Source organism: Pseudomonas sp. No.21 (assembly GCF_054558415.1).
In genome coordinates this window covers 1-115343 of sequence record NZ_BAAJNO010000016.1, presented here as the reverse complement: position 1 = coordinate 115343, position 115343 = coordinate 1, and the positions used below count along the sequence as shown (strand labels likewise).

Below are 115343 nucleotides of genomic sequence, written 5' to 3'. Positions count from 1 at the left end.
TCCATCCCCGGATAGGCACCGAGCCCCATCAGCGTGTTGGTTACCGGCACGTTGAGCATCTTGGCCAGTTCGGTCAGCGGCTCGGAAGCACCGCCCATGATCACGCCGCCACCGGCGTACAGGATCGGCCGCTTGGCAGCCAGGAGCATCTCGGCCGCCTTGCGGATCTGGCCGGAGTGACCGCGAACGGCGGGGCTGTAGGAACGCAGCTTGACCTTCTTCGGGTAGCTGTACTCGAACTTCTGGGTCGGATCGCCCATGTCCTTCGGGATGTCGACCACGACCGGGCCGGGACGGCCGGACTGGGCGAGATAGAAGGCCTTCTTGATCACTTCGGGGATTTCCGAAGGATGCTTGATGATGAAGCTGTGCTTCACGATCGGGCGGGAGATACCGACCATGTCGGTTTCCTGGAAGGCGTCGGTGCCCACCATGCCGCTCGGCACCTGGCCGGACAGGACGACCATGGGGATGGAGTCCATGTAGGCAGTGGCGATGCCGGTAATGGCGTTGGTCGCGCCGGGGCCGGAAGTCACCAACACCACGCCGGGCTTGCCGGTGGCGCGTGCATAGCCGTCGGCCATGTGGGTAGCAGCCTGCTCGTGGCGCACCAGGATATGGGTGACGTCACTTTCCTTGAACAGGGCATCGTAGATATGCAGGAGGGCACCACCCGGGTACCCGTAGATGTACTTAACGCCTTCGTCACGCAACGAGCGGACGACCATTTCAGCGCCAGATAAAAGCTCCACGTTGATCACCTCTATAACGCCAGTAAACCGCCCGCGACCGGACGGCCTGAATAGGTTTGCTTGCAAGTAGTCACGTGAACGACGGGTAGTCGGACTACGTCAGCTACTGACTGAGCAAGCATCGGGGCGGCCCCTGAGAGTTGTTGCGGGGCTTTCCCACCCAGCGCGAGGTAACGCGTTGCGGGTGTAACAGGTCGGCGCGGGTATGCACCTCATCGACTATGGCAGCTACCGACTTGCGGCCGGCCCACTGACACAGCGAACCGTGGATTCTTCGGATTGGAGAAGGACAAGTCAAGCAATCCGTGCGTGTTTCTTCGATCGCGGTGCTGTGACACGCAGCAGGATGACGATAGGCGGGTTTTGGTTATAGTAATTGCCAGGTCACGATCGATCACAAGGAAACAGCATGCGTCGCATCATTTTCACGGGCAGCCTGCTGCTCGCCCTGGGCAGTTCCGCCATGGCCAGCCAGGTCTACAAATGGGTGGACGCACAGGGCGTCACCCACTTCGGTGCCCAGCCGCCGCAGGGCCAGGACGCCACGTCGATCAGCACCGGCACTGCGCAACCCAAGGAAGTGAAACCCAGTTTCGAGAACCCCTACCCCGTCCAGCCGAAGGCCGAGGAAAAGGCCGAGCCTGCCAAGCCGGCCGCCCCGGCGAACGCCGGCAGCGACGAAAAACAGAAGGCCATCGACGAGAAGGTCAAGGCCGACGTCGCCAAACAGGAAGCCGAGCGCAAGAAGTACTGCGACACCACGCGAACCAACCTCGCGCAGCTGCAGAACAACCCGCGCCTGCGAGTGGAGGAAGGGGGCCAAATGCGTCGCCTCTCCGAGGAAGAGCGGCAGGCCAAGATTGCGGAAGCCAAGAAGGCGATAGACGAAAACTGTAACTAACCGAAGATTGCTGCGGCGCGCCCGACGCCGCAGCAGACCTCATCCGATCAGACGATCGAACTCACCCAGCGCATCCAGCAACGGACGCACCTCGACGGGGCGCTCGCGATAGGCCATCTCGGCCATGGGGCGAATGCCCGACGCTTGCGGCAGATCATGCCCCGACTCCAGGATGAGTTTCATCCGCGGCAGGAAGATCCACTGCAGCCACTGCTCGAAGGCCAGCGTATCGACGCAGAACGGTTCCTGGCTGGAAAGCGCCTCCTCGCTCGGGGGCACCTCCGCCCACCAACCGAGCACGCGCAACTCACGCTCGATCAGCAGCAATTGATCGGCCACATCGGAAAGGCGCGGATCCATCAGGAACTGACCTTGGCCCGCTGGCGTGCCTGGGCGGCACCTGAAGGATCGCCCTGGCGCTCACGGGACTTGGCGACCAGCTCCCACAGGCCAGCCTGCAATGCGGGGCGGCCATTCGAGAGGCTGAGACCACGGCGGGCAAGCTGCTCGGCCTGGGCGGCATCGCCCTGGGCCAGGCGTACCTCGGCAAGACGATAGAGCACCTGCGGCTCGCGCGGCGCGATGCGCTGGGCACGCTCCAGGCTGGAAGAGGCGCCGTTGAGATCGCCACCACTCTGCTGTTGCTGGGCGGTGGTCAGCAACGCCAGGACCGGGCCATCCAGTTGCTCGTCGGCCGCCAGGCTGCCGCCGCTGGGGATACCGCTCGGCGCGGAAGGCATGCTGTAGCTACCGGTGGAGAGAGGTGCGGAGCTCGAAGGCCCCGGAGTGATCGGGCCGGGCGTGATGGGGCCGGTGCTGATCGAGCCACTGATGGGCGCGCTGGGGGCGGGCATCGCCTGGGCGGAACTGCCACTGGCACCCGGCACCATCACCACCACGCCAGCATCCTGGGCGTCGTACTGCGGCTGCTGTGCGGCGACCGGGGGACGATATCCGCCGCCAGCGCCCTCTTCCTGTTCGGACATCGGGCCACCGGAATCGACCACCGGAATGGCGTTTCGCTGGGGAGTCGCACAGCCGGTCAGCATGACCGCAACGGTCAGGACAGGAATCCACCCTTTATTCACTTCAGATCCTCTTGGTTCATTGCATCCAGCCACGGACCCAGTCCATCACCGAGTCCACTGGCGCACCCATTCCACATGGCTGGCCCGGCGCCGGCTCGCTGCCGCGAATATACGGCATCTGCACCGCACCCGGGCAGCTGGAATCCGAGCCCTGGCCACTGTGCGGATCGATCCACGCCTGCACCACGTTATCCGGCATCGGCATGTCCAGGGGTAGCGGATCGGCCTTGCGCATGAAGCTCGTCCACACCTGCAACGCACCGGTGGCGCCGGTGAGCGGCGTCTTGCCGTTGTCGTCACGGCCGAGCCATACGACAGCCAGCAGATCCTGACTGAAGCCGGCGAACCAGCTGTCACGGGAATCGTTGGTGGTCCCGGTCTTCCCGGCCAGGTTCAGCGAGCTGGGAAGCTGGGTATACACCGAGCGCCCGGTCCCCTCGCGCATGACCCGCTGCATGGCGTTCTGCACCAGGTAGATGGCGCCCGGATCGAAGCGCTGCTGGATCTGGAAGGGATAGCGCTTGAGCGGCTCGCCTTCGGCAGTCAGCACACTGCGAATCCCGCGCAAGGGCGTATTGAATCCACCGCTGGCCAGAGTCTGGTACATGGTCGCCACTTCCATCGGGCTCAGCGCACCAGCGCCGAGCAGCATCGACGGGAAGGCCGGCCACTCGCGTGAAACACCCAGCCGTTCGAGGGTTTTGAGCACGTTCGGCACGCCCAGTTCCAGGCCCAGCTTGGCGGTCGACAGGTTGTAGGAGTTGGCGAGCCCCTGATACAGGTAGATGCTGCCGTGCGCCTGGCGGTCATAGTTCTGCGGCGTCCACACCTGGCCGTCCTGCCCCTTCACCGAGAAGGGCTCGTCCTGCACCCAGCTGGTCAGCGTGTACTGGCTGGGGCGCTCCAGGGCGGTGAGATACACCGCAGGCTTGACCAGCGAACCGATCGGGCGCACGGCGTCGATCGCGCGGTTGAAGCCGGCGAAGCGCGGCTGACGACTGCCCACCAGCGCCTGGACCTCGCCCGTTTCCGGGTTGCTCACCACCATCGCGGACTCGACCTCATCGACCCCCTTGCGGCCAGCCAGGCGCTTGAGCGTCTCGTCGAGCGCGGATTCGGCCTTCAGCTGCAGGATCGGGTCGAAGCTGGTGAAGATGCGCAGCCCCTCTTCGGTGAGGTCCTCGTCGCGGTAATCCTGGCGCAGCTGGCGCTTGACCAGGTCGAGGAAAGCAGGGAACGAGCTGTCCGCCAGGCTGCCGCGCTGGGTCACACCCAGCGGCTTGGCCTTGGCCTCGGCCGCCTCTTCCGGCGTGACGATGCCCTGCTCGGCGAGCAGGTCCAGCACCAGGTTGCGGCGCTCCAGTGCGCGCTCGGGATTACGACGCGGGTTGTACTGGGACGGTCCCTTGACCATACCCACCAGTAGCGCGACCTGATGCAGCTTCAGCTCGGACAGCGGCTGGCTGAAGAAGTACTGGCTGGCGAGCCCGAAGCCATGCACGGCGCGCTGCCCGTCCTGGCCGAGGAACACCTCGTTGAGGTAGGCCTCGAGGATCTCGCGCTTGTCGTAGTGCAGCTCCAGCAGCACCGCCATCATGGCTTCGGTGGCCTTGCGGCTGATGCTGCGTTCGTTGGTCAGGTAGAAGTTCTTCACCAACTGCTGGGTCAGGGTACTGCCCCCCTGGCGCAGCTGGCCGGCGGTGGCGTTGACCCAGATGGCACGGGCGATGGACTTGAGCGAGACACCCCAGTGATTGAAGAACTCGCGATCCTCCACCGCCACCAGGGTCTCCACCAGGTAGGCAGGGACCTGGTCCAGCTTGATCAGCACACGGTCCTCGTGGTGGGCGGGGTAGAGACCGCCGATCAGCAACGGCTCGAGGCGCGCCACGGCCAGGTTGCCACCGTTGGCCTGGGTCAGGCCGGCCACGTAGTCACCGGAGAAGCGCACCTTGATCCGCTGTGCAGGCTCGGGGCCTTCGTAGAACTGGAAGCCACGGGTGTTGAGCTCCACGGCGCTGCCCGCAACGGACGCCGACCCCGGGCCATTGGCGGCGCTTTCACGGCGGTAGCCCAGCGCATCGAGCTCCTTGAGGAAGTCATCCTTGGCCAGCTTCAGGCCCACGAACAATTCCAGCGGCCGTGCATAGACCTTGGCCGGAACCGTCCAGCGCTTGCCGGAGAATTTTTCCTGGACGATGGCATCCAGGTAGATGGCGAATCCCGCCAGCACCACCAGCCCCACGAGGCCGAGCTTCAAGCCCCAGCCAAATAGGGTACGGAGGCCGCTGGAGCGGGGCTTTTTACGGGAGCGGGGGGATCGGGAACGGGTCATGGCGGCGCATTATACGCACTTTGTCCACAGCCAGAAGGCGCCTCCTGACGGTTTGCAGAGTGGTGCACAGCGGCCATAATGCCCCGCTCTGCCAGCATCTCCAGCAAGGAAAGACCGTGAGCCAAGCACTGATTGCCGCCCTGCAAGACCCTGCCCTTTATCCGCATCCTGTGGAAGGCTTCACGGTCATCGAAACGCACATTTCGTGGGTCCTGCTCACCGGCCCCTATGCCTACAAGATCAAGAAGCCGGTGAACTTCGGCTTCCTCGACTTCACCAGCCTGGAGGCCCGCGAGCGCTTCTGCGGTGAAGAGGTTCGCCTCAACCAGCGCCTGACCCATGACCTCTACCTCGACGTCCTGCCCATCACCGGCAGCGAGGCGGCCCCGCAACTGGGTGGCGAAGGCCCCGCCATCGAGTTCGCCATCCGCATGGCGCAGTTCCCCCAGGCCAACCTGCTGAGCGAAGTCCAGGCGCGCGGCGAACTGACCCCGGCGCATATCGACGCCCTGGCGGTACAGATCGCCCAGTTCCACCTGCAGTCCCCCCAGGTCGCCGTCGAGCACCCGCTGGGCACCCCGGAAATGGTCATGGCACCGGTGCAGCAGAACTTCGACCAGATCCGCCCGATGCTCAGCAACAAGGCCGACCTGCAACAGCTCGACGCGCTGGAAGCCTGGGCCCGGAGCAGCTATGAACGCCTGCTGCCGCTGCTGGCCGAGCGCAAGAACAACGGTTCGATCCGCGAATGCCACGGTGACATCCACCTGGGTAACGCCACCCTCATCGACGGTGAAGTGGTGCTGTTCGACTGCATCGAATTCAACGAGCCCTTCCGCTTCACCGACGTCTACGCCGACATCGGCTTCCTGGCCATGGACCTCGAGGATCGCGGCCTCAAGTCGCTGTCCCGTCGCCTGATCAGCCGCTACCTGGAAGAGACCGGCGACTACAAAGGCCTGGAAGTACTGAATTTCTACAAGGCCTACCGCGCCCTGGTCCGCGCCAAGATCGCCCTGTTCAGCCTGGCGCACCAGAGTGACGCCGTGCAGCAGGCCGCCACCCTGCGCCAGTACCGCAACTACGCCAACCTGGCGGAAAGCTACAGCGCCATCCCCTCGCGCTTCCTCGCCATCACCCACGGCGTTTCCGCAGTCGGCAAGAGCCACGTCGCCCTGCGCCTGGTGGAGGCCCTCGGCGCCATCCGCCTGCGCTCCGATGTCGAGCGCAAGCGCCTGTTCGGCCAGCAGCAGGACGGACAGAACGACCTCTATAGCGGCATCTACAGCGCCGAGGCGACGGCACGCACCTACCAGCACCTGCATCAGTTGGCGGAAACCGTCCTGCACGCAGGCTTCCCGGTGGTGATCGACGCCGCCTACCTCAAGCAGGTCCAGCGCCAGGCCGCGCAGGACGTCGCCGAACAGGTCGGCACCCCGGTGGTCATCCTCGACTGCCAGGCCCCCGATACCGTCATCGCCGGCTGGCTGGAGCAGCGCAAACTGCAGGGTGGCGATCCCTCCGACGCCACGCTGGAGGTGGTGCATGCCCAGCAGGCGAGTCGCGAAGCCCTGACCGCCGAGGAGCAGACCCACAGCAAGCGCATCGACACCCACGATGCCAGCAGCCTCGACAGCCTGGTCGAACGCATTCGCCAGCACCTGCCCGGCCTCTGATCGGCCGCGTCATCCCCAACGCGGCGAGCAGTGCTCGCCGCGGCTTCTATACTCCCGGTGAATTCTCACCGGATGAGTAGCGATGACCGCACCCCACCAGCTCGACAATCCGCTCTACCGCCTGCTGCACAACGACGATGTGGCCGGCTTCAACGCACAGAAACCCAAGGAAGGCCCGGTCGACATGGCCTCGGGCGATTTCCGCGGCCTCGACCTGCGAGGCCTTGACGCCACACGCATCGACTTCACCGGCGCCTACTTCCGGGGCTCCGACTTGCGAGGCCTGGACCTGCGCGAGGCCAGCCTCGAAGGCGCCAGCCTCGCCCACGCACAGATATCCGGCGCCTACTTCCCCACCGAACTGGCGGCCGATGAAATCCTCATGTCGGTGAACTTCGGCACCCGCCTGCGCTACAACACCCACAAATAGCGCCACGCACCCGCTGCGGGCCTTACCCGACCGAGGATCGGCCCCCGGCGGGTCGCACCCGCACGGATGCCGTCTACGCTGATACCCGGGCACAGACGCCGCAGGAAACGCAAGACCTTGGCAAGCCGCGATCGGCGCCGGGCAGGGATGCAGTCACCCGGCTACGCAGTATCAGATGGCCGCTACACTTGCTCGAATCGACCGGGACTGATCCTTCGCGCCCCACCATCGCAAGGAGGCTGGATGAACGACGAACTGCAACACCTGAAGAACCTCGGCAAGACCTCGGCACAGTGGCTGCATGCGGTGGGCATCCACAGCGCCTCCGACCTGCGCCGCCTCGGTGCGGTGGGTGCCTACCGCGCCGTCCGCGCCCGCGGGTTCCGCGCCTCCAAGGTGCTGCTCTACGCCATAGAAGGCGCCCTGCTGGACGTGCACTGGAACGACCTCTCACCCGGGCACAAGGCGGAACTGAACGGGCAGCTGGACGCATTGCCACCCAACAACAAGAGCTAGCTCACAACCTGGGCGAGATAGGATTTACTGCGATGGCGATGCGCCCTATTGTTTCAGGGACGTTCGTGCGTCCAAGCCGCCCAGCCAGTTCAAGGAATTACTGTCATGTACCTACTCGGGGAGCAACCTGCTTACGCCGACCAGCTGATCAACCGACTGCAAAGCATTCCCGGCCAGCTGCTCGATGGGCTCGAGCCCTCGGGCCCGCCGCTGCGCCTCGATGCGGTGGAGGACCTGGCCAAGGTGCTGCCCGGCAACCAGCTGTTCCTCATCGAGAACGGCCTGCTGCATGCGCTCGTCGACGAACGCCCGCTGTTCTACCTCCAGGAGGGCGACCTGGTCGGCCTGCGCCAGGGCATCGAGCTGCCCAGCTGCCGCTATCGCAGCGACGAGCCGCTCAGCCTGGTCCCCTACGCCCGTGGTGACGTGTTCAAGCACATCTACGGCAGCGAGAAGGGCCAGGAGCTGTTCATCCAGTACCTGATAGGCCACACCGCCCTGCTCTCCGACGCACTCGCCCGCCTCAAGCAACCCGAGATCCGCCCCGCCACCGGCTTCCAGCATTTTGCCGCCGGCGAGGAACTGATCCACCAGGGCGACGAAGCCGACCACGTGTTCATCATCATCGAAGGGCATGCCGAAGCCTTCGTCGACGGGCAGAAGGTCGGTGACGTGCAGAAGGACGAGATCTTCGGTGCCATGGCGGTATTCACCCGCGAGAAGCGCAGCGCCACCGTGGTCGCCAGCGAGCCCTGCACGGTGATGGTGATCCCCAAGGACCAGTTCCTCAGCCTGATGCAAAGCAACCCGCGCATCGCCCACAGCCTGATCGAGAGCATGGCCCGCCGCATCGACCTGCTGAACAAGGAAGTCACCCAGCAACGCCTGGCCAAGCCGGCGGAGTGACCTCAGGCGTCCCAACGAAAACCCCGGCCAAGTGCCGGGGTTTGTGCTTTGCAACCCACCTCGACGAGCGAGATGAAAATAATTCGCAGAAAGCGTTGACAGTGAAATGAGAATTGTTATTATTACCACAACTGGTCGCGAGATCAGCCGGTAAGCTGGGAGACCAAGCAGTCGGACTCTTCAGATTATCTCCTCATCAGGCTAATCACGGTTATTGACCCGGCACTTTTGCCGGGTCTTTTTTTGCCTGCGAGAATGTGCCGCCCAGCGCGCCCCGCTACTTCTTCGGCGCGCCTTCCGGCAGGTTGGCGTTTAGCAACAGCGCCAGGCGGATACCCGCTTCCTGCACCCGGCGCTCGGCCAGGGGCAGGAATTTCTTCAGGTAACGGCGATCCAGGGTGTCCTGGTTGCCCCCTGCCTCGCCATCCTCGTCCCCCCCCTGGGTGCCACGACGGGCCCACTCCTCGCTCTTCGACTGCTTGAAGGCATCAGGCTTGAAGGCCTTCTTGCCGCCGGTCTTCGGGTACAGGTCGTCGTCACGGACGATGGCGCAGGACTCCCCCGACCAACTCGCGGGCGTACCCGCCTCGGGTTTCGGCAGGTCCTCGGACAGCTTCGCCGTATAGGCCGCCTGGTCCAGGCGCCGGCTGGCCAGCAGGTAGCTGTCCCAGACGCTGTGCAGGTTGTAGTCGCGGCCGCCGACCACCACCGGGAAGTCGTTGCCGCCCTTGTCCAGGCGGTAGCTGTTGTGCAGCGGCTGGTGGATATCACCCACGAAGTGCACCACGAACATCAGCGCCATGACCTTCTGGTTGTCGCTCGCCTTGGGGTCGGCCAGCAGCGCGGCGTTGCGCTCGATGGCCGCCACCACGCACTGGCCGTCCGGGCAATCGCGCGGAGCCTGGTAGGTGCAGTCGTCGGTCTTGTAGTTGATGTAGTGCTGCGCGCGGGTCTGCTCCCAGAGCGCCTGGAAGTCGGGCATGTTGCGCAGGTTGTCGGCCCAGCTGGCGACGGCGGAGAGGTGCTGCTGGCGCACCAGCGCCAGCAGGCGATCGGCCTCCGCCTTGGCCGCTGGCGTCAGTTGCGCTTCGGCGATATCCGCTACCACCGCGTGGCCCAGCTGACCCCAGGCACCCGCCTGCGCGCCCCAGAGCAGGCTGCCGATGAAGAGACCGGCGCCCAGCGCCCGACGAAATCCGTTGTGCTGCATGTTTCCTCCTAATGGCTGTGCCCAGGCATGAAGCGCCCCCGGGCGCGCCTGGACGTCGCACCCACGCGCAAGGAAATGGTTCAGTGATCGAGGGTCATGGCGTCCAGCGTCAGGCGCACCATGTCGTGGAAGTCGTCCTGGCGCTGCTCGGCCGTCAGCTTCTCGCCGCTGATCAGGTGGTCGCTCACCGTCAGCACCGCCAGGGCCTGGCGTCCCAGCTCCGCCGCCACGCCATAGAGCCCCGCAGCCTCCATTTCCACCGCCAGCACGCCCATGCCCGTCATGCGCGCGGCCCAGGCCGGGTCCGGCTCGTAGAACAGGTCGGCGGAAAAGACGTTGCCCACGTGCACCGCCTGCCCGCTTTCGTCGGCGCGGCGCACGGTGCGCTCCAGCAGCCGGTAGTCGGCCAGGGCGGCGAAGTCGAAGCCGCCGAAACGCTTGCGGTTGACCACCGAATCGGTGGACGCGCCCTGGGCGATCACCAGGTCGCCGACCTTCACGCCGTCCTGCAACGAGCCGCAGCTGCCGACACGGACGATGCGCTGCACGCCGTACTGGCTGAACAGCTCATGGGCGTAGATCGACAGCGAGGGAATGCCCATTCCCGAGCCCATCACCGAGATGCGCTTGCCCTGGTAGAAGCCGGTGAAGCCCAGCATGTTGCGCACCGCATTCACCTGGCGGACGTCCGTCAGGTAGGTATCGGCGATCATCTTTGCCCGCAGCGGGTCGCCCGGCATCAGCACGGTTTCGGCGAAGTCGCCCGCCAGGGCGGTGATATGGGGAGTGGCCATCTACAGGTTTCCGGATTCAGGTTTGAGAAAGGACTCGCCATGCGTGCAGGCCGGCAGGTCGAAGAAGGTGGCCAGGCTCTGGCCGATGTCGGCGAAGCTGCCGCGCTCGCCCAGGCTGCCGGGCGTGATGCCGGCACCGAAGGCCAGTACCGGGATGTGCTCGCGGGTGTGGTCGCTGCCCGGCCAGCTCGGGTCGCAGCCGTGGTCGGCAGCCAGCACCAGCACATCGCCCTCCCCCATCGCCGCCAGCAGTTCAGGCAGGCGACGGTCGAAAGCCTCCAGCGCCAGCGCGTAACCGGCGATGTCGCGGCGGTGGCCGAAGAGCATGTCGAAATCGACGAAGTTGGCGAACACCAGGGTGCGTTCCGGCGCTTGCGCCAAGGCCTGCAACGTGGCCTCGAACAGCGCCTCGTTACCGTCGCCCTTGTACAGCCGGCTGATGCCCCGGTGGGCGAAGATGTCGCCGATCTTGCCCACCGCGAACACCTGCCCGCCCGCCTCCACCAGCCGGTCCAGCAGGGTGGGCGCGGGGGGCGGCACGGCGTAGTCACGGCGGTTGCCGGTGCGACGGAAATCGGTAGCGGAGGTGCCGACGAAGGGCCGCGCGATCACCCGGCCGATGTTCCAGTCATCGCACAGCCCACGGGCGATCTCGCACAGCTGGTAGAGCCGTTCCAGGCCGAACGCCTCCTCGTGGGCGGCGATCTGGAACACGCTGTCCGCCGAGGTGTAGCAGATGGGCTTGCCGCTCTGCAGGTGCTCCTCGCCGAGCGCCTCGAGGATGGTGGTGCCCGAGGCGTGGCAGTTGCCGAGGATGCCCGGCAGGCCGGCGCGCTCGATCAGCGCATCCAGCAGCTCGGGCGGGAAGCTGTTCTCTTTCTCGGCGAAGTAGCCCCAGTCGAACAGCACCGGCACCCCGGCCATCTCCCAGTGCCCGGACGGCGTGTCCTTGCCGCTGGACAGCTCGCGGGCATGGCCGTGGGCACCGATGACGGGCGCCTCGGGATCGAAGCCAGGCGGGTAAGCGCCCGCGCTGGCCGCCGCCGCATGGCCCAGCCCCAGTCTCTCCAGGTTCGGCAGGCACAACGGCCCCTTGCGCAGAGGGCCATCCGCTTCGCCCCGAGCGCAAGCCTCGGCGATGTGCAGCAGCGTGTTGGCACCCTGGTCGCCGAAGCGCACGGCATCGGCCGTAGCACCGATGCCGAAGGAGTCGAGGACCAGCAACAAGGCTCTGCCCATGGTCCGCTCCTAGTAACGCTGGCCGATCAGCTCGGCGACCTGCGCCTCGCCGTCGCCCAGTTGGTAGGCCGCGCGCAGGGCCGCCGCCGCACGCTCGGCGCTGGCGGCATCCCGCGCATGCACCAGCCCCAGCGGCTGCTCACCCCCCACCCGCTCGCCGGGCAGCGCCAGCGCACTGAAGCCCACCGCCGGGTCGACCTCGTCCTCCGGGCGCTTGCGACCGCCGCCCAGGGCGACCACCGCGAGCCCGACGGCGCGGGTATCCACCGCCTGGACGATACCCCCGCGCTCGGCATGCACCGGGTGCACCACAGGCGCCCAGGGCAGGTGGCGCCAGGGCTCGCGGTGCAGGCCACGGGGGCCACCCAAGGCGTCCACCATCAGGTTGAAGCGTTGCAGCGCCGCGCCGTCGCGCCAAGCCTGCAACAGGCGCTCGCGGGCCTGGGCGCAGTCCTCCGCCAACCCGGCGGCCACCAGGGTTTCCTCGGCCAGCACCAGGGTCACCTCCCACAGGCGCGGGCTGCGCACCTCGCCCTTGAGCAGGGCCAGCGCCTCTTCCACTTCCAGGGCGTTGCCGGCACTGCGGGCCAGCGGCTGGTTCATGTCGGAGATCACCGCACGGGTGCGCACACCGGCGCCATTGGCCACCGCCACCAGGCTGCGCGCCAGCAGGTCGGCCTGCTGCGGATCGCTCATGAAGGCGCCGTTGCCGCTCTTCACGTCCATGATCAGCACGTCGAGCCCGGCGGCCAGTTTCTTCGCCAGGATGGACGCGGTGATCAGGTCCACCGACTCCACCGTTCCGGTGACATCGCGAATGCCGTACAGGCGCTTGTCCGCCGGCGCCAGGTCGGCGGTCTGGCCGATGATGGCGCAGCCCACCTCGGCCACCACCGCACGCAAGCGTTCTGGGTCGGGCCGGGTGCAGTAGCCGGGGATGCTTTCCAGCTTGTCCAGGGTGCCACCGGTGTGCCCCAGGCCGCGCCCGGAGATCATCGGCACGTAGCAGCCGCAGGCCGCCAGCAGCGGCGCCAGCACCAGGCTCACCAGGTCGCCCACGCCACCGGTGGAGTGCTTGTCCACCACCGGGCCGGGCAGGTTCCATTCCAGCACCTGGCCGGAGTCGCGCATGGCGGTGGTCAGGGCGATGCGCTCGTCCAGGCTCATGCCCTTGAGCAGCACCGCCATGGCGAACGCCGCCACCTGGCCTTCACTAAGGCTGGAATCGCTGATGCCTTCGACGAAGCGGCGGATGTCCTCACCCGCCAGCTCCAGCCCATCGCGCTTGCGACGGATCACTTCCTGCGCCAGCCACATATCAGTAGCCCTCCGATACAGCGGCATCGGCCTGGCCGAGCACCCGCAGCAGGTCGCCGAGCAGGCTGGAGGCACCGAGGCGCAAGTGACGGGCATCGATCCAGTCCAGGCCCAGCTCAGCGGCCGCCAGTTCGATATAGCGGCGCGCATCGGCCAGGGTGCGGATGCCCCCGGCCGGCTTGAAGCCCACCCGACCGCCCATCTCGCGAATCACCTCGAGCATCAGCGCCGCGGCCTCGGGCGTGGCATTGACCGCCACCTTGCCGGTGCTGGTCTTGATGAAGTCGGCACCGGCGGCGATGGCATCGCGGCTGGCCTGGCGGATCAGCTCCGGGTCGGCCAGTTCGCCGGTTTCGAGTATCACCTTGAGCAGCACCCGCTCCCCGCACGCGGCCTTGCAGGCAGCGACCATCTCGCGGCCACGCTCGGCATCGCCAGCCAGCAGCGCGCGATAGGGGTAGACCAGGTCCACTTCATCCACGCCATCGAGCACCGCCGCAGCGGTCTCGCGCACGGCGGCGGCGATGTCGTCGGCGCCCTGGGGGAAGTTGGTCACGGTGGCGATGCGCAGGTCACCGGCGCCCAGCGCCTCCAGGGTGCGCCGGGCGAAGCCGATGAAGCGCGGGTAGATGCACAGCGCCGCCACCCGCCCCTCGGCGGTCAGTGCGCGCTGGCAGAGCGCGGCGATGGCGGCTTCGTCGTCATCGTCGTTGAGCGAAGTCAGGTCCAGCAGGCCGATGGCCAACCGGGCCAGTTCGGTATCCGTCAATTGAGTCATTCGGAACATTCCCCAGGGATGCGCCATGAGCCGGCATCCCGTTGCAGTGATTCAGAGCGAAACGAACAGTCCGGCCAGAGCCGCACTCATCAGGTTAGCCAGGGTGCCGGCGATCATCGCACGCACCCCGAGCCGGGCGAGGTCCTTGCGGCGGTTGGGCGCCATTACCCCCATGCCGCCCAGCAGGATGCCGATGGAGGACAGGTTGGCGAAGCCGCACAGGGCGAAGGTGACGATCACCTGGGTGTGGGCGCTGAGCACCTCGACACCGGCGGCCGACGCCTGGATCGGATTGATGTAGCGGGCGAAGTCGACATAGGCGACGAACTCGTTGAGCACGATCTTCTGGCCGATGAAGCCGCCGGCCTGGATGGCTTCGGCCCAGGGCACGCCAAGCAGCCAGGCCACCGGAGCGAAGGCGTAGCCCAGCAGCAATTGCAGGGTCACGCCGGGGTAGCCGACGAAGCCGCCGAGCCAGCCCATCAGGCTGTTGAGCACCGCCACCAGGGCGATGAACACCAGCAGCATCGCGCCCACGTTCAACGCCAGCTGCAGGCCGCTGGACGCACCGGCGGCGGCCGCGTCGAGCACGTTGGCCGGACGGTCGTCGGCGTAGCCTTCGATCAGGTCCGGCCGGTCCTGGGGCGTCTCGCTCTCGGGCTCCATCAGCTTGGCCATGAGCATGCCGCCGGGCGCCGACATCAGGCTCGCGGCGATCAGGTACTTGAGGTCAACACCGAGGCTGGCGTAGCCGATCATCACCGAGCCGGCGGTGGAGGCCAGGCCGCAGACCATTACCGAGAACAGCTCGGAGCGGGTCATGTGCGGGATGTAGGGCCGCACCACCAGCGGCGCCTCGGTCTGGCCGAGGAAGATGTTGGCGGTGGCCGAGAGCGACTCGGTGCGGCTGGTGCCCATGGCGCGCTGCAAGGCGCCACCGATCACCGAGATGATCACGTCCATGACGCGCAGGTAGTAGAGCACCGCGATGAAGGCGCTGAAGAACACGATCACCGGCAGCACCTTGATGGCGAAGACGAAGCCGCCCCCGCCGAACAGGTCGAACATCTTCGTGCTGTTGAGGCCGCCGAAGAGGAAGTCGATGCCCTTGGTGGCGCTGTCCTCCAGGCTGCTGACCACATTGGACATGGCCGCCAGGGAGTTCTGCCCCCAGGGCACGTAGAGCACGAAGGCGGCGAAGCCCGCCTGCAGCACGAAGGCCGTGCCGACCGTGCGCAGGTTGATGGCGCTGCGCTTGGAGGACAACAGGTACGCGATTACCAGCAACATCAGGATGCCGAGCATGCCGATCATGAAATGGATTCCCCGGAAGAAAGGTGCGTCGTTGTTCTTGTCGTCGTTCTAGAGGGCGAAGGCGCCGGGCAGCAGCTCGTCGACGCGCCACAGGCGGGTCGATTCCGGGTCGCTGCCGCAGCAGATCACCGGGCAGTCGGCCGCCATCAGCTCGCTGATCACCTGGCGGCAGGCGCCGCAGGGGCTGATCACCGGAACCTCCGGGGCGAACACCAGCAACGCCTTGAAGCTGCGCGGCGCATGGCCCTGGCTGATGGCGGCGAACAGCGCGCTGCGCTCGGCGCAATTGGTCAGGCCGTAGGAGCCGTTTTCCACGTTGCAACCGAGGATCACCTGGCCGTCATGGGTGAGCAGCGCCGCCCCGACGGGGAATCGGGAATAGGGGCTGTAGGTACGTGCCGCCGCCTCGATGGCCTGGGGCAACAACCGCTCGCACAGAGCGGATCGAGCAACATCGTTCATGGGTACCGTCCGGGACTCTGGGTCGCCTTCTTTATGGTTATCGGGCGCCCGTCGTGCGGGCGCCTCCTTGTCGCAAACCGCTATTCCCGCTGACTGACCGCAACATCCACACGGCGGATGCGTCCCGCGCCCTCGGCCGCCCCCGCCGGGCTGCCGGCCTGGTCCCGGGACACCAGGTAGTCGATCAGCGCGTCCAGGTCGGAAATGCCGCTGTCGCGGTGCTCCGTCCCTTCGCGGAACAGGCTGAAGCCGTCGCCGCCCTCCGCCAGGAAGGCGTTGGAAACCACCCGGTAGCGCCCATCCGCCAGCACCGGCTGGCCATCCAGGCGCAGGCTGTCGGCGAGCACGCGCTGCCCGGGCGGCCTGCCCGCATCCCACTGGTAGGTGAAGGACGAGGAGACCTGCAGCGGTGTGAAGCCACCCCCGCCCCGCCACTGCTGCTCCAGCAGCGCCACCAGCTGCGCGCCGCTCAGGGTCAGCAGGTGCAGGGTGTTGTTGAAGGGCTGCGAGCCGGCCACCTGGGAGTAGCTGACCGTCTCCAGCCCCTGCTCCAGTGCCAGGTCGCCACGGATGCCGCCCGGGTTCATCAGCGCCAGCTGCGCGCCCTGCGAGCGGGTCGCGGCGAGCTGCGCATCGGCGATCAGGTCGCCCATGGCCGACTCGCCCGCCTCGTTCATTTCGCGACGCACTTCGGGGGCCGCCAGGCGGGCGATGGGCCGCGCCAGCACCACGGCGCTGCGCGCCTCGATCTCGCCCTGCAGCGCGGCGAGCTTCTCGTCCGGTGCATAGCGCGTCGGGTCGGCCAGCAGGTTGCGGGCCTCGACGCGGGTCACCTTGTGGGTCCCTGGCGTCACGTCCAGCGTGAGCCGGGTCAGCAGGTGGCCGTAGGAGGAGCCCTGGGTCACCGGGAGCTTGCCCACCTGGCACAGGTAGCCCTGGTGGCTGTGGGCGCTGATCAGCAGGTCCACTGCCGGGTCCAGGCGCTTGGCCACCTCGACTATGTCCCCACCCAGTTGCTGGCAAGCGGGCTTGTCGAAGGGCTCCGGCGTGCTGCCGCCCTGGTGCACCACGGCGACGATGGCGTTGGCACCGGCGGCCTTGATCTCGGGGATCAGCGCATTGATCGAATCGGCCTCGTCACGCACCTCCAGCCCGGCCAGGCCGCTGGGGCGGACCACGCTGGCGACATCGCGCAGGATCGCGGCGACGAAGGCCACCTTGACCCCCTTCACCTCCTCGATGCGGTAGGCCGGCAGCAGTGGCTTGCCGGTGGTGCTGTCCACCAGGTTGGCGGCCAGGTAGTCGAACCCGGCGCCCTTGTAGTCACCCCGGAAGCTGCAGGCCTTCTCCGGACGCGGCGACTCGCAGCCGCCGTGAATCTGCCGCAGCAGCTCGGCCTTGCCCAGGTCCAGCTCGTGGTTGCCCACGGCGGTGAAGCGCAGGCCCATGGCCTTGAGCGCCTCCAGGCTGGGCTCGTCGGCCCACATGGCGGAGATCGGCGGGCTGCCGCCCACCAGGTCACCAGCGCCGATGAACAGCAGCTGCGGGTCCTGCTTGCGCAGCTCCGCCAGCATGCCGCCGAGGGTGGCGATGCCGCCGGCGTTCACCGAGAGCGTCTTGCCGGGGTTGGCCGGGTCCGGGTAGCGGAAACTGCTGCCCTGGATGTAGCCGTGGAAATCGTTGATCGCCACCAGGTTCACCGCCACCGGCTGCACAGCTTCCTGCCCGCAACCGGCCAGGCCGGCGAGCAGGAGTGCGCCCAGCAAGCGGCTGCGGGCAAGGGAACGGGACATGCGTGACTCCCCTGCGCGCATCAGGCCGGCTGCAACTGGCCGTTGGCGACCGGCGCCGCCGTGCGGACCACGGTGCCCATGCCGGCACGCAGCAGGAGGATCTTCAGGTGGTCGGTGATGCGCTCGACGCGGTCCTGGAAGTGGTTGTGGAAGATCATCGCCACCAGGGCGATGGCGATACCCAGCGCGGTGGCGAACAGGGCGGTACCGATGCCCTTGGACACTTCGCCCGGGTCGGAGACGCCGGCCTCGGCCAGGGCGCGGAAGGTGTCGATGATGCCGAGGATGGTGCCCAGCAGGCCCAGCAGCGGCGCCGCGGTGACCACGGTCTCGAGGATCCACAGGCCGTGCATCAGCTTGCCGCGGGTGGCGATGTAGATGGATTCGCTGAGGTCTTCCAGGTCCTTGTGGGAGCTGACCGCGCCCTTCTGCTCGAACAGCTGGTCGATCATCTCCAGCGGCAGGCTCTTGCGGCCGTTCAGCGCGGCCGGCAGCTCGTCGATGCCGTGCATGCTCGGCACCAGCGCCGCTTCCAGCTTCACCGCCTGGCGCAGGCTGTAGGCGAAGAAGATGCCGCGTTCCACGGCGATGAAGGCCGCCAGGGCGGCGGCGCCGTACATCACGTAGAAGGTGATGTCGTGCAGCAGATCCATATTCATGTGGTACCTCCAGCGAACTCAGGTGTGCCGGAGGGCCCGAAGGCCCTGCGGACTTCGGGGTGGATTAGAAGGAGCCTTCGAAGCTGACCGAAACGGTGCGTTCCTCGCCGATGGTGTAGTACGGCGAGCTGCCGAACGCCGAGGCACTGCCCTGCGAGTAGGTCACGGCGTTGAACTGGGTGGTGCGCACGCCGGAGAGGTATTCCTTGTCGAACAGGTTGTTCACCGACAGGCGAACCGCCGCGCTCTTCAGCGCCGTGCCCTGCACCGGCAGGTGCACGCCCAGGTTGAGGTCGGCGATGGCGTAGTCGGGGATGCTCTCGTCGTTGGTCAGGTCGCCGTACTGGCGGCTGACGTACTTGCCGACGATGTTCCCGTAGTACAGGCCGTCGTCGTAGCCCAGGCTCAGGTTGAGCATGTTCTTCGGCACACCGGCCACGGTCTTGCCCTCGGTGGGCAGGTCCACGCCGCGGTAGCGCACGCTGTCCTTCTGCTCGGCCTCGGTATAGGTGTAGGAGGCGTAGTAGTTGAAGTTGTGCGGCAGCAGGCCGCTCCACTCCAGCTCAAGGCCCTGGTTGACCACGTCGCCGACGTTGAGCATCACGTAGTCGCCGGCCTCGTCGCGGCTGGAGACCTGGCGGTTCTCGAAGGTCAGGTAGAACAGGGTGGCGCTGAGGGCCATGTCCTCGACGGCATAGCGCCAGCCGAATTCATGGTTCCAGCTCAGCTCGGGCTCGAGGCTGATGGAATCGCCCTTGTTGTAGAGCACGTAGTTCGGCGGCGTGCGCATGTTGCGGGTGAGGTTGTAGAAGACCTGGTTCTCGTCATCCAGCAGGTACTGGGCGCTGAAGCTCGGCAGCAGCTCGTGGTAGGTCTTGTTGCGCTTCTCTTTCTTCTCGGTGAGGCTGCCGCGGTTGTCGCCCTTGCGCTCGGAGTAGTCGTAGGCGATGCCGGCGGTCAGGGTCAGGTCCGGGGTCACCGACCAGACGTCCTGGGCGAACAGCTTGTGCGCCGGGGTCACGGTGAAGTAGTTGCGGCCCTGGATCACGTTGCCGTTGGCGTCGCGCGCCTGCTCGGAGTCGTGGTAGCCGGCCCAGATATCCACAGGCTTGCCATCCGGGGTGAGCGGCACGAAGGGCTGGGTCTGGCGCTGGCGGGCGCGCTCGTACCAGTAGCCGGTGCTGAAGCTGTGCTCGTCGTTGATGTCCCACTTGATGCTGGTGTTGATGCCGGGGCGCCAGGTCTCGGTGATCGAGGGCCGGTAGTAGAGGCCGCTGTTGGGCGTGCCGTCGGCGTTGAGCTGGCCCGATGTCGGCAGGTTGCCCAGGTTGTAGTTGCCACCAGTGTTGCTGGTGCCACGGTTCAGCGAATAGGGGCCGGTGAAGCTGCCGAAGCTGCCGCCGTTGGCCCAGTAGTAGTAGGGCGCCACGGTGAGCAACACGTCGTCACGCAGCTGGAAGCGGCCGGTCAGCGAGGCGGTGACGTTTTCGAAGGGGTTGCGCATCAGCACCGAGTAGCCGGTGCCGCGGGTCACGCCGTTCACCGAGCTGCCGCTGCCGGTCATGATCTTGCCGTTGCTGTTGTAGCGCGGGTCGTCCAGGTAGTCGAAGTCGCGGCCGTAGGTCTTGAACTGGGCCTTGCTGGGGTTCGAGTAGTTGTAGTTTTCCTGCTTGTGGTAGTTGATCACCGCATTCAGGGAGTTGCCTTCGCCATCCTCGAACAGGCTGTTGAGGGTGACCTTGTCGGCACGCAGCACGCCTTCGCCGCGCCACTTGTCACCCTCGGTGTGGGACGCCGAGATGTAGTTGCTGAAGCCGTTGTACTTGCCGGTGTTCAGGCGCACGAAGGTCTTGCGCAGGTTGTTGCTGCCGATGGTCTGCTTGCCGAAGACGCCGAAGTCCTTCTCGGGGCGCAGGGTCACCAGGCCGATGTTGCCGCCGGAGGAGCCGATGTGCGGCGCATCGATCTCGGAAGAGCCCTGGGTGGCGAAGACTTCGCCCAGGTTCTCCGGGTCGCCCAGCAGGTTCGGGTAGAGGTTGTAGTTGCCCGAATCGTTCACCGGAATGCCGTCGAGGGAAACGCCGACCTGGTCGGAGTTCATCCCGCGCATGGTGAAGTTGAAGCCGCTGAGGCCGCTGGAGTCATCGCTGGAAACGTTGACCCCCGGGGTGTACTTCAGCTTGTCGATGGCGTTGCCGGTGGCGGTCATCTTCTCCAGGGCTTCCTTGGTCACGGTAGAACGCGACTTCGGCGCGCTCTCCACCACCATCTGGCCATTGCCCAGGTTCTGCCCGGTGACCTTCACCTTGCCCACGTCAACGGAATTGCCGGACTCGTCAGCCGCCAGGGCCGCCATCGTCCATCCCCCCAGGCCAGCGGCCAGGAACATTGCAAATAACTTATTAAACTTCACGGACCAAACTCCTCGATAAAAAGGAACGCCTTCGTTTATTGGTTTAGTTATGGGTACTTGATCACTCGACGTTGTAACTAAAGGTCGCGGTAAAACGCTGTTTGTCTTTTCCCTGGAAGGCTTCGCTCGGGAAAGGCGAAACTTTTTCCAATCGACGCAAACTTGTTTGTGCAGCCTTGTTCAGCAACATGTTCGTTGCCTTGCTTTCAATGCCCGCATCCAGGACATTTCCCACTCGGTCCACCAACAGCCAGACCACCACGTTGCCTTCGGGGCGCTGCAACGACGCCTCGCGACCACGCGGGTATTGCTTGTACTTCTCCAACTCCTTGCGCAGGGCGGCGGTGTACACACCCTCCAGTGCCGCGCTGTCGACGCGCGGTTGCGGCGGCGCCACCGGCACGCTCACCGGGGCCGGCGCGGGCGTCGGGGCCGGTGCCGGCGCGGCCTTGGCCACCACGGGCGGTGCGGGCTTGGGCTCCTGCTTGACCACCTGCGGCTTGGGCTTCTCCACCTGCTTCACCACGGGCTTGGGCACCGGCTTGGGAACGGGCTTGGGCTTCGGCGGCTCGATCACCACCGGCTCCTCGACCTCGGGCTCGGGCAGCGGCTCGGGTTCCGGCTGCGGCGCCTCGACCACGGGTTCCGGCTCGGGCGGTGGCGGCATGAAATCGGCCGGATCCACCAGCGCGATTTCCACGGCGCTGTCGTCGTACTTGGGTTTCATCTGCAAGCTCTGCGAACTGGCGGAATAAACGAATACGAGAAGCAGGCAAGCCGCCGGCACACACGCAATGAACTTGCGAGTTCGATAGATAGGAAACATGGCGTCAGGATTTACGCGTGGCGATGGAAACGGAAGAGAAGCCATTGCCCTTGAGCAAGTCCATCACCGCCACCAGGCGCTTAACTTCCACGCCCTGGTCGCTATTGATGATGATGACCAACTTCTCGGCCGTGCCTTCCAGCACTTTCAACTGTTCGACCAGCAGGCTCTCGCTGACATCCTGGCCATCGAGCTGCAACTTCTCGTCGAGCCCCAGGGTGATCACCGCCTTGTTCTGCGGCTTCAGCTGCTGGGCATGGGCGGCCGTCGGCAACTGCGTCTTGATGCCTACGGCGGGAATCACGTTGAGACTCACCAGCACGAAAAACACCAGCAGGAACATCATCACATCGATCATCGGGATGATCTCGATGTGGGCCTTCTTCTTCTTCGCAACATCCCAGCTACGCATGAGGACACAACCTCCCACAGTCATCAGCGATGGGCGGCCTCAACCTGCCCTCATTTGATCCTGACCATCAACGCAGGATTGGCGCGAATGATGGCGAGTTCATGTAACGCTTTGATGACAGCACGGAGCGTGCCAGAAACTGACTTCACAATCAGTATTGAAATAAGCGTTTGATTTGCATGGCCCGCAGCAGAGGCTCCTGGCCAATGAATGCCGATCAGGTCACACCTGTCCATGCCCCAATCTGGCGACTTCCACGAAAAGCCCGCACCAAGTTGTCTCAACAGACAGGATCAAACGGATATCGTCCGACAATTTATCAACCTGTCATCTCCGTCAGGTTTCATGGGGGCAGCCGCAGCGCGCGACGCAAGCCTTTCCGCGCCTGTGGCGGCATGCCGGTTGCTAGCCAACCGACGAGCAACCCATCGACGGAGTACGCAATGCGCAAGACGATCCACGCCCTGGCCCTGGCCGTAGCGACAACCCTGCCTGCCGCCTTGCTGGCGGAGGAAATACTGCCTTCGGAGGTGCACTGGGTTTCGGTCGAGGAGATCGGCAGCAGCCTGTCGGGGCAGGCGCCCATCAGCGTCGCTTTCGATATCGACGACACGCTGCTGTTTTCCAGCCCCTGCTTCTACCACGGCAAGCAGAAGTACTCGCCAGGCAGCGACGCCTACCTGCACGACATGCGCTTCTGGCAGGAAACCAACGGCGGTTGCGACCGCTACTCGCTGCCCAAGGAGGTGGGGCGCAGGCTGATCGACCTGCACCAGGCCCGGGGCGACCGCATCTTCTTCATCACCGGCCGGCCGAACACACCCGGGGAGAAGCTCAGCGAGATCCTCCAGCAGACCTTCGCCATCAAGGCGATGAACAAGGTGATCTTCTCGTCCGGCCCGGAGAAGGCCGCGTTCATCCGCCAGCAGGGCATCGCGCTCTACTACGGCGATTCGGACAGTGACATCCGCTCGGCGCGGGACGCCGGCATCCGCGGCGTCCGGGTGATGCGCGCCGCCTCCTCGACCAACCAGCCGCTACCGGAGAACGGAGCGCTGGGCGAGGAGGTGATCATCGACTCGGATCACTGAGCCGGCTTCATCCGCTCGCGCAACTCGGCGCAGTGATCCTTGGCCGGCAGCGCGGCGGTGTACCAGACGTAGTCGGCGCTGCCCGGCTCCACGGTCTTGCCGGCCTCGGCGAGGATCAGCACCGCACTGCCCTGCCCCGCTCCGAGATCGGCCAGGTGCAGCGGCACGCCCAGGTCGCGGCGCACATGGAAGGCACCGGCGAACAGCAGCGCCGGTTGCGGGGCCGCCAGCAGGCGCTCGGCCATGCGCCGGTCACGCTGCTGCTGCACGGCGAGCATGGCCGGGAACTGGCTCTCCGGCAGCAGCCCGCAATGGGATTCGCGAATCTGCTCGCGCAGGGCGTCCTGGACGGTGGCCGTGGTCGAGGCGGTGCCGCTGAGCGCTGGCTGCTCACCATAGATGCGCATGATCTCGCTGCGATCCAGGTTCGCCGCCAGCAGCGGGTAGGGCTGGGCCAGCGCATGGCGCACGATCGGGCCGTACAGCGCCCAGTCCCAGTTCCTCTGCCAGGCCAGCGCGCTTTCCAGCTCACCTTCATCGGCGCCGGAACGGATACGTGCGTGCACGGCATCCACCTTGGCCTGCTGGTCGGGGTTGAGCATTTCCAGCAGCAGGCTGCCCTGGCTGCGACGGCCTTCCAGCGCCTGCAGCAACCACAACTGCAGGGCGTGGTGGTCGGGGTTGTCGTGCTGTTCGCCCACCAGCACGCGCGGCGCCTCGGCGAGGCGGTCGAGCAATTGCCGTGGACTCAGGGTCTGGCCACTGCGCAGGTCGCGGATGACACCGAGATCGGCATGCTGGCGGGCCTCCGGGCTCTGCCACTGGGGCAAGGGCGGGGTGGCCTGGCACGCCGCCAGGGACGCGATGACGAGCAGGAGAAGCAGGCGCATGGATGGATTCCTCGGGTTCGTTCAGCGCGCGACGATCAGGGGATGGCCGCGTTCCGGGTGGCGCTGCACCAGCACGTCGAGGCCGAACACGGCCTTCAACGGCTCGGGTTGCAGCACCTCGTCGGGCGTGCCCAGCACATGGGGGCGCCCGTCGCAGAGCAGCAGCAGGCGGTCGCAGTAGCGCGCCGCCAGGTTCAGGTCATGAAGGATCACCAGCACCGCGGCGCCACGCCCGGCGAAATCACGCACCGCCTGCAGGGTGGTGTGCTGGTGCAGGGGGTCGAGCATGGAGGTGGGCTCGTCCAGCAGCAGGTGCTGCCCCTGCGCGCCCGGCCACAGCTGTGCCAGCACCCGCGCCAGGTGCACGCGCTGGCGCTCGCCGCCGGACAGCGCCAGGTAGCTGCGCCCGGCCAGGTGCGCGGCATCGGCCGCCTCCAGGGCTTCGCCGATGATTTCCGCATCGCGCACGCGGCCCGTCGCGTGGGGCAGGCGGCCCATGCCGACCACTTCCTCGACGCGGAAGCCGAAGTTCAGGGTCGAGCTCTGCGGCAACACCGCCAGGCGCTGGGCACGTTGCGGGCCGGCCCATTCGGCAAGCGGGCGGCGCTCCAGGCTGACCTGGCCGGCGGCCAGGGCCAGCTCGCCGCTCAACGCGCCAAGCAGGGTGCTCTTGCCCGCGCCGTTGGGGCCGAGCACGCCCAGCACTTCGCCGGGGCGCAGCTCCAGGTCCACGCCCGCCAGCACCACGGTGCTGCCACGGTGCACTTCAAGCTGTTCGACACGCAGCATCAGTGACGCCCCCGCAGCAGCAGATAAAGGAAGAATGGCGCGCCGATCAGCGCGGTGACGATGCCGATGGGCATCTCCGCCGGCGCCAGCACCAGGCGCGCGGCCAGGTCGGCGAACAGCAGCAGGCTGGCACCGGCCAGTGCCGAGGCCGGTAGCAGGACACGGTGATCCGGCCCGGCGACCAGGCGCACCAGGTGCGGCACCACCAGGCCGATGAAGCCGATCAGCCCGGCAGCAGCCACCGCAGCACCGACGCCCAGCGCCGTGCACAGCACCAGCTCGCGCTTGAGCTTCTCCACCTCGAAGCCCAGGTGGCGCGCCTCGGACTCGCCCAGCAGCAAGGCGTTCAGCGCCTTGGCACGGCGCGGCAGCCACAGCGCCACCGCCCCGGTGATCAGCAGCAGCGGCCACAGCCGCGCATAGCTGGCGCCATTGAGGCTGCCCAGGTTCCAGAAGGTCAGGGTGCGCAGCGTGGCGTCGTCCGCCAGGTAGGTGAACAAACCGATGCAGGCGAAAGCCAGGGCGTTGAGGGCGATGCCGGCGAGCAGCATGGTCACCACGCTGGTCTGCCCGTCGCGCCGGCCGAGGCGGTAGACCAGCGCCGTCACCCCCAGGCCACCGGCGAAGGCGCAGGCGGACAGCAGGTAGGGCGCGATGTTCTCGGGCAGCCCGCCGAGGGCCGCACCACCGACGATGGCCACCGCCGCGCCGAGGGCCGCGCCACTGGAAACGCCGACCAGGCCGGGGTCCGCCAGCGGGTTGCGGAACAGGCCCTGCATGGCCACGCCAGACAGCGCCAGCACCGCGCCGACGGCGAGGCCCAGCAGGGTGCGCGGCAGGCGGATCTGCCCGAGGATCAGTTCGGCCTGCTCCAGGCCTGCGGGCGCGAGCGGCATCCCGGCCAGGCGCAGGGCCGCGCGCAGGGTGTCGCCCAGGGGCAGGCTCACCGGGCCGAGGGCCAGGGACAGCCACAGGGCGAGCGCGAGCAAGGCGCCCAGTGCGATGAACAGGGGGCGCGAATGTACAGCTGGGGTCATGGCTGGTTCTGGCTGTTGGCGGTCAGGGCCGGTGCCTGAGGATAAAAGCCCGCGGACAGCGCGGCCACCCCATCCGGCAGGCGCGGGCCGAGGCCGCCCACCAGCAGGGTCGGGTCCAGCGGCAGCAGGCGGCCCTGCTTGCCGGCACGGGTCATGGCCAGGGCGGGGTTCTGCTTGAGCAGCGCGGCCTTGGCTTCCTCGCCTTCGAGGCGGCGATCGGCGAACACCACCACGTCCGGGTCCAGCGCCGCCAGCGCCTCGTTGGAGATCGCCTTGTAGCCGAGGTGATCGGTGATGTTCCGGCCACCGGCCTGCTCGATGATCCAGGCGGCGGCGGTGTCCTTGCCGGCAGCCATGGGGTTGCTGCCGGCATGGCCGAGCAGCAGCAGGACGCGCGGCGCCTCCTGCGTGCGCCGGGTCTCGGCGACCCACCGGGCCTGTTGCTCGAAGCGCTGGCTGTAGTCGGCGAAGACCTTTTGCGCGCGGGCCTCGTCACCCAGCAGGCCGCCGATCAGCGTGAGGTTCTTCTCCAGCACCGGCAGCTCGGCCCTGGACGGCAGCAGTTCGATGCGCACCCCCGCTGCCTTGACCTGCTCGATCACCGGCGGCGGGCCCATTTCCTCGGTACCCAGCAGCATGTCCGGGCGCAGCGAGAGGATGCCCTCGGCGGCCAACTGGCGCTGGTAGCCGATGCTCGGCAGCGACTTCAGCGAGGCGGGATGGAGGCTGGTGGTGTCGACGCCCACCAGCTTGCTCTCGCCACCCAGCGCCACCACCCATTCACTGAGGGAGCCCCCGGCGCTGACCCAGCGTTGCGGCAACGGATCGGCGGCATGCGCCGCTTGGCTCAGGAACAGGCCGGCGCACAGGCCGGCAAGGGAAACAGCAACACGCATCCTATGACTCCTTCAGATTCAGGCGGAACGACGCCCCGGCAGGGGCGGGGCGTCGGGATGGATCGGGCCGGAGCTCGGCCAGGCGTCAGAGCGCCGGGGCGGTCTCGGCCAGGGCACGCCAGTCTTCCCGCTCCGGGATGCCCGGCTTGCGCGCGCCGAACAGTTGCAGCACCAGCTCGCCTTCGGCATCGAAGGCTTCCCAACTGGTGATCACGCCGTCGCTGCTGGGCTTGCGTACCCGCCACAGCTCGGTCACGCCCGGGGTCTTCAGGTGCAGGTTGAACTCGGGGTCGAGCACGTTGAACCAGGTGTCCATCCACTTCAGGTTCTGCACCGGGCCGCTGTGGATCTGGATGCAGTGGCGGTTGCCGACGAACACCATGATGGGGATCTGCTTATCCCCCGCCGCCTCCAGCAGGCGCGGCAGTTCGGCGGTGTCCAGCTTCTCGGCCCATTCGGTGCCGGCCAGGCGCAGGGCCTGGGTGCGTGCCGCGCCGTGCTTCTTCAGCAGGGCGAAGAAGTGGTGGGTGTCCTTGAGGGCTGACCAGCCTTCACGCAGGCTGGCGACGTCGATCTCGGCATCGGGCTTGACCGGCTCGGCGGCGGGCAGCGGCTGCAGGTCCAGCTCGGCGCTCTGTTCCTCGGCCTGGAAGCGCTCGACCAGCGGCGCCCAGGCGGCGACTTCGCTGCGCTCGGTGAGGAACACCTTGTGCACGGCCACGCCCTGCCTGTCGAAGATCTGGATGCTGCGCTGAGTGCCGCGCGGGGTTTCTTCGGCCACGGCGAACACGCTGGACCAGCCACCGAGGAACAGGCGCAGGTCGATGTCGGCGGACACCACCAGGCCCATCTGCCCGTTGGCCATGACCGAGACCTCGCGGTACACGCCCTTGCGCTCATGCACGCAATGCTCGTTGCGGGTCAGCGCCATGATGGGGCCCAGCTCACCCAGCGCGGGCAGCAGGCTCGCCCACTCGGGGCGCAGGCGCACGGCATCCACGCCCAGGCGGCTGGCGGTGAGCTCGCCCTCGCTGACCGAGAGGCGCTCGGCGGCGTCACGGGCACGCAGGCGCGGCTCCTCGCCACGCAGCGTCTGCCAGGCCTGGTAAAGGGCGGGGCCCGCCGTGGCGGTTTGGTTGAGGGCAGTCATGGTGTCACTCCTTCAGGATCAACGGCTCGCCGTAAGGGCGAATTCAATGGGTATTCTCACGCGGCTCGGCACCGGCTCGCCGTCCTGGACCTCAGGACGGAAGCGCCAGCTGGCGACCGCGTTCATGGCCGCTTCGTCGAGGCTCTCGATGCCTGACGAACGCAGCAATTTCATCTCCCGCAGCCCACCGCGCTCGTCCAGGCGCACCTCCACCAGGACCACGCCCTGCTGGTTGCGACGGCGCGCCTGGGCCGGGTAGATCGGGGGCTTGGGCGGTGTGAGGAAGGAAGGCTGGTCGATGACCACCTCGGCCTTCGGCGACTTGGCGGCCTGCCGGGCGGGTGCCGACTGCGGGGCCGCGCTGGGCGTCGAAGGTGCCACTTGCGCCACGCTCGGCTCGCTGCTGGAGCGGGACTGTGGGTGCGGCTGCGGCTCACTGCGCACGACCTTGCGCGCGGGCACTTCGGGACTGACCAGGCGCGGCTTTACGGCAACGGGCCTGGCTTCCGCGACCGGGTGGCTCTGTGGTTCCACCTTGCGGGGAGCCGGTACCGGGCGCGCCACGGGCTCAGCCACGGCAGGCGCCGGTTCGACCAGGCTGACCAGGTGCACCACGTCCGCCCGGGCCTCTCCCCGGGCGATAGCCGGCTCCGCCCGCAGATCGTGCAGGAGCCATGCAAGCCCCCCGTGCGCGATAAGCGACAGCGCGAGGCAGAGTGGAATACGCGGCATGTTCAAGCCCGAACTCACAAATACGAATCAATTTGATAATTGTTTGCATTTGACTGTCAACCTCATTATGTTCGCCACCGATGCCAACCTGCGATCACCAGAGAGGCCGGCGAAAGCGATGACCAGGACGGCCATCGGGAAAGGCACCCGCGGCATGACGCCCGTGGCTTCCAGCCACACCAGAAGTGCCCGGCCGGCCCCTGGACGCGCCTTGAACCCGGGAGTCCATCCATGTCGCCTCGCCCCCCCTTCGCCCGCCGCCCCTGGCTGGCCCTGCTGCTCCTGTCGCCCTCCCTCGCCCTGGCCGCGGAAAAGACCGCGACCCAGTTCGACACCGTCACGGTGACCGCCACCCGCAGCGAGCAGACGCTCGACCAGGTGCCGAACACGGTGTCGGTAATGACTGAACGAGAGATCGACCAGAAGAACGTAAAAAATATTCAGGACCTGGTGCGTTACGAGCCGGGTGTGTCGGTCGGCGGGACGGGCAGCCGCTTCGGCCTGTCCGGCTTCACCATCCGGGGCATCGGCGGCAACCGCGTGCTGACGCAGGTGGACGGCGTGAGCATGCCGGACGCCTTTTCCTTCGGCGGCTTCCTCAGCGCACAGCGCGACTACGTGGACCCGGACACCCTCAAGCAGGTGGAGATCATCCGTGGCCCGGCCAGCTCGCTGTACGGCAGCGACGCCATCGGCGGCGCGGTGAGCTTCCTCACCAAGGATGCGGCCGACTACCTGGACGAAGGCGATGACACCTACGCCCGCCTGAAGACCGGCTACGACGGCTCCAACGACAGCTGGCTGCGCAGCACCACCCTCGCCGCCCGCCAAGGCAACGTCGATGGCCTGGTGCACATCGGCCGCCGCACCGGCCAGGCACTGGACACCCAGGGCGACATCGGTGGCATCGGCGCGACCCGCGAGGAAGCCAACCCGGTCGACTACACCACCGACAACCTGCTCACCAAACTCGGCTGGAACTACGCCGAAGGCCAGCGCCTGCAACTGACCTACGAGCGCTACCAGGACGACACCGACACCAAGGTTTTGAGCAACTACAGCAACACCGCCACCATCCGTACCCAGGATGCGCGCGACAGCGTCGACCGCGAGCGCTATTCGCTACTGCACACCCTGCAGCTGGACAGCCCCATAGCGGACAACCTGCAGAACCAGCTCAGCTACCAGGACAGCCAGACCCGCCAGCGCACCTACGAGAACCGCGTCGTCACGGGTTCGGCGCGCTTCCGCACCCGCGACTCCCACTACGAGGAGAAGCTCTGGGTGCTCAACAGCAAGCTGGACAAGTCCTTCAGCATCGCCGGCAGCCAGCACACCCTGGTCTACGGCACCGACCTCAAGCGCCTGAAGAACGCCGACCTGCGCGAAGGCGGCGAGACCGTCATCGCCACCGGGGTCAACACACCGGTGCTGCCGACCAGCGACTTCCCGGACCCGACCACCAACGAATACGCGGCCTTCATCCAGGACAACATCGAGATCGGCCGCTGGACCCTGCTGCCGGGCCTGCGCTACGACTACTACGCGATGAAGCCCCACGCCACCACGCGTTACCTCAACAGCCAGGCGACCGACGCCAACCCGAGCGACTTCACCGACTCGGCCGTATCCCCCAAGTTCGGCGTGACCTACCAGGTCGACGACCAGCACAGCGTGTACGGCCAGTACGCCGCCGGCTTCCGCGCCCCGCAGGCGATCGAGATCTTCGGCGAGTTCATCAACCCGGGCATGTACCGCACCCTGGCCAACACCAACCTCAAGGCCGAGACCAGCGACAGCTTCGAACTGGGCCTGCGCGGCAAGTACGAGATCGGCAGCTTCGGCGCCGCGCTGTTCTACAACCGCTACGACGATTTCATCGAGCAGGTATCCCGCGCCTCCAGCGTGCCGGGCTTCCCCTTCGGCGAGTTCCAGTACGTCAACCGCGACCGGGTGACCATCCGTGGCTTCGAAGCCAAGGGCGAGCTCTTCCTCGACAAGCTCGGCATGCGGGCCGGCTGGCGCGCCATGAGCTCCGTGGCCTACGCACGGGGCAAGGACGAAGGCACCGGCCAGCCGATCAACAGCGTCGACCCGCTCAAGGGCGTCTTCGGCCTGGGGTATGCACAGCCCAATGGCAAGTTCGGCGGTGACCTGAGCTGGACCCTGGTGGCGGCCAAGGAACGCATCGACCGCACCCAGACCGTCGGCCAGTACCAGAGCTCGGGCTACGGCCTGCTGGACCTGAACGGCTGGTGGCAGGTCACCGAGGCGTTCTCGGTCAACGCCGGGTTGTTCAACCTCACCGACAAGGACTACTGGCAGTGGGGCGATGTGCGTGGGCTCACCGAGAACAGCCCCAGCCTGCAGCGCTACACCCAGCCCGGCCGCCATGCGGCGGTCAACCTGATCTGGGAGATCTGAGCCCTTTCAGCGCAGGGACGCGCCCCCTCTTGGCAATCCATGGCAGCGCGGGATAATGCCCGCCTGCCGTGGAGACGCCGATGATCCTGCTATGCCGCCCCGACGAGTTGGCCGAAGGCCAGAGCCGGGGCTTTCTGATCGATGACCTGAAGCTGCTGCTGGTTCGCCGGGAGGGCCGGGTCCATGCCTATGAAAACCGCTGCCCGCACCGGGGCATTCCCCTGGAATGGCAACCGGACCGCTTTCTCGACGACAGCGGCAGCCTGATCCAGTGCGCCACCCACGGAGCGCTGTTCCTTGTCGAATCCGGTGAATGCGTGGCCGGGCCTTGCGCTGGGGAGTCCCTGCGCGCCCTCGTCTGCAGCGAGGACGAGCACGGCATCTGGCTGGCGCGTTAGCAGGCTGCTGAACAACTAACTGCGTTGCCGCTGCGGCGTTGAAAACGCCCTCAAATGCTCATTTACCCTACGTAAACTTCGCTTTTTCGGCCGTTTTCGCCTTGCGTCGGCTGCCTCGTCTACGTTTTTCAAAGGCCTGCTAGCCGAGCACCTGCAACTTGCGCTGCAGCACCAGCCCTTCAGGGCTGACCTCGGCGCCATAGGCGAGCACCTCCACCCCGGCGGCCTTGGCATCGGCCAGGGCGGCGGCGTAGGCCGGGTCGATTTCCACCGCTGCGCGCACGGCCTCGATGCCGGAGAGGTTGACGCAGTAGAACTGCACCGCGCGCATGCCCTGGCGCGCCAGCGCCGCCAGCTCGCGCAGGTGCTTGCTGCCCCGCACAGTGACGGCGTCGGGGAAGGCCGCCACGGCGGTGCCGTCGAAGCCCAGGGTCACGCTCTTCACTTCCACGAACACCTCGCCCGCCGGGTAGTCCAGGCGGAAGTCGGCGCGGCTGTTCTCCACGCCGTAGGCGACCTCGCGCTTGAGCGCGGTGAAGCCGGCCAGTTCGGGAATCAGGTCGGCGCGCAGGGCCTCCTCGACCAGGGCGTTGGCCCGTGCGGTGTTCACGCAGGCCAGGCGCCCCTGGGGCGTTTCGGTGATTTCCCAGGTGCCGGGGAGCTTGCGCCTGGGGTCGTTGGAGCGGCTGAACCAGACCCGGCAGCCTTCGCTCATGCAGTTGAGCATCGAGCCGGTGTTCGGGCAGTGGATGGTCAACAGCTCGCCGTCGAGGGTCTCGATGTCGGCGAGGAAGCGCTTGAAGCGGCGCAGCAGGCGGCCCTGCTCCAGGGGCGGTACGAACTTCATGCCGTCAGCGCTGCCCAGGTCTGCAGGCCATGGGCGATGCGCCGCACCGCTTCCTCCAGGCGCGGCAGGCTCTGGGTGTAGGCGAAGCGCACGTGCTGGTTGGCCAGGTGGCGGCCGAAATCCAGGCCCGGGGTGAAGGCCACGTGCTCGGTCTCGATGAAGTGCCGGCAGAAGGCGTAGGCGTCCTGGGTGAAGGCGGAAACATCCGCATATAAATAGAAGGCACCTTCGGGCTCGACGGCGATGCGCAAACCGAGCTCGCGCAGGGCGGGCAGCAGGTAGTCGCGACGGCGGGCGAACTCGATGCGGCGTTCTTCGAGTATCGCCAGGGTGCCCGGCTCGAAGCAGGCCAGGGCAGCGTGCTGGGCCATGGAGGGGGCACTGATGTAGAGGTTCTGCGCGAGCTTCTCCAGCTCGGGCACTGCATCACGGGGCGCCACCAGCCAGCCGAGGCGCCAGCCGGTCATGCCGAAGTACTTGGAGAAGCTGTTGAGCACGAAGGCGCCGTCATCCACCTCCAGCACGCTGGCGGCATCCACGCCGTAGGTGAGGCCGTGGTAGATCTCGTCGACCACCAGGTGACCACCCTTGGCTTTCAGCGCGGCGGAGAGGCCGGCCAGCTCGTCGCGGGTGAGCAGCGTACCGGTGGGGTTGGCGGGCGAGGCGACCAGGGCGCCGACGCTGTCGCCATCCCAGTAGCGCTCCACCAGGTTCGGCGTCAGCTGGTAGCGGCTCTCGGGGCCGACCGGTACCAGTTGCGCGGCGCCCTCGACCAGGCGCAGGAAATGGCGGTTGCAGGGGTAGCCCGGGTCGGCGAGCAGCCAGTGGCGCCCCGGGTCGACCAGCAGGCTCGCGGCCAGCAACAAAGCCCCCGAACCACCGGGAGTAATCAGGATGCGTTCGGGGTCGATATCCAGGTCGTAGCGATCGCCATAGAACCCGGCGATGGCGCTGCGCAGTTGCGGCAGGCCCCGCGCGGCGGTGTAGCGCGTGTGGCCGGCAGCCAGGGCAGCCTGCCCGGCCTGCACGATGGGCGCGGCGGTGCTGAAGTCCGGCTCGCCGATCTCCAGGTGGATGACGTCATGCCCCTGCGCCTGCAAATCGTTGGCGCGGGCCAGCAGGGCCATCACGTGGAAGGGTTCTATGGCACGGCTGCGTGCACTGTATGACTGGGCCATCGGCCTTCCTTTATTAACGCAAAGAGCGGATTCTACCGAATGGTCCGGGAAGGCTGCAGCAACCACGATAACTGGGAGTAGCGTGCCCGGAGTCGATCTGGTAAGTTCGCCCGCTTGCAGTCGCAGGGCCGGGTTACCGGCGATGGACCAGAACCTGCGCAATGGATTAGAGAAAGTGAGAGGCGGCCATTCATGCCCACCAAAGCAAAGCAACAGAGCAGCCAACTGATCCGTGGTTTCGAGCCTTACCAGGAAACCAAGGGTGAGGAGTACATGAGCGACCGCATGCGCGCTCACTTCACCAGCATCCTCAACAAGTGGAAAGTTGAGCTGATGGAAGAGGTGGATCGTACCGTGCACCACATGCAGGACGAAGCCGCCAACTTCCCCGATCCGGCCGACCGCGCCAGCCAGGAAGAAGAGTTCAGCCTGGAGCTGCGTGCACGCGATCGCGAGCGCAAGCTGATCAAGAAGATCGACGAGACCCTGCAACTGATCGAAGACAACGACTACGGCTGGTGCGACTCCTGCGGCGTCGAGATCGGCATCCGTCGTCTCGAGGCACGCCCCACCGCCACGCTCTGCATCGACTGCAAGACGCTGGCGGAGATCAAGGAAAAGCAACTCGGTTCCTGATCCCAGAACGGGGCGCTACGGCGCCCCGTTTCGTTTCCGCAGGCCCGCCTTCCAATGAGTTCTCCCACCTACATCGGCCGCTTCGCCCCGACGCCCAGCGGCTTTCTGCATTTCGGTTCCCTCGTCGCCGCCCTCGCCTCCTACCTCGATGCCCGCTCGGTCGGCGGCCGCTGGCTGCTGCGCATGGAGGACCTCGACCCGCCGCGCGAGGTACCCGGCGCCCAGGACGCGATCCTGCGTACCCTGGAAAGCTACGGCTTCGAGTGGGACGGCGAATGCGTGCGCCAGAGCGATCGCCACGATGCCTACGCCCAGGTGCTCGACCGCCTCTTCGACCAGGGCCTGGCCTACGCCTGCACCTGTTCGCGCAAGCAGCTCGAAGGCCACCAGGGGGTCTACCCCGGTTTCTGCCGCAATGCGCTGCACCCCCGGCATGACGCTGCGATCCGCCTGCGCGTGCCGGAGCTGATCTACGGTTTCACCGACCGTGTGCAGGGCGAGTTCCGCCAGCACCTGGGGCGCGAGGTGGGGGACTTCGTCATCCGCCGCCGCGACGGCCTCTACGCCTACCAGTTGGCCGTGGTGCTGGACGACGCCTGGCAAGGCATGACCGACGTGGTACGCGGCGCCGACCTGCTCGACTCCACGCCGCGCCAGCTCTACCTGCAGGAACTGCTGGGCCTGCCGCAGCCGCGCTACCTGCACGTGCCACTGATCATCCAGCCCGACGGGCACAAGCTGGGCAAGTCCTATCGCTCCCCGCCGTTGCCGCCCGACCAGGCCGGCCCACTGCTCAACCGCGCCTTGCGCGCGCTCGGCCAGCGCCCACCGGATGAACTCGCCGAGGCCACCCCTCGCGCGGTGCTCGGCTGGGGCATCGCCAACTGGGACGCCACGCGCATCCCGGGCAGCCGCACGCTGGCCGAAGCGCAGCTGCGCTAGGGTCATCTCTCCCCTCGCACCGGCATCGGGCATTCGCTACCATCGCCGCACTCCCGATGCGAGATGCGGCATGTATATCTACCGACTGGTTCTGCTCCTGGTGGTGGGGATCTATCTGTTTTCCCCGGCCATCATGGACTGGTGGATCGACCCCAATGGGGCCTGGTACCGCCCCTACCTGCTCTGGCTGATCCTGATCGTGGTCACTTTCATCCTCCAGAGCCAACGCGATGCTGACGAGCTTTAGCCTGAGCCAGCTGATCCTCATCAGCGCGGCTTACCTGTTCACCCTGTTCGGCGTCGCCTGGCTCAGCGATCGCGGCTTCGTGCCTCGGCGCATCGTCCGCCACCCGCTGACCTACACCCTGTCGCTGGGCGTCTACGCCAGCGCCTGGGCCTTCTATGGCACGGTCGGGCTGGCCTACCAGTACGGCTACGGCTTCCTCGCCAGCTACCTCGGCATTTCCGGCGCCTTCCTCCTCGCGCCGGTGCTGCTCTACCCCATCCTGCGCATCACCCGCACCTACCAGCTGTCCTCGCTGGCGGACCTCTTCGCCTTCCGCTTCCGCAGCACCTGGGCCGGCTCGCTGACCACGCTGTTCATGCTCGTGGGCGTGCTGCCGCTGCTGGCGCTGCAGATCCAGGCGGTGGCGGACTCCATCGGCATCCTCACCCGCGAGCCGGTGCACGACCGCGTGGCCCTGGGCTTCTGCGCGCTGATCACGCTGTTCACCATCCTCTTCGGCGCGCGCCACATCGCCACCCGGGAGAAGCACGAGGGCCTGGTGTTCGCCATCGCCTTCGAGTCGCTGGTCAAGCTCACCGCCCTGGGGGGCATCGGCCTCTATGCGCTCTATGGCGTGTTCGGCGGGCCCCATGAACTGGAGCTGTGGCTGCTGCAGAACCAGGCGGCACTCTCCACCCTGCACACCCCGCTGCAGGAAGGACCGTGGCGCACGCTGCTGCTGGTGTTCTTCGCCTCGGCCATCGTGATGCCGCACATGTACCACATGACCTTCACCGAGAACCTCAACCCCCGCGCCATGGTCAGCGCCAGCTGGGGCCTGCCGCTGTTCCTGCTGCTGATGAGCCTGGCGGTGCCGTTGATCCTCTGGGCCGGCCTCAAGCTCGGCGCCACCACCAACCCGGAGTACTTCACCCTGGGCCTGGGCATCGCCGTGAACAGCGACGCCCTGGCCCTGCTCGCCTATGTCGGCGGGCTGTCGGCGGCCAGCGGCCTGATCATCGTGCTGACCCTGGCGCTGTCGGGCATGGCGCTCAACCACCTGGTGCTGCCGCTCTACCAGCCGCCGTCCGAGGGCAACATCTACCGCTGGCTGAAATGGACGCGCCGGGCGCTGATCGTCGCCATCATCATGGCCGGCTACGGCTTCTATCTATTGCTGGGCGCCGAGCAGGATCTCTCCAACCTCGGGATCGTCGCCTTCGTCGCCACCCTGCAATTCCTTCCCGGCGCGCTGTCGGTCCTCTACTGGCCGACCGCCAACAGCCGCGGCTTCATCGCCGGCCTGCTGGCCGGCATCGGCGTCTGGCTATTCAGCATGCTGCTGCCGCTGGTGGGCAACCTTCAGGGCATCTACCTGCCGCTGTTCAACGCCATCTACGTGCTCGACGACACCAGCTGGCACATCGCGGCGATCGCCTCGCTGGCGGCCAACGTCCTGGTCTTCACCCTGGTATCGCTGTTCACCGACGCCAGCGCCGAAGAGCGCGGCGCCGCCGAAGCCTGCGCGGTGGACAACGTGCGCCGCCCGCAGCGCCGCGAACTGGTGGCCGGCTCGCCCCAGGAGTTCTCTGCGCAACTGGCCAAGCCGCTGGGTGCGAAGACCGCACAGAAGGAAGTGGAGCAGGCCCTGCGCGACCTGCACCTGCCCTTCGACGAGCGCCGCCCCTATGCGCTGCGCCGCCTGCGCGACCGCATCGAGGCCAACCTGTCGGGATTGATGGGGCCGAGCGTGGCCCAGGACATGGTGGAGACCTTCCTGCCCTACAAGTCCGGCAGCGAGAGCTACGTCACCGAGGACATCCACTTCATCGAGAGCCGCCTGGAGGACTACCACTCGCGCCTCACGGGCCTTGCCGCCGAGCTGGACGCCCTGCGCCGCTACCACCGCCAGACGCTGCAGGAACTGCCGATGGGCGTGTGCTCGCTGGCGAAGGACCAGGAGATCCTCATGTGGAACCGGGCGATGGAGGAGCTCACCGAGATCCCCGCCCAACGCGTGGTGGGCTCGCGCCTCTCGGCCATCAGCGAACCCTGGAAGGGGCTGCTGGAAAGCTTCATCAACCTGCCCGACGAACACCTGCACAAGCAGCGTCTGCAACTGGAAGGCCAGGCACGCTCGCTGAACCTGCACAAGGCCGCCATCGACGAACCCCTCGCCCCGGGTAACACCGGCCTGGTACTGCTGGTGGAAGACGTTACCGACACCCAGTTGCTGGAAGACAAGCTGGTGCATTCCGAGCGCCTGGCCTCCATCGGCCGCCTCGCCGCCGGTGTCGCCCACGAGATCGGCAACCCCATCACCGGCATCGCCTGCCTGGCGCAGAACCTGCGCGAGGAGCGCGAGGGCGACGGCGAGCTGACCGAGATCAGCAGCCAGATCCTGGAGCAGACCAAGCGCGTGTCGCGCATCGTCCAGTCACTGATGAGCTTCGCCCACGCCGGCGGCCGCCAACAGGCCACCGAGCCTGTGTGCCTGGCCGACGTGACCCAGGACGCCATCGGCCTGCTGTCGCTGAACAAGCGCAGCGTCGACGTGGAGTTCTTCAACCTCTGCGATCCGGAGCACGTCGCCGAGGGCGATCCGCAACGCCTGGCCCAGGTACTGATCAACCTGCTTTCCAATGCCCGGGATGCATCACCGCCCGGCAGCGCGATACGCGTGCGGAGCGAAATCTCCGACCACGCGGTCGACCTCGTGGTGGAGGACGAGGGGAGCGGGATTCCCAAGGCGATCATGGACCGACTGTTCGAGCCGTTCTTCACCACCAAGGACCCGGGCAAGGGGACCGGCCTGGGCCTCGCGCTGGTCTATTCGATCGTGGAAGAGCATTATGGCCACATCACCATCGAAAGCCCGGCCGACCCCGAGCAACAGCGCGGCACCCGAATCCGGGTGACGTTGCCACGATTTGTCGAAGCGACGTCCGCTGTGATCTGAGACCGTCGAGAGAGCTGAATTTAATGCCACATATTCTCATCGTCGAAGACGAAACCATTATCCGTTCTGCCTTGCGCCGCCTGCTTGAACGCAACCAGTACCAGGTCAGCGAAGCCGGCTCCGTCCAGGAAGCCCAGGAGCGCTACAGCATCCCCGGCTTCGACCTGATCGTCAGCGACCTGCGCCTGCCCGGCGCCCCGGGCACCGAGCTGATCAAGCTCGCCCAGGGCACCCCGGTCCTGATCATGACCAGCTACGCCAGCCTGCGCTCGGCAGTCGATTCGATGAAGATGGGCGCGGTGGACTACATCGCCAAGCCCTTCGACCACGACGAGATGCTCCAGGCCGTGGCGCGCATCCTCAAGGAGCGCCAGGAAGGCAAGGGCGCCCCGGCCGAACGCAGCGGCAGTTCGCGCGGCACCGAAAAAGCCGCATCGGGTGGTGCCGCAGCCGACGGCGAAATCGGCATCATCGGCTCCTGCGCCTCGATGCAGGAGCTGTACAGCAAGATCCGCAAGGTCTCGCCCACCGACTCCACCGTGCTGATCCAGGGCGAATCCGGTACCGGCAAGGAGCTGGTCGCCCGCGCCCTGCACAATCTTTCCCGCCGCGCCAAGGCGCCGCTGATTTCGGTCAACTGCGCCGCGATCCCTGAGACCCTCATCGAATCCGAGCTCTTCGGCCACGAGAAAGGTGCGTTCACCGGCGCCAGCGCCGGGCGTGCCGGCCTGGTCGAGGCGGCCGATGGCGGCACCCTGTTCCTCGACGAGATCGGCGAATTGCCGCTCGAAGCCCAGGCGCGCCTGCTGCGCGTGCTGCAGGAAGGCGAGATCCGCCGTGTCGGTTCAGTGCAATCTCAGAAGGTCGACGTGCGCCTGATCGCCGCGACCCACCGCGACCTCAAGACCCTGGCCAAGACCGGCCAGTTCCGCGAAGACCTCTATTACCGTCTCCATGTGATTTCCCTGAAGCTGCCCGCCCTGCGCGAGCGCGGCAACGACGTGATCGAGATCGCCCGCGCCTTCCTCGCCCGCCAGTGCACCCGCATGGGACGTGAGGACCTGCGCTTCGCCCACGACGCCGAGCAGGCCATCCGCCATTACCCCTGGCCGGGCAACGTGCGCGAGCTGGAGAACGCCATCGAGCGCGCGGTGATCCTCTGCGAGAGCCCGGATATCTCGGCCGACCTGCTGGGCATCGACATCGAGCTGGACGACCTGGACGACGAGGACTTCCTCGATGCTCCGGTCCAGGCGACCAGCAGCAGCCACGAGCCGACGGAGGATCTGTCGCTGGAGGACTACTTCCAGCACTTCGTGCTCGAGCACCAGGATCACATGACCGAAACCGAGCTTGCCCGAAAACTGGGCATCAGCCGCAAGTGCCTGTGGGAGCGCCGCCAGCGCCTCGGAATCCCGCGCCGCAAATCGGGGGCCGCCACCTCCTGAAGGCGCGAGCCCGGTGACAGAGCGGTGCGGACGGAGTTCCCCGCTTTGTTACCGCGTTAATCTCTCGTAACAAAAGCCGGGTCTTAAGGTAACGAAAGCCCGGCTTTTTTGTACCCGCCCGCCAACCCCAAAACGCCGCAAACCCTTGATTTACAAGGAATCGCAAAAGTTGGCACGGCATCTGCTTTATCTCTGGCACAACAACAATAACAAACGTGTAACCCCACAATAAGAACAAGACGTACCGACTCCAGCACAACAAAAACAAAACCGCGGAGGCGCAGCTAACTGATTCTTTTGGAGAGGAGTTGCCTTTGGGGCTCGCCCCACGACCAGGCTGAGAACAATAAAACTGTCATGAGACAGCGCCTGAACTGGTTGGATCACGGAATGATCATGGCACCGTCAGCGTCCAAAGCAATCCGTTTGCTATTGACCCTCGATTCGAGGGCATTTCCAGAGGCCACGAACCTGCTGGAACGGGTCGAACAACAAAAACACCAAGCCCGACACAACAATAAAAACAAAGCACGCACCAATTTGGGGGGGAGCTTCGGCTCCCCCAGTAGCTTTGACACACCCCCGCCGCTTCCTTCACCATCTCCCGACCCAGTGCTAGAATCCGCGTCCATCGTGCGGTCTTGTCCAATTCTGGCCGTCCATTCCGCAAAACAGTGCATCCCATGCTGAAGAAGCTGATCCAGTCTTTTCGCTCTCCCCTGCGCCGCTCCCAGCATCCCCGCAGCACACCCGAAGTATTGAGCAATCGCCAGCACTCGCTGGAACGTGCGGATATCAGCCGCAATGCCGTTAACGTAGTCGAGCGCCTGCAGAAAGCCGGCTACCAGGCCTACCTGGTCGGTGGCTGCGTGCGTGACCTGCTGCTGAACCTGGAGCCCAAGGACTTCGACGTGGCCACCAGTGCCACGCCCGAACAGGTCCGCGCCGAATTCCGCAACGCCCGGGTCATCGGCCGTCGCTTCAAGCTGGTCCACGTGCATTTCGGCCGTGAGATCATCGAGACCGCGACCTTCCGGGCCAATCATCCCCAGGGTGCCGACGAGGAGGACAGCAACCAGTCCTCGCGCAACGAGAGCGGCCGCATCCTGCGGGACAACGTCTACGGCAACCAGGAAGAAGACGCGCAGCGCCGCGACTTCACCATGAACGCCCTCTACTACGACCCGGTCACCGAGCGCATCCTCGACTACGCCCACGGCGTGCACGACATCCGCAATCGCCTGATCCGCCTGATCGGCGACCCCGAGCAGCGCTACCTCGAAGACCCGGTGCGCATGCTTCGCGCCGTGCGCTTCGCCGCCAAGCTCGACTTCGAGATCGAGAAACACAGCGCCGCCCCCATCCGCCGCCTGGCGCCGATGCTGCGCGACATCCCGTCCGCCCGCCTGTTCGACGAGATCCTCAAGCTGTTCCTCGGCGGCAAGGCCGAGCGCACCTTCGAGCTGCTGCTGGAATACGACTTGTTCGCCCCGCTGTTCCCGGCCGCTGCGGCGTCCCTGGAACGCGACCCGGAATACGCCGGCGCCCTGATCCGCCAGGCCCTGGCCAACACCGACGAGCGCATCCGCCTGGGCAAGCCGGTCACCCCCGCCTTCCTCTTCGCCGCGTTGCTCTGGCCGGCCCTGCCCATCCGTGCTGCCCTGCTGCAGGAAAAGGGCATGCCGCCGATCCCGGCCATCCAGGAAGCGGCCCACGGGCTGATCCTAGAACAGTGCCAGCGCACCGCCATTCCCAAGCGCTTCACCATCCCGATCCGCGAGATCTGGGACATGCAGGAACGCCTGCCGCGCCGCAGTGGCAAGCGCGCCGACCTGCTGCTGGAGAACCCGCGCTTCCGCGCCGGCTACGACTTCCTCCTGCTGCGCGAAAGCGCGGGCGAGGAGACCGACGGCCTGGGCGACTGGTGGACCGACTACCAGGACGCCAGCGACAGCGAGCGCCGCGCCATGATCCGCGACCTCAGCGGCAAGGACGATGGCAACGGTGCACCGCGCAAGCGTCGTCGTGGCGGCAGCCGTCGCAAGCGCGGCCCGCGTGAAGGTTCGGCTCCCGCCAGCGAGTGATGATGGAACGCATCTATATAGGGCTCGGCAGCAACCTCGCCGAGCCTGCCGCGCAACTGGCCAGCGCCCTGCAGGCCATGGCCGCGCTGCCTCGCACCCGCCTGGCGGCCGTCTCCTCGCTCTATGCAAGTGACCCGCTCGGCCCACCCGAGCAACCCCGCTACGCCAACGCCGTGGCCGCCCTGGACTCCGAACTCGCTCCCCTGGAACTGCTCGACGGCCTGCAGGCGATCGAACTCGCCCAGGGCCGTGTGCGCAAGGACGAGCGCTGGGGCCCACGCACCCTCGATCTGGATATCCTGCTGTTCGGCGAGCACGCGATCGACCTGCCGCGCCTGCAGGTCCCGCACTACCACATGCACGCCCGCGCCTTCGTCCTCTATCCCCTCGCGGAGGTAGCCGGAGAGACCCTCAGGCTGCCGGACGGCCGTGCCCTGCGGGCCCTTCTCGATGCCTGTCCCTTCGAGGGGCTGGAGGTCGCGGGGGCCCTTCCGGGCATGGCGGTAACGCCGTAACAGATCGGTAACACCTGCAATTGACACCATGCCCCACCATCGGGACTATAAGCGTCCCGTTGCCCCGTGCCGGTGCAGAATCGGTACCGATGAGGACGTTTTCATGCCTGATGTGACCCTGACCACCCTTCAAGAGCTGAAGCACAAAGGCGAGAAGATCGCCATGCTCACAGCCTATGACGCCACCTTCGCCCAGGCCGCGAGCCAGGCAGGTGCCGATGTCCTGCTGGTGGGCGACTCCCTTGGCATGGTCCTGCAAGGCCATGACAGCACCCTGCCGGTGAGCGTCGCCGACATGGCGTACCACACCGCCGCCGTGAAGCGCGGCAACCGGGGCGCGCTGATCATCGCCGACCTGCCGTTCATGGCCTACGCCACCCTGGAGCAGACCTTCGCCAACAGCGCAGCCCTGATGCAGGCCGGCGCCCACATGGTGAAGCTGGAAGGCGCCGCCTGGCTGGCCGAGCCCATCCGCCTGCTGGCAGAGCGCGGCATCCCGGTATGCGCGCACCTGGGCCTCACCCCGCAAGCGGTGAACATCCTCGGTGGCTACAAGGTGCAGGGCCGCCAGGAAGCCCAGGCCCGCCAGCTGCGCGCCGACGCCATGGCCCTGGAACAGGCTGGCGCCGCCATGCTGCTGCTCGAATGCGTCCCCAGCGAACTCGCCGCCGAAATCACCCAATCGGTGAAGATTCCGGTCATCGGCATCGGTGCCGGCAGCGCCACCGACGGCCAGGTGCTGGTCATGCACGACATGCTCGGCCTGTCCCTCACCGGTCGTGCGCCCAAGTTCGTGAAGAATTTCATGGAAGGCCAGGCCAGCATCCAGGCCGCCATGGCCGCCTACGTGAAGGCCGTCAAGGACGTCACCTTCCCTGCCGCCGAACACGGATTCTCCGCATGATTACCGTCAAGACCGTTCGCGAGTTGCGCGCCGCCGTGGCCCGTGCTCGCGGCGAAGGCAAGCGCATCGGCCTGGTGCCGACCATGGGCAACCTCCACGCCGGCCACGCCGCGCTGGTGGAGAAAGCCGCCCAACGCGCCGACTTCGTCGTCACCAGCATCTTCGTCAACCCGCTGCAGTTCGGCCCCAGCGAAGACCTGGCCAAGTACCCGCGCACCCTGCAGGCCGACCAGGAGAAACTGGTCGCCGCCGGCTGCCACCTGCTGTTCCACCCGGACGTCGAGGAGATGTACCCCGACGGCATGGCCGACCAGACCCGTGTCAGCGTTCCCCTGGTTTCCGAAGGGCTCTGCGGCGCCAGCCGCCCGGGCCACTTCGAAGGTGTCGCCACCGTGGTCAGCAAGCTGTTCAACATGGTCCAGCCGGACCTCGCCCTGTTCGGCGAGAAGGACTTCCAGCAACTCGCGGTGATCCGCAAGCTGGTCCGCGACCTCAACCTGCCGATCCAGGTCATGGGGGAAGCCACGGTCCGCGCCGAGGACGGCCTGGCCCTCTCCTCGCGCAACGGCTACCTGGACGAACAGCAACGCGCCGCAGCGCCGGCCCTGTACCGCACCCTCAAGCAACTGGCCGCGTCCGTGAGCGCCGGCGACAGCGACTTCGCAGCCCTGGAAGCCCAAGGCCGCGAGGCGCTCGAGAAGGCCGGTTTCCGCCCCGACTACCTGGAAGTCCGCGAAGCCGCCAGCCTGCGCCCGGCGCGTCCCGGCGACCAGGAGCTGGTGATACTGGCCGCCGCCTACATGGGCAGCACCCGGCTGATCGACAACCTCGCCTTCAACCGTCACGTGAAGGCCTGAAACCCGCGCCCGGCAAGGCTTGCCCGCCCCCCGGGGTTCGGGCAAACTCTGCCGCCGCCAGCGTCCAGACAAGGAAAACGCCATGCACGCCATCATGCTCAAGGCCAAGCTGCACCGCGCCGAAGTCACCCACGCGGTGCTCGACTACGAAGGCTCCTGCGCCATCGACGGTGAATGGCTGGACCTCGCCGGCATCCGCGAGTACGAACAGATCCAGATCTACAACGTCGACAACGGCGAGCGCTTCACCACCTATGCCATCCGTGGTGAAAACGGCTCGCGCATGATCTCCGTCAACGGCGCCGCCGCACACAAGGCCAAAGTAGGCGACCGGGTCATCATCTGCGCCTACGCCCACTACAGCGAAGCCGAGCTGGCCAACTTCAAGCCGCGCATGCTCTACATGGCACCCGGCAACGAGCTGAGCCACACCAGCAACGCCATCCCGGTCCAGGTCGCCTGAACCCTGACCCGCTAGACTGAAAGCCCGGAACACTCCGGGCTTTTTCGTGTTCATAACCAAGTTGATTGCTTGAAGGCACGCCATGAACCACCACCTCAATCCCCTCGACGTCACCCAACTGCCCAGCTGGGGCGCGCTGTCCGCGCACCGTGAGGAGCTGGCCGGCTTCAAGATGCGCCAGGCCTTCCAGGAAGACGGCGAGCGCTTCAAGCGCTTCACCCTCAGTGCCTGCGGCCTGCTGCTGGACTTCTCCAAGAACCTGATCCGCGAAGACACCCTGGCCCTGCTCGTGAAGCTGGCCGAGGAAGCCCAGCTCGGGGAAGCCATAAAGGCGATGTTCCAGGGCGAGGTGATCAACGCCTCCGAGCGTCGCCCCGTGCTGCACACCGCGCTGCGTCGTCCCATCGGCGACAAGGTGCGGGTGGACGGCAAGGACGTGATGCCCGAGGTGCACCGCGTGCTGCACCAGATGACCGAGCTGGTGGGCTACGTGCACAACGGCCTGTGGCGTGGCTACACCGAGAAACCCATCACCGACGTGGTCAACATCGGCATCGGCGGCTCCTTCCTCGGCCCGCAGCTGGTTTCCGAGGCGCTGCTGCCCTTCGCCCAGAAAGGCGTGCGCTGCCACTACCTGGCCAACATCGACGGCAGCGAATTCCGCGAGCTGGCCTGCAAGCTCAACGCCGAGACCACGTTGTTCATCGTCTCCAGCAAGTCCTTCGGCACCCTGGAAACCCTGAAGAACGCCCAGGCCGCCCGCGCCTGGTACCTGGCCCAGGGCGGCAGCGAGGAAGAGCTCTACCGCCACTTCATCGCCGTTTCCAGCAACAAGGAAGCGGCCATGGCCTTCGGCATCCGCGAGGAGAACATCTTCCCGATGTGGGACTGGGTGGGCGGCCGCTACTCGCTGTGGTCGGCCATCGGCCTGCCGATCGCCATGTCCATCGGCATCTCCAACTTCAAGGAGCTGCTGTCCGGCGCCTACAGCATGGACCAGCACTTCCAGACCGCGTCCTTCGAGCGCAACATCCCGGTGATCCTGGCCCTGCTGGGCGTCTGGTACGGCGACTTCTGGGGCGCCCGCAGCCACGCGATCCTGCCCTACGACTACTACCTGCGTAACTTCACCGACCACCTGCAGCAGCTGGACATGGAATCCAACGGCAAGACCGTGCGCCAGGACGGCAGCCCGATCACCGCCGGTACCGGCCCGGTGATCTGGGGTGGCGTCGGCTGCAACGGCCAGCACGCCTACCACCAGCTGCTGCACCAGGGCAGCCACCTGATCCCCGCGGACTTCATCGTCCCGGTCTCCAGCTACAACCCGGTCGCCGACCACCACCAATGGCTGTTCGCCAACTGCCTGTCGCAGAGCCAGGCGATGATGCTCGGCAAGTCCCGCGAGGAAGCCGAGAACGAGCTGCGCGCCAAGGGCCTGGACGAAGCCGAGGTGCAGCGCCTGGCACCGCACAAGGTGATCCCCGGCAACCGCCCCAGCAACACCCTGGTGATGGAGCGCATCAGCCCCCGTCGCCTGGGCGCGCTGATCGCCATGTACGAACACAAGGTCTACGTGCAGAGCGTGCTCTGGGGCATCAACGCCTTCGACCAGTGGGGCGTGGAACTGGGCAAGGAACTGGGCAAGGGCGTCTACTCGCGCATCGTCGGCAGCGAGGAAACCCCGGCCGAAGACGGCTCCACCCAAGGCCTGATCGACTTCTTCCGCGGCCGTCACCGCGGCTGATGCCCGCGCCGCACCCGGCCCCGGGTGCGGCGCCTCCCCACCTCGCCGCTAGCGGCAGAAGCGCTGGCGGTACTCGCTCGGCGTCACGCCCAACCCCTGCACGAAAGCCCTCCTGAGGTTGTATTCGTTGATGAAGCCGGTGCGCTGCGCCGTGCGCTTGAGCGATGCCGCCCCGTCCTCCAGCAACCGGCAGGCCGCCTCCAGGCGCATCTGGAACAACAGGCGCGCCGGGCCGATCCCCAGCTCGTCCTTGCAGTGCCGGTGCAGCGTGCGTGACGAGACCGCGACGGCCGCCGCCATCGCCTCGATATCCAGGTCCTCCTGAAGATGCTCGCGCAACCACGCCGAAAGCCGCTCCACCAGCCCACCCGGAGGGGCCTGCTGGGCCAGCAACTCGGCGCTGAACTGACGCTGCCCGCCCGGCCGGCGCAGGTACACCACCAACCCTCGGGCCACCTGCAGGGACACCTCGCGCCCCAGGTCCTCCTCCACCAGGCTCAGGCACAGGTCGATGCCCGCCGTGACCCCCGCCGAGCTGTAGAAGGCGCCGTCGCGCACGAACAGTGCGTCCTCCAGCACCTGCGCCCGCGGTAGCAAGCGCTGCAACAGCGACGCATAGCGCCAGTGGGTGACCACCTGGCGCCCTTCCAGCAGCCCGGCGCGGGCAAGCAGGAAGGCACCGGTGCACACCGAGCAGCAGCGTCGCGCCACACCGGCTACCGCCACCAGCCAGGCGGCGAGCGCGGCCGACCCCATCGCCCGCTGCACGCCATGCCCGCCGGCCACCAACAGGGTGCAACCCACCAGCTCGGCCACGGGTGGCAGCGCCTCGGCCTGCAGCTGCAAGCCGGTGGAGGAGCTCACCAGGCCCGCCTCCAGCGCCACGGTACGCAGGCGGTAGGGCCGCATCGCGCCCGCCGGCAGCTGCTCGCCCGCGGCAGCGAAGACCTCGGCGGGGCCGGTGGCATCGAGCAGCTGGAAATCGGTGAAGACCAGCAGCACCACGAGATGCGGCGCCGGTTCGTCGGCAATGGACATGGGCACCTCGCGGGCCATCGCAACGCTGAAAAGGATTGGCGGATTTTCATCCATGCCTGTCATTCGCGCCAGAGACGGGTGCCTCACACTGGGCCAGCCCCCAATCGACAGGACCCTTTCCATGATCCGCCTCGCCTGGCTACTGCTCGCCGGACTCGCCCTTGGCCACCCCCTGCCCTTGCTCGCCGCTGAAGATCCCGACCGGCTCCCCGCCTACCCGCAGCGCTTCGACCGCGAACGCCCGCTGGTGGCGGTGATCGGCGAGAACGGCATGACCGAGCTGGTGGATTACGTCATCCCCTACGGATTGCTTTCCCGGTCCGGGGTGGCCGAGGTCGTCGCGCTCTCCACGCGCCCCGGGGCGATGCAGATGATGCCGGCGCTGCGCCTGCTGGCCGATGCCGATATCGACGCCTTCGACCGCCGCCACCCCGAAGGCGCCGACTACGTGATCGTGCCGGCGGTGCACCACAGCGACGACCCGACGCTGCTGCGCTGGGTCAGGCAGCAGGCCGACAAGGGCGCGACCCTCGTCGCCATCTGCGACGGCGTGCTGGTGGTCGGCAACGCCGGGGTGCTCCAAGGGCGCCGTGCCACCGGCCACTGGTATTCGCGCAGCCAGCGCGAAAGCGACTTCCCCGACACCCGCTGGGTGGACGACCGCCGCTACCTGGCCGACGGCAAGGTGATCACCACGGCGGGAGTCAGCGCCGCCCTGCCCGCCACCCTGGCCCTGGTGGAAGCCATCGGCGGCCGCGACAAGGCACGGGCGCTGGCAGGAGAAATAGGCCTGCCGGGCTGGTCGTCACGGCATGACGGCGCCAGCTTCCAGCTCGGCGCGAGTGGCTACCTGACGGCTGCCGGCAACCTCCTCGCCTTCTGGAGGCACGAGGAACTGGGCCTGCCGGTGCAGCCGGGCGTGGACGAGATGGCCCTGGCCCTGCGTGCCGACGCCTGGTCACGGACGTTCCGCTCCGAGGCACTGGCCCTGGCCGAGACGGCCGAGCCGATCCGCACGCGCAACGGCCTGGTCCTGCTGCCCGAGCCCGTGCAGGCGCACCCGGGAATCCCCCGCCTGGCTGCGGACGACGCACCGCTGGCCCAGCTCTTCGACAGCACCCTGGCAGCCATCGCCGAGCGTTACGACCCGGGCACCGCCGAGCTGGTGGCGCGCCAGCTGGAATACACGCCAGGCCTGAACGAATGATTCCAGAGGGGGTTCAAACGCCTTGTGACGCCGACCGCCACTTGAACCGAGCAACTGCTTGGGTGCACCCTAGCCGGCACCGCGGTAACACAAGAACAAGGACCCCGCCTCATGTACGAAATCAGCCTTCATGCCGTGCCCGATGAGGTGCGCAAGCGCGCCTTCATCGACAACGACGCCTACCTGCGTCTCTACCAGCAGTCCGTGGACAACCCCGAGGAATTCTGGAGCGAGCAGGCCACGGCGTTCCTCGACTGGTTCAAGCCCTGGGACCAGCTGCACAGCAGCGACCTGCGCCAGGGCCAGGCCGAGTGGTTCAAGGGCGGCAAGCTCAACGTCAGCTACAACTGCATCGACCGCCACCTGGAGAATTGTGCCGAACAGGTCGCCATCATCTGGGAAGGCGACAACCCCACCGAGTCCGCGCAGATCACCTACCGCAAGCTGCACCAGCACGTCTGCCGCCTGGCCAACGTGCTCAAGGCGCGGGGCGTGAAGAAGGGTGATCGCGTGTGCATCTACATGCCGATGATCCCCGAGGCGGCCTACGCCATGCTCGCCTGCTCGCGCATCGGTGCCGTGCATTCGGTGGTGTTCGGCGGCTTCTCCCCCGACGCCCTGCGGGACCGCATCCTCGACGCCGACTGCCGCGCGGTGATCACCGCCGACGAAGGCGTGCGCGGCGGCAAGTACGTGCCCCTGAAGCAGAACGTCGACAAGGCGCTGAAGGACTGCCCGGACGTCTCCACCGTCGTCGTGGTCGAGCGCACCCAGGGCGAAGTCGCCTGGGTCGAGGGCCGCGACATCTGGTACCACGAGGCCCTGCGCGGCGCCCCGGACGAGTGCGCACCGGAATGGATGGACGCCGAGGACCCGCTGTTCATCCTCTACACCTCCGGCTCGACCGGCAAACCCAAGGGCGTGCTGCACACCACCGGCGGCTACCTGCTGGGCGCGGCGATGACCCACAAGTACGTCTTCGACTACCACGAGGGCGACATCTACTGGTGCACCGCCGATGTCGGCTGGGTCACCGGCCACAGCTACATCGTCTACGGCCCCCTGGCCAACGCCGCCACCACCCTGATGTTCGAAGGCGTGCCCAGCTACCCCGATGCATCGCGCTTCTGGCAGGTGATCGACAAGCACCAGGTGAACATCTTCTACACCGCCCCCACCGCCCTGCGCGCCCTGATGCGTGAAGGCGACGCGGCCGTACGCAGCACCTCGCGTGCCAGCCTGCGCCTGCTCGGCAGCGTCGGCGAGCCGATCAACCCGGAAGCCTGGGAGTGGTACTTCCACGTGGTGGGCGAGAAGCGCTGCCCCATCGTCGACACCTGGTGGCAGACCGAGACCGGCAGCATCCTCATCACCCCGCTGCCCGGCGCCACGGCGCTGAAGCCCGGCTCGGCCACCCGCCCCTTCTTCGGCGTGCAACCGGTGCTGCTGGACGAACAGGGCAAGGAGATCGAAGGCGCCGGCTCCGGCGTGCTGGCGATCAAGGCCAGCTGGCCGAGCCAGATCCGCAGCGTCTACGGCGACCACAAGCGGATGATCGAAACCTACTTCTCCGCCTACCCCGGCTACTACTTCACTGGCGACGGCGCACGCCGCGACGAGGACGGCTACTACTGGATCACCGGCCGTGTCGATGACGTGATCAACGTCTCCGGCCACCGCATCGGCACCGCCGAGGTGGAGAGCGCCCTGGTGCTGCACGACGACGTGGCCGAGGCCGCGGTGGTCGGCTACCCGCACGACGTGAAGGGCCAGGGCATCTATGCCTTCGTCACCACCATGAAGGGCGTGGAGGCCAGCGACGAACTGAAGAAGGAACTGCTGGCCCTGGTCAGCAAGGAAATCGGCAGCTTCGCCAAACCCGACCTGATGCAATGGGCCCCCGGCCTGCCGAAGACCCGCTCAGGCAAGATCATGCGCCGCATCCTGCGCAAGATCGCCTGCAACGAGCTGGACAGCCTGGGCGACACCTCCACCCTGGCCGACCCCTCGGTGGTCGACAGCCTCATCGACAAGCGCTTGAACCAGTAGATAAAGCTTGAAGCTGGGAGCTGGAAGCCGGAAGAATCACCGGGCGCCAGCTCCCGGCCTGTCTCGAACGCCTGACGATGAACCTTATCCGCAACCGCATCGAAAGCCAGATTCTCAGCCTCACCGGGGCCTCCCTCGGGCAGATCGACCTGGACAGCCCCAAGGGCGACCCCGGCCTGTTCGGCCCGGAGTCCATGCCCTGGAAGGTCCACGGCGACTTCACTTCGATGATGATCGGCGGCATCAGCGCCCTGCTGTTGCAGATGCTGCACCCCCTCGCCCTGGCGGGCGTGTGGGACCACTCCAATTTCCGCCAGGACATGCTCGGCCGCCTGCGCCGCACCAGCCTGTTCATCTCCGGCACCACCTACGGCAACACCCGTGACGCCGAATGGTTGATCGACAAGGTGCGCACCATCCACCTGCAGGTGGTCGGCAGTGCGCCGGACGGTCGCCCCTATGCGGCCAGCGACCCGGACCTGCTCACCTGGGTGCATGTCGCCGAGGTCAGCAGCTTCCTCGGGGCCTACCTGCGGCACCTCGACCCGGCGATGCCCGGCGCCGACCAGGACCGCTACTACGAGGAAATCGCCCTGGTGGCCGAACGCCTGGGTGCCCGCAACGTACCCAAGTCGCGCCGGGCCGTCGCCGACTACCTGGACGCCATGCGCCCGCAGATGCTCTGCGACGAGCGCACCCTCGAAGTGGTGCGCCTGCTGCGCGATGCCCCAGCGCCAAGCGCCCTGGCCAAACCCTTCGGCAACCTGATGATGCAGGCGGGCATCGAGCTGCTGCCCACCTGGGCCATGGCGATGCTCGGCCTGCGCCTGCCCGACTGGCAGCGTCCACTGATCCGCGCCGGCGTACAGCGCACCGCGCCGATGCTGCGCTGGGCCCTGCGCAACGGCGCCTCCAGTCGCGCCCGCCGGCGCATGGGCCTGCCCGCCCGCTGAGTGGCTGGCCGGTCACTCGGCCCTGTGCGACCATCGCCCACTTTCCGGTCATGACCTGAACCGAACCCCAGCCTTGAGGACAGAAACCATGCAAGACGTCGTCATAGTCGCCGCCACCCGCACCGCCGTCGGCAGCTTCCAGGGCTCGCTGGCCAACATCCCCGCCCCCGAGCTGGGCGCTGCGGTGATCCGCCAGCTGCTGGCCCAGACCGGCCTCGATGGCGCCCAGGTGGACGAGGTCATCCTCGGCCAGGTGCTCACTGCAGGCAGCGGCCAGAACCCTGCGCGCCAGGCCGCCATCCTCGCCGGCCTGCCCAACGCCGTGCCGGCCATGACCCTGAACAAGGTCTGCGGCTCCGGCCTCAAGGCCCTGCACCTGGCCGCCCAGGCCATCCGCTGCGGCGACGCCGAGGTGATCATCGCCGGTGGCCAGGAGAACATGAGCCTCGCTCCCTACGTCATGCCCGGCGCCCGCACCGGCCTGCGCATGGGCCACGCCAAGCTGGTCGACACCATGATCCAGGACGGCCTGTGGGACGCCTTCAACGACTACCACATGGGCATCACCGCCGAGAACCTGGTGGAGAAGTACGGCATCAGCCGTGAAGCCCAGGACGCCTTCGCCGCCGCCTCCCAGCAGAAGGCCTCCGCCGCCATCGAAGCCGGCCGCTTCGTGGATGAGATCACCCCGATCCTGATCCCGCAGAAGAAGGGCGACCCCGTCGCCTTCGCCACCGACGAGCAGCCCCGCGCCGGCACCACCGCCGAATCCCTGGCCATGCTCAAGCCGGCCTTCAAGAAGGACGGCAGCGTCACTGCCGGCAACGCTTCCAGCCTCAACGATGGCGCCGCCGCCGTGCTGCTGATGAGTGCCGAGAAGGCCAAGGCCCTGGGCCTGCCGGTGCTGGCGCGCATCGCCGCCTACGCCAACGCGGGCGTCGACCCGGCGATCATGGGCATCGGCCCGGTTTCCGCCACCCGTCGCTGCCTGGAGAAGGCCGGCTGGAACCTCGGCGAGCTGGACCTGATCGAAGCCAACGAAGCCTTCGCCGCCCAGGCCCTGTCGGTGGGCAAGGAGCTGGGCTGGGATGCCGAGAAGGTCAACGTCAACGGCGGCGCCATCGCCATCGGCCATCCCATCGGCGCCTCCGGCTGCCGCGTGCTGGTGACCCTGCTGCACGAGATGATCAAGCGCGATGCGAAGAAGGGCCTGGCGACCCTGTGCATCGGCGGCGGGCAGGGCGTGGCCCTGGCCATCGAGCGCTAAGCCACCCGCCACGCCATCGAGACCCTGCGCGAGGCCCACACCGGCCTCGCCGCACTCGGCGCCAAGCCGTCCCCGCTTTGTTAAACTGCGCGCCCTTTCCTCCGAGACGCCGCGCATGCCTTCCGATCTCCCCCAGGCGCTGCGCGTCGCACTCGACGCCCGCCAGCCCCTGCTCGCCGAACTGCACGCGCAAGGCACCGACTGCTACCGCCTGTTCCATGGCAGCCAGGAAGGCGCATCCGGCCTGACCATCGACCGCTACGGCCCGCAACTGCTGGTGCAGAGCTTCCACCAGACACTGCAACGGGACGAACTGCTGCAAGCCGTCGCACAGGTGCGGGAACAACTCGGCGAGCCACTGCTGCCGGTCTACAACGATCGCTCCCAGGGCAATTCGCGCATCGATCGCAGCGACCCTGTGTACCAGGCCGAGCCAGGCGCACTGGTCGACCTCGTCGGCCACGAATGGGGCCTGAACTACCGGGTACGCGGCCGTCATCCCGGCCAGGACCCGCTGCTGTTCCTCGACCTGCGCAACGCCCGCGGCTGGGTAAAGCGCCACGCTGCCGGCAAGTCGGTACTCAACCTCTTCGCCTACACCTGTGGCGTCGGCCTGGCTGCCGCAGCGGGAGGAGCCAGCGAGGTGTGGAACCTCGACTTCGCCGAGGGCAACCTGGCCGTCGGCCGCGAAAACGCCGCGCTCAACCCCGGGCTTGCGCCCATGCGCTTCGTGCAATCGGACTACTTCCCCGCCATCCGCCAGCTCGCCGGCCAGCCCATCGCCCGCCGTCACGGGCAGAAATTGCCCAGCTACCCGCGCCTGGAACAACGCCGGTTCGACCTGGTGTTCCTCGACCCGCCGGCCTGGGCCAAGAGCGCCTTCGGCACCGTCGACCTGCTGCGTGACTACCAGAGCCTGCTCAAGCCGGCGATCCAGGCCACTGCCGAAGACGGCACGCTGATCTGCTGCAACAACCTGGCGAAGGTGGACATCGAGGACTGGCGCGAGCAGGTGCTGCGCTGCGCCAGCAAGCTCGGCCGACCGGTGCGGGAATGGGAGCCGCTGCCACCGGCGGACGACTTCCCCTCCCTCGATGGGCGCCCGCCGCTGAAGACCCTGGTGCTGCATTTCTGAAGCGAGAACCGCCCAACGAAACCACCAGCAACCGTCTGTCGGAACCTTGCGGCCGTGCCATACTCCAAGCCACCTCCGCCGGGATAGTCGACGCCTCACCATGCACAAAGGATTGAAACGCGCCATCAGCGCCTTGCTGATCGTCATCGCCCTCTACAGCCTGCTCGGCTTCCTGATCATCCCCGGGATCGCCCTGCGCGTGGTCAACCAGCAACTGGCCCAGTACGCGAAGGTCCCCGCGCGGCTCGAGCGCATCCAGCTCAACCCCTTCAGCCTCGAGCTGACCCTGTGGGGCCTGCACATCGGTGAAGCGGGCAAGGAACAGATCGGCTTCCAGCGCCTGCACGCCAACCTGCAGCTCGACAGCCTGTGGACCGGTGCCCTGCACCTGGCCGACGTCGAGCTGGAGAAATCCACCACCGAGGTGCTGTTCGCCAAGGACGGCACGCTCAACCTGACCCAGCTGTTCCAGATCCCGCCCAGCGAACCCAAGGCCGAAGAGCCCGCCAGCGACCCGTTCCCGCTGCGCATCGACAGTGTTCGCCTGGTCGAGGGCGGCCTGCACTTCCAGGATCTGCGGCCGAGCGACGCCATTGAGTTCGTCTACGACTCGCTGAACCTCGAGCTGAAGAACCTCAGCACCCTTCGCGACGACAACACCGACATGCTGCTGGTCGCCACCGGCCCCTATGGCGGCCGCATCGACTGGCAGGGCAGCCTGAGCCTGGTGCCCTTCGCCTCCAAGGGCGAGCTCAAGGTCACCGACGGCAACATGAAGGCCTTCTGGCCCTACGTACGCGACGCCGTACCCCTGGCGCTGGAGAAGGGCACCATCAGCCTCGCCACCCAGTACCACCTGAGCCTGGCCCAAGGCACCGAACTGAAGCTGGAACAGACTGCGATCAAGGTCGCGCCCTTCGCCATCACGGCTCCGGACGGGCGCCCCCTGGTCAACCTGGAGAGCCTGGAGGTCAGCGAGAGCTCACTGGACCTCGCCAAGCAGCAAGTGGTGGTCGGAAAGATCCGCAGCCAGAACCTGGAGACCTGGGCCGCTCGCGAAGCCGATGGCCAGCTGGATTGGCAGAAGCTGTTCGCCGGCGACACCAAGGCCCCGGCGAAAGATACCGAGCCAGGACCGGCAGCGGTGGACGCGAAAGCCGTCGAGCCCGCCCCGGACGCCCAGCCGGCCCAAGCCAAGCAGGAGGCTCCCGGCAAGCCCTGGCAGGTGCTGCTGCGCGACACCCAGCTGCGCGGCTACAAGGTGCACCTGGCCGACCGCGTGCCGAAGAAGGCCGTGCAGATCGACCTCGGCCCGCTGAACCTCGACCTCAAGGACTTCGACAGCCTGGGCGAGTCGCCCTTCCAGCTCGCCATCGACACCGGCCTCGGCAAGCAGGGCAAGCTCAAGGCCGAAGGCCAGGTGCAGCTCAAGCCCACCACCGCCAACCTGAAGGTGGAGACCCGCGACATCGACCTGCGCGTGGCCCAGGCCTACATGGAGCCCTTCGTGCGCCTGGAGCTGCGCAGCGGCATGCTCGACAGCAACCTCGACGTCGCCCTCACCGGCACCGAGCCCCTGGCGCTGACCGTCAGCGGTCGCGCGCTGGTCAACCAGTTGCACACCCTGGACACGCTCAAGGAGCGCGACTTCGTCAAATGGCAGCAGTTGCTGGTGGAGGGTTTGGCCTATCGCCACGGCGAGAGCCTGTCCATCGACAAGGTCGGCATCAACCAGCCCTACGCACGCTTCATCATCAACGAGGACCTGACCACCAACGCCAGCGACCTGGTGATCAAGCAGCCCGCCGCGCCCAACGCCAAGCCCGAGCCCGCCGGCAAGCCGCTGGACATCCATGTCGGTGCGGTGAGCATCAGCAACGGCTCGGCCAACTTCGCCGACTTCAGCCTGACGCCCAACTTCGCCACCGCCATCCAGCAGCTCAACGGCGAGATCGGCACACTCGACACCCGCACCCGCACGCCGGCCACGGTCGACATCAAGGGCAAGGTCGACCGCTACGCCCCGGTCACCATCAAGGGCAGCCTGACCCCCTTCGACCCGCTGGAGTCCCTGGACATCGCCACCAGCTTCAAGCGCGTCGAGCTGACCACCCTGACCCCCTACTCCGGCAAGTTCGCCGGCTACCGCATCCGCAAGGGCCGCCTCAATCTCGACCTGCACTACCAGATCGAGAAGGGCCAGTTGAAAGCGCAGAACCGCCTGGTGCTGGAACAGCTGCAACTGGGCGAGCAGGTCGACAGCCCCGATGCGGTGGACCTGCCGATCAAGCTGGCGGTGGCGCTACTCAAGGACACCGAAGGCAAGATCGACATCGAGCTGCCGGTCGCCGGCAATCTCAAGGACCCGCAGTTCAGCGTCGCGCCCATCGTCTGGCAGACCCTGCGCAACCTGGTGTTGCGCGCGGCGCAGGCACCGTTCAAGTTCGTTGCCGGGCTGGTGTCCGGAGGTGGCGATCAGGATCTGAGCAATGTCCCCTTCGCCGCCGGCAGCAGCGAGCTGTCCACCGAGGCGCAAGGCACCCTGGATACCCTCGCCGCCGCGCTCAAGGAGCGACCGGCGCTGCGCCTGGAAGTCGAGGGCATGAGCGCCAAATCCAGCGACGGCCCGCTGCTCGCGGCCCAGCGCCTGGAGCGCGAATACCAGAGCACCTACTACAAGATCGCCCAGCGTCGCGGTGACAAGGTGCCCGCCGAACCGGCCCAGCTGGTAGTCCCGGACGACGAGAAGCCGCCGATGCTCGAAGGCATCTACCGCACCCGCCTCAAGCAGCAGCCGCCCGCCGAGTGGAAGGACCTGGGCAGCGACGAGCGCACGGCGAAGATGCGCGAGGCGGTGATCGGCTCCTGGGCACAGAGCGAACTGCTGCTGCGCCAGCTGGCGCAGGCCCGTGCCGCCAGCATCAAGGATTACCTGGTGGACCGTGGCGGCCTGCAGGACGAGCGCGTGTACATGCTCGACGTCAGCCTCGGCGAGGCGGACGCGGACGGCAAGGTCGACACCCCTCTGCAACTGGGCAGCGAATAGCTGCCCGGGCCCCTGGAATTACCTCTCTTTCCATCTGTCCAAGCGGCTGTGTTGCACGAGTTTTCGTGCGGCATCCAGCCCTGCTGACAGCCGCGCCACGGCGGCGTAGGCTGAAATCCCAACCTGAATGACGGAAGCATTCGTGAAGATCCTCCCCCTGCTCGCCCTGCCCCTGCTCCTGGCCGCCGCATCCGCCCAGGCCTCCTCCACGCTGCGCTGCGAAGGCGGTGGCCTGATCAGCCAGGACGACAGCACCTCGCAGGTGCAGCGCAAGTGCGGCGACCCCGCCAGTCGCTCGAGCCTGGGCTATCGCGAGAAGGTCGATCGCTACGGCAACACCAGCGAAGTGCTGGTGGAAGAGTGGGTCTACGGGCCGCGCAACGGCATGTACCAGTACCTGCGCTTCGAAGGGAACAAGCTGATCAAGATCGAGAGCAAGCGTGGCGACTGACAGCCACGAACCGGCAGTGCTAGGCTCTGCCACCCATTTTCCCCGGACAGGATGCCCACCATGAAGAGACTGCTGTTTTCCCTGCTCGCGTTGCCGGCCCTGCTGCTGGCCCACGAAGCATCCGCCGCCACCTTCCGCTGCGGCAGCGCGCTGGTCAGCGAGGGCGATCGCGCCGTCGAGGTGCAGCGCAAGTGCGGCGACCCCGTCAGCCGCAACCTGATCGGCTACTCCGAAACCCGCAGCGGGCGCCAGGAGATGCAGGTGGAGGAATGGGTCTACGGGCCGGTCAACGGCATGTACTACTACCTGGACTTCATCGGTGGCCGCCTCAACTCTGTGGAAAGCAAACGCGACTGACCCACCCCTGAATCCGATCCGCGACAAGGACGTCCCGCTTGGTCATTCTCCCCGCCGAACACCCGCTGGACTGGAAACGTCCGCCCGTCATCACCCTGCTGCTGGTCATCCTCAATACGCTGATCTACCTCGCCTACCAGGGCGGTGACGAAGCGCGCACGGACGCCGCCGTGCATCTCTATCTCGACGGCGGCCTGCTCAATCGCGAACGTGCGCTGTTCATCGACAGCCTGGCCCAGCGCCACGAGCTGGACGCCGACGAGCGCCGCAGCATCGATGCCGCGCGGCGCCAGGAACTGGCCGGCTACGTGCTGCGCGACCTGGAGTTCGAGGACCAGCTGCACCGCTCCGCCGCCTACCAGGCCGACCCCGCCTGGCAAAAGGCGCGCGCGGGCGCCGAGGCGGCCCGCGACCGCATCAGCAGCTACCGCTTCGGCTTCGTGCCCAAGCGCTTCACCGTCGAAGGCCTGTTCGGCGCGATGTTCCTGCACGGCAGCTTCGATCACCTGCTGGGCAACATGATTTTCCTGTTCATCTGCGGCTTCGCCCTGGAACGGGCCCTGGGCCGCACCGCCTACCTGGCGCTCTACCTAACCAGCGGCCTGGCCTCGCACCTGCTCTGGTGGGCCCTGGACCCGGGCTGGGTGCCCGGCATCGGCGCATCCGGCGCAGTCGCCGGCCTGATGGGCATGTACATCGGCGTGTACGGGCTGAGGAAGATCAACTTCTTCTACTGGCTGGGCCCGCTGATCGGCTACTTCAAGGCTCCCGCGCTGTGGATCCTGCCGATCTGGATGGGCAAGGAACTCTATGGCCTGTTGCTGGCCAACGACCACGTCAACTACTACGCGCACCTGGGTGGGCTCGGTTTCGGCTTCCTGGGCACCTGGCTGCCCCGTCGCCTGGGCGGGCTCAAGGTGGACGAGCAGTACCTGGCCAAGGAGGACCCGGACGCGCCTTTCAAACGCGAGCTGGCGGCACTTGACCAGTTGATCGGCCGCTTCGCCCTGGATCAGGTGCCGGCCCGTGGCCTGGACCTGCTGAGCCGCCATCCCGGCCGCCTCGAATTGCTCGAACGCCTCTACCCGGTGGCCAGGACCCGCAACGATGCGCCGTTGATGAGTGCGGTGCTCAAGCAGCTCTTCGCCCTGCCCAATCCGAACCTCGCCCACTCCCTGCTTTGCCGCCTGGCCGATGATGCGAGCGATGCACAGAATCGCCTGCTGCAACACCCGGCCATCCAGTTGCACCTGCTACAGGGCTTGCTGAAGGTCGGCGAAGGGCCGAGGGCCCTGGCCCCCTGGCGCGCCCTCGGCCGGACTGCCACGCCGCCGGCACAGCTACCCGGCCTCACCCTGATGCTGGCCAAGCAACTCGGCCAGCGCCGGGACCTGCGCGGCGTCGCCGAGCTGGCCAGTTTCATGCGCAAGGCCTTTCCCGAAGCCGAGCAGACGCACCAGCTGGGCCTCTACCAGCAACACCTGGCACGCTGAACGACGCCACTGCATCGCCCAACGAAAAGCCCCGGGTGGCGGCCCGGGGCTTTTCGTTGATCGTCTGGATCAGAGCTTGCTGCTGAAGTCGCGCAGCTCGTCCTGGGCCTTTTCCTTGGTCCAGCCATAGCGCTCCTGCAACTTGCCGACCAGGTATTCGCTGTGGCCCTCGGCCACGTCGATATCGTCGTCGGTCAGATTGCCCCAGCGCTCCTTGAGCCGGCCGCTGAGTTGTTTCCACTTGCCTTTGATGATGTCGGAATTCATGGCGTTCTCCTTCGATTACACGCCGGACCGCCCGGGCATGGGCGGCCGGCTGCGAGGGTTACTCGGCGGATTTCAGGCCGTCGGCCGATACCGCAGTAACACCTTTGATGGACTTGGCGGTGGTCACCGCCAGGTCACGCTCGGCATCGCTGGCCACGACACCGGAGAGCGAGACGACGCCCTTGTTGGTTTCGACCTTGATGTCCAGGGCGCTGAGATTCTTGTCAGCCAGGAAGCTGGATTTCACCTTGCTGGTGATCCAGGTATCGGAAACGGCCTCTTCAGCCTTGTTCACGGTTTCGCTGGCAGCCAGCATGGTGGGCTGGGCAGCGAAGGCGGTGCCGGCCAGCGGCAGGCTCAGGGCAGTAGCGGCTACGGCAGCGAGGGTCCACTTGTTGAAAGACTGTTTCATGGTTGTTCTCCTATGTTCTACAGGTCTCTGCAGCGTTGTCCTGTCTGCAGTCACGGTAGATATCGCAAGGCCTGTGCCAAGCTGGAGAACAAAAAATAAATGTTATTTATCAATAACTTAAAAAAACAAGCCAAACGCGACCTACTTGCAGATTGCAATTTCCAGCCAAGCGGCACGTGCACTTTGCACGATCGATCCTCTCACTGAGACGCCAGCCGATCGAGCGTCGACTCCAGCGCGGCCACCTCCTCCAGAAGCGGAGAACCAGGGTAGCGCGCCCGGATATAGCCCAGCAGCTTGCGCGCCGGCTCCACCTGCCCGAGTCCCTCGGCGAAGCCGCGCGCAGCCAGGAGGTAGGCCCGAGGGATGAAGGGGTAGTCGGGGAAGCGCTGGTGCAGGTTGCGCAGCAGGCTGAGCCCCTCGCGCACCTTGTGGCGATCGATCAGCGCGCCGGCGATACGCTCGCAGACCTGGGCATCCGCCGGCATGTAGTCCGCCTGCAACTGGCGGGCATTGAGCAGGGCGGTGGCGCCGAGGGGAGCGTTCAGGCGCGCGGCCAGGGGCAGGTAGTGCTCGAGGTGCCGCAGGCAGCGCGAGCGGTCGTTGAGGCCGAACAGCAGTTGGTGGAAGCGCTCGTTGAGCTTGAGGTCGTCGGGGTCGCGCTGCAGCGCCTGGGTCAGGGTTTCCAGCGCGGTGCCGCTCTGGCCCTCCTTGATGCGCACCTCGGCCTCGGCCAGCGCGCGACGACGTCGCCACTCTGCGGCGGGGAAGCCTTCCTGGGCGCCCTCCTCGGCGATGGCGAAGCCCAGGGCCCCCTGATACTGGAAGACCGCATAGCCCATCATGCTGCACATCACCACGCCGAAATAACCGAACAGGAAGGCGGCGATGGGTACCAGCACCACACGGGGCAGCCCGTGGGAGAGCAGGTAGGTGACGTAGTCCGGCGACTGCCAGAGGGCGAAGAGGAAGATGCACAGGATCAGGTAGCGCCAGCCCATGGCCTTGATCACCTCGCCCAGCTGTTCGGGACTCAGCGCGGCCCCCAGCTCCTTGTTCAGCGCCAGGCGGATGATGCTGGCAGGCATCAGCAGCATCAGGCCGATGTTCACCGCCCAGAACAGGGCTTCGCTCTGGAAGTCGGCGGCGAGCCAGAGCACGCCGAAGGCGACGAGGAACACCACCAGTTGCTTGATGAACAGCGAGAACCCTTCGCCGACGAAGGCCGTGGCCAGGCCCGGGGCTTCGCGCCCGCCTTCGCTGGCAGCCTCGATGACGCTGTGGAAGTACTTGGTGGCGATGCTGAACAGTGCGATCCAGAGGATCAGCGAGCGCGGCATGAACAGGCTGGCCAGGGCCAGCAGCGCGGCGAAAGCCAGGGGGCCGGTCTGCAGGCCGTAGAGGAAGAACTGGGGAATACGCTCCCAGAAAGGCTGGGCGGTGTTGGCTGCGCCGAGGAAATGCAGCGGCGCCCGGCACAGCGGGCAGGCCGGTGACTCGTTGGGCTCGTCGGCATTAAGCGGGATGCAGCAATCACCGAAGTGGCGCTCGCAGGGCGGGCAGTGCCAGGTGGCGGGTTGGCTCTGGTGGTACTTGCAGTAGGTCTTGTCCATGACCCGGCTTCCTTGGGCTGATACTGGCGGCGCGCCATTTTCCGAGAAAAAAAAGAGGGCCCGCAAGGGGCCCTCTCTCATTGACCGTCGCCGGGGCTTAGACGCCCGAAGCTTCAGCCGCTTCCACGTCTTTCATGGAGAGCTTGATGCGGCCGCGGTTGTCCACGTCCAGCACCAGTACTTTCACTTCCTGGCCTTCCTGCAGGACGTCGGTGACCTTGTCGATGCGCTTGTCGCTGATCTGCGAGATGTGCACCAGGCCATCTTTGCCCGGGAGGATGTTGACGAAGGCGCCGAAGTCGACGATGCGCTCGACCTTGCCGACGTAGACCTTGCCGATCTCGGCTTCCGCGGTGATACCCAGTACGCGCTGGCGCGCGGCCTCGGCAGCTTCCTTGGTTTCGCCGAAGATCTTCACGCTGCCATCGTCTTCGATGTCGATGGAGGCCTTGGTCTCTTCGCAGATGGAGCGGATGGTGGCGCCGCCCTTGCCGATGACGTCACGGATCTTGTCGGTGTCGATCTTCATCGCGATCATGGTCGGGGCGTTGGCCGACAGCTCGGTACGCGACTGGCCGATGACCTGGTTCATCTGGCCGAGGATGTTCAGGCGCGCTTCCAGAGCCTGTTCCAGGGCGATCTCCATGATCTCTTCGGTGATGCCGTTGATCTTGATGTCCATCTGCAGCGCGGTCACGCCCTTGGCGGTACCGGCTACCTTGAAGTCCATGTCGCCCAGGTGGTCTTCGTCACCCAGGATGTCGGTCAGGACGGCGAACTTGTCACCTTCCTTCACCAGGCCCATGGCGATACCGGCTACCGGTGCCTTCATCGGCACACCCGCGTCCATCAGGGCCAGGGAGGCGCCGCAGACGGAAGCCATGGAGCTGGAGCCGTTGGATTCGGTGATTTCCGATACGACGCGGATGGTGTAGGGGAACTCGTCGCTCTTCGGCAGCATGGCTGCGACACCACGACGGGCCAGGCGGCCGTGACCGATCTCGCGACGGCCGGCGCTGCCCATGCGGCCGCACTCGCCCACGGAGAAGGGCGGGAAGTTGTAGTGCAGCATGAAGCCGTCTTTGCGCTCGCCTTCCAGGGTGTCCAGCAGCTGGGCATCACGAGCGGTGCCGAGGGTGGCAACGACCAGGGCCTGGGTTTCGCCACGGGTGAACAGGGCGGAACCGTGGGTCTTGTCGAGGACGCCGACTTCGATCTTCAGCGGACGGACGGTGCGGGTGTCGCGGCCGTCGATGCGCGGCTTGCCGTTGACGATGTTCTCGCGGACGGTGCGGTATTCCAGAAGGCCGAAGGCGTCCTTCACTTCACCGGCGGGGAACTGACCGGCTTCTTCGCCAGCGAAGCGGGCGACGACCTGGTCGCGCAGCTCGCCGAGGCGGTTGTAGCGGTCCTGCTTGATGGTGATGGTGTAGGCCTGGGAGATGGCCTCGCCGAACTCGGCCTTGATGGCGTTGAGCAGGGCGGTGTTCTCGACCGGGGCGGTCCAGTTCCAGGCCGGCTTGCCGGCTTCGGCTGCGAATTCCTTGACGGCGTTGATCACGGCCTGGAATTCCTGGTGGGCGAACAGCACGCCACCGAGCATCTGGTCTTCGGTCAGCTCCTGGGCTTCGGACTCAACCATCAGCACGGCGTCCTGGGTACCGGCGACGACCATGTCCAGGCTGGAGGCCTTGAGCTGCTCGTAGTTCGGGTTCAGCAGGTAGCCGGTGCTCTCGTGGTAGGCCACGCGGGCGGCGCCGATCGGGCCGGCGAAGGGGATGCCGGAGATGGCCAGGGCAGCGGACGTACCGATCATCGCGGCGATGTCCGGATCGGTCTTCTTGTTGGTGGAGACGACGGTGCAGATGACCTGCACTTCGTTGAGGAAACCTTCCGGGAACAGCGGGCGGATCGGACGGTCGATCAGGCGCGAGGTCAGGGTTTCCTTCTCGGAAGGACGGCCTTCACGCTTGAAGAAACCACCGGGGATGCGGCCGGCTGCGTAGGTTTTTTCCTGGTAGTGGACGGACAGCGGGAAGAAGCCCTTGCCCGGATCGGCCTGCTTGGCGCCGACCACGGTCACCAGCACGGTGACGTCTTCGTCCATGGTGACCAGAACGGCACCGGAAGCTTGACGGGCGATGCGGCCAGTCTCGAGGGTTACGGTCGATTGACCGAACTGGAATTTCTTGATTACCGGGTTCACGGTGTCTTTACCTTCTCTTTGTTGCCTTTGGGGGAAATCTGCGGAAGGCACGGGAATCGGCCCGTCGTCCTCCTCGAAAAAAGCCTGAAGCTGGAAGCCAGAAGCTGGAGGCAGGACCGAGGCCCCGCTTCCAGCTTCCGACTTCCAGCTTCCAGCTCGAGTGCGTCTTAGCGACGCAGACCCAGACGACCGATCAGGGCGCTGTAACGAGTGGTGTCCTTACCCTTCAGGTAGTCCAGCAGCTTGCGGCGCTGGTTGACCATGCGGATCAGACCACGACGGGAGTGGTGGTCTTTGCCGTTGGCCTTGAAGTGATCCTGCAGCTTGTTGATGTTGGCGGTCAGCAGTGCAACTTGCACTTCCGGAGAACCGGTGTCGCCTTCAGCTTGCTTGTACTCGTTAACGATCTGGGCTTTCTCAGTAACGCTCAGTGCCATGATGGGCTTCCTCTGAGGTAATAGGCCGGGAACGAATCCCGTGTTTTAAAAGGAGGAGTGACCGTGCCTATTAACAGCCACCCTCGAATCGGTCATTCCGACCGAATCAGTCGACGCGGCGCTACGCGCCCGTCATCGCTCACTTCACCGATGCCGATGAAGCGACCGTTGTGATCCTGCACCCGCAGCATGCCGAACTTCGGCGCCTCGGGAGCCCTTACCGGCTGGCCATGCAGCCAGTAATAGGCACTGTGTTCGCTCAACTGGATCAGGGGCCAGTGTTCCAGGCCGCTGTCCTCGGGCAGGAGGAACCGGTCCAGTGCCTCATTGCCGCCTTCGGCGTGCGCTTTCTCCAGCTCTTCCAGGGTGATGGCCTGGGCCAGCGAGAAGGGGCCTGCCTGGGTACGACGCAGTTCCGCCACGTGCGCCCCGCATCCAAGCACCTGGCCGAGGTCTTCGACCAGGGTACGGATGTAGGTGCCTTTGCTGCAGGCCACGGCGAGTCTCGCCTGGGTGGACTCGAAGGCCAGCAATTCCAGGCGCGCAATAGTAACAGAACGCGCTTCGCGCTCCACTACCTCGCCCGCGCGTGCCAGCTTGTACAGCGGCTGGCCGTCTTTCTTCAGGGCCGAGTACATGGGCGGTATCTGCTTGATTTCGCCACGGAAACCAGCGAGGCGGGCTTCGATGTCGGCACGACCGACGGTCACTTCGCGACGCTCGAGGACTTCGCCTTCCGCATCCCCAGTGGTGGTGGTGATGCCCAGTTGGGCCAGGGTCTCGTAGCCCTTGTCGGCATCCAGCAGGTACTGGGAGAACTTGGTCGCCTCGCCGAAGCACAGCGGCAGCACGCCGGTGGCCAGGGGATCGAGGCTGCCGGTGTGGCCGGCCTTCTCGGCATTGAGCAGCCAGCGCACCTTCTGCAGGGCCTGGTTGGAGCTCATGCCACGGGGCTTGTCGAGAATCAGGATGCCGCTGACGTTGCGGCGGATGCGCTTCACCTGGGCCACGGTTATTCCTCGCCGTCGCCCTGGTGCTTGCGATCCTCGGCCACAGCGCGCTCGATGAGCGCCGACAGCTCGACGCCGCGACGGATGCTGGCGTCGTAGTTGAAGTGCAGCTGCGGCACGGTGCGCAGCTTCATCGCGCGGCCCAGCTGCATGCGCAGGAACCCGGCGGCATCGTTGAGGATGTCGGTGTTCTGCTTGATGACTTCGGCGTTGTCGTCCTGGCCCATCACGGTGATGAACACCTTGGCGTGGGACAGGTCACGGGCCACGTCGCAGCCGGTGATGGTCACCAGGCCCAGGCGCGGATCCTTGATTTCACGTTGGATCAGCAGTGCCAGCTCGCGCTGCATCTGATCGCCGATACGTTGGGTACGGCTGTATTCTTTTGCCATTTCCTGCTACCTGCACTCTCCCCCGGGCCTAGAAACCAGGGGGTTCAAAAGCGGCAAACGCCCGGCCGAGCGGAAGCTGGACCGGGCGTTGCGTATTGCAGCTCGCGCTTAGAGGCTGCGAGCCACTTGGACCTTCTCGAACACTTCGATCTTGTCGCCGACCTTGACGTCGTTGTAGCTCTTCACGCCGATACCGCACTCCATGCCGGCACGCACCTCGGACACGTCGTCCTTGAAGCGGCGCAGGGATTCCAGTTCGCCTTCGAAGATCACCACGTCGTCGCGCAGTACGCGGATCGGACGGTTGCGGTGGACCATGCCCTCGACAACCATGCAGCCCGCGATCGCGCCGAACTTCGGCGAGCGGAACACGTCGCGCACCTCGGCGATACCCAGGATGTTCTCCCGGACGTCGCTGCCGAGCATGCCGGACAGTGCTTTCTTAACGTCTTCGATGATGTCGTAGATGATGTTGTAGTAGCGCAGGTCCAGGCCTTCCTGCTCGACGATCTTCCGGGCGCCCGCATCGGCACGCACGTTGAAGCCGAACAGTACGGCGTTGGAGGCCAGAGCCAGGTTGGCGTCGCTCTCGGTGATGCCACCGACGCCGCCACCGACAACACGCACCTGCACTTCGTCGTTGCCGAGATCCGACAGCGCACCTTGCAGGGCTTCCAGAGAACCACGGACATCGGACTTGAGGACGATGTTGAGTGTCTTCTTCTCGTCCTGGCCCATGTTCTCGAAGATGTTTTCCAGCTTGCCGGCATGCGCACGGGCCAGCTTGACCTCGCGGAACTTGCCCTGACGGAACAGGGCCACTTCGCGGGCCTTCTTCTCGTCGCTGATCACGGTCAGCTCGTCACCCGCATCCGGGGTGCCGTCCAGGCCGAGGATCTCGACCGGGATGGAGGGACCGGCTTCCTTGATGGGCTTGCCGTTCTCGTCGAGCATGGCACGGACGCGACCGAAGTTGACGCCGCAGAGAACCATGTCGCCCTGGCGCAGGGTACCGTCCTGAACCAGTACGGTGGCCACCGGGCCACGGCCCTTGTCCAGGCGGGACTCGACCACGACACCACGGCCGGGGGCCGACGGGGTGGCTTTGAGTTCCAGGACTTCGGCCTGCAGCAGCACGGCTTCAAGCAGTTCGTCGACACCGGTACCGACCTTCGCCGATACGGGTACGAACTGGGTGTCGCCGCCCCACTCTTCCGGGATCACGTCACGACCGGCGAGGTCGTTCTTGATACGGTCGAGGTCAGCTTCGGGCTTGTCGATCTTGTTCACCGCGACCACGATCGGCACGCCAGCCGCTTTCGCGTGCTGGACGGCTTCTTCGGTCTGCGGCATCACGCCGTCGTCCGCCGCCACCACGAGGATGACGATGTCGGTCGCCTTGGCACCACGGGCACGCATCGCGGTGAACGCGGCGTGGCCAGGGGTGTCGAGGAAGGTGACCATGCCACGGTCGGTTTCGACGTGGTAGGCACCGATGTGCTGGGTGATGCCACCGGCTTCGCCCGCGGCGACCTTGGCACGACGGATGTAGTCGAGCAGCGAGGTCTTGCCGTGGTCGACGTGGCCCATGACGGTCACGACCGGCGCGCGGTGGATGGCTTCACCTTCGAACTTCAGGGATTCGGCCAGTTGCTCTTCCAGTGCGTTCTCGCTGACCAGCTTGACCTTGTGGCCGAACTCTTCTGCGATCAGCTGGGCAGTTTCCTGGTCCAGCACCTGGTTGATGGTCACCGGGGTGCCCATCTTGAACATGAACTTGACGACTTCCGCGCCCTTGACGGTCATCTGCGCAGCCAGTTCGGCCACGGTGATGGTCTCGCCGATATTCACATCACGCACAATCGGTCCTGTCGGGCTCTGGAACCCGTGCTGGTTGCGCTTCTTGAGCTTGGACTTGCCACCACGACCGCCACGACGGTAGCCGTCGCTTTCCTCTTCGGTGCTGCGCGGGGCGACACGCGGAGCCGGAACCTTTTCCTTCTCCTTGACGGAGGGACGGTGCTGCGTGTGCTTGCGATCACGGCGCTCGTCTTCGTCACGAGCCTTCTCGGGACGGCGCGGCTCTTCCTTCTTGCGATCGTCGGCGCCTGCGGCAGCGGCAGGAGCCGGAGCAGCAGCAGGGGCGGTCGCTTCGGCAGCCACGGCGGCAGCAGGTGCTGCATCGCCGCCGCGAGCGGCTTCCAGGGCACGGGCATCGGCCTGGCGACGGGCATCTTCTTCGGCCCGACGCTTGGCTTCTTCCTCGGCCTTCAGGCGCGCGGCTTCTTCAACGGCACGCTGCTCTTCGAGCTCGCGCTGCTTCTCGGCCTCGATCTCGTCGGGGCTGCGTTTCACGTACGTCTTCTTCTTACGTACTTCGACGCTGATGGTCTTGCTACCGGCAACTCTCAGCGTAGTGGTGGTCTTGCGCTGCAAGGTGATCTTGCGGGGCTCTTCCAGCCGTTCGCCGTGACTGCCCTTGAGATGCGCCAGCAGCGCCTGTTTCTCATTGTCAGTCACAACTTGCTCGGCGCTGGTGTGCGGCAACCCTGCCTCACGCATCTGCAACAGCAGGCGCTCCACCGGTGTGTCGACCACTTGGGCCAGTTCTTTCACCGTGACTTGCGTCATGCACTTCTCTCCTCAGGCCGCGACTGCTTACTCGAACCAATGGGCTCGGGCGGCCATGATCAGCTTGCCGGCACGCTCTTCGTCCATGCCGTCGATGTCGAGCAGGTCGTCAATAGACTGCTCGGCCAGGTCTTCGCGGTTGACTACGCCACGTACTGCCAGCTCAACAGCCAGCTCTTTGTCCATGCCTTCGAGAGCAAGCAGGTCGTCCGCCGGCTGAGCGTCAGCCAGTTTTTCTTCAGTGGCGATAGCCTTGGTCAGCAGGCGATCCTTGGCGCGGGCACGCAGCTCGTTGACGATGTCTTCGTCGAAGCCGTCGATGCTCAGCATCTCTTCCATCGGTACGTAGGCGATTTCTTCCAGGCTGGTGAAGCCTTCCTCGACCAGTACCTGGGCCAGTTCCTCATCGACTTCCAGCTCGTCGACGAAGGCCTGCATGATGTCGCCGGTCTCGGCCTGCTGCTTGGCCTGGATGTCGGCCTCGGTCATCACGTTCAGCGTCCAGCCGGTCAGCTGGCTCGCCAGGCGAACGTTCTGACCGCCTCGACCGATGGCCTGGGCCAGGTTGTCCTCGCCGACGGCGATGTCCATGGCATGGGCATCTTCGTCGACGATGATCGCGGCCACTTCGGCCGGAGCCATGGCGTTGATCACGAACTGCGCGGGGTTGTCGTCCCACAGCACGATGTCGACACGCTCACCGCCCAGCTCGCCGGAAACGGCCTGGACGCGCGAACCACGCATGCCGATGCAGGCGCCTTGCGGGTCGATGCGCTTGTCCTTGGAGCGAACGGCGATCTTGGCGCGGGAACCCGGGTCACGGGAGGCGGCCATCACTTCGATCAGCTCTTCGGCGATCTCCGGCACTTCGATGCGGAACAGCTCGATCAGCATCTGCGGCGCGGTGCGCGACAGGATCAGCTGCGGGCCGCGGTTCTCGGTGCGGATCTCTTTCAGCAGTGCGCGAACGCGCGCGCCGACACGGAAGGTCTCGCGGGCGATGATGTCCTCACGAGCCAGCAGCGCCTCGGCGTTGTTGCCCAGGTCGACGATCACGTTGTCACGGGTGACCTTCTTCACGGTGCCGGAGATGATGTCGCCCAGCTTCTCGCGATAGGCCTCGACGACCTGCGCACGCTCGGCTTCGCGAACCTTCTGCACGATCACCTGCTTGGCGGTCTGTGCAGCGATGCGGCCGAACTCGATGGACTCGATTTTTTCTTCTACGAAATCACCGACCTTGGCACCAGGTTGCTTCTCCTGGGCCTCTTCGACGGTCAGTTCGGCCGCAGGGTTTTCCTGGTCGTCTTCTTCGACGACCGCCCAGCGGCGGTAGGTGTCATAGCTGCCAGTGTGGCGATTGATCTCCACACGCAGTTCCACTTCATCTTCGAAGCGCTTCTTGGTAGCAGTGGCCAGAGCCAGCTCCAGCGCCTCGAATATCACGCCAGCCGGTACGCCTTTCTCGTTGGATACCGACTCTACAACCAGCAGTACTTCTTTGCTCATCGTACGCCTCGCCTTTCGCAATCCATTGGATCCGCGGGATCCGCGTCTCAGTCAAAACGGGGAATGATGTTGGCCTTGTCGATCAGATCGATCGGCAGCAGGTACTCGTGATCTTCAACAAGAACCACCACATCCTGTTCCTCCACCCCGCGGAGGAGCCCCTGGAAATTACGTCGCCCATCGTAGGGAGAGCGCAACTTGATCTTCACCAGTTCACCGGCATGTGCAGCGAACTGCTCAAGACTGAACAGCGGTCGATCCATGCCAGGCGAGGACACCTCGAGGGTGTATTCGCTGGGGATGGGATCTTCCACGTCGAGAACACCACTGACCTGGCGACTGACCTTTTCACAGTCGTCGACCTGGATGCCGTTCTCATGATCGATATAAACCCGCAGCAGCGAATGCCGCCCCTGGGACAGGAACTCGACGCCCCAGCATTGGTAGCCAAGCGCTTCGACTACCGGGGCCAGCAAGGCCTGCAACTGTTCTAGCTTGCTCGACACCTGATTGCCCTCGCATGCTGTGCAAATAAAAAATGGGCGAAACGCCCATCCATTCGAACCAATCGGCAAATGACCGATGGCTAACTGTCCCAGCTAGCAAAAAGCCCCTAAAAAGGGGCTCCGCTACTACTGGTTGCGGGGGCTGGATTTGAACCAACGACCTTCGGGTTATGAGCCCGACGAGCTACCAGACTGCTCCACCCCGCGTCAAAGCTGGGGCGAGAGTATACGGCCTACGTGCGTACACGGTCAACCGAACACCTCACCAACAAGAAAGCCCGCATGGAGCGGGCTTTCTTGTTTTGTATGGTACCGAGGAGGGGACTCGAACCCCTACAGCCTATGGCCACTACCACCTCAAGGTAGCGTGTCTACCAATTCCACCACCTCGGCAAAACTTGCCTTACTTCTGCTCTGGAGCCTGAGGTACATCACCTGCACTTTCTGCAGGCTTCTGCTCTTCGAGCACCGGCACATCGTCAGCTGCCGGCTTTTGCTGCTGAACCTCGACAGCTGCCGGATCCGGCAGGCCAACGTGACTCAGAGCTTCAGCCTTTTCTTTAGCGAAGAACGCTAAGCCCAGGCTGGTAATGAAAAAAACCGCGGCGAGTATACCAGTAACTCGACTCAGAAAGGTAGCAGAACCTTGACTACCGAAAACGGTACCCGAAGCCCCCGCACCAAACGAGGCGCCAGCATCCGCACCCTTACCCTGCTGCAGCAACACCAGCGCGACAACGCCGAGCGCGCCGAGCAGGTGAACCACGATAACGACAGTTTCCAGCATCTCGTCAGCTTCCTGCGGCACGACAGATCGCGCCGAACTCATCAGCATTCAGGGAGGCCCCACCAACCAGCCCCCCGTCGATATCCGGCATGCCAAACAACTCGGCCGCACTGGCCGCCTTGACACTGCCGCCATAAAGAATCCTTACACCGCGCGCCACCTCGGCATTTTCCGCCGCCAGTTGCGCCCGTATTGCAGCATGCACTTCTTGCGCTTGCTGCGGAGTTGCCGTGAGCCCTGTACCGATAGCCCAGACCGGCTCGTATGCGATCACCGCTTTCGCAAATGCCCCCACACCGAGCTCTTCGATCACGCTACCGAGCTGACGCCCGACAACCTCAAGAGTCTTGCCCGCCTCACGCTGCTCCTGGGTCTCACCGACGCAAAGCACCGGAACAACACCACAAGACTGAGCCGCAGCGAACTTGCGACTAACCACTTCGTCACGCTCACCAAGAATCAGGCGACGCTCGGAGTGTCCAACGAGAACCAAGGTACAACCGGCATCAGCCAGCTGACTCGCAGCAACCTCACCTGTGAGCGCCCCCTGAACGGGTTCGACAGCACAATTCTGCGCACCAACGACAATCGACTTGCCGTCCAGGCCTTGCATCACCTGATTGATGTACAGGCAGGGCGGGAATACCGCGACCTCGACACCAGCATTCAATGCCAACTGGCGAAGCCCTTTGATCAGCTCTGCGACGCTGGCGCGGGTACCGTGCATTTTCCAGTTACCAGCTACCAGGGGGCGACGCATGCTTTACCTCGTCGATCAAAGTGGGCGCAGATGTTACCCAAGGTTTTTTGAAGTAGCAAGAGAAATCAAGCACATACCTCAGCTACGACTTTAACCAGCTCTTCCGCGTAACCGCGGACCTGGCTTTCATCGTCGCCCTCGACCATTACGCGAACCAACGGCTCGGTGCCGGATTTGCGCAGCAGCACGCGTCCGCGCCCTGCCATCTTCTCGGTGACGCGGGCACAAGCATCCTTTACGGCAGGGTGTTCGACCGGATCCACACCGCCACCGGCAAAGCGCACATTCAGCAGCACCTGAGGGCACTTGCGCATGCCTTGACGGGCCTCTGCCAGGGATTGGTCACGACGCTGCAGGGCCAGCAACACCTGAAGCGCGGCGATCAAGGCGTCCCCAGTGGTAGTGAAATGACTGCAGAGGATATGCCCCGAGTTCTCACCACCGAGGCTCCAGCCCCGCTCCTGCATGTCGGCTATGACATAGCGATCCCCGACCTTAGCGCGCGTAAAAGGCACGCCAAGCTCGCCCAGAGCGAGCTCGAGCCCGAGGTTGCTCATCAACGTCCCGACCACACCGGTACCCTGGAGCTTGCCACGCTCATGGAGGTCACGAGCAATGATGAACAGCAGCTCATCACCGTCTACGACGGCACCGGTGTGATCGACCATGAGCACACGATCCCCATCGCCATCGAAGGCGATGCCGATGTCCGCGTGCTGGGCCACCACTTCCGCCTGCAACGCTTCCATGTGGGTGGAACCGCACTTGTCATTGATGTTCAGTCCATTGGGCTGCGCCGCGAGCACCGAAACGCTGCCGCCCAACTCACGAAACACACTGGGGGCGACCTTGTAAGTCGCTCCGTGCGCGCAATCGACCACTATCTTGAGCCCCGCGAGATCGGTACTCATGGGTACCGTACTCTTGCAGAACTCGATGTAGCGACCGGCCGCATCGTTGATACGCGAAACCTTGCCGAGGTTGGCCGACTCGACCACCACCATAGGCTGATCGAGCAACTCCTCGATCATCAGCTCGACCTCGTCGGAGAGCTTCACCCCCTGGCCGGAGAAGAACTTGATGCCATTGTCGTTGTGCGGATTGTGCGAGGCACTGATGACGATCCCCGCGTCCGCGAGGAAGGTTCGGGTCAGGTAAGCGATGGCCGGGGTCGGCATCGGCCCGAGCAGCATCACATCGGCACCCGCAGCGGAAAGACCCGCCTCCAGCGCGGACTCGAACATGTACCCGGAGATACGGGTGTCCTTGCCGACCAGAATGCGGCACTTACCCTGCTTGCGGAACGCCATGCCGGCGGCCCAACCCAGCTTGAGCATGAAATCAGGGGTAATGGGGAACTGCCCAACATGGCCGCGAATGCCATCGGTGCCGAAATACTTTCTGCTCATGAATGCTCCGTGTTTCTTATTCCGCCGCCTGTACTGCAGCGATCATGCGTACGACATCGACAGTCTCGGCCACATCGTGCACCCGCAGGATGCAGGCTCCCTTGGCCACCGCCAGGGCCGCCAAAGCCAGACTGCCGTAAAGGCGCTGATCGATATCGCGACCCAGCACCTGACCCACCATGCTCTTGCGTGAAACACCTATCAGCAGGGGGCGCCCGAGACTATTCAGCTCTTCCAGATGCCTGAACAGGCCCAGGTTGTGTTCAAGGGTCTTGGCGAAGCCAAATCCCGGATCCAGCAGAATACGTTCCACCGGTATCCCTGCTGCGACGCACGCCGCCATGCGGTCGGCAAGAAACCCTGCAACCTCACGCGTGACATCCTCGTACTGCGGATTCTCCTGCATGTTCCCCGGCTCGCCGAGCATGTGCATCAGGCACACGGGCAGGCTGGTATCGGCTACGGCATCCAGCGCACCATCACGTCGCAGTGCGCGGACATCGTTGATCATCCCCGCCCCCAATCGAGCGCCTTCACGCATGACGGCGGGCGTCGAAGTATCCAGGGAAATAATCACATCCAACTCGCGGGCGATCATTTCGACCACTGGAGCGACACGCTCCAACTCTTCGGTGGGAGAAACCGCCCGCGCTCCAGGCCGGGTCGACTCCCCCCCTACGTCGATGAGCGTAGCACCGGCGGCCACCATCTCGGCAGCGTGGCGCAGCGCCGCATCGCGCTGACTGAAACGCCCGCCGTCGGAGAAGGAGTCTGGAGTGACATTGAGGATGCCCATCACGTGCGGGTGCCCCAAATCAAGAACCCGGTTGCCGCAAGGCAACCGGGTCAGGTACTGCGTGGAACTCATGTAGGAACCTTAGTGTTCGCCAGCCGGCCCGCCGATCGGGTTCTCGGGACGCGGAGCTTCCTCGCGAGGAGCGGGCTTGCCCGATGAGGCGCCAGGACCACCCTGCCAGTCCTTCGGCTCACGAGCCTGGCGACCGGCCATGATGTCGTCGATCTGTTCGGCGTCGATGGTTTCGAACTTCATCAGCGCCTCGGCCATCATGTCCAGCTTGTCACGGTTATCCACGAGGATCTGCTTCGCCGTGGCGTAGCAGTGATCGATGATGCTGCGTACTTCCTGATCGATCAGTTGCGCCGTCTGCGCCGAGACACTGGAGTGCTGGCCACCAGCGCTGCGCCCCAGGAAGACCTCACCCTCTTCCTCTGCATACATCAACGGACCGAGCTTCTCGGACAGGCCCCACTTGGTCACCATGTTCTTGGCGATCTGAGTGGCGCGCATGATGTCGTTGGATGCACCTGTAGTCACGCCATCGAAGCCCAGGGTCATCTCTTCGGCGATACGACCACCGAACAACGAGCAGACCTGGCTGATCAGCGCCCGCTTGGACAGGCTGTAGCGATCCTCTTCCGGCAGGAACATGGTCACACCGAGGGCACGGCCACGCGGGATGATGGAAACCTTGTAGACCGGATCATGCTCGGGAACGATGCGACCGACGATGGCATGGCCGGCTTCGTGGTAAGCGGTATTGAGCTTCTCTTTCTCGGACATGACCATGGATTTGCGCTCGGCACCCATCATGATCTTGTCCTTGGCCAGCTCGAACTCCTTCATCTCGACGATGCGCTTGTTGACGCGAGCGGCGAAGAGAGAAGCCTCGTTGACCAGGTTGGCCAGGTCGGCGCCGGAGAAACCAGGAGTACCACGGGCGATCACGCCAGCGTCGACGTCGTCCCCCATGGGCACCTTGCGCATATGCACCTTGAGAATCTGCTCGCGGCCCCGGATATCCGGCAGGCCAACCACCACCTGGCGATCGAAGCGTCCCGGGCGCAGCAGAGCAGGGTCCAGCACGTCAGGACGGTTGGTCGCGGCGATGACGATGATGCCATCGTTCATTTCGAAACCATCCATCTCCACCAGCAACTGGTTGAGAGTCTGTTCACGCTCGTCATGACCACCGCCCAGGCCCGCACCACGATGGCGACCGACAGCGTCGATCTCATCGATGAAGATGATGCAGGGCGCATGTTTCTTGGCCTGGTCAAACATGTCGCGAACACGGGACGCACCCACGCCGACGAACATTTCGACGAAGTCGGAACCGGAAATGGTGAAGAAGGGAACCTTGGCTTCACCCGCGATGGCTTTTGCCAGCAGGGTCTTACCGGTACCGGGCGGACCAACCATCAGCACGCCACGGGGAATACGGCCACCCAGGCGCTGGAATTTGCCTGGGTCGCGCAGGAATTCGACCAGCTCACCCACTTCCTCCTTGGCTTCGTCGCAACCGGCGACATCGGCCAGGGTGGTCTTCACCTGATCCTCGGACAGCAGGCGCGCCTTGCTCTTGCCGAAGCTCATGGGGCCACCACGACCACCGGAGCCGCCCTGCATCTGGCGCATGAAGAACATGAAGACAGCGATGATCACCAGAATCGGGAAACTGGCGACGAGCAACTGGGTCCAGATGCTCTGCTGCTCGGGCTGCTTGCCCTCGATGATGACGTTGTTGTCGATCAGATCGCCGATCAACCCGCCATCCTGAATGGCAGGACGAATGGTCTTGAAGGAGTCGCCGTCGTTACGCTTGCCGGTGATGACGAAACCGTCGACGGTGACGCGCTCGACCTTACCTTCCTTCACCTGACCGATGAAGTCGGAGTAGTTCAGCGTCTGCGGTTCGCTCGGACTGGAGAAGTTGTTCATCACCGTGACCAGTACGGCGGCGATGATCAGCCACAGGATGAGATTCTTTGCCATATCGTTCAATTAGCTACCCTCTGGAGCAGATCCCGCCCTGGGACACGCCCCGCATGACGGCTGGTTATCAACCGGCCTAACTTACTATACAACCCCCACCCCTGGCAGGCGCCGTCTGTAACCCTTTATGAAGCATGGCACTCGTAAAACAACCGAGCCTGGCCATTCAGACCGAAAAACGAGTCGACCGTTGCAGTCTATTCCTCGCAAAGAACACACGCGAGCGGGTATTGCCCGGAGGAACAGTCGCTCGACGAAAGAGAGGGGCCTGCGCAGGCCGACCCGACATCCCCCATATTGGGGCACTCTCGAAAATCACAAGTCCTGTCGGACATCCGCAAGGCTCTCCACCCTACTGGCGGACCACGTACCGATGATGAAGACCCTTCGAGCCAATGCTGACTAGTCTTGGTACAAGCTACGGGACACCGCGTGTTCAGCTGTGCGCCCCGAAATGACTCGGGTAAACTAACCGCCTTTTTTCGCAGGGGTCTGATTATGGCGCTCTCTCAGGAGCACAAGAAGCAATACAAATCTATCGGCCACCACCTGAAACCGGTATTGATCGTGGCTGAAAATGGTTTGACCGAAGGCGTGCTCGCCGAACTGGAGCGCGCACTCAACGATCACGAGCTGATCAAGGTGCAATTCCGCATCACCGAGCGCGATGACCGCCGCGCACTCATCAATGAGCTGTGCAGCACCGGCAAATGCGAACTGGTCCAGGTGATCGGCAAGATGGCCCTGGTCTATCGCCGCAACCCCAAGCCAAATCGCAACCTGTCCAACATCAGCCGCTTCAGCGGGCTCTGAACCCAGGCCGATGACCGAGGCGCGCTCAGCGCGCCCGGACCTTCTCGCCCACCGGCACAGGCTGGATCACCAGCAAGGCGCCACAGAACGCCAGAACCAGGTAGTTGAACGCCAGCCAGCGCATTGCATTCGGCTGCAACTGGTTCACCAGCAGAAACACCACCGCCATCACCAGAACGGCCACCAGCAACTGCCCGCGCGAATCGCGCTGCAGGCTGCGGGCACCTTCGATCTGGACCAGCACGAACCCTTGAACCAGCGCACAGAAAGCGCTGAATGCCACCAGCAGCGGCGTCAGGCTGCGCGTGATTTCCTCCACCAGCAACGGCGCCAGACCGACGCGTTCCAGGGAAGGCACGACAACGAAGTGCAGAAGCCAGAGGCCGCCGACCCAGAGTGTCTGGGCCAGCTGCCAACTGGCTGTCGCTGTGCGGAACCGCCGACGATCAGATATGGCGGACCTCGACGATCTCGTACTCGATCAGCCCGCTCGGGGTCTTGACCGTTACCACGTCGCCCTCTTCCTTGCCGACCAGGGCGCGGGCGATCGGTGACCCCACCGACAGCTTGCCCTGCTTGATGTCGGCCTCATCCTCGCCAACGATCTGGTAGGTCACGGTCTCATCGGTTTCCACGTTGGCGATATCCACCGTAGTGCCGAAGATCACCTTTCCTGTGTGGGCGATGGCGGTGACATCGATGACCACGGAGTTCTGCAGGCGACCTTCGATGTCGCGGATACGCGCCTCGACCATGCCCTGCTGCTCGCGCGCGGCGTGGTACTCGGCGTTCTCCTTGAGATCACCCAGTTCACGTGCCTCGCCGATGGCCTGGCTGAGTTGCGGGCGCATCACCTTGGTCAGATGAGCCAGTTCCTCTTCCAGGGCGCGCGCGCCCTGGACGGTCATGGGGTATTTATTCATGCCTTGATTCCTGCATGCAGATCCTGCAGCCGGCGAACGGTCTTCTCGGGACCGAACTTGAGCGCCTCACAGACCGCCTGCCCCGCCGCGATGGTGGTGGTGCAGTAGATCTTGTGCTGCAGGGCGTTACGACGGATCGAGTAGGAGTCTGCAATCGACTGACGCCCCTCGGTGGTGTTGATGATCAGGGTAACCTCATCGTTCTTGATCATGTCAACGACATGCGGACGACCCTCGGTCACCTTGTTCACGCGGCGAACCGGCAGGCCGGCGGCCTCGATCACCTTGGCGGTGCCGGCGGTGGCAACCACTTCGAAGCCCAGGGCGATCAGGTCACGAGCGACCTGGACGGCTTCCGGCTTGTCGTCTTCACGTACGCTGATGAACGCGCAGCCGGAGTTCGGCAGGATCTCGCTGGCGCCCAGCTGAGCCTTGGCGAATGCCTCGCCGAAGCTGTCGCCCACGCCCATCACCTCACCGGTGGACTTCATTTCCGGGCCGAGGATAGGGTCGACACCCGGGAACTTGGCGAACGGGAACACCGCTTCCTTGACGCTGAAGAACGGCGGGATGATCTCTTCCTGGTAACCGGCTTCCGCCAGGCTCTTGCCCGCCATGACGCGAGCGGCGACCTTGGCCAGCGACTCGCCCACGCACTTGGAGACGAACGGTACGGTACGCGAGGCGCGCGGGTTCACTTCGATGACGAAGATGTCCTCGCCCTGTACTGCCATTTGCACGTTCATCAGGCCGACGACACCGAGCTCCAGGGCCATCTTCTTGACCTGGTCGCGGATCTCGTCCTGGATATGCTTCGGCAGCGAATACGGAGGCAGCGAGCAGGCCGAGTCACCGGAGTGCACGCCAGCCTGTTCGATGTGCTGCATGATCGCGCCGATCACGACGGTCTCACCGTCGCTCACCGCATCCACATCCACCTCGATGGCGCAGTTGAGGAAGCGATCCAGCAGCACCGGGCTGTCGTTGGACACCTTCACCGCTTCGCGCATGTAGCGCTTGAGCTCTTCTTCCTGGTAGACGATCTCCATCGCCCGACCGCCCAGTACGTAGGACGGGCGCACCACCATCGGGTAACCGATGTTCTTCGACAGGGCCAGTGCCTCGTCTTCGCTGCGCGCAGTGGCGTTGGCCGGCTGGCGCAGGCCGAGGCGCTGCACCATCTGCTGGAAGCGCTCGCGGTCTTCCGCGCGGTCGATGGCCTCGGGGCTGGTACCGATGATCGGTACGCCGGCTTCTTCGAGGGCGCGGCAGATCTTCAGCGGGGTCTGGCCACCGTACTGGACGATGACACCCTTGGGCTGCTCGACGCGGACGATTTCCAGCACGTCTTCCAGGGTCACCGGCTCGAAGTACAGGCGGTCGGACGTGTCGTAGTCGGTGGAGACGGTTTCCGGGTTGCAGTTGACCATGATGGTCTCGTAACCGTCTTCACGCATGGCCAGCGCGGCGTGTACGCAGCAGTAGTCGAACTCGATGCCCTGGCCGATCCGGTTGGGGCCACCACCGAGGATCATGATCTTCTCGCGGCTCGACGGATTGGCTTCGCACTCTTCCTCGTAGGTCGAGTACATGTAGGCGGTGTCGGTGGCGAACTCGGCGGCGCAGGTATCCACGCGCTTGTACACCGGCAGCACCTTGAGCTTGTGGCGATGGGCACGCAGGCTCTTCTCGGAAACACCGAGCAGCTTGGCCAGGCGCGCATCGGAGAAGCCCTTGCGCTTGAGCTTGAACATCAGGTCGCGGTCGATGGCGGACAGACCGAGAGTCTGTACGTTCGCCTCGTCCTTGATCAGGTCTTCGATCTGGACCAGGAACCACTCGTCGATACGGGTCAGCTCGAACACTTCGGCGACGGTCTTGCCGGCGCGGAAGGCATCGGCCACATACCAGATGCGATCGGCGCTGGGCACGGTCAGTTCGCGACGCAGGGTGCTCTCGGCTTCCGGATCGTTCAGATCGAGCTTCGGATCGAAGCCGGCGACACCGACTTCCAGGCCGCGCAGGGCTTTCTGCATGGACTCCTGGAAGGTACGACCGATGGCCATGACTTCACCGACGGACTTCATCTGCGTGGTCAGGCGGGCATCGGCCTTGGGGAATTTCTCGAAGGCGAAACGCGGCACCTTGGTGACCACGTAGTCGATCGCCGGCTCGAAGGACGCCGGGGTGCGACCGCCGGTGATGTCGTTGGACAGCTCGTCCAGGGTGTAGCCGACGGCCAGCTTGGCGGCGATCTTGGCGATCGGGAAGCCGGTAGCCTTGGAGGCCAGCGCCGAGGAGCGGGATACGCGCGGGTTCATCTCGATCACGACCATGCGGCCAGTGTTCGGGCAGATACCGAACTGCACGTTGGAACCGCCGGTTTCCACGCCGATCTCGCGCAGCACCGCCAGGGAGGCGTTACGCAGGATCTGGTATTCCTTGTCGGTCAGGGTCTGGGCCGGGGCCACGGTGATCGAGTCACCGGTATGCACGCCCATCGGGTCGAAGTTCTCGATGGAGCAGACGATGATGCAGTTGTCCTTCTTGTCGCGGACCACCTCCATCTCGTATTCCTTCCAGCCGATCAGCGACTCGTCGATCAGCAACTCGCTGGTCGGCGACAGGTCCAGGCCGCGGGCGCAGATTTCCTCGAACTCTTCACGGTTGTAGGCGATGCCGCCACCGGTACCCCCCATGGTGAAGGACGGGCGGATGATGCAGGGGAAGCCCACCTTCTCCAGCACGCCGTACGCTTCTTCCATGTTGTGGGCGATACCGGAAACCGGGCAGGCCAGGCCGATGTCCTTCATCGCCTTGTCGAAGCGCGAACGGTCCTCAGCCTTGTCGATGGTGTCGGCATTGGCACCGATCATCTCGACACCGAACTTCTCCAGCACGCCGTGCTTTTCCAGGTCCAGTGCGCAGTTCAGCGCAGTCTGGCCACCCATGGTCGGCAGCAGGGCGTCGGGGCGCTCCTTCTCGATGATCTTGGCCACGGTGGCCCATTTGATCGGCTCGATGTAGGTGGCGTCGGCCATGGCCGGGTCGGTCATGATAGTGGCCGGGTTGGAGTTCACCAGGATGACGCGGAAACCCTCTTCCTTCAGGGCCTTGCAGGCCTGAGCGCCGGAGTAGTCGAACTCGCAGGCCTGGCCGATGACGATCGGGCCAGCGCCGAGGATCAGGATGCTTTTGATATCTGTACGTTTAGGCATTTTTACTCACTCGAATCCTTGGGTCAGTCGACAGGCTCAGCGGCGCTTGGCCATGGCTTCGATGAAGCGGTCGAACAGCGGGGCCACATCGTGCGGGCCAGGGCTCGCCTCCGGGTGCCCCTGGAAGCTGAAGGCCTCCTTGTCGGTACGCTCGATACCCTGCAGGGTGCCATCGAACAGCGACTTGTGGATGGGGCGGACATTGGCCGGCAGGCTGGTCTCGTCGACGGCGAAACCGTGGTTCTGGCTGGTGATCATGACCACGCCGCTGTCCAGGTCCTGGACGGGGTGGTTGGCGCCATGGTGGCCATGGCCCATTTTCAGGGTCTTGGCACCAGAAGCCAGGGCCAGCAACTGGTGACCGAGGCAGATACCGAAGACGGGGATCTCGGTCTCGAGGATTTCCCTGATCGCGGCGATGGCGTAGTCGCAGGGCTCAGGGTCGCCAGGGCCGTTGGAAAGGAACACGCCATCCGGATTGAGCGCCAGCACTTCACTGGCCGGGGTCTGTGCCGGCACCACGGTCAGGCGGCAGCCGCGGGCAACCAGCATGCGCAGGATGTTCAGCTTGACGCCGTAGTCGAACGCCACCACGTGGTAGGGCAGCTCGCTGGCCGGGATTTCCGGGTGGCTGTCGGTCTTCAGGTTCCAGATGCTGGAGCGCCACTCGTAACGCTCGGTGCAGCTGACCACCTTGGCCAGGTCCATGCCCTTGAGACCGGGGAAGCTGCGCGCCAACTCCAGGGCTTTTTCTGCAGTAGCACCTTCACCGGTGAGGATGCAGCCGTTCTGCGACCCCTTCTCGCGCAGGATGCGGGTCAGGCGACGGGTATCGATGCCAGCGATGGCGACGGTGCCGTTGGCCTCCAGGTACTCGGGCAGCGACTGCTTGTTGCGCCAGTTGCTGGCCAGCAGCGGGAGGTCACGAATGATCAGGCCGGCGGCCCATACGCGATCGGACTCGGCATCTTCCGGCGTGGTGCCGGTGTTGCCGATGTGGGGGTAGGTCAGGGTGACGATTTGCTGGGCATAGGAAGGATCGGTGAGGATTTCCTGATAGCCGGTCATGGCAGTGTTGAACACCACCTCTCCGATGGTCTGGCCGTCGGCCCCGATGGATTCACCGAGGAAAATGCTGCCGTCGGCAAGCGCGAGTATGGCTGGCTTAGTCAAGAAGACCTCCCGTAGATCAAGGCTGAAGCAAACGCAGGTTGTAAAAAAGCGGGATGACGTTTTGAACCGTCACCCCGCTTTTTTATCTGAGCCATTCTGCGTAACTTTTAGTGGACACACTAAAGCTGCAGCTTACAGGAGAAGCCTTTTTCGGTCCACCGTGGAGTAGGACCTTTTGGCGGTTTCAGCGCAAGCCGAGCACATCCTGCATGTCATAAAGGCTCGCTTCCCGACCTTCCAGCCAAAGCGCCGCGCGAACTGCGCCGCGGGCGAAGGTCATGCGGCTGGATGCCTTGTGGGTGATCTCAACGCGCTCACCATCCGCCGCGAAGAGAACGGTGTGATCACCGACCACATCGCCAGCCCGAACAGTGGCGAAACCGATGGTCTCGCGCGGACGGGCACCGGTCTGGCCTTCACGCCCATACACTGCCACCTTCTCCAGATCACGCCCGAGCGCACTGGCAACGACCTCGCCCATGCGCAGGGCGGTGCCGGACGGTGCGTCGACCTTGTGGCGGTGATGGGCCTCGATGATCTCGATATCCACGTCATCACCCAGCACACGGGCAGCCGTATCGAGCAGCTTCAGGCAGAGGTTCACACCGACGCTGTAGTTGGCGGCGAAGACGATCGGGATCTCCTTGGCCGCCGCGCTCAGCCATTCTTTCTCCTGCTGGGAGAAACCGGTGGTGCCGATCACCATGGCCTTGCCTGCCTTGCGGCAGATCTCCAGGTTCTTGAGGGTCACGGTCGGGTGGGTGAAGTCGATCAGCACGTCGAACTCATCGACCACCTTACCCAGATCACCCGACAGCGGTACGCCGATACGGCCGAGACCCGCCAGTTCACCGGCATCGGCCCCCACCAGGGTGCTGTCCGGGCGATCGATCGCGGCGGTCAGACCCGCGCTACCGCCGGTCTGCTGGACCGCCTCGATCAGAATCTTGCCCATGCGCCCGGCGGCGCCCATCACTGCAATACGTCGCATACACAAAGCTCCAAGCTGCAAGCCTCACGCCGCAGGCGCCGCTCGTCGAGCCTGCGCCTGCAGCCTGGGCCGGGATGTCAAAGATCGCCGAAGAAGCGCTTCATGCCTTCGAACCAGCTGCTGGCCTTGGGCGAATGGGAGCCGTCGTTCTGCAGGGACTTGCGGAACTCCTCGAGCAGCTCGCGCTGGCGCTTGTCGAGGTTGACCGGGGTCTCGACCACGACGCGACACATCAGGTCGCCCGCACCCCCACCACGCACCGGGGCCACGCCCTTGCCGCGCAGACGGAACAGCTTGCCGGTCTGGGTCGCTTCCGGGATCTTCAGCTTGACCCGGCCATCGAGGGTCGGCACTTCCAGTTCGCCGCCCAGGGCGGCATCGGCGAAGCTGATCGGCACTTCGCAGTACAGGTGCTTGCCGTCACGCTGGAAGATCGGGTGCTCACGCACGTTGACCACGACGTACAGGTCGCCCGCCGGCCCACCCATGGCGCCGGCCTCGCCCTCGCCGGACAGGCGGATGCGATCGCCGGTGTCCACGCCAGCCGGCACTTTCACCGACAGGGTCTTGTGCTCCTCGACGCGCCCCTGGCCGTGGCAGCTGCCACAGGGATCGGAAATCATCTTGCCGGTGCCATGGCAGCGCGGGCAGGTCTGCTGGACCGAGAAGAAGCCCTGCTGCATGCGCACCTGGCCGATGCCGCCGCAGGTGGTGCAGGTGACGGGGCTGGTGCCCTTCTTGGCGCCGGAGCCTTCGCAGGTCTTGCAGTTGACCAGGGTCGGCACGCGGATGGTGACAGTGGTACCGCGCACCGCTTCTTCCAGGTCCAGCTCCAGGGTGTAGCGCAGGTCGCTGCCACGCTGGGCGCCACCGCGCTGGCCGCCGCGCTGGCCACCGAAGAAGTCGCTGAAGACGTCGCCGAAGATGTCGGAGAAGCTGGCGCCGCCGAAGCCCGCACCACCGCCCGCGCCCATCTGCGGATCGACACCGGCGTGGCCGTACTGGTCGTACGCCGCGCGCTTGCTGGCATCGGAGAGCACTTCGTAGGCCTCGTTGGCCTCCTTGAATTTCTCTTCAGCAGCCTTGTCGTCCGGATTGCGGTCCGGGTGGTACTTCATGGCCAGACGACGATAAGCCTTCTTCAGCTCAGCCTCGCTGGCGCCCCGCTCGACACCGAGGATTTCGTAAAAGTCACGTTTAGCCATTGGTTCTCTGCACTCTTCAAATTTCGCGCCCTCCAGACACGCCGACGCGGGAGCAAGCTCCCGCGCGGTGCATCAACCTGCGGGGCTGGGCCCCGCAGGCAGGAGAGCAAGCAAGCCTGATGCTTACTTGTTGTCCTTGACCTCTTCGAACTCGGCGTCGACGGCATCATCGGATGCCTTGTCTTCGCCGGCCGGAGCACCTTCACCCGCCTGGGGCTGTTCGGCATACATCTTCTGCGCCAGCGGAGTGGAAGCCTGGGACAGCGCGTTCATCTTGGCTTCGATCTCGGCCTTGTCGTCGCCCTTCACGGCAACTTCCAGCTCACCCAGCGCCTTCTCGATGGCCGCCTTCTCTTCGGCAGTGGCCTTGTCGCCGGCCTCGGTGAGCATCTTGCGGGTCGCATGGACCAGCGCGTCACCCTGGTTGCGGGCGGCGGCCAGCTCTTCGAACTTGCGATCCTCCTCGGCATTGGCCTCGGCGTCACGCACCATCTGCTGGATTTCGTCCTCGGACAGGCCGGAGTTGGCCTTGATCACGATGGACTGCTGCTTGCCGGTGGCCTTGTCCTTGGCGGACACGTGCAGGATGCCGTTGGCGTCGATGTCGAAGGTCACCTCGATCTGCGGCACGCCACGCGGAGCCGGCGGGATCTCGGCCAGGTCGAACTTGCCCAGGGACTTGTTCTGGGTGGCCTGCTTGCGCTCGCCCTGCAGCACATGGATGGTCACGGCGGACTGGTTGTCGTCGGCAGTGGAGAACACCTGCGACTTCTTGGTCGGGATGGTGGTGTTCTTCTCGATCAGCGCAGTCATCACGCCACCCAGGGTTTCGATACCCAGGGTCAGCGGGGATACGTCGAGCAGCAGCACGTCCTTCACGTCACCGGACAGTACGGCGCCCTGGATGGCGGCACCGATGGCCACGGCCTCGTCCGGGTTGACGTCCTTGCGCGCTTCCTTGCCGAAGAAATCGGCGACCTGCTTCTGCACCAGCGGCATGCGGGTCTGGCCACCCACGAGGATCACCTCGTGGATGTCGCCCACGTCCAGGCCGGCGTCCTTCAGGGCAATGCGGCACGGCTCGATGGTGCGAGCGACCAGGTCCTCGACCAGGGCTTCCAGCTTGGCGCGGGAAATCTTCACGTTGAGGTGCTTCGGACCGGTCTGGTCTGCGGTGATGTACGGCAGGTTGACGTCGGTCTGCTGGCTGGAGGACAGCTCGATCTTGGCCTTCTCGGCGGCTTCCTTCAGGCGCTGCATGGCCAGGGGGTCACCCTTGAGGTCCATGCCGGATTCTTTCTTGAACTCGTCGACGAGGTAGTCGATCAGGCGGATGTCGAAGTCTTCGCCACCGAGGAAGGTGTCGCCGTTGGTGGCCAGGACCTCGAACTGGTGCTCGCCGTCGACTTCGGCGATCTCGATCACCGACACGTCGAAGGTACCGCCACCCAGGTCATAGACGATCACGGTGTGGTCGCCCTTGGCCTTGTCCATGCCATAGGCCAGCGCAGCCGCGGTCGGCTCGTTGATGATGCGCTTGACGTCGAGACCGGCGATGCGGCCGGCATCCTTGGTAGCCTGGCGCTGGCTGTCGTTGAAGTAGGCCGGAACGGTGATCACCGCTTCGGTCACGGTCTCGCCGAGGTAGTCTTCGGCGGTCTTCTTCATCTTCTTCAGCACCTCCGCGGAAATCTGCGGCGGCGCCATCTTCTGGCCCTTCACCTCGACCCAGGCGTCACCGTTGTCGGCCTTGGCGATCTTGTAGGGGACCATCTTGATGTCTTTCTGCACGACTTCTTCTTCGAAGCGACGACCGATCAGGCGCTTCACGGCGTACAGGGTGTTGTGCGGGTTGGTGACCGCCTGGCGCTTGGCGGACTGGCCGACAAGGATCTCGCCATCGTTGGTGTACGCGATGATCGACGGCGTGGTGCGAGTGCCCTCGGCGTTCTCGATCACCTTGACGTTGCCGTTCTCCAGGATGGCGACGCAGGAGTTGGTGGTCCCCAGGTCGATACCGATGATTTTGCCCATGTTCTCTCTCCCGAAACTTTGGATTTGCCGAGACCCCGTTTCACTGGTCGCGGCAGCATGAATACGCTTGGTTAAACAGATGGGGGCCGCAGCCCGGATTTCAAGCCTGCTCGTCGATGGACGGCGGCACTTCGGCCGGTGCCTTGCTGACCACCACCATGGCGGGGCGCAGCAGGCGGCCGTTGAGCAGGTAGCCCTTCTGGAACACCTTGAGCACGGTGCCCGGCTCCACATGGGTGCTTTCCTGCATCGCCATCGCCTGATGGTGTTCCGGATTGAACGGCGCGCCATGGGGATCGACCGCCTCCAACTGGTAGCGCTTGAGGGTGTCGTGGAACAGCTTGAGGGTCAGTTCCATGCCCTCGCGCACCGGCTTGATGGCCTCGTCCTCGGCGCTGCTCAGCTCCAGGCCGCGCTCGAGGCTGTCCACCACCGGCAACAGGTCATTGGCGAATTTCTCCAGCGCGAATTTGTGCGCCTTCTCCACATCCTGCTCGGCGCGCCGGCGGATGTTCTGCAACTCGGCGGCAACGCGCAGGGACTGATCCTGGGCCGCGGCCAACTGCTCTTCCAGCGTCTGCACACGGGTCACGAGGTCTTCGCCGCCGGCGGCCTCGGTAGCGGTGTTCGCCTCAGGGTTCTGGTTGTCCAGGGTCTGTTCGTCAGCCATGCGTTCCTCCTTTCAAAAACGGGCCGGGCAATAACCCGGCGATCTGTCCGCCTATATGGGGTCGCAATTTGTCGGTTCAAGGGGGCGGGGTGATTGTCAGGCGGAAAACAAACACTGTATAAATACCCAGCCATCGCCCTGGGAGTGCCGCCATGCTGGTCCACCTTTCCGTCCACAACTACGCCATCGTCGAACACCTCGATCTCGAACTCGCCGGCGGCATGTCGGTGATCACCGGCGAGACCGGCGCGGGCAAGTCGATCATGCTCGACGCCCTGGGCCTGACCCTGGGCGATCGCGCCGACAGCGGCGTGGTAAGGCCGGGAGCGGACAAGGCGGACATCCTCGCCAGCTTCGATCTGCACGACATTCCCGAAGCCCGCACCTGGCTCGCCGAACGCGACCTGGATAACGACGGCCCCTGCATCCTGCGCCGGGTCATCACCGCCGAAGGCCGCTCGCGCGCCTATATAAATGGCACCCCCTGCCCACAGGGCGACCTCAAGAGCCTGGGCGAGCTGCTGATCGACATCCACAGCCAGCACGAACACCAGTCGTTGCTCAAGCTCGACACCCACCGTCGCCTGCTGGACGAGTTCGCCGGGGCCAGCGAGCTGGCCCGCCAGGTGCAACTCGCCGCGCAACGCTGGAAGCAGACCCGCCAGGAACTGGAACGCCTCTCCCGCAGCGGCGAAGAACAACGCGCCCGCCACCAGCTGCTCAGCTACCAACTGGAAGAGCTGGAGAACCTTGCCCTCGGCGACTGCGAGCTCGACCAGCTGGAGCAGGAGCACAAGAACCTCTCCAACGCCGAAAGCCTGCTCGCAGGCTGCCGCCAGGTGCTGGACATGTGCAGCGAGAGTGACGCAGGCAACGTGCTCAGCGCCCTCACCTCCAGCCTCAACCGCCTGACCGCCTTCAACACCCAGCAAGGCGCCATCGCCGAAGCCGTCAACCTGCTGGCCAGCGCGCAGATCCAGGTGGAGGAAGCGGTCGGCGAGATCAATCGCTTCATCGATCATTTCGACGCCGACCCGCAACGCCAGCAGCAACTGGAGGAGCGCCTCGACACCATCTACACGCTCGCGCGCAAACACCGCGTGCATCCGAGCGAGCTGGCCAGCCTGCAGCAGTCACTGCTGGAGGAGATCGAGGCGCTGAATGCGGATGACGAAGCAGTCGAGCGCCTGACCGAAGAGCTCGCGTCCTACACCCGCCATTACCAGGCCAGGGCCGGCGAACTCAGCAAGCTGCGTGGCAAATCCGCCGGCAAGCTGGCCAAGGCCGTGGAAGCCGAGATGCAGCGCCTGGGCATGCCCGGCGGACGCTTCACCATCGAACTGCACCCGATCCAGAGCCAGGACCCGCAGGCCAATGGCCTGGAGCAGGTCGAATTCCTGGTCAGCGCCAACCCCGGCCAACCTCTCAAGGCCCTGGCCAAGGTCGCCTCGGGTGGCGAGCTGTCGCGCATCAGCCTGGCGATCCAGGTCATCACCGCGCAGACATCCCGCGTCCCCACCCTGGTGTTCGACGAAGTGGACGTGGGCATCGGCGGCCCCACCGCAGAAGTCGTCGGCCAGCTGCTGCGTCGGCTCGGTGAGCGCGGCCAGGTACTCACCGTGACGCACCTGCCACAAGTCGCGGCGCAAGGCCACAACCACCTGTTCGTGCACAAGGTGCGCGGCAGCAAGGAAACCCGCACCGCCGTGGCCAACCTCAGCGAGGCGGCGCGCATCGAAGAAATCGCCCGCATGCTCGGCGGCCTGGACCTCACCGAAGAGTCCATCGCCCACGCCAGGAAGATGGTCACCAGCGCACAGGGCTGACACCTCCCACATCCCCATAAATAAAGAAGGCGACCCGCAGGTCGCCTTCTTCCATTTACTGGTGCAGTGCGCTTATTTCTTCTTGCGCACGTACAGCACCAGATTGTGATCGACCAGCTCGAAGCCGTGCTCCTTGACGATCTCTTTCTGGCGTTTTTCGATTTCGGTGTCGAAGAACTCGATCACCTCACCGCTGTCGACGCAGACCATGTGGTCGTGGTGGCCACCGTCGGCAAGCTCGAATACGGCATGGCCACCATCGAAATTGTGGCGTACCACGAGGCCGGCTGCCTCGAATTGGGTCAGCACGCGGTAAACGGTTGCCAGCCCCACATCTTCACCCGCTTCCATCAGGGCCTTGTAGACATCTTCGGCACTCATGTGGCGCTGTTCGGTGGAGTCAAGCATCTGCAGGATCTTGACCCGGGGCAGGGTCACCTTCAGGCCAGCTTTGCGAAGTTCGTTATTTTCAACCATGGTCAGCTTTCTCGTGGACGCTGCTTCGCAGCTTCCCTTAATGCGGGTATGATCGGATTTTCGTTGCCCAGCCAAGATAGTGGAAGTCACCCACCGATGCAAAACACCAAGCTCTTGCTGACCAGCCTCACATTTGCAGGCCTGGTCGCACTCGCCGGCTGTTCATTCCCCGGGGTTTACAAAATCGACATCCAGCAGGGCAATGTCGTGACGCAGGACATGATAGACCAGTTGAAGCCCGGAATGACCCGGCGGCAAGTGAGGTTTATCATGGGCAACCCGCTGATCACCGACACCTTCCACGCCAACCGCTGGGACTATCTCTACAGCATCCAGCCGGGTGGTGGCGAACGCCAGCAGGAACGCGTCAGCCTGGTGTTCGACGGAAGCGATCAACTGATCGGCCTGGCGGGTGACTTCATGCCGGGCGTGAGCCGTGACGAAGCCATCCTCGGCAGCGACGGCAACACCGAAGTGAAAAGCGAGAAGCCTGCCCAGCAACAGCAGGAAGAAAAGCCGAAACCCGGCTCGCTGCTCGAGCAGATCCAGCAGGAAGTGGACAAGGTGGAAACCGTGCCGGTGCCCACGCCCGAGCCGCTGGAAACCTCGCCGCAGTAAACGCTGCGCAGAAAAAAGCCCGGACTGGTTCCGGGCTTTTTCTTGGGCACCTGTCAGGCCAACAGGCAGCTATTGCTCCGCCGCCCTCGCCTGGGCCGCACGGGCGGCGCGCGCCTTGCGCACCTCCTTCGGATCGGCCAGCAGCGGGCGATAGACCTCGACGCGATCCCCCTCCTCCAGCACCCGCTCCTCGGGGTTGGCCAGCGCCTTGCCGAAGATGCCCAGCGGGCAGCTTGCCAGGTCCAGCTCGGGGAACTCCGCAGCCAGTCCTGACGCCACCACGGCCGCGCGCGCCGTGGTGCCAGAAGCCACATCCAGGCCAAGCAGGCGCTGACGCTCGGCCAGCGCGCAGACGACCTCGACTCGGATCGAATCAGCCATGAAGCTGTTTGGCCCGCTGACAGAAGGCGTCGACCAGGGTGTTGGCGGCCTGATTGAAGAGCGGCCCGAGTGTCGCCTTGACGATGGGGCCGGCGTAGTCGAAGGACAGATCCAGGCTGATCTTGCAGGCCTTCTCGCCCAGCGCCTTGAAATTCCACACGCCGTGCAACTCGGTGAATGGCCCCTCCTCCAGGTTCATCTCGATCACCTGCCCCGGCACCAGCCGATTGCGGGTGACGAAGCGCTGGCTGATCCCACCCTTGGCCACGCCGAGGCTGGCGACCATCTCGGTCTCGCTGGCCTGCAGCACTTCACTGGTGGAGCACCAGGGCAGGAACTCGGGGTACCTCGCCACGTCGTTGACCAGATCGTAAAGCGCCTGCGCAGGGTACGGCAGCAGAGCGGAGCGCTGGATATGGGTGGTCATCTGGGCCTCTGATCGTCGGTCAGTCGGCTGCGCCGGAGCGAGCAACACGGCTGGTCAAAAAAAGAGCGCGCATTGTCAGGGATTCACCCCTCGCGCTCAAGCCTACGCCGCCGTAGCGGCCACGCCTGGGACTCCCTATAATGCCGCGCCTATGGCTAAGCAAAAGAAACATCCCCAAGGCTCCATCGCGCAGAACAAGAAGGCTCTGCATGACTACTTCGTCGAACAGCGGTTCGAGGCGGGCCTCGCCCTCGCCGGCTGGGAAGTCAAGAGTCTGCGTGCCGGCAAGGCCCAACTGGTGGACAGCTACGTGTTGCTCAAGGACGGCGAAGCCTGGTTGCTCGGCAGCCACTTCACGCCCCTGAAAACCGCCAGCACCCACGTGATCGCCGACCCCGTCCGCACCCGCAAGCTGCTCCTGCACAAGCGCGAACTGAGCAAGCTGATCGGCGCCGTCCAGCAGAAGGGCTACGCCTGCGTGGCGCTGTCGCTGTACTGGAAAGCCCACCTGATCAAGTGCGAGATCGCACTGGTAAAGGGCAAGAAGGAATTCGACAAGCGCGCCACCGAGAAGGAGCGCGACTCCGATCGCGAGATCGCTCGCGTCATGCGCACCAAGGGCAAGGAAGACTGAGCGCCGCCCCGGCGCCAGTCACCCGCCCCGCACCTTCAGGCCAGCGACCTCAGATCCCCTGCCTGCGCTGCGCACGCTCCATGCGGCGCGCTTCCAGCTGCCCTTCCGCCAGCACCTCCTGCACGTAATCGATGTGCTGGTGCGAAATCTCCCTCGCCTCCTCGGCACGCCGCTCGATGATCGCCTCGAACAGCGCCCGGTGCTGCTTCATCAGCATGTCGCGGGTCTCGTCGCGCTGCAGGTACATGCCTCCGATATTGGTGACCACGTTGTGCTTGAGCAGTTCGAACAGGCCGCGAATGGTGTGCAGCAGCACGGCGTTGTGGCTGGCCTCGGCGATCGCCAGGTGGAAGCGCGCATCCGCCGCCCCCTCGTCCTCGCGGCTCGCCTTGCTCCCGGGCATGTAGCAGGCCTGCAAGGTCTCGAAGGCCTCACGCAGGCGCTCATGGTCGACCGAGGTCGCGCGTTGCGCCGCATAGAAGGCGCATGAGCCCTCCAGCGTGTGGCGGAACTCCAGCAAATCGCGCTGGGCATCCGGATTGCCCTCCAGCAGCGACAGCAAAGGGTCGCTGAAGGTGGAGCCGAGCTCGGCGGAAACGTAGTTGCCGCCACCCTGGCGACTGACCAGCAAACCCTTGGCCACCAGCTTCTGGATGGCCTCGCGCAGCGACGGCCGGGACACCCCGAACTGCTCCGCCAACAGCCGTTCCGCAGGCAGCCGCTCGCCGGCCTTCAGGGTGCCCTCGAGGATCATCGACTCCAGGTGGCTGACGATGTCATCCGACAGACGGCGCTGACGCACCTGACCAAATCCCATACCCCTCCCGACTCAGTTCCGCAGCCCATCCGGGCAGCCTGGCGCGGCAGCCTAACCAGCCCACGCGCGACACACAAGAAAAGCCCGATCACAACCCTCTCGACCAAAGTTGTAGGACAGGAAATTGACATGCGCACGGTAAGACTTTTACCCTGAGCCGTCGATTTTGTAAATTGGTATTACCAATTTCGACGAAGTACGCCAGATCCGGCCAATGCCTGCTGCAACGCCAAAAGCGTCGCGCCTACCCGGACGGCCCACAGGCACTCCAAAAACAATTACGGAGCCAACCACCATGCAAGCATGGCAACAGATCTACACCCCTCTCGGCAGCCTCGGCCTGTCCGCTGCCGTCGCCGTGATCCCGATCGTGTTCTTCTTCCTCGCCCTCGCCGTGTTCCGCCTCAAGGGCCACATCGCCGGCACCATTACCCTGGCGCTGGCACTTGCCGTCGCCATCTTCGCCTTCAACATGCCCGCCGACATGGCCTTCGCCGCGGCCGGCTACGGCTTCGCCTATGGCCTCTGGCCGATCGCCTGGATCATCGTCGCGGCGGTGTTCCTCTACAAACTCACGGTCAAGAGCGGCCAGTTCGAAGTGATCCGCAGCTCGGTGCTGTCGATCACCGATGACCAGCGCCTGCAGGTGCTGCTGATCGGCTTCTCCTTCGGTGCCTTCCTCGAAGGGGCCGCCGGCTTCGGCGCCCCGGTGGCCATCACCGCCGCGCTGCTGGTGGGCCTGGGCTTCAACCCGCTCTACGCCGCCGGCCTGTGCCTGATCGCCAACACCGCCCCGGTGGCCTTCGGCGCCCTGGGCATCCCGATCATCGTCGCCGGCCAGGTCACCGGCATCGATGCCTTCAAGATCGGCGCCATGACCGGCCGCCAACTGCCTTTCCTGTCGATCCTCGTGCCCTTCTGGCTGGTCGCGATGATGGATGGCTGGCGCGGTGTCAAGGAAACCTGGCCCGCCGCCCTGGTGGCCGGCGGCAGCTTCGCCATCACCCAGTACTTCACCTCCAACTTCATCGGCCCGGAGCTGCCGGACATCACCTCCGCCCTGGTCAGCCTGATTTCCCTCACCCTGTTCCTCAAGGTCTGGCAACCGGCCCGCGCGCAGAGCGCGGAAGTGGTCGGCGTCTCCGGCGGCGCAGCGGTCGTCGGTGGCTTCGGCGGCCCGCGCAGCACCACGCCCTCGCCCTACAGCTTCGGCGAGATCCTCAAGGCCTGGTCGCCCTTCCTGATCCTCACCGTGCTGGTGACCATCTGGACCCTCAAGCCCTTCAAGGCGATGTTCGCCCCGGGCGGCGCACTGGAGCAGTTCGTCTTCATGTTCGCCATCCCGCACCTGGACCAGCTTGTCCTGAAAGGCGCGCCCATCGTGGCCACCACCACGGCCATGCCGGCGGTGTTCAAGCTCGACCCGATCTCCGCAACCGGCACCGCGATCTTCTTCTCCGCCGTGCTGTCGATGCTGGTGCTCAAGGTCAACGTTAAAAATGGTCTTACCACTTTTGGCGAAACCCTGGTCGAACTGAAATGGCCGATCCTGTCCATCGGCATGGTGCTGGCCTTCGCCTTCGTCACCAACTACTCGGGCATGTCCACCACCCTGGCACTGGTCCTCGCCGGCACCGGCGCAGCCTTCCCGTTCTTCTCGCCCTTCCTCGGCTGGCTGGGGGTCTTCCTGACCGGCTCGGACACCTCGTCCAACGCCCTGTTCAGCTCCCTACAGGCCACCACCGCGCACCAGATCGGCGTCAACGACACCTTGCTGGTGGCCGCCAACACCAGCGGCGGCGTGACCGGCAAGATGATCTCGCCGCAATCCATCGCCGTGGCCTGCGCCGCCACCGGCATGGTCGGCAAGGAGTCGGACCTGTTCCGCTTCACCCTGAAGCACAGCCTGATCTTCGCCGCCCTGGTCGGCCTGATCACCCTGGCGCAGGCCTATGTCTTCACCGGCATGCTGGTTCACTGACCGAGCCCTGATCGGCTGCGCGTCGGCGATACGGCGTTGGAAATGGCCTCGGAGATGCTCACCTACAGTCGTAGGCTCCGCTCCCTCGGCCATTTCCGCCTTGTCTCGCTCTAGCTCGCTCGATCCAAACTTTTCTCGCAAACGGAAGAGCCCATGATCATCTCCGCCTCCACCGACTACCGCGCCGCCGCCCAGCGCAAGCTGCCGCCCTTCCTGTTCCACTACATCGACGGCGGCGCCTACGCCGAGTACACGATGCGGCGCAACGTCGAGGACCTCTCCGGCATCGCCCTGCGCCAGCGCGTGCTGAAGAACATGTCCGAGCTGAGCCTCGAAACCCAGCTGTTCGGCGAAACCCTCACCATGCCCGTGGCCCTGGCCCCGGTGGGCCTGACCGGCATGTACGCACGTCGCGGCGAAGTGCAGGCGGCCAAGGCGGCGGCGGACAAGGGCATCCCCTTCACCCTCTCCACCGTCTCGGTGTGCCCGATCGAAGAAGTCGCCCCGGCCATCCAGCGCCCCATGTGGTTCCAGCTCTACGTGCTCAAGGATCGCGGCTTCATGAAGAACGCCCTGGAGCGCGCCAAGGCCGCCGGTGTCACCACCCTGGTGTTCACCGTCGACATGCCCGTGCCCGGCGCCCGCTACCGCGACGCCCACTCCGGCATGAGCGGCCCCAACGCTGCCATGCGCCGCGTGCTGCAAGCCATGACCCACCCCGCCTGGGCCTGGGACGTCGGCCTGCTGGGCAAGCCCCACGACCTCGGCAACATCTCCGCCTACCGTGGCGACCCCACCGGCCTGGCCGACTACATCGGCTGGCTCGGCGCCAACTTCGACCCGTCCATTTCCTGGAAGGACCTGGAGTGGATCCGCGAATTCTGGGACGGCCCCATGGTCATCAAGGGCATCCTCGACCCCGAGGACGCCCGCGACGCGGTCACCTTCGGTGCCGACGGCATCGTCGTCTCCAACCATGGCGGTCGCCAGCTCGACGGCGTGCTCTCCAGCGCCCGCGCCCTGCCCGCCATCGCCGACGCGGTGAAGGGCGAGCTGAAGATCCTCGCCGACTCCGGCATCCGCACCGGCCTCGACGTGGTGCGCATGCTCGCCCTCGGCGCCGACACCGTCATGCTCGGCCGCGCCTTCGTCTACGCCCTGGCCGCCGCCGGTGGCGCTGGCGTCAGCAACCTGCTGGAGTTGATCGACAAGGAAATGCGCGTGGCCATGGTGCTCACCGGCGCCAAGAGCATCGCCGAAATCAGCGCAGACTCGCTGGTACGCGAGCTCGGTCGCTGACCCGCTGCACCTGATAGAGAACCGACGAGGCCGCCCGAGCGGCCCGCACCCACCGTTGATGACAGGACCCGACCGATGAGCCTGCCCGCCGCCTTCCTGCACACCGTCGAGCGCCTGATCCCCCGCGACCGGCGCTTCGACGATGCGCTTTCCACCCTCGCCTTCGGCACCGACGCCAGCTTCTACCGCCTCATCCCCAAGCTGGTGGTGCGGGTCGAGAGCGAAGCCGAAGTCATCACCCTGCTCAAGGCCGCCTACGCCGACCAGGTCCCCGTCACCTTCCGCGCCGCCGGCACCAGCCTCTCCGGCCAGGCCATCAGCGACTCGGTGCTGATTGTCCTCGGTGACAACTGGAACGGCCGCGACATCCGCAAGGGCGGCGAGCAGATCCGCCTGCAGCCCGGTGTCATCGGCGCCCAGGCCAACGCCTGGCTCGCCCCCTACGGCCGCAAGATCGGCCCCGACCCGGCCTCCATCAACGCCTGCAAGATCGGCGGCATCGTCGCCAACAACGCCAGCGGCATGTGCTGCGGCACCGCGCAGAACAGCTACCACACCCTCGCCGGCCTGCGCCTGGTGCTGGCCGACGGCACCCTGCTGGACAGTGAAGACCCGGCCAGCGTCGCCGCCTTCCAGGCCAGCCACGGCGAGCTGCTGGAGCGCCTGGCCGAACTCGGCCGGCAGACCCGCGCCAACACCGAACTGGCCGCGAAGATCCGCCACAAGTACCGCCTGAAGAACACCACCGGCCTGTCCCTCAACGCCCTGGTGGACTACGACCAGCCGCTGGACATCCTCACCCACCTGCTGGTGGGCTCCGAAGGCACCCTCGGCTTCATCAGCGCGGTGACCTACGACACCGTGCCCGAGCACCCGCACAAGGCCTCCGCGCTCATCGTCTTCCCCGATGTGGAAACCTGCTGCCGCGCCGTGCCCGTGCTCAAGACCCAGCCCGTCTCCGCCGTCGAGCTGCTCGACCGCCGCAGCCTGCGCTCGGTGCAGGAGAAGCCCGGCATGCCCGCCTGGGTCAAGGGCCTCTCCGCCAGCGCCTGCGCCCTGCTCATCGAATCCCGTGCCGCCAGCGCCAGCCTGCTGCACGAACAGCTCGCGCAGATCACCGCCTCCATCGCCGACTTCCCGGTGGAGCAGAAGGTCGACTTCAGCGAAGACCCGCTCGTCTACAACCAGCTGTGGAAGATCCGCAAGGACACCTTCCCCGCCGTCGGTGCCGTGCGCCAGACCGGCACCACGGTGATCATCGAAGACGTCACCTTCCCCGTCGAACAGCTCGCCGCCGGCGTCAACCGTCTCATCGAACTGTTCGACAAGCACCGCTACGACGAGGCCATCCTCTTCGGCCACGCCCTGGAAGGAAACCTGCACTTCGTCTTCACCCAGGGCTTCGACAGCCCCGAACAGGTCGCCCGCTACGACGCCTTCATGCAGGACGTCGCCCAACTGGTCGCCGTCGAATTCGGCGGCGCCCTCAAGGCCGAGCACGGCACCGGCCGCAACATGGCGCCCTTCGTCGAACTGGAATGGGGCAGCGACGCCTATCAACTGATGTGGCAGCTCAAGCGCCTGCTCGATCCCACCGGCATCCTCAACCCCGGCGTCATCCTCAGCGACGACCGCGAACTGCACCTGAAGAACCTCAAGCCGCTGCCCGCCGCCGACGAAATCGTCGACAAGTGCATCGAATGCGGCTTCTGCGAACCGGTCTGCCCCTCCAAGGGCCTGACCCTCAGCCCACGCCAGCGCATCGTCATCTGGCGCGACATCCAGGCCCGCAAACGCGCCGGCATCGACACCCGTGAGCTGGAGGAAGCCTTCGCCTACCAGGGCGTCGACACCTGCGCCGCCACCGGCCTCTGCGCCCAGCGCTGCCCCGTCGGCATCAACACCGGCGACCTGGTGCGCAAGCTGCGTGGCAACGCGGCCCACCACGCCGGCCGTGCCGACTGGCTCGCCGGCCACTTCGCCACCGCACTCAAGGGCGCACGCCTCACCCTGCGCCTGGCCGACGGCGCCCGCCGCCTGCTCGGCGCGCCGCTGCTGGAAAAAACCTCCGGCACCCTGCGCCGCCTCTCCGCCGGGCGCCTGCCGCAATGGACGCCCGCCCTGCCCCAGGCCGCCAAGCCCATCCAGTTCACCCCGCCGGCCAACGACGCCCGCCCCCGCGTGGTCTACCTGGCCGCCTGCGTATCCCGCGCCATGGGCCCCGCCGCCACCGACGGCGAACAGGTGCCGCTGGTGGACAAGACCCGCATGCTGCTGGAAAAGGCCGGCTATCAGGTGGTCTTCCCCGCGCAGCTGGAAAGCCTCTGCTGCGGCCAGCCCTTCGCCTCCAAGGGCTACGCCGAGCAGGCCGAAGGCAAGCGTCGCGAAATGATCGACGCCCTGCTGGAAGCCAGCCGTGGCGGCCTCGACCCCATCTACTGCGACACCAGCCCCTGCACCCTGCGCCTGGTGCAGGACGGCCTCGATTCGCGCCTGGACCTGTTCGACCCGGTGCGCTTCATCCGCACCCACCTGCTCGACCGCCTGGAGTTCACCCCCCAGGAGCAACCCGTGGCCGTACACGTCACCTGCAGCACCCAGCACCTGGGCGAATCCCAGGCGCTGATCGACCTGGTCGGCCGCTGCACCCGCCAGGTGGTCGTCCCCGAGGGCATCCACTGCTGCGGCTTCGCCGGCGACAAGGGCTTCACCACCCCGGAACTCAACGGCCACGCCCTGCGCAGCCTGAAGGACGCCGTGCAGGTCTGCGAAGAAGGCATCTCCACCAGCCGCACCTGCGAGATCGGCCTCACCCAGCACGGCGGCATCGACTACCACGGCCTGGTCTACCTGGTGGACCGCGTCACCCGCCCCCGGGCCATCTGAACCTCAAGCTGCCGTGCCTCGCACGGATTGCGCCCCGCCCAGTGCGGGGCTTTTTTTGCCCGGCAAAAACGCCTCCGCCCGCCTCCCGGCCAAGCGCAACGGCAACCCGGGTGCAATCTGCAATGGGCTTCATCCCGCCTCCCCCTCCCGACGAAATGCCAGCCCTGGAGCCCACGAAACCCGTCACGCGAGCGCCCCGTAAATCCCCACGCAGCCCATCTACTCCGCCTCTTCCAGGGCTGGCCATCATGATCTCGAAAAATGATGGCCAATTGTCAGCATTGCTCAGTTTCAGGCCAGGGACCCGCTCATATACTCGCGCCCAAACCCTTTCCCTGGCCCGCACTCCGCCGGCACTGCCCGACACCCGCTCGGCAGGCCGCCGTGGCCCTCATCAAGGATCGCGCCATGAACCACGTCTATCGCACCATCTGGAACCACGCCAAAGGTGTCTGGCAAGTCGTTGGGGAGCACACCACGCGACAGGGCAAGACCAAGTCGAGCAAATCCGCCAGCGGCGCCGGCCTGCTGGCCATCGGCGCCCTGCTGAGCCCCGGCCTCTATGCCCAGGGCATCGTCACCGACGGGCGCACGGCCACCAGCGTGGTGCAGAACGGCGCGGTCACCGACATCCGCACCGAGACCATCCGCAACGGCAACGGCTTCAACTCCTTCTCGCAGTTCAACGTGGGCAGCGGCGAAACCGCCAACCTTTATGTACCGGACTCGGCCAACGCCCTGATCAACATCGTTCGCGACCAGCGCAGCGAGATCAACGGCATCCTCAACGGCTACAAGAACGGCCAGATCGGCGGCGACATCTATTTCGCCAACCCCCACGGCATGGTCGTGGGCGAGTCCGGCGTGATCAACGTCGGCTCCCTCACCGTCACCACCCCGGACAGCGCCTCCCTGGAACGCCTGATCGGCGCCGACGGCAAGATCGACGACCTCGCCGTGGCCCAGCTGAAGTCCGGCAACCTGCCCCTTTCCGAATCCGGCCTGGTGTCCATCCGTGGCCAGGTCAATGCCAAGGGCGCCGTCACCCTCAGCGCCCGCGACGTCGGCATCGGCGCCAGCGGTCGCGTCACCGCCGGCCAGCAGGCCATGCCGCGCATCGAGCAACTGGTGAACATCGACGGCCTCGACAGCGCCGCCGCCATCACCGAGGTCAACGGCGAGATCCGCATCATCGCCGAGAACGACGTGCTGATCGCCGGCCAGGTGAACACCGACGGTGTCGCCGGCAAGTCTGCCGGCGAGATCGAGATCCGCGCCGGCCACGACATCACCATCGCCGGCGGCGGCAAGGTCTCCGCCTCGGGCCAGGGCGCCCACTCCGACGGCGGCAAGGTCGTGATCAAGGCCAAGCAGCAGAGCACCCTGGCCAAGGGCGGCACCGTGGCGGCCAACGCCGGCACCAGCGGCAATGGTGGCCAGGTCGAGCTCTCCGCCGACGAAAGCGTGACCTGGGCCGGCACCCTGGAGGCCAAGGCCGGCCAGGGCGGCGCCGTCGGCCACGTGCTGATCGACCCGCGCGAAATCAACCTCACCCAGGACCAGCGCCTGGGCGGCACGAACTACAGCCTGCAGGCGTCGGAGAAGATCAACGTCGCCGACGGCGTGATGATCTCCACCCGCAACATCGCCAACTACCAGACCGCCAGCCAGCAGGAACACCGCGACGCGGTCTCCGTCGGCGACTCCGGCGACATCACCCTGGAAGCGCCGACCATCGTCCTCGGCCAGAACGCCAAGCTCTACGCCCACACCAACAACGCCGCCTTCGAGGCCGGCGACGTCACCCTCAAGGCCATCGCTGCCGAGGGCGCCCTGCTCACCCCCGGCATCCTCGTCGGCGTGGGCAGCAACAAGACCGAAATCACCCTGGGCGCCGGCACCGAGATCCGTGGCGGCCAGGTCACCCTCAGCGCCGAATCCTCCACCGCGCTGACCGACAGCCTGTCCAGCGACGGCCTGTACAACGGCGTCGATGAAAACGGCCACCCCATCGCCCAGGTCCTCGACGACGACGAGCTGGAAGAACAGCGACAGGCCCTGGCCGATGCCGGCGTGCAGACCGATGACGACGGCGGCAGCGACTTCTTCGGCGGCCTGCTCGACACCCTCGCCAGCAGCGGCCTGCTGGCCTCGGTGCAGGTGCTCGATGCCCAGTCCAAGGTCAACATCGGCAACGGCGTGAGCATCATCGGCAGCAACGATGTGAACATCTCGTCCCACGCCAGCACCAACGCCCAGGCCGAGGTCGCCGACCTGCCGGTGGGCGCCGTGGTCTCGGTGACCAACACCGACGCCCAGCTCAACGTCGGCCAGAACGCCCGCATCGAATCCCTGGGCGGCAACGTCAACCTCAAGAGCCAGTCCGACACCACCGTGGAAACCGCGGTAGAAGCCGGCGCCCTCGAAGGCCTGCCGGTCACCCTCACCGCCAACGTCACCTCGGCCAAGGGCCGCGCCACCACCACCGTCGGCAGCGGCAGCCTGATCAAGGCCGCCTTCGACGCCAGCGTCAGCGCCGAGCAGGTCAAGGTGTTCGATGTCAGCGCCCAGGCCGGCGACGCCGAGGGCGCCATCGGCGTCTCGGTGCTGGTCGCCCTCTCCGACCTGCAGGCCCGCAACGATTTCAACGGCACCCTGGAAGCCGGCGGCAACGCCACCCTGGAAGCCAAGGTGGACACCCAGTCCAACAGCAACGAAGCCGCCGTGATGCTCGGCGACGAGAACAAGATCGTCGCCACCCTGGAAGAGAAGATCGGCGAGGCCGGCGAAGACCCCACCGAGCTGCTCCAGGCCAAGACCAAGGACGGCATCAAGGAGCTGCTGAAGAAGCTCGTCGAGAAGGGCGAGGAAGAAGAAGGCGAGAAAGGCGGCAGCGAGCAGAGCAAGGGCTTCCTCGATGAACTGGGCGCCGCCGGTGCCCTGGCCTACATCAACCACGACAACCAGGCGCTGCTGAACCTGGGCAGCCAGGCCAAGGTCAAGGCCGGCCAGGATGCCAGCCTCAACGCCGAGGTCACCGACCTGCTGGACTCCACCGTGTCCTCGGTGATCTCCGACAAGAAGAACGCCGACAAGCCGTTCGACTTCAGCACCGAAAGCACCGGCAAGAAGAACGGCGTGGGCGTCGCCATCCTCATCAGCAACCAGGACAACGACGCGGTGCTGACCGTGCGCCCGGGCGCCGAGCTGGACGCCATGCAGGCCCTCAGCCTCAACGCCAAGACCAGCCTGCCGTGGCTGGACCAGAGCCGCCTGTCGAACCTGATCAAGGCCTTCAGCGCCGACAACCTCAGCGACTTCCTGCAGACCATCAACGAAGGCCAGATGTTCAGCACCTGGGTCAACGCCGCCACCGCCGTCTCCGGCGAAGGCGCCCAGGACAGCGGCACCACCCTCAGCGGCATGGTCGACATCAACCACGTCGGCCTCAACGCCAAGGTGGATGTCGCCGATGGCGTCAACATCAACCAGGACCTGGCCTACCGCGGCCAGGAACAGACCGTCGACATCGAAGCGCGCACCGAATCGCAGATGGTCAACGTCGCCGCCGACCCGGGCCTGTTCAACAACGAAGGCGGCAAGAACGGCTTCGGTGCCGGCCTCATCGCCGGCATCTACAGCAACAGCGCCCAGGCCACCGTCGGCGCGGTGAACCTCTACGCCAGCGAGCTCAACGTCAACGCCGTCACCGACGTCGACATCCTCAACTACGCGGTGGCCGGCTCCAAGGGCGGCACCAACGCCCTCAGCGGCTCGATCTCCGTCTCCGTGCTGGACAACCTCACCCGCGCCGGCATCGACGACGGCGCCCACCTGGTGGTGAGCGACGAGAACGGCGGCAGCGGCGACATCAACATCAACGCCAGCGATGAAACCGACAGCCTGACCATCACCGGCGGCGTGGTGAAATCCACCAGCAAGGCCGCCGGCGTCGCCGTCGGCGTGCACGCCTTCGACCGCACCACCGAAGCCTGGCTGGGCAGCCGCGACACCCAGCTCGCCGCCGGCTCCGTGGCCGCGTCCGGCGGCCTCAAGGTCGGCGCCAGCGCCGATGGCCGCATCGGCAACTACGCCCTCTCCGTGGCCCTCACCGCACCGCCGGCACCCAGCACCCAGCCCGCCGCGCAGTCCCGCGAGGGCACCGGTTCCTTCGGCATCAACGTCTCCGGTTCGGCGGCGGTGAACACCCTGGACAACCTGGTTCGCGCGCGCATCACCGACAACCTCGACATCGATGCCGGCGCGGTCAACGTGCAGGCCAGCGACGACACCGCGCTGCACGCCATCGCCGGCGGCGCCGCGGTCTCCAGCAATACCGGCAACGGCGTCGGCCTGGCCGGTGCCTACACCCAGAACACCGTGGACTCCCTGGTGGAGGCCGAGCTGGCCGCCACCGGCGACGTCACCGCGCGCCGCCTCGACATCGCCGCCGACAACGAAGCCAGCGCCCTGTCGATCTCCGCCGGTGTCTCCGCCAGCGCCTCGGCCAGCAGCTACCAGGTGGCCGGCTCGGTGAGCGTCAACTCGATCGACAGCACCACTCGCGCGCGCCTCGCCGACGGCGCCATCGATGCCGTCGACGGCGTCACCGTCAGCGCCCGCGACGACTCCAGCATCCACGCCGTGGCCGGTGCCGCCAGCTTCGGCGGCAAGGCCGGCGTCGGTGCGGGCCTGTCGATCAACAGCATCGACGGCGCCACCGAAGCCGTGGCCGATGGCCTGCGCCGCCTCGACAGCAACGCCGGCCTCAGCCTCAACGCCAGCAGCGACGCCGACCTGGTCTCGGTGGCCGCCGCCATGGGCTACTCCAACCAGTACGCCTTCGACGGCGCCGTGGCCATCAACCAGCTGGACCACGACACCCTCGCCGCCCTGCGCGGCAGCCACGACCTCAACCTCGGTGGCGCCCTGGCGGTGAACGCCGGCAACACCAGCAGCATCTGGACCGCCTCCGGTTCGGCCGCCATCGGCAACGACGGTGCCGTGGGTGCCAGCTTCGGCTACAACACCATCAGCGACCGCGTCAGCGCCGAGATCCTCGACAGCGACGCCGAAGCCGCCAGCATCGCCGTGCAGGCGAACCAGCAGAGCGACATCAACGCCCTGGTCGCCGGTGGCGCCGTGGCCGCACGCTCCTCCGCCGTGGCCGGCTCCATCGCCATCAACACCATCGACAACCGCACCAGCGCCCGTACCGATGACTCCAGCCTGACCAGCCACGGCTCGCTGCTGGTGAACGCCCAGGACGCCTCGCGCATCCGCAGCCTCACCGGTGCCCTGGCCTACGGTGGCCAGGGTGCGGGCATCGGCATCGCCGGTTCCTACAACCAGATCTCCGGCGCGGTCTATGCCGGCATCAACGGCGGCAACCTCCAGGCCGGCGACCTGCTGCGCGTCAGTGCCCTGCGCAACCAGCAGCTGCAATCCCTGGCCGCCGGTGCTGCGGTGGGCAACAACGTCGGCGTCGCCGGCTCGGTGGCCGTCAACATGGTCGGCGGCTCCACCCTGGCCGAGATCGGTGACGGTGCCCAGGTCCACAGCGACGGCAGCCTGCTGCTGACCGCACGCTCCGACAGCGACATCGAAACCGTGGCCGGCGCCCTGGGCGTGGGCCTGTCCGGCGTCGGCCTGTCCGGCGCGGTGGCGGTCAACCAGCTCGAAGGCACCACCACCGCCCGGGTCACCGGTGCGTCCACCCACCTGAGCGCCGACGGCCAGGGCGCCGCCCGCGCCATCGACAACGGCCAGCTCAACGGCAACCTGGGCAGCGACCTGCGCGATCGCACCCTGCAGGACAGCATCAAGGGCATCGGCGTCGTCGCCAGCAGCACCGACGAGATCGACACCGTTTCCGTCAGCGTCGGCGGCGGTTCCAGCGTCGGCGTGGCCGGCGCGGTCACCGTCAATAGGGTCGGCGGCTCCACCCTGGCCCAGGTCAGCGGTGCCACCCTCGACAGCGACGCCGCCACCCAGGTCGGCGCCTACCACCACACCCGCGTCACCACCGGCAACGGTGCCGGCGCAGGCGGTGGCACCGCCGGGGTCGGCGTGTCCACCACTACCAACATCCTCGACCACGACACCCAGGCCCTGGTCGCCAACGCCACCCTCGGCAGCGACGCCGGCATTGGCGTGAACGCCCGCGCCACCCACGACCTCAACGCCGTGGTCGTCGGCGCCGCCATCGGCGGTACCGCCGGAGTCAACGGCTCGGTGGCCGTCACCACCCTGGCCGGCACCGTGCGCAGCAACGTGCAGGGCTCCAACCTGCGCAGCGACGCCGGTGGCATCGAGATCGCCGCCGACGCCGACAACGACCTCGACATCGTCGCCGGTGGCGTAGCAGGCGGCGGTGTGGCCGGCGTCGGTGCCACCATCATCGTCACCGACCTCAACCAGCGCACCGAGGCCTCCACCTCCGGCGCCACCCGCCTGGACGCCAGCGGCCTCACCGCCATCGACGCCAGCGCCGCCCAGGACGTGACCATCGTCGGCTTCACCGGCGCCGGTGGCGGCACTGCCGGCGTGGCCGGCACCGTCAACGTGCTGGTCGCCAAGGGCCAGACCCTCGCCGGTATCGGCGCGGGCAGCCAGATCAACACCCAGCTGGGCGGCGCCCAGCAGGACGTGCGCGTGCACGCCCAGGACAGCCTCGAAACCACCGACGTGCTCGGCACCGCCGGTGTCGGCGGCGTGGCCGGCGTCGGTGCCGGCGCCGACGTGCAGGTGGTGCGCAGCGGCGCCATCGCCAGCGTCGGAGACGGCGCCACGGTCAAGGCCGGCCGCGACATCACCGTCGAAGCCGAGAACAGCCGCGACATCGACTCCGTCTCCATCGCCGCCGCCGGCGGTGGCTACGTCGGCGCGGGCGCCGGCGTCTCGGTGGTCAGCGTCGCGTCCGGTGCCTCCTCCCAGGCCACCGGCAGCCTCGACAACAGCATCCGCAACGCCCAGAACGTCGCCCGCAATTCCGGCCTCAACGGCCAGATGGGCAACGCCTTCTCAGGCTCCAGCCAGCTGCAGGCCGACATCAACGCCAACCAGCAGACCATCAGCCCCAACGACACCTTCCTCAGCACCCCAGACGGCACCGCCTACTCCGCTGCTGCACGGGTGGGCAACGCCACCCTGGACGCCGGCCGCAACGTCACCGTCAGCGCCCACAACAGCACCGATGCCCTCAGCGAGGCAGCCGGTGTGGCCGGCGGCCTGGTGGGCGCCGGTGCCGGCGTCGCGGTGATCAACGTCGGTGACCGCAGCCTGGCGGAACTGGGCGGCACCCTGCGTGCCGGCGGCACCGTGCGCATCAGCGCCGAAGACGGCCAGGACGGCACCACCCAGGCCCTCGCCCAGGCGGGCGGTGGCGGCCTGGTGGGCCTCGGCGCCGCCGTGGCGGTGAGCGAGAAGTCCAGCCAGACCACCGCGCGCATCCTCGACGGCGCCAACATCACCGCCGGCGGCGCCCTCAGCGTCGACGCCGACCTGGACCACGCGCTCAAGGCGCAGACCGTCGGCGTCAGTGCCGGCGGCGTGGCCGTGGGCGCGAGCATCGCCACCTCCAGCAGCAGCGGCCAGGCCCAGGCCCTGGTGGGCAAGAACGTGCAGGTCAGCGCCGGCAGCCTCGCCGTCGACGCCAGCGCACGCTCCAGCAACAACGTCGACGCCGTCGGCGTCAGCGGCGGCATCGTCGCCGGCAACGCGGTGGTCGCCACCGCCAGCGACCGCACCAGCGCCCGTGCCTGGGTCGACGACGGCAGCCGCGTCACCACCCAGGGCGCCATCGGCATCCGCGCCAGCACCGACCCGATGACCCGCGCCTTCGCCATCGGCGCCTCCGTGGGCGCCGGCGCCATCGGTGCCAGCGTCGCCACCGCCAACGTCGACAACAGCGTGCAGGCCGGCACCGGCGCGGTGAACCTCACCGGCGGTTCGCTGGAGGTGGACGCCGCCGCCCAGCGCACCCGCAACCAGAGCGCCGAAGCGCAGGCCGTGGGCGCCAGCGGCGGCGCCCTGATGGGCCTCAACGCCACCGTCGCCAGCGCCAACCTGGACACCAATGTGCTCGCCGATATCGGCCAGGGCACCCAGCTCGCCATCACCGGCAACGCCGCGGTGAAGGCCAGCGACGCCACCCGGGTCAAGACCGACGCCACCGGCATCGCCGTCGGTGGCCTGCTGGCCGTGGGCGCCAACGTCGGCCTGGCCGACATCGACGCCACCCAGCGTGTGCGCTTCGGCGCCACCGGCCTGGTGGGCGGCACCCTGGCCCTCTCCGCCACCGGCAGCAACGGCATCAGCGGCGACGCGGTGGCCGGCAGCGGCGGTGTGGTCGCCGGCAGCGCCTCCACCCTCAACCTCGACGCCACCAGCACCACCACCGTGGACGTGCTGGGCAACACCAACATCCTCACCGGCCGCACCGATGTGCTGGCCGAGCACCGCCTCGACTACGCCGCCGACAGCGACTCGATCCAGGCCGCCATGGTCGGCGCCTCGGGCACCTTCATCGACCTCGACCTCGGTGCCACCACCCAGGTGCTGGTACGCGACGGCGCCCGCGTGGCCGCCCTCGACGGCCTCGACATCGAAGCCCACACCATCACCCAGGGCGGCGCCGAGGCCTTCTCCGGCTCGGGCGGCGTGATCAGCGGCAGCGCCGTGCTGGTCGACAACACCCTCCGCGACACCACTCGCATCCAGGTCGGCAACAACGTCGGCATGGCCACCGTGGGCAGCCCGCTGGACATCGACAAGGGCCACCTGCGCCTGAGCGCCCACAACACCCTGCGCGCCGCCGACACCGGCAAGCTGTCGGCCGGTGGCGCCATCGCCGCCCCCTACGCGGGCACCGAGATGGACGTGGACGTCACCAACCAGGTGACCTTCGGCGACAACCTGAGCATGAAGAGCAGCGGCCTGCTGCAGGTGGGCGCGTACAGCGACACCCGCGCCAGCACCAATGCCCGCGTGGACGTCTACGGCCTGGTGGGCGCCGGCGGCGGCGACTCCAAGATCGACCTGACCGCTGCGCAGCTGATCCGCTTCGGCGCCAACGCCGACCTGCTCGGCTACGGCAACCTCGGCCTGCGCGCCGGCCAGAGCGCCGATGGCAACCTGGCCAACGACATCCGCGCCAGCGCCAGCACGGTGGTGGTCAACAACACCCTGATCCCGGTGACTGCAGTTCTCGATGCCGATGCCACTGCGACCACCACCAACGACCTGGTGTTCGGCACCGGCGCCCTGCTGCGCTCGGTGCGCAACGTCGACCTGATCGCCACCAACGGCGCGGTCAGCGCCAGCGGCGGCGGCGTGGGCAAGAACCCCTACCTGGCACTGTTCTCCAGCGAGCAGACCACCCGCTCCGACCGGGTCAACCAGTTGGCCAGCCTCACCCTCGCCAACAGCCGTGTGGTGGCGGGCGCGGGCAACCGCCAGGAGGTCTACTGGGACGGCAACCAGCTGCGCACCGTGTCCTCGCTGAACGACCTGACCGTGCAGTACAAGGCCGCCGGCAGCGCCAACGCGTTCCGCCCGCTGGCCGAGATCGACGCCACCCTGGCCAGCCTCAACCAGCAGCTCGCCGGCCTCACCCCGGGCTCGGCCGCGTACACCAGCCTGAGCGACCAGATCGCCCTCTACACCCAGATGCGCGCCAGCACCGCGCAGTCCCTGGGCGCCGGCGCCAACGGCAACACCACCGTGGACACCCTGGTGATCGGCGACATCATCGCCGGCGCCGGTGACATCCGCGTCGGTGCCGATCGCATCCAGCAGTCCGGTGCCAACCTGACCGCCTACGGCGCGCCGACGGTGATCATCCACAACAGCTCCGACGACTACCTGGTGACCAACGGCATCCTGGTTTCCGCCGCGGGCACCGGCAGCATCACCTCCACCGGCGCGGCCAAGCTGGCCAACAGCGGCGCCACCCTGACCGAGGTGAAGCGCTCGCAGTCCGACTACTACGATGCCACCCAGCGCCCGAGCGTGCCCTCGATCGTCATCGAGAACACCTACGACACCAACCTGGCGGGCAACACCAGCCCGGCTCCGGGCATCCTGGTGCTCGGCGACATCGAGAACCTCAAGGGCCACACCTCGCTGAGCAACACCTCGGGCAACGTCTCGCAGTTCGCCACCATCGAGAGCTACCAGCTGAGCATGAACGTGCCCAACGGCGACCTGTTCGTCAGCCTGCCGGGCCGCAGCTGGAACCTGGCCTCGGTGCAGTCGGAGTGGGCCAACGTCATCAACGGCCTGAACCCGAGCAGCCTCAGCGGCCGCAACGTGCCCGACTCCATCGCCGAGTTCGCCGCGAACGTGGTCTACAACGGCTCCTACGCCTTCACCAGCAAGGAAGCCTTCACCGACTACCTGATCCGCAACTACGGCAGCGGCAACGGCACCGACCAGCAGATCATCCTCGACGGCATGGTCCGCGGTTACTGGGAAACCGACGACGACAACACCGCCAACCGCGTCTGGTACAAGGACACCCGGTACGAGTACAGCGGCAACATGTCGGCCAGCGACCATGACTTCTGGACCGGCAACACCGGTGTGTGGGATTGGCGCTACACCATGATGCAGGCCTACAAGACGCAGAACAGCGCGGCCCTGGGCCAGTCCGACACCAGCGGCTCCACCGCCAGCGCCCTGCGCGTGGGCGGCGCCCTGGCGATCAACGCGAAGAACATCAACATCAACGCCGGCATCGAGGTGGGCGCGCGCACCGACTGGTCGCTGAACCTGGGCGCCGCCGCGGCCGCCGAGATCGCCAGCATCGCCAACGGCAACGGCCTGGTGCGCCTGAACAACGTCAGCGGCATCGCCGACGGCAACGGTGCCGACGAGGTGCCGGTGGTGTACTGGGATTCGGACAAGCAGCGCATCCAGGTGCAGCGCATCAATGCCGCCGGCGGCGGCTCGGTGTCGCTGACCGGCAACATCATCAACACCAACACGGTGGGCAATATCGTCGTCAACTCCGGCTACGGCGATGTCGAGATCAACAACACCACCGGCCGCGACCTGATGCTCAGCGACATCGACCTGGGCAACGGTGGCCAGAGCGTGGTGCGCATCACCGACACCCTCAAGCATTGGGGCGACGGCCGCGCGCAGACCTGGTGGTACGTCAACCAGGCCGGCCAGGACAGCGTCTCGGTCTACAACAACGCCAACGGCGCCACCGCCCTCACCGGCGCCAGCCTGGCGAGCGTGATCGGCCGCGACTTCACCTACACCCCGCAGGCCGGCGCCCGCTACGAGTGGACCCAGGACTACCACATCACCCGTACCTACACCGGCCCCACCAGCATCTCGGGCAAGAGCGACGAGATCCCCGGCAACCTGGGCAACTGGGTGAGCGAGATCGCCACCGCCGACGGCAAGGCCTACCTGACCAGCGCCGGCGACGTAGTGGTGCGCGCCGTCACCGGTAACGACCAGGCCTTCATGCAGTGGGCCGACGCCGACATCGGCTACACCACCGTGCGCACCACCTCCGACGGCGACGAATGGGGCGGCTACTACGCCGGCGCGACCTTCGACCTGGCCACCGACATCCAGATGACCGTCACCAACAGCGTGAAGGCCGACCACGCCATCCCGATCCGCTTCGTCGGCAACAGCGAGTCGCGCCTGCAGGTGGATTCGGGCTCCAACGTGCTGATCGGCGGCACCATCCGCAACGACGTCGGCACCAGCACCTTCGATGTCACCGGCTCGCTGCTGCAGGCCGGCGGTTCGCTCCAGGGCAAGGACCTGGTGCTCAACGCCAGTGCCGGCATCGGCAGCGCCAGCGACGCGCTGAAGCTGATCGACTCCCGCGTGGCCGGCGCCTCGGTCAGCGCCAGCAGCCAGGGCGACATCTTCCTGGCCAGCAGCGGCGACTTCTACGCCAAGTCAATCCAGACCACGGGCGACGTCACCGTCAACGCCGTCGGCGGCATCTACCAGCACGCCGACGCCGTGGGCGTGTCCATCGGGGGCGACGTGCTCAACCTGCACTCGGGCTCGGGCAGCTCCATCGGCGGGGTCAACAACCCGCTGGTCACCCAGAGCAACGAGATCAACGCCTCCGCCCCGGGCAGCGTCACCCTCACCCAGGGCAGCGGCAACATGAACGTCGGCTACATCGAGTCGCTGTTCGGCAACGTCGAGCTCAACACCCCGAGCGGGCAGATCCTCGGCGCCGCGCCCAAGGGCGAGGACCAGGACGCCAAGCTGCAGGAGAAGATCGCCGAGTGGGAGGCCATGGGCCTCACCGACGCCAACCACGCGCAGAGCACCATCAACGGCTACGAGAACCGGGTGGAACGCTACTACAGCGACTACTGGACCCTTCGCGAGCGCGCCAGCAACCCGGACGGCAGCTTCAGCCTGACCAGCGCGGGCCTCGACCTCTACCGCGAGCAGGTCAGCGCCAGCCTCGGCCACAGCGCCAGCGACGCCGAGATCAACAGCGCCATGAAGGCCCGCTACCTGGAGGCGAAGAGCTTCCTGGCCGGCGCGCCGGGCGTCGACCAGGGCCTGCTGCAGACCCGTGCGGCCGACTTCCAGTACAGCCTGGACACCGCCTCCGAGCTGTACGCGCAGATGACCCACGGCGCGGTCTGGGACAAGAGCATGCTGGGCACGGTGATCAACGCCGGCGCGGTGGCGGGCGACCGTCCCTCCACCGGCGCGCTGCCCAACGTCTCCGCGACCCAGGGCTCGATCCGCCTGAACAACGACCCGACCCAGGCCCTGCCCGAGGCGGAGACCCTGGTCTTCACCCTCAAGCGCACCGACGGCTACCTGCCGATCGTCACCCAGCTCTCCTCCTCGGAAGGCAACAGCTACAGCTCCAGCCAGCTGATGGCCTTCCTCGCCGAGGCCAAGCCGGGCACGCTGCAGGCCGACCAGGTGGACGGCGACACCGTGCGCATCACCCTGCGCCCGCGCTACGACCTGGCGGTGGAAGCCAAGGACCCGGTGGTGATCGACGCCAAGGGCGACTACCACGTGGGCACCTCCCAGGACGTGATCCTCAAGGACATCACCGTGGGCGGCACCCTCTACGTCTATGCCGGCCGCGACGTGATCAACCAGACCGCCACCGGCGTCGCCGGCGCCGTCACCGGCGGCCTGTACATCGATGCCGGCCGCAACATCGGCTCGCCGGACAACCCCATCCAGGTCACCAACAACGGCACCGACCCGGTCACCGTGTACCGCCTGGTGGCCCCGGGCACCGCCAACGTGGTGGTGCTCAACGGCAACGTGGTGGTCGGCAAGATCGACGTGAAGGGCGAGACCAACCTGGTGGCCAACAACGGCGATTTCTACTCCCTGGGCGATTACGCCACCTTCGATGGCGGCCTGGTCAACCTGCGCGCCGTGGACGGCAACGGCCGGACCTCGGGCTACATCGGCACCGCGCTGAACCCGTTCAACGTCGTGCAGAAGCAGGGGGCCCTGGGCCTGTTCGGCCTCGGCGCCAATGTGCTCGCCACGCAGAACGACCTGGTGATGTCCAACGGCGTGCTGGACGGCCTGGTGTCGCTCACCGCAAGCCTCGGCTCGATCCTCATGGACGACGAGGACTCGGTGATCCGCACCACCGACGAAGGCACCGGCCAGGTCGACCTGGTCGCCGCCACCGGCATCGGTGAAACCGGCGCCGCCATCCGCCTGGATACCGGCCACTTCAACGCCCAGACCCCGGTGGGCGACGTCAACTTGCACCTGCACCGCGAGGCCCGCGCCGAGCGCGTGCATGCCCTCACCGGTTCCGCCCACCTGGTGGGCGACGGCGACGGCGTGCTCGGCACCACCGACCTGGACCTGGCCGACGTGCGCGTCGCCCGTGACCTGGAACTGCGCGCCGAAAGCATCCGTGGCCAGGTCACCCAGACCGTGCAAGCCACCCCGCTGCGCCTGTGGGCGACCCACCTGCAGGGCGGCGTGGCCGACCGCATCGACCTGGGCATCACCGCCGCGCCCTACGTGCTCAACGAGCAGCTGGCCGCCCGCGTCGCCGACATCCGCTCCAACGCCACGCGCTTCAACATCGTCAACGGCCACATCGGCGAAGAGATGAAGCTCACCACCGGCTACGTCAACGCGCTGATGGACAACACCACCCCGGCGCTGCGCTACGCCAGCGACTTCCAGTACTACATCCCCTGGAAGGGCTTCTCGCTGGACCTGGAGACCCGCGGCGCCACCGGCTCCCGCGCGCCCATGTGGTTCAACTCGGCCCGTGGCGTATTCACCCGCAACATGGTCACCAGCGGCCACGCCACCTTCGACCTGGCCCGCCCGCACTTCAGCACCGACCTGCGCCAGACCGGCGGGGAGGCGATGCCCGCCTACTCCGCGGCCTACCCCGTGCGCCCGGCGCTGCAACGTGCCAATGCAATCTCCGCCGCCCCGCTGGCGGTCAACCTCGGTACCCAGAGCAGTGACGATGACTCCATCTAAGACCCTCACCAACGGCGGCCTGCGGGCCGTCGCCAGCCGCGCGCCCTTCCTGCTCGGTGCCGCCGGGCTGCTGTTCGCCGCCCTCGCCAGCGCCGAGGCGCTGCCCTCCGGCGCACTGCCCGGCGCCATCAGCTCGGAGCTGCTGCGCCAGCCGCAGCGCGCCCAGGAGCGCCAGGAAGCCCGCCCGCAGGACGACACGCCGGTGCTCGACGTGCCCGTGGTGGGCGACCAGAAGCTGCCGGACAACCCCAGCGTCGCCTTCCAGCTGGACGCGGTGGTGTTCAGCGAGACCGCCATCCTCGATGCCCAGCAACTGCAGGAGATCGCCAAGCCCTACCTCGGCCGCAAGGTGGGCTTCGCCGACCTGCAGCAGCTGATCTCGGCGGTGAACCGCCTGTACGACGAGAAGGGCTACGTCACCGCCCGCGCCATCCTGCCGCCCCAGCGCATCGAGCAGGGCCGCGTGCGCATCCAGCTGGTGGAAGGCCGCGTCGGCGAGCTGGTGCTCGAAGGCAACAGCTACATGAACGAGGACTTCATCCGCGAGCGCCTGGACATCGGCAACGGCGAGCTGGTGGACCCCAAGCGCCTGGAAGCCGAGCTGTCGCGCTTCAACCGGGTGAGCAACGGCACCCTCTCCGCCTCGCTGCAGCCGGGCAAGGGCTACGGCCTCACCGACGTCTACGTGAACGTCAACGAGCCGCCGCAGAACAGCCTCGACCTGTTCGCCAACAACCACGGCTACGAATCCACCGGCGAGGAAACCGGCGGCATGATGTACCGCCACTACGGCGCCCTCGGCCGTGACGACGTGTTCTCCGCCTTCCTCTCCGGCTCCCGGGGTTCGGGCGTGGGCATGCTGTCCTACGACGCGCCCTTCAACACCCTGGGCGGGCGCATCGGCGGGCGCCTGGGCAAGAGCAAGGCGAAGGTGATCTACGGGCCCTTCCGCAGCCTGGATTCGGAGAGCGACTCGAAGAACGGCTCGCTGTTCATCAGCCACCCGCTATGGAGCAACCAGGACTGGCTGCTCACCGGCCAGCTGACCTATGGCGAACAGCGCACCAAGAACTACATCGCCGATGTCTTCCTCAACGAGAACCGCGTGCGCACCACCCAGGCCGACCTCACCGCGCTGTACCTGGCGCCGGGCCGCTCCCTGCGCGTGGGCCTGGGCTACCAGGATGCCCGCAGCGAGCTGGAAGGCACCGCCATCCGCGAGAACTACGGCCTCTGGGTCGGCTACTGGCAGTTCTACCAGGCCCTCAGCGCGGACTGGTACCTGAACGCCAGCGGCGCCTGGCAGTACGCCAACCGCGAGGGCGTGCCCTCCAGCCAGCTGTTCCAGATCGGCGGCGCCTCCACCGTGCGCGGCTACCGCCAGGGCGAGCTGGCCGGCGACGGCGGCCTGTACTCCAACCTGCAGGCCAACTACCGCATCACCCAGGCCCTGACCAGCTTCGGCTTCTACGACTACGGGCGCATCGACTCCTCGTTCCGCCAACCGGAGAAACTGGACAGCGTGGGCGGCGGCTTCAACTGGCAGGCCACCTCGCGCCTGAGTGGCGAGGTGACCCTCGGCGTGCCCCTGACCAAGGTGCGCTCCGACCAGGACAACGCCTACGTCAACCTGCAAGTGGTGTTCAAGGTCCTCTGACGCCACGCCCCGAATCCGCTCCCGTGCTGAAGCCCGGCCCATGTGACCCCATCTCGTGGGCGGGGCTTCGGCGCCGGGGCGGCCCCTTCGATCCTCTCTGCCGTAGCCCGGGCTTCAGCCCCGGGGCCTGAGGCGGCCTGCTCCAGAAAAACACTGAACCGCGCGTTTCACCGGGCAGTCCATCCTTACAAGCCCGTCGGCAAGCCCGGGCTTATCCGTCTCGGACGTCATTGCTCCACTCGGCCTCTACAAAGGGCCTATCCGAGTGCCAAAGAACGAGAGAGGAGACTCCCCTCATGAAACGCACCGCCCTGTTGATCACAGCCGCCCTGATGGCTTCCCCGGTGTTCGCCGATGACCTCTGCACCATCAACCTGCAGAAGATCAGCGACGCCATGGCCACCAATACCACCCTGGGCGACCCGCTGAAGAAAGAAGTGGAAGACCTGCGCATGAAGGCCGAACAGGCCAAGACCGCCGGTGATACCGAAGCCTGCATCAACTCGTCCAACATGGCGCTGCAGCGCCTGCAAGGGCCGAACAAGGAAGGCGGTAGCGACGGCGCCAGCCAGTGACCCGCCCCGCGTGAACAAGCCAGCCTCGTGCTGGCTTTTTCATGCCCCGCGCAACGCCTCGCCCCTGCCTATACTCCTGGACACCCCCGCCAGGAGCCTCGCCATGCGCCGCCTCGCCGCCTTCATCGCCGCCGCCCTGATCAGCACCCCGCTCTGGGCCATGCACTGCCCCCAGGACATGGCCAAGATCGACGAAATGCTCAAGACCGACCCGCCCTCCGACACCGCCCTGCTGGCGGAAGTCCAGCGCCTGCGCGCGGAAGGCGAAGAGCTGCACAAGGCCGGCAACCACGAGGAATCGGCCAGGGTGCTCAAGGAAGCCATCGACATGCTGCAAGCCAGCGAATGAGCCTGGCCCGCCACCCGTATACATCCACGCGCTTGGAACGTGGCTTTGCTTTTAGTCACCGGTAAAGGGGCGCAACGAGACCTCGGAGCATGCAGCCGCCGCTCAGTCCGGACGTAGGGTGTGCTGCGTGTTC

The 115343-nt window shown here is 66.1% G+C and carries 92 protein-coding genes and 2 tRNA genes (1 of these 94 running past the window's edge); 39 read left to right on the top strand and 55 right to left on the bottom strand.

The genetic code is table 11. The features are described from left to right. Nucleotides 1-752: the 5' portion of an acetolactate synthase 3 large subunit gene (locus ACYJSS_RS26845; RefSeq protein ID WP_111260203.1), read on the bottom strand. It extends 973 nt beyond the left edge of the window; the window shows 752 of its 1725 coding nt (coding positions 1-752); the start codon lies at nucleotides 750-752; the stop codon falls past the left edge of the window. Nucleotides 753-1161: 409 nt separating this feature from the next. On the opposite strand from ACYJSS_RS26845, the gene ACYJSS_RS26840 reads away from it, so the two are divergent. Further along, a complete protein-coding gene (locus tag ACYJSS_RS26840; RefSeq protein ID WP_111260113.1) occupies nucleotides 1162-1653 on the top strand; it encodes a DUF4124 domain-containing protein in 492 nt (163 codons plus the stop codon). A 39-nt stretch (nucleotides 1654-1692) separates the two neighbouring features. Here the strand turns inward: ACYJSS_RS26840 and ACYJSS_RS26835 are convergent, their stop codons facing one another. From ACYJSS_RS26835 to mrcB, 3 genes are read right to left on the bottom strand one after another with little or no spacing between them, the layout of a single operon-like run. Continuing rightward, nucleotides 1693-2013 (bottom strand): YqcC family protein, encoded by a 321-nt coding sequence (locus ACYJSS_RS26835; protein ID WP_111260114.1) that lies wholly within the window; start codon nucleotides 2011-2013, stop codon nucleotides 1693-1695. Beyond that, a complete protein-coding gene (locus ACYJSS_RS26830) occupies nucleotides 2013-2741 on the bottom strand; it encodes a tetratricopeptide repeat protein (protein ID WP_111260115.1) in 729 nt (242 codons plus the stop codon). The genes ACYJSS_RS26835 and ACYJSS_RS26830 overlap by 1 nt, the downstream gene beginning before the upstream one ends. Before the next feature lie 16 nt (nucleotides 2742-2757). Then, the gene (mrcB, locus tag ACYJSS_RS26825; RefSeq protein ID WP_111260116.1) at nucleotides 2758-5076 is read right to left on the bottom strand and encodes a penicillin-binding protein 1B; all 2319 of its coding nucleotides are present in this window, start codon (nucleotides 5074-5076) and stop codon (nucleotides 2758-2760) included. Nucleotides 5077-5192: 116 nt separating this feature from the next. Between mrcB and ACYJSS_RS26820 the strand changes: the two genes are divergently transcribed. From ACYJSS_RS26820 to ACYJSS_RS26805, 4 genes are all read left to right on the top strand, one after another. Further along, nucleotides 5193-6752 (top strand): bifunctional aminoglycoside phosphotransferase/ATP-binding protein, encoded by a 1560-nt coding sequence (locus ACYJSS_RS26820; RefSeq protein WP_111260117.1) that lies wholly within the window; start codon nucleotides 5193-5195, stop codon nucleotides 6750-6752. A gap of 82 nt (nucleotides 6753-6834) precedes the next feature. Beyond that, nucleotides 6835-7182, top strand: a complete 348-nt coding sequence (locus tag ACYJSS_RS26815; protein ID WP_236205941.1) for a pentapeptide repeat-containing protein — start codon at nucleotides 6835-6837, stop codon at nucleotides 7180-7182. Nucleotides 7183-7425: 243 nt separating this feature from the next. After that, nucleotides 7426-7698: a TfoX/Sxy family protein gene (locus tag ACYJSS_RS26810; protein WP_111260119.1), complete on the top strand. Its 273-nt coding sequence runs from the start codon at nucleotides 7426-7428 to the stop codon at nucleotides 7696-7698. A gap of 105 nt (nucleotides 7699-7803) precedes the next feature. Further along, a complete protein-coding gene (locus tag ACYJSS_RS26805; protein WP_021219294.1) occupies nucleotides 7804-8604 on the top strand; it encodes a cyclic nucleotide-binding domain-containing protein in 801 nt (266 codons plus the stop codon). Between the two features lie 277 nt (nucleotides 8605-8881). Here the strand turns inward: ACYJSS_RS26805 and ACYJSS_RS26800 are convergent, their stop codons facing one another. The 13 genes from ACYJSS_RS26800 to ACYJSS_RS26740 form a co-directional block, all read right to left on the bottom strand. Further along, nucleotides 8882-9814 (bottom strand): S1/P1 nuclease, encoded by a 933-nt coding sequence (locus ACYJSS_RS26800; protein ID WP_236205940.1) that lies wholly within the window; start codon nucleotides 9812-9814, stop codon nucleotides 8882-8884. Between the two features lie 80 nt (nucleotides 9815-9894). Beyond that, on the bottom strand, nucleotides 9895-10608 hold the full coding sequence (gene deoD, locus ACYJSS_RS26795; protein ID WP_111260121.1) for a purine-nucleoside phosphorylase: 714 nt from the start codon (nucleotides 10606-10608) through the stop codon (nucleotides 9895-9897). Then, a complete protein-coding gene (locus tag ACYJSS_RS26790) occupies nucleotides 10609-11847 on the bottom strand; it encodes a phosphopentomutase (protein ID WP_236205939.1) in 1239 nt (412 codons plus the stop codon). Nucleotides 11848-11856: 9 nt separating this feature from the next. Beyond that, the gene (gene deoA, locus ACYJSS_RS26785; protein WP_111260123.1) at nucleotides 11857-13164 is read right to left on the bottom strand and encodes a thymidine phosphorylase; all 1308 of its coding nucleotides are present in this window, start codon (nucleotides 13162-13164) and stop codon (nucleotides 11857-11859) included. A 1-nt stretch (nucleotide 13165) separates the two neighbouring features. Next, entirely contained in the window at nucleotides 13166-13942 is a 777-nt protein-coding gene (deoC, locus tag ACYJSS_RS26780) for a deoxyribose-phosphate aldolase (protein ID WP_178082922.1), read from the bottom strand. Nucleotides 13943-13993: 51 nt separating this feature from the next. After that, the gene (locus ACYJSS_RS26775) at nucleotides 13994-15256 is read right to left on the bottom strand and encodes a NupC/NupG family nucleoside CNT transporter (protein WP_178082923.1); all 1263 of its coding nucleotides are present in this window, start codon (nucleotides 15254-15256) and stop codon (nucleotides 13994-13996) included. Nucleotides 15257-15304: 48 nt separating this feature from the next. Then, nucleotides 15305-15718, bottom strand: a complete 414-nt coding sequence (cdd, locus tag ACYJSS_RS26770) for a cytidine deaminase (RefSeq protein ID WP_031287624.1) — start codon at nucleotides 15716-15718, stop codon at nucleotides 15305-15307. A gap of 80 nt (nucleotides 15719-15798) precedes the next feature. Then, on the bottom strand, nucleotides 15799-17511 hold the full coding sequence (locus ACYJSS_RS26765) for a bifunctional metallophosphatase/5'-nucleotidase (protein ID WP_111260126.1): 1713 nt from the start codon (nucleotides 17509-17511) through the stop codon (nucleotides 15799-15801). Nucleotides 17512-17531: 20 nt separating this feature from the next. After that, the gene (locus tag ACYJSS_RS26760) at nucleotides 17532-18170 is read right to left on the bottom strand and encodes a MotA/TolQ/ExbB proton channel family protein (protein WP_111260127.1); all 639 of its coding nucleotides are present in this window, start codon (nucleotides 18168-18170) and stop codon (nucleotides 17532-17534) included. A gap of 64 nt (nucleotides 18171-18234) precedes the next feature. Then, nucleotides 18235-20583 (bottom strand): TonB-dependent receptor family protein, encoded by a 2349-nt coding sequence (locus tag ACYJSS_RS26755; RefSeq protein ID WP_178082924.1) that lies wholly within the window; start codon nucleotides 20581-20583, stop codon nucleotides 18235-18237. Nucleotides 20584-20644: 61 nt separating this feature from the next. Further along, a complete protein-coding gene (locus tag ACYJSS_RS26750; protein WP_111260129.1) occupies nucleotides 20645-21409 on the bottom strand; it encodes an energy transducer TonB family protein in 765 nt (254 codons plus the stop codon). Between the two features lie 4 nt (nucleotides 21410-21413). Next, complete coding sequence (locus ACYJSS_RS26745; RefSeq protein ID WP_021219306.1) at nucleotides 21414-21821, bottom strand: ExbD/TolR family protein; 408 nt, start codon at nucleotides 21819-21821, stop codon at nucleotides 21414-21416. Nucleotides 21822-21871: 50 nt separating this feature from the next. Continuing rightward, entirely contained in the window at nucleotides 21872-22057 is a 186-nt protein-coding gene (locus ACYJSS_RS26740) for a hypothetical protein (protein WP_236205938.1), read from the bottom strand. Nucleotides 22058-22264: 207 nt separating this feature from the next. Here ACYJSS_RS26740 and aphA point away from each other — a divergent pair, with 207 nt between their 5' ends. Then, a complete protein-coding gene (aphA, locus tag ACYJSS_RS26735) occupies nucleotides 22265-22912 on the top strand; it encodes an acid phosphatase AphA (protein WP_111260130.1) in 648 nt (215 codons plus the stop codon). Here the strand turns inward: aphA and ACYJSS_RS26730 are convergent. The 6 genes from ACYJSS_RS26730 to ACYJSS_RS26705 form a co-directional block, all read right to left on the bottom strand. Next, on the bottom strand, nucleotides 22906-23802 hold the full coding sequence (locus ACYJSS_RS26730; protein ID WP_111260131.1) for a ChaN family lipoprotein: 897 nt from the start codon (nucleotides 23800-23802) through the stop codon (nucleotides 22906-22908). The two genes, aphA and ACYJSS_RS26730, sit on opposite strands and share 7 nt — an antisense overlap. 21 nt (nucleotides 23803-23823) lie before the next feature. Beyond that, nucleotides 23824-24591 carry a heme ABC transporter ATP-binding protein gene (locus ACYJSS_RS26725; protein ID WP_111260132.1) on the bottom strand — a complete coding sequence of 256 codons (768 nt, stop codon included), beginning with the start codon at nucleotides 24589-24591 and terminating at the stop codon, nucleotides 23824-23826. Continuing rightward, nucleotides 24591-25628: a FecCD family ABC transporter permease gene (locus tag ACYJSS_RS26720; RefSeq protein WP_069561603.1), complete on the bottom strand. Its 1038-nt coding sequence runs from the start codon at nucleotides 25626-25628 to the stop codon at nucleotides 24591-24593. Before ACYJSS_RS26720 ends, ACYJSS_RS26725 begins: the two co-directional genes overlap by 1 nt. Next, on the bottom strand, nucleotides 25625-26524 hold the full coding sequence (locus ACYJSS_RS26715) for a heme/hemin ABC transporter substrate-binding protein (RefSeq protein WP_111260133.1): 900 nt from the start codon (nucleotides 26522-26524) through the stop codon (nucleotides 25625-25627). The genes ACYJSS_RS26720 and ACYJSS_RS26715 overlap by 4 nt, the downstream gene beginning before the upstream one ends. A gap of 85 nt (nucleotides 26525-26609) precedes the next feature. After that, nucleotides 26610-27674: a hemin-degrading factor gene (locus tag ACYJSS_RS26710; protein ID WP_111260134.1), complete on the bottom strand. Its 1065-nt coding sequence runs from the start codon at nucleotides 27672-27674 to the stop codon at nucleotides 26610-26612. A gap of 18 nt (nucleotides 27675-27692) precedes the next feature. Next, nucleotides 27693-28286: an energy transducer TonB gene (locus ACYJSS_RS26705; RefSeq protein ID WP_158545576.1), complete on the bottom strand. Its 594-nt coding sequence runs from the start codon at nucleotides 28284-28286 to the stop codon at nucleotides 27693-27695. Between the two features lie 351 nt (nucleotides 28287-28637). Between ACYJSS_RS26705 and ACYJSS_RS26700 the strand changes: the two genes are divergently transcribed. Beyond that, nucleotides 28638-30830, top strand: a complete 2193-nt coding sequence (locus ACYJSS_RS26700; protein WP_459480924.1) for a TonB-dependent hemoglobin/transferrin/lactoferrin family receptor — start codon at nucleotides 28638-28640, stop codon at nucleotides 30828-30830. 80 nt (nucleotides 30831-30910) lie between these two features. Beyond that, nucleotides 30911-31228: a Rieske (2Fe-2S) protein gene (locus tag ACYJSS_RS26695; protein WP_111260137.1), complete on the top strand. Its 318-nt coding sequence runs from the start codon at nucleotides 30911-30913 to the stop codon at nucleotides 31226-31228. A gap of 139 nt (nucleotides 31229-31367) precedes the next feature. Here ACYJSS_RS26695 and sfsA read toward each other — a convergent pair whose 3' ends face one another. Both sfsA and ACYJSS_RS26685 read right to left on the bottom strand, forming a co-directional pair. Further along, nucleotides 31368-32075 carry a DNA/RNA nuclease SfsA gene (gene sfsA, locus ACYJSS_RS26690; protein ID WP_111260138.1) on the bottom strand — a complete coding sequence of 236 codons (708 nt, stop codon included), beginning with the start codon at nucleotides 32073-32075 and terminating at the stop codon, nucleotides 31368-31370. After that, the gene (locus ACYJSS_RS26685) at nucleotides 32072-33253 is read right to left on the bottom strand and encodes a pyridoxal phosphate-dependent aminotransferase (RefSeq protein ID WP_111260139.1); all 1182 of its coding nucleotides are present in this window, start codon (nucleotides 33251-33253) and stop codon (nucleotides 32072-32074) included. The genes sfsA and ACYJSS_RS26685 overlap by 4 nt, the downstream gene beginning before the upstream one ends. Nucleotides 33254-33445: 192 nt before the next feature. On the opposite strand from ACYJSS_RS26685, the gene dksA reads away from it, so the two are divergent. The 11 genes from dksA (at nucleotide 33446) to pgi (ending at nucleotide 46034) form a co-directional block, all read left to right on the top strand. Next, nucleotides 33446-33889: an RNA polymerase-binding protein DksA gene (dksA, locus tag ACYJSS_RS26680; protein ID WP_015478905.1), complete on the top strand. Its 444-nt coding sequence runs from the start codon at nucleotides 33446-33448 to the stop codon at nucleotides 33887-33889. 54 nt (nucleotides 33890-33943) lie between these two features. Beyond that, the gene (gene gluQRS, locus ACYJSS_RS26675; protein ID WP_111260140.1) at nucleotides 33944-34831 is read left to right on the top strand and encodes a tRNA glutamyl-Q(34) synthetase GluQRS; all 888 of its coding nucleotides are present in this window, start codon (nucleotides 33944-33946) and stop codon (nucleotides 34829-34831) included. Nucleotides 34832-34901: 70 nt separating this feature from the next. Beyond that, the gene (locus tag ACYJSS_RS26670; protein ID WP_003095129.1) at nucleotides 34902-35078 is read left to right on the top strand and encodes a hypothetical protein; all 177 of its coding nucleotides are present in this window, start codon (nucleotides 34902-34904) and stop codon (nucleotides 35076-35078) included. Then, nucleotides 35062-38016 carry a sensor histidine kinase gene (locus ACYJSS_RS26665; protein WP_111260141.1) on the top strand — a complete coding sequence of 985 codons (2955 nt, stop codon included), beginning with the start codon at nucleotides 35062-35064 and terminating at the stop codon, nucleotides 38014-38016. The genes ACYJSS_RS26670 and ACYJSS_RS26665 overlap by 17 nt, the downstream gene beginning before the upstream one ends. Before the next feature lie 23 nt (nucleotides 38017-38039). Further along, nucleotides 38040-39464 (top strand): sigma-54-dependent transcriptional regulator, encoded by a 1425-nt coding sequence (locus ACYJSS_RS26660; RefSeq protein WP_111260142.1) that lies wholly within the window; start codon nucleotides 38040-38042, stop codon nucleotides 39462-39464. A gap of 683 nt (nucleotides 39465-40147) precedes the next feature. Then, nucleotides 40148-41548: a polynucleotide adenylyltransferase PcnB gene (locus tag ACYJSS_RS26655; RefSeq protein WP_111260143.1), complete on the top strand. Its 1401-nt coding sequence runs from the start codon at nucleotides 40148-40150 to the stop codon at nucleotides 41546-41548. Nucleotides 41549-41550: 2 nt separating this feature from the next. After that, nucleotides 41551-42063 (top strand): 2-amino-4-hydroxy-6-hydroxymethyldihydropteridine diphosphokinase, encoded by a 513-nt coding sequence (gene folK / locus ACYJSS_RS26650; protein ID WP_111260144.1) that lies wholly within the window; start codon nucleotides 41551-41553, stop codon nucleotides 42061-42063. 103 nt (nucleotides 42064-42166) lie between these two features. Further along, nucleotides 42167-42967 carry a 3-methyl-2-oxobutanoate hydroxymethyltransferase gene (panB, locus tag ACYJSS_RS26645; protein ID WP_111260145.1) on the top strand — a complete coding sequence of 267 codons (801 nt, stop codon included), beginning with the start codon at nucleotides 42167-42169 and terminating at the stop codon, nucleotides 42965-42967. Next, nucleotides 42964-43824 carry a pantoate--beta-alanine ligase gene (gene panC, locus ACYJSS_RS26640; protein WP_111260146.1) on the top strand — a complete coding sequence of 287 codons (861 nt, stop codon included), beginning with the start codon at nucleotides 42964-42966 and terminating at the stop codon, nucleotides 43822-43824. Before panB ends, panC begins: the two co-directional genes overlap by 4 nt. 82 nt (nucleotides 43825-43906) lie before the next feature. After that, nucleotides 43907-44287 (top strand): aspartate 1-decarboxylase, encoded by a 381-nt coding sequence (gene panD, locus ACYJSS_RS26635; protein ID WP_003457244.1) that lies wholly within the window; start codon nucleotides 43907-43909, stop codon nucleotides 44285-44287. 82 nt (nucleotides 44288-44369) lie between these two features. Further along, nucleotides 44370-46034, top strand: a complete 1665-nt coding sequence (gene pgi, locus ACYJSS_RS26630) for a glucose-6-phosphate isomerase (RefSeq protein WP_111260147.1) — start codon at nucleotides 44370-44372, stop codon at nucleotides 46032-46034. Between the two features lie 48 nt (nucleotides 46035-46082). On the opposite strand, the gene ACYJSS_RS26625 is transcribed toward pgi, so the two are convergent. Beyond that, nucleotides 46083-47072, bottom strand: coding sequence for a GlxA family transcriptional regulator (locus tag ACYJSS_RS26625; protein ID WP_218281311.1), 990 nt, complete (start codon nucleotides 47070-47072; stop codon nucleotides 46083-46085). Between the two features lie 121 nt (nucleotides 47073-47193). Here ACYJSS_RS26625 and ACYJSS_RS26620 point away from each other — a divergent pair, with 121 nt between their 5' ends. The 9 genes from ACYJSS_RS26620 to ACYJSS_RS26580 all read left to right on the top strand — a co-directional run bounded on the left by ACYJSS_RS26620 (nucleotide 47194) and on the right by ACYJSS_RS26580 (nucleotide 59030). Further along, nucleotides 47194-48279 carry a DJ-1/PfpI family protein gene (locus ACYJSS_RS26620; protein ID WP_218281312.1) on the top strand — a complete coding sequence of 362 codons (1086 nt, stop codon included), beginning with the start codon at nucleotides 47194-47196 and terminating at the stop codon, nucleotides 48277-48279. 111 nt (nucleotides 48280-48390) lie between these two features. Further along, a complete protein-coding gene (gene acs / locus ACYJSS_RS26615) occupies nucleotides 48391-50328 on the top strand; it encodes an acetate--CoA ligase (protein WP_111260150.1) in 1938 nt (645 codons plus the stop codon). Between the two features lie 77 nt (nucleotides 50329-50405). Further along, nucleotides 50406-51281, top strand: a complete 876-nt coding sequence (locus tag ACYJSS_RS26610) for an oxygenase MpaB family protein (RefSeq protein ID WP_111260151.1) — start codon at nucleotides 50406-50408, stop codon at nucleotides 51279-51281. A gap of 88 nt (nucleotides 51282-51369) precedes the next feature. Further along, a complete protein-coding gene (locus tag ACYJSS_RS26605; RefSeq protein WP_111260152.1) occupies nucleotides 51370-52548 on the top strand; it encodes an acetyl-CoA C-acetyltransferase in 1179 nt (392 codons plus the stop codon). A gap of 115 nt (nucleotides 52549-52663) precedes the next feature. After that, nucleotides 52664-53683: a class I SAM-dependent rRNA methyltransferase gene (locus ACYJSS_RS26600; protein WP_111260153.1), complete on the top strand. Its 1020-nt coding sequence runs from the start codon at nucleotides 52664-52666 to the stop codon at nucleotides 53681-53683. A 100-nt stretch (nucleotides 53684-53783) separates the two neighbouring features. Then, entirely contained in the window at nucleotides 53784-56729 is a 2946-nt protein-coding gene (locus ACYJSS_RS26595; protein ID WP_111260154.1) for a DUF748 domain-containing protein, read from the top strand. Nucleotides 56730-56871: 142 nt separating this feature from the next. Next, a complete protein-coding gene (locus tag ACYJSS_RS26590; protein WP_236205936.1) occupies nucleotides 56872-57180 on the top strand; it encodes a DUF2845 domain-containing protein in 309 nt (102 codons plus the stop codon). A gap of 60 nt (nucleotides 57181-57240) precedes the next feature. Further along, on the top strand, nucleotides 57241-57537 hold the full coding sequence (locus tag ACYJSS_RS26585; RefSeq protein WP_111260156.1) for a DUF2845 domain-containing protein: 297 nt from the start codon (nucleotides 57241-57243) through the stop codon (nucleotides 57535-57537). A gap of 38 nt (nucleotides 57538-57575) precedes the next feature. Beyond that, a complete protein-coding gene (locus tag ACYJSS_RS26580) occupies nucleotides 57576-59030 on the top strand; it encodes a rhomboid family intramembrane serine protease (RefSeq protein WP_111260157.1) in 1455 nt (484 codons plus the stop codon). Nucleotides 59031-59099: 69 nt separating this feature from the next. On the opposite strand, the gene ACYJSS_RS26575 is transcribed toward ACYJSS_RS26580, so the two are convergent. The 17 genes from ACYJSS_RS26575 to ftsH form a co-directional block, all read right to left on the bottom strand. Continuing rightward, nucleotides 59100-59297, bottom strand: coding sequence for a CsbD family protein (locus tag ACYJSS_RS26575; RefSeq protein WP_021217892.1), 198 nt, complete (start codon nucleotides 59295-59297; stop codon nucleotides 59100-59102). A gap of 58 nt (nucleotides 59298-59355) precedes the next feature. Beyond that, nucleotides 59356-59709: a BON domain-containing protein gene (locus tag ACYJSS_RS26570; protein ID WP_021217893.1), complete on the bottom strand. Its 354-nt coding sequence runs from the start codon at nucleotides 59707-59709 to the stop codon at nucleotides 59356-59358. Between the two features lie 200 nt (nucleotides 59710-59909). Then, nucleotides 59910-61322 carry a hypothetical protein gene (locus tag ACYJSS_RS26565; RefSeq protein ID WP_111260158.1) on the bottom strand — a complete coding sequence of 471 codons (1413 nt, stop codon included), beginning with the start codon at nucleotides 61320-61322 and terminating at the stop codon, nucleotides 59910-59912. Nucleotides 61323-61419: 97 nt separating this feature from the next. Next, the gene (gene pnp, locus ACYJSS_RS26560; RefSeq protein ID WP_111260159.1) at nucleotides 61420-63528 is read right to left on the bottom strand and encodes a polyribonucleotide nucleotidyltransferase; all 2109 of its coding nucleotides are present in this window, start codon (nucleotides 63526-63528) and stop codon (nucleotides 61420-61422) included. Nucleotides 63529-63695: 167 nt separating this feature from the next. Then, nucleotides 63696-63965 (bottom strand): 30S ribosomal protein S15, encoded by a 270-nt coding sequence (rpsO, locus tag ACYJSS_RS26555; RefSeq protein WP_111260160.1) that lies wholly within the window; start codon nucleotides 63963-63965, stop codon nucleotides 63696-63698. A 92-nt stretch (nucleotides 63966-64057) separates the two neighbouring features. Continuing rightward, nucleotides 64058-64975 carry a tRNA pseudouridine(55) synthase TruB gene (gene truB / locus ACYJSS_RS26550; protein ID WP_111260161.1) on the bottom strand — a complete coding sequence of 306 codons (918 nt, stop codon included), beginning with the start codon at nucleotides 64973-64975 and terminating at the stop codon, nucleotides 64058-64060. Nucleotides 64976-64977: 2 nt separating this feature from the next. Further along, nucleotides 64978-65367: a 30S ribosome-binding factor RbfA gene (rbfA, locus tag ACYJSS_RS26545; protein ID WP_111260162.1), complete on the bottom strand. Its 390-nt coding sequence runs from the start codon at nucleotides 65365-65367 to the stop codon at nucleotides 64978-64980. 108 nt (nucleotides 65368-65475) lie between these two features. Next, nucleotides 65476-67998, bottom strand: a complete 2523-nt coding sequence (gene infB, locus ACYJSS_RS26540; protein WP_111260163.1) for a translation initiation factor IF-2 — start codon at nucleotides 67996-67998, stop codon at nucleotides 65476-65478. A 27-nt stretch (nucleotides 67999-68025) separates the two neighbouring features. Further along, entirely contained in the window at nucleotides 68026-69507 is a 1482-nt protein-coding gene (gene nusA / locus ACYJSS_RS26535) for a transcription termination factor NusA (protein WP_111260164.1), read from the bottom strand. 47 nt (nucleotides 69508-69554) lie between these two features. Further along, on the bottom strand, nucleotides 69555-70013 hold the full coding sequence (gene rimP, locus ACYJSS_RS26530; RefSeq protein ID WP_111260165.1) for a ribosome maturation factor RimP: 459 nt from the start codon (nucleotides 70011-70013) through the stop codon (nucleotides 69555-69557). Between the two features lie 130 nt (nucleotides 70014-70143). Continuing rightward, a tRNA-Met gene (locus tag ACYJSS_RS26525) sits at nucleotides 70144-70220 on the bottom strand. A 100-nt stretch (nucleotides 70221-70320) separates the two neighbouring features. Then, a tRNA-Leu gene (locus ACYJSS_RS26520) sits at nucleotides 70321-70406 on the bottom strand. A gap of 10 nt (nucleotides 70407-70416) precedes the next feature. Next, the gene (gene secG, locus ACYJSS_RS26515) at nucleotides 70417-70800 is read right to left on the bottom strand and encodes a preprotein translocase subunit SecG (protein WP_111260166.1); all 384 of its coding nucleotides are present in this window, start codon (nucleotides 70798-70800) and stop codon (nucleotides 70417-70419) included. A 4-nt stretch (nucleotides 70801-70804) separates the two neighbouring features. Then, nucleotides 70805-71560 (bottom strand): triose-phosphate isomerase, encoded by a 756-nt coding sequence (gene tpiA / locus ACYJSS_RS26510; protein WP_111260167.1) that lies wholly within the window; start codon nucleotides 71558-71560, stop codon nucleotides 70805-70807. Nucleotides 71561-71625: 65 nt separating this feature from the next. After that, nucleotides 71626-72969 (bottom strand): phosphoglucosamine mutase, encoded by a 1344-nt coding sequence (glmM, locus tag ACYJSS_RS26505; protein WP_111260168.1) that lies wholly within the window; start codon nucleotides 72967-72969, stop codon nucleotides 71626-71628. A 16-nt stretch (nucleotides 72970-72985) separates the two neighbouring features. Further along, on the bottom strand, nucleotides 72986-73837 hold the full coding sequence (folP, locus tag ACYJSS_RS26500; RefSeq protein ID WP_111260169.1) for a dihydropteroate synthase: 852 nt from the start codon (nucleotides 73835-73837) through the stop codon (nucleotides 72986-72988). Between the two features lie 9 nt (nucleotides 73838-73846). Next, on the bottom strand, nucleotides 73847-75763 hold the full coding sequence (gene ftsH, locus ACYJSS_RS26495; RefSeq protein WP_111260170.1) for an ATP-dependent zinc metalloprotease FtsH: 1917 nt from the start codon (nucleotides 75761-75763) through the stop codon (nucleotides 73847-73849). Between the two features lie 498 nt (nucleotides 75764-76261). Here ftsH and ACYJSS_RS26490 point away from each other — a divergent pair, with 498 nt between their 5' ends. Further along, the gene (locus tag ACYJSS_RS26490) at nucleotides 76262-76576 is read left to right on the top strand and encodes a YhbY family RNA-binding protein (RefSeq protein ID WP_111260171.1); all 315 of its coding nucleotides are present in this window, start codon (nucleotides 76262-76264) and stop codon (nucleotides 76574-76576) included. A 25-nt stretch (nucleotides 76577-76601) separates the two neighbouring features. Here the strand turns inward: ACYJSS_RS26490 and ACYJSS_RS26485 are convergent, their stop codons facing one another. The 8 genes from ACYJSS_RS26485 to grpE all read right to left on the bottom strand — a co-directional run bounded on the left by ACYJSS_RS26485 (nucleotide 76602) and on the right by grpE (nucleotide 86790). After that, nucleotides 76602-77030 carry a DUF4149 domain-containing protein gene (locus tag ACYJSS_RS26485; protein WP_111260172.1) on the bottom strand — a complete coding sequence of 143 codons (429 nt, stop codon included), beginning with the start codon at nucleotides 77028-77030 and terminating at the stop codon, nucleotides 76602-76604. Then, a complete protein-coding gene (gene greA / locus ACYJSS_RS26480; protein WP_111260173.1) occupies nucleotides 77023-77499 on the bottom strand; it encodes a transcription elongation factor GreA in 477 nt (158 codons plus the stop codon). The genes ACYJSS_RS26485 and greA overlap by 8 nt, the downstream gene beginning before the upstream one ends. Then, the gene (gene carB, locus ACYJSS_RS26475) at nucleotides 77496-80717 is read right to left on the bottom strand and encodes a carbamoyl-phosphate synthase large subunit (RefSeq protein WP_111260174.1); all 3222 of its coding nucleotides are present in this window, start codon (nucleotides 80715-80717) and stop codon (nucleotides 77496-77498) included. The genes greA and carB overlap by 4 nt, the downstream gene beginning before the upstream one ends. 36 nt (nucleotides 80718-80753) lie before the next feature. After that, nucleotides 80754-81890, bottom strand: coding sequence for a glutamine-hydrolyzing carbamoyl-phosphate synthase small subunit (gene carA / locus ACYJSS_RS26470; RefSeq protein WP_111260175.1), 1137 nt, complete (start codon nucleotides 81888-81890; stop codon nucleotides 80754-80756). A 184-nt stretch (nucleotides 81891-82074) separates the two neighbouring features. Next, the gene (dapB, locus tag ACYJSS_RS26465) at nucleotides 82075-82881 is read right to left on the bottom strand and encodes a 4-hydroxy-tetrahydrodipicolinate reductase (protein ID WP_111260176.1); all 807 of its coding nucleotides are present in this window, start codon (nucleotides 82879-82881) and stop codon (nucleotides 82075-82077) included. Nucleotides 82882-82958: 77 nt separating this feature from the next. Then, the gene (gene dnaJ / locus ACYJSS_RS26460; protein ID WP_021222329.1) at nucleotides 82959-84086 is read right to left on the bottom strand and encodes a molecular chaperone DnaJ; all 1128 of its coding nucleotides are present in this window, start codon (nucleotides 84084-84086) and stop codon (nucleotides 82959-82961) included. Between the two features lie 123 nt (nucleotides 84087-84209). After that, entirely contained in the window at nucleotides 84210-86120 is a 1911-nt protein-coding gene (gene dnaK, locus ACYJSS_RS26455; protein WP_111260177.1) for a molecular chaperone DnaK, read from the bottom strand. Between the two features lie 100 nt (nucleotides 86121-86220). After that, nucleotides 86221-86790, bottom strand: coding sequence for a nucleotide exchange factor GrpE (gene grpE / locus ACYJSS_RS26450; RefSeq protein ID WP_111260178.1), 570 nt, complete (start codon nucleotides 86788-86790; stop codon nucleotides 86221-86223). Nucleotides 86791-86942: 152 nt separating this feature from the next. Here grpE and recN point away from each other — a divergent pair, with 152 nt between their 5' ends. Then, nucleotides 86943-88616 (top strand): DNA repair protein RecN, encoded by a 1674-nt coding sequence (gene recN, locus ACYJSS_RS26445; protein WP_111260179.1) that lies wholly within the window; start codon nucleotides 86943-86945, stop codon nucleotides 88614-88616. A 72-nt stretch (nucleotides 88617-88688) separates the two neighbouring features. On the opposite strand, the gene fur is transcribed toward recN, so the two are convergent. Continuing rightward, the gene (fur, locus tag ACYJSS_RS26440) at nucleotides 88689-89093 is read right to left on the bottom strand and encodes a ferric iron uptake transcriptional regulator (RefSeq protein ID WP_021222333.1); all 405 of its coding nucleotides are present in this window, start codon (nucleotides 89091-89093) and stop codon (nucleotides 88689-88691) included. Between the two features lie 96 nt (nucleotides 89094-89189). Between fur and ACYJSS_RS26435 the strand changes: the two genes are divergently transcribed. Continuing rightward, entirely contained in the window at nucleotides 89190-89711 is a 522-nt protein-coding gene (locus tag ACYJSS_RS26435) for an outer membrane protein assembly factor BamE (RefSeq protein WP_111260180.1), read from the top strand. A 69-nt stretch (nucleotides 89712-89780) separates the two neighbouring features. On the opposite strand, the gene ACYJSS_RS26430 is transcribed toward ACYJSS_RS26435, so the two are convergent. Together ACYJSS_RS26430 and ACYJSS_RS26425 are read right to left on the bottom strand one after the other, a co-directional pair. Beyond that, nucleotides 89781-90092 carry an RnfH family protein gene (locus ACYJSS_RS26430; protein ID WP_111260181.1) on the bottom strand — a complete coding sequence of 104 codons (312 nt, stop codon included), beginning with the start codon at nucleotides 90090-90092 and terminating at the stop codon, nucleotides 89781-89783. Beyond that, entirely contained in the window at nucleotides 90085-90519 is a 435-nt protein-coding gene (locus ACYJSS_RS26425; protein ID WP_111260182.1) for a type II toxin-antitoxin system RatA family toxin, read from the bottom strand. Before ACYJSS_RS26425 ends, ACYJSS_RS26430 begins: the two co-directional genes overlap by 8 nt. Before the next feature lie 151 nt (nucleotides 90520-90670). Between ACYJSS_RS26425 and smpB the strand changes: the two genes are divergently transcribed. Further along, nucleotides 90671-91153 carry an SsrA-binding protein SmpB gene (smpB, locus tag ACYJSS_RS26420; protein ID WP_111260183.1) on the top strand — a complete coding sequence of 161 codons (483 nt, stop codon included), beginning with the start codon at nucleotides 90671-90673 and terminating at the stop codon, nucleotides 91151-91153. Nucleotides 91154-91202: 49 nt separating this feature from the next. Here smpB and ACYJSS_RS26415 read toward each other — a convergent pair whose 3' ends face one another. Beyond that, nucleotides 91203-91970, bottom strand: a complete 768-nt coding sequence (locus ACYJSS_RS26415; protein WP_111260184.1) for an FCD domain-containing protein — start codon at nucleotides 91968-91970, stop codon at nucleotides 91203-91205. 295 nt (nucleotides 91971-92265) lie between these two features. Between ACYJSS_RS26415 and ACYJSS_RS26410 the strand changes: the two genes are divergently transcribed. The 7 genes from ACYJSS_RS26410 (at nucleotide 92266) to ACYJSS_RS26380 (ending at nucleotide 115210) form a co-directional block, all read left to right on the top strand. Continuing rightward, nucleotides 92266-93951 carry a lactate permease LctP family transporter gene (locus ACYJSS_RS26410; RefSeq protein WP_111260185.1) on the top strand — a complete coding sequence of 562 codons (1686 nt, stop codon included), beginning with the start codon at nucleotides 92266-92268 and terminating at the stop codon, nucleotides 93949-93951. Between the two features lie 153 nt (nucleotides 93952-94104). Beyond that, on the top strand, nucleotides 94105-95250 hold the full coding sequence (gene lldD / locus ACYJSS_RS26405; RefSeq protein WP_111260186.1) for an FMN-dependent L-lactate dehydrogenase LldD: 1146 nt from the start codon (nucleotides 94105-94107) through the stop codon (nucleotides 95248-95250). Between the two features lie 75 nt (nucleotides 95251-95325). Then, the gene (locus tag ACYJSS_RS26400) at nucleotides 95326-98136 is read left to right on the top strand and encodes an FAD-binding and (Fe-S)-binding domain-containing protein (RefSeq protein WP_236205935.1); all 2811 of its coding nucleotides are present in this window, start codon (nucleotides 95326-95328) and stop codon (nucleotides 98134-98136) included. Nucleotides 98137-98544: 408 nt separating this feature from the next. Then, nucleotides 98545-112629 (top strand): leukotoxin LktA family filamentous adhesin, encoded by a 14085-nt coding sequence (locus ACYJSS_RS26395; protein WP_459480833.1) that lies wholly within the window; start codon nucleotides 98545-98547, stop codon nucleotides 112627-112629. Further along, complete coding sequence (locus tag ACYJSS_RS26390) at nucleotides 112616-114286, top strand: ShlB/FhaC/HecB family hemolysin secretion/activation protein (protein ID WP_236205932.1); 1671 nt, start codon at nucleotides 112616-112618, stop codon at nucleotides 114284-114286. Before ACYJSS_RS26395 ends, ACYJSS_RS26390 begins: the two co-directional genes overlap by 14 nt. Nucleotides 114287-114582: 296 nt before the next feature. Beyond that, nucleotides 114583-114861 carry a hypothetical protein gene (locus tag ACYJSS_RS26385; RefSeq protein ID WP_111260189.1) on the top strand — a complete coding sequence of 93 codons (279 nt, stop codon included), beginning with the start codon at nucleotides 114583-114585 and terminating at the stop codon, nucleotides 114859-114861. 103 nt (nucleotides 114862-114964) lie between these two features. Continuing rightward, nucleotides 114965-115210, top strand: coding sequence for a hypothetical protein (locus tag ACYJSS_RS26380; RefSeq protein ID WP_111260190.1), 246 nt, complete (start codon nucleotides 114965-114967; stop codon nucleotides 115208-115210). The last annotated feature ends 133 nt before the right edge of the window (nucleotides 115211-115343 follow it).

What these genes read in the sequence shown, in the direction of transcription:
- ACYJSS_RS26840 (WP_111260113.1), top strand. Translation starts at nt 1,162, where the DNA reads ATGCGTCGCATCATTTTCACGGGCAGCCTGCTGCTCGCCCTGGGCAGT.
- ACYJSS_RS26835 (WP_111260114.1), bottom strand. Translation starts at nt 2,013, where the DNA reads ATGGATCCGCGCCTTTCCGATGTGGCCGATCAATTGCTGCTGATCGAG.
- mrcB (WP_111260116.1), bottom strand. Translation starts at nt 5,076, where the DNA reads ATGACCCGTTCCCGATCCCCCCGCTCCCGTAAAAAGCCCCGCTCCAGC.
- ACYJSS_RS26815 (WP_236205941.1), top strand. Translation starts at nt 6,835, where the DNA reads ATGACCGCACCCCACCAGCTCGACAATCCGCTCTACCGCCTGCTGCAC.
- ACYJSS_RS26810 (WP_111260119.1), top strand. Translation starts at nt 7,426, where the DNA reads ATGAACGACGAACTGCAACACCTGAAGAACCTCGGCAAGACCTCGGCA.
- ACYJSS_RS26805 (WP_021219294.1), top strand. Translation starts at nt 7,804, where the DNA reads ATGTACCTACTCGGGGAGCAACCTGCTTACGCCGACCAGCTGATCAAC.
- ACYJSS_RS26800 (WP_236205940.1), bottom strand. Translation starts at nt 9,814, where the DNA reads ATGCAGCACAACGGATTTCGTCGGGCGCTGGGCGCCGGTCTCTTCATC.
- deoD (WP_111260121.1), bottom strand. Translation starts at nt 10,608, where the DNA reads ATGGCCACTCCCCATATCACCGCCCTGGCGGGCGACTTCGCCGAAACC.
- ACYJSS_RS26790 (WP_236205939.1), bottom strand. Translation starts at nt 11,847, where the DNA reads ATGGGCAGAGCCTTGTTGCTGGTCCTCGACTCCTTCGGCATCGGTGCT.
- deoA (WP_111260123.1), bottom strand. Translation starts at nt 13,164, where the DNA reads ATGTGGCTGGCGCAGGAAGTGATCCGTCGCAAGCGCGATGGGCTGGAG.
- deoC (WP_178082922.1), bottom strand. Translation starts at nt 13,942, where the DNA reads ATGACTCAATTGACGGATACCGAACTGGCCCGGTTGGCCATCGGCCTG.
- ACYJSS_RS26775 (WP_178082923.1), bottom strand. Translation starts at nt 15,256, where the DNA reads ATGATCGGCATGCTCGGCATCCTGATGTTGCTGGTAATCGCGTACCTG.
- cdd (WP_031287624.1), bottom strand. Translation starts at nt 15,718, where the DNA reads ATGAACGATGTTGCTCGATCCGCTCTGTGCGAGCGGTTGTTGCCCCAG.
- ACYJSS_RS26765 (WP_111260126.1), bottom strand. Translation starts at nt 17,511, where the DNA reads ATGTCCCGTTCCCTTGCCCGCAGCCGCTTGCTGGGCGCACTCCTGCTC.
- ACYJSS_RS26760 (WP_111260127.1), bottom strand. Translation starts at nt 18,170, where the DNA reads ATGAATATGGATCTGCTGCACGACATCACCTTCTACGTGATGTACGGC.
- ACYJSS_RS26750 (WP_111260129.1), bottom strand. Translation starts at nt 21,409, where the DNA reads ATGTTTCCTATCTATCGAACTCGCAAGTTCATTGCGTGTGTGCCGGCG.
- ACYJSS_RS26745 (WP_021219306.1), bottom strand. Translation starts at nt 21,821, where the DNA reads ATGCGTAGCTGGGATGTTGCGAAGAAGAAGAAGGCCCACATCGAGATC.
- ACYJSS_RS26740 (WP_236205938.1), bottom strand. Translation starts at nt 22,057, where the DNA reads ATGGACAGGTGTGACCTGATCGGCATTCATTGGCCAGGAGCCTCTGCT.
- aphA (WP_111260130.1), top strand. Translation starts at nt 22,265, where the DNA reads ATGCGCAAGACGATCCACGCCCTGGCCCTGGCCGTAGCGACAACCCTG.
- ACYJSS_RS26730 (WP_111260131.1), bottom strand. Translation starts at nt 23,802, where the DNA reads ATGCGCCTGCTTCTCCTGCTCGTCATCGCGTCCCTGGCGGCGTGCCAG.
- ACYJSS_RS26725 (WP_111260132.1), bottom strand. Translation starts at nt 24,591, where the DNA reads ATGCTGCGTGTCGAACAGCTTGAAGTGCACCGTGGCAGCACCGTGGTG.
- ACYJSS_RS26720 (WP_069561603.1), bottom strand. Translation starts at nt 25,628, where the DNA reads ATGACCCCAGCTGTACATTCGCGCCCCCTGTTCATCGCACTGGGCGCC.
- ACYJSS_RS26715 (WP_111260133.1), bottom strand. Translation starts at nt 26,524, where the DNA reads ATGCGTGTTGCTGTTTCCCTTGCCGGCCTGTGCGCCGGCCTGTTCCTG.
- ACYJSS_RS26710 (WP_111260134.1), bottom strand. Translation starts at nt 27,674, where the DNA reads ATGACTGCCCTCAACCAAACCGCCACGGCGGGCCCCGCCCTTTACCAG.
- ACYJSS_RS26700 (WP_459480924.1), top strand. Translation starts at nt 28,638, where the DNA reads ATGTCGCCTCGCCCCCCCTTCGCCCGCCGCCCCTGGCTGGCCCTGCTG.
- ACYJSS_RS26695 (WP_111260137.1), top strand. Translation starts at nt 30,911, where the DNA reads ATGATCCTGCTATGCCGCCCCGACGAGTTGGCCGAAGGCCAGAGCCGG.
- sfsA (WP_111260138.1), bottom strand. Translation starts at nt 32,075, where the DNA reads ATGAAGTTCGTACCGCCCCTGGAGCAGGGCCGCCTGCTGCGCCGCTTC.
- ACYJSS_RS26685 (WP_111260139.1), bottom strand. Translation starts at nt 33,253, where the DNA reads ATGGCCCAGTCATACAGTGCACGCAGCCGTGCCATAGAACCCTTCCAC.
- dksA (WP_015478905.1), top strand. Translation starts at nt 33,446, where the DNA reads ATGCCCACCAAAGCAAAGCAACAGAGCAGCCAACTGATCCGTGGTTTC.
- gluQRS (WP_111260140.1), top strand. Translation starts at nt 33,944, where the DNA reads ATGAGTTCTCCCACCTACATCGGCCGCTTCGCCCCGACGCCCAGCGGC.
- ACYJSS_RS26670 (WP_003095129.1), top strand. Translation starts at nt 34,902, where the DNA reads ATGTATATCTACCGACTGGTTCTGCTCCTGGTGGTGGGGATCTATCTG.
- ACYJSS_RS26665 (WP_111260141.1), top strand. Translation starts at nt 35,062, where the DNA reads ATGCTGACGAGCTTTAGCCTGAGCCAGCTGATCCTCATCAGCGCGGCT.
- ACYJSS_RS26660 (WP_111260142.1), top strand. Translation starts at nt 38,040, where the DNA reads ATGCCACATATTCTCATCGTCGAAGACGAAACCATTATCCGTTCTGCC.
- ACYJSS_RS26655 (WP_111260143.1), top strand. Translation starts at nt 40,148, where the DNA reads ATGCTGAAGAAGCTGATCCAGTCTTTTCGCTCTCCCCTGCGCCGCTCC.
- folK (WP_111260144.1), top strand. Translation starts at nt 41,551, where the DNA reads ATGGAACGCATCTATATAGGGCTCGGCAGCAACCTCGCCGAGCCTGCC.
- panB (WP_111260145.1), top strand. Translation starts at nt 42,167, where the DNA reads ATGCCTGATGTGACCCTGACCACCCTTCAAGAGCTGAAGCACAAAGGC.
- panC (WP_111260146.1), top strand. Translation starts at nt 42,964, where the DNA reads ATGATTACCGTCAAGACCGTTCGCGAGTTGCGCGCCGCCGTGGCCCGT.
- panD (WP_003457244.1), top strand. Translation starts at nt 43,907, where the DNA reads ATGCACGCCATCATGCTCAAGGCCAAGCTGCACCGCGCCGAAGTCACC.
- pgi (WP_111260147.1), top strand. Translation starts at nt 44,370, where the DNA reads ATGAACCACCACCTCAATCCCCTCGACGTCACCCAACTGCCCAGCTGG.
- ACYJSS_RS26625 (WP_218281311.1), bottom strand. Translation starts at nt 47,072, where the DNA reads ATGTCCATTGCCGACGAACCGGCGCCGCATCTCGTGGTGCTGCTGGTC.
- ACYJSS_RS26620 (WP_218281312.1), top strand. Translation starts at nt 47,194, where the DNA reads ATGATCCGCCTCGCCTGGCTACTGCTCGCCGGACTCGCCCTTGGCCAC.
- acs (WP_111260150.1), top strand. Translation starts at nt 48,391, where the DNA reads ATGTACGAAATCAGCCTTCATGCCGTGCCCGATGAGGTGCGCAAGCGC.
- ACYJSS_RS26610 (WP_111260151.1), top strand. Translation starts at nt 50,406, where the DNA reads ATGAACCTTATCCGCAACCGCATCGAAAGCCAGATTCTCAGCCTCACC.
- ACYJSS_RS26605 (WP_111260152.1), top strand. Translation starts at nt 51,370, where the DNA reads ATGCAAGACGTCGTCATAGTCGCCGCCACCCGCACCGCCGTCGGCAGC.
- ACYJSS_RS26600 (WP_111260153.1), top strand. Translation starts at nt 52,664, where the DNA reads ATGCCTTCCGATCTCCCCCAGGCGCTGCGCGTCGCACTCGACGCCCGC.
- ACYJSS_RS26595 (WP_111260154.1), top strand. Translation starts at nt 53,784, where the DNA reads ATGCACAAAGGATTGAAACGCGCCATCAGCGCCTTGCTGATCGTCATC.
- ACYJSS_RS26585 (WP_111260156.1), top strand. Translation starts at nt 57,241, where the DNA reads ATGAAGAGACTGCTGTTTTCCCTGCTCGCGTTGCCGGCCCTGCTGCTG.
- ACYJSS_RS26575 (WP_021217892.1), bottom strand. Translation starts at nt 59,297, where the DNA reads ATGAATTCCGACATCATCAAAGGCAAGTGGAAACAACTCAGCGGCCGG.
- ACYJSS_RS26570 (WP_021217893.1), bottom strand. Translation starts at nt 59,709, where the DNA reads ATGAAACAGTCTTTCAACAAGTGGACCCTCGCTGCCGTAGCCGCTACT.
- ACYJSS_RS26565 (WP_111260158.1), bottom strand. Translation starts at nt 61,322, where the DNA reads ATGGACAAGACCTACTGCAAGTACCACCAGAGCCAACCCGCCACCTGG.
- rpsO (WP_111260160.1), bottom strand. Translation starts at nt 63,965, where the DNA reads ATGGCACTGAGCGTTACTGAGAAAGCCCAGATCGTTAACGAGTACAAG.
- rbfA (WP_111260162.1), bottom strand. Translation starts at nt 65,367, where the DNA reads ATGGCAAAAGAATACAGCCGTACCCAACGTATCGGCGATCAGATGCAG.
- infB (WP_111260163.1), bottom strand. Translation starts at nt 67,998, where the DNA reads ATGACGCAAGTCACGGTGAAAGAACTGGCCCAAGTGGTCGACACACCG.
- nusA (WP_111260164.1), bottom strand. Translation starts at nt 69,507, where the DNA reads ATGAGCAAAGAAGTACTGCTGGTTGTAGAGTCGGTATCCAACGAGAAA.
- secG (WP_111260166.1), bottom strand. Translation starts at nt 70,800, where the DNA reads ATGCTGGAAACTGTCGTTATCGTGGTTCACCTGCTCGGCGCGCTCGGC.
- tpiA (WP_111260167.1), bottom strand. Translation starts at nt 71,560, where the DNA reads ATGCGTCGCCCCCTGGTAGCTGGTAACTGGAAAATGCACGGTACCCGC.
- glmM (WP_111260168.1), bottom strand. Translation starts at nt 72,969, where the DNA reads ATGAGCAGAAAGTATTTCGGCACCGATGGCATTCGCGGCCATGTTGGG.
- folP (WP_111260169.1), bottom strand. Translation starts at nt 73,837, where the DNA reads ATGAGTTCCACGCAGTACCTGACCCGGTTGCCTTGCGGCAACCGGGTT.
- ftsH (WP_111260170.1), bottom strand. Translation starts at nt 75,763, where the DNA reads ATGGCAAAGAATCTCATCCTGTGGCTGATCATCGCCGCCGTACTGGTC.
- ACYJSS_RS26490 (WP_111260171.1), top strand. Translation starts at nt 76,262, where the DNA reads ATGGCGCTCTCTCAGGAGCACAAGAAGCAATACAAATCTATCGGCCAC.
- greA (WP_111260173.1), bottom strand. Translation starts at nt 77,499, where the DNA reads ATGAATAAATACCCCATGACCGTCCAGGGCGCGCGCGCCCTGGAAGAG.
- carB (WP_111260174.1), bottom strand. Translation starts at nt 80,717, where the DNA reads ATGCCTAAACGTACAGATATCAAAAGCATCCTGATCCTCGGCGCTGGC.
- dapB (WP_111260176.1), bottom strand. Translation starts at nt 82,881, where the DNA reads ATGCGACGTATTGCAGTGATGGGCGCCGCCGGGCGCATGGGCAAGATT.
- dnaJ (WP_021222329.1), bottom strand. Translation starts at nt 84,086, where the DNA reads ATGGCTAAACGTGACTTTTACGAAATCCTCGGTGTCGAGCGGGGCGCC.
- dnaK (WP_111260177.1), bottom strand. Translation starts at nt 86,120, where the DNA reads ATGGGCAAAATCATCGGTATCGACCTGGGGACCACCAACTCCTGCGTC.
- grpE (WP_111260178.1), bottom strand. Translation starts at nt 86,790, where the DNA reads ATGGCTGACGAACAGACCCTGGACAACCAGAACCCTGAGGCGAACACC.
- recN (WP_111260179.1), top strand. Translation starts at nt 86,943, where the DNA reads ATGCTGGTCCACCTTTCCGTCCACAACTACGCCATCGTCGAACACCTC.
- fur (WP_021222333.1), bottom strand. Translation starts at nt 89,093, where the DNA reads ATGGTTGAAAATAACGAACTTCGCAAAGCTGGCCTGAAGGTGACCCTG.
- ACYJSS_RS26435 (WP_111260180.1), top strand. Translation starts at nt 89,190, where the DNA reads ATGCAAAACACCAAGCTCTTGCTGACCAGCCTCACATTTGCAGGCCTG.
- ACYJSS_RS26430 (WP_111260181.1), bottom strand. Translation starts at nt 90,092, where the DNA reads ATGGCTGATTCGATCCGAGTCGAGGTCGTCTGCGCGCTGGCCGAGCGT.
- ACYJSS_RS26425 (WP_111260182.1), bottom strand. Translation starts at nt 90,519, where the DNA reads ATGACCACCCATATCCAGCGCTCCGCTCTGCTGCCGTACCCTGCGCAG.
- smpB (WP_111260183.1), top strand. Translation starts at nt 90,671, where the DNA reads ATGGCTAAGCAAAAGAAACATCCCCAAGGCTCCATCGCGCAGAACAAG.
- ACYJSS_RS26415 (WP_111260184.1), bottom strand. Translation starts at nt 91,970, where the DNA reads ATGGGATTTGGTCAGGTGCGTCAGCGCCGTCTGTCGGATGACATCGTC.
- ACYJSS_RS26410 (WP_111260185.1), top strand. Translation starts at nt 92,266, where the DNA reads ATGCAAGCATGGCAACAGATCTACACCCCTCTCGGCAGCCTCGGCCTG.
- lldD (WP_111260186.1), top strand. Translation starts at nt 94,105, where the DNA reads ATGATCATCTCCGCCTCCACCGACTACCGCGCCGCCGCCCAGCGCAAG.
- ACYJSS_RS26400 (WP_236205935.1), top strand. Translation starts at nt 95,326, where the DNA reads ATGAGCCTGCCCGCCGCCTTCCTGCACACCGTCGAGCGCCTGATCCCC.
- ACYJSS_RS26395 (WP_459480833.1), top strand. Translation starts at nt 98,545, where the DNA reads ATGAACCACGTCTATCGCACCATCTGGAACCACGCCAAAGGTGTCTGG.
- ACYJSS_RS26390 (WP_236205932.1), top strand. Translation starts at nt 112,616, where the DNA reads ATGACTCCATCTAAGACCCTCACCAACGGCGGCCTGCGGGCCGTCGCC.
- ACYJSS_RS26385 (WP_111260189.1), top strand. Translation starts at nt 114,583, where the DNA reads ATGAAACGCACCGCCCTGTTGATCACAGCCGCCCTGATGGCTTCCCCG.
- ACYJSS_RS26380 (WP_111260190.1), top strand. Translation starts at nt 114,965, where the DNA reads ATGCGCCGCCTCGCCGCCTTCATCGCCGCCGCCCTGATCAGCACCCCG.